General features: G+C 42.3%; 97 protein-coding genes, 8 tRNA genes, 3 rRNA genes, 6 pseudogenes and 1 riboswitch (2 of these 115 only partly in view). Of the genes and pseudogenes, 81 read left to right on the top strand and 33 right to left on the bottom strand.

The window, feature by feature from the left end:
• The 11 genes from panC to C3F22_RS11780 form a co-directional block, all read left to right on the top strand.
• On the top strand, positions 1-51 hold the 3' portion of the coding sequence (gene panC / locus C3F22_RS11830) for a pantoate--beta-alanine ligase (protein WP_004782130.1). It extends 798 nt beyond the left edge of the window; the window shows 51 of its 849 coding nt (coding positions 799-849); its start codon lies off the left edge, out of view; the stop codon is at positions 49-51.
• Positions 52-69: 18 nt separating this feature from the next.
• The gene (gene rapZ / locus C3F22_RS11825) at positions 70-921 is read left to right on the top strand and encodes an RNase adapter RapZ (protein ID WP_004782131.1); all 852 of its coding nucleotides are present in this window, start codon (positions 70-72) and stop codon (positions 919-921) included.
• Positions 918-1187, top strand: coding sequence for an HPr family phosphocarrier protein (locus C3F22_RS11820; protein WP_034169914.1), 270 nt, complete (start codon positions 918-920; stop codon positions 1185-1187). The genes rapZ and C3F22_RS11820 overlap by 4 nt, the downstream gene beginning before the upstream one ends.
• Before the next feature lie 2 nt (positions 1188-1189).
• Entirely contained in the window at positions 1190-1723 is a 534-nt protein-coding gene (yjgA, locus tag C3F22_RS11815) for a ribosome biogenesis factor YjgA (protein WP_005232100.1), read from the top strand.
• Positions 1724-2385: 662 nt separating this feature from the next.
• A complete protein-coding gene (locus C3F22_RS11810; RefSeq protein ID WP_104426611.1) occupies positions 2386-3654 on the top strand; it encodes a sensor histidine kinase in 1269 nt (422 codons plus the stop codon).
• Positions 3655-3740: 86 nt separating this feature from the next.
• Entirely contained in the window at positions 3741-6491 is a 2751-nt protein-coding gene (gene glnE / locus C3F22_RS11805; protein WP_104426610.1) for a bifunctional [glutamate--ammonia ligase]-adenylyl-L-tyrosine phosphorylase/[glutamate--ammonia-ligase] adenylyltransferase, read from the top strand.
• Between the two features lie 24 nt (positions 6492-6515).
• Positions 6516-7442: a branched-chain amino acid transaminase gene (locus C3F22_RS11800; RefSeq protein WP_004278329.1), complete on the top strand. Its 927-nt coding sequence runs from the start codon at positions 6516-6518 to the stop codon at positions 7440-7442.
• A 128-nt stretch (positions 7443-7570) separates the two neighbouring features.
• Positions 7571-8293, top strand: coding sequence for a glycosyl transferase (locus C3F22_RS11795; RefSeq protein WP_004278328.1), 723 nt, complete (start codon positions 7571-7573; stop codon positions 8291-8293).
• 41 nt (positions 8294-8334) lie between these two features.
• Entirely contained in the window at positions 8335-9306 is a 972-nt protein-coding gene (locus C3F22_RS11790) for a Stealth CR1 domain-containing protein (protein WP_004278327.1), read from the top strand.
• Positions 9307-9315: 9 nt separating this feature from the next.
• Positions 9316-10077, top strand: coding sequence for a glycosyltransferase family 25 protein (locus C3F22_RS11785; protein WP_004278326.1), 762 nt, complete (start codon positions 9316-9318; stop codon positions 10075-10077).
• A 76-nt stretch (positions 10078-10153) separates the two neighbouring features.
• Positions 10154-11092 carry a glycosyltransferase family 32 protein gene (locus C3F22_RS11780; RefSeq protein WP_004278324.1) on the top strand — a complete coding sequence of 313 codons (939 nt, stop codon included), beginning with the start codon at positions 10154-10156 and terminating at the stop codon, positions 11090-11092.
• A gap of 30 nt (positions 11093-11122) precedes the next feature.
• On the opposite strand, the gene C3F22_RS11775 is transcribed toward C3F22_RS11780, so the two are convergent.
• Together C3F22_RS11775 and C3F22_RS11770 are read right to left on the bottom strand one after the other, a co-directional pair.
• Positions 11123-12025 (bottom strand): hypothetical protein, encoded by a 903-nt coding sequence (locus tag C3F22_RS11775; protein WP_004782138.1) that lies wholly within the window; start codon positions 12023-12025, stop codon positions 11123-11125.
• 92 nt (positions 12026-12117) lie between these two features.
• A complete protein-coding gene (locus C3F22_RS11770) occupies positions 12118-13017 on the bottom strand; it encodes a glycosyltransferase (protein WP_004278322.1) in 900 nt (299 codons plus the stop codon).
• 454 nt (positions 13018-13471) lie between these two features.
• Between C3F22_RS11770 and C3F22_RS11765 the strand changes: the two genes are divergently transcribed.
• Positions 13472-14029 carry a glycosyltransferase family 77 protein gene (locus C3F22_RS11765; protein WP_262735583.1) on the top strand — a complete coding sequence of 186 codons (558 nt, stop codon included), beginning with the start codon at positions 13472-13474 and terminating at the stop codon, positions 14027-14029.
• A gap of 7 nt (positions 14030-14036) precedes the next feature.
• Here the strand turns inward: C3F22_RS11765 and C3F22_RS11760 are convergent, their stop codons facing one another.
• The 4 genes from C3F22_RS11760 to C3F22_RS11745 form a co-directional block, all read right to left on the bottom strand.
• The gene (locus C3F22_RS11760) at positions 14037-14900 is read right to left on the bottom strand and encodes a lysophospholipid acyltransferase family protein (RefSeq protein WP_004782143.1); all 864 of its coding nucleotides are present in this window, start codon (positions 14898-14900) and stop codon (positions 14037-14039) included.
• An 18-nt stretch (positions 14901-14918) separates the two neighbouring features.
• A complete protein-coding gene (locus tag C3F22_RS11755) occupies positions 14919-15140 on the bottom strand; it encodes a hypothetical protein (RefSeq protein ID WP_004278319.1) in 222 nt (73 codons plus the stop codon).
• 115 nt (positions 15141-15255) lie between these two features.
• Complete coding sequence (gene aspS / locus C3F22_RS11750; protein ID WP_004782144.1) at positions 15256-17040, bottom strand: aspartate--tRNA ligase; 1785 nt, start codon at positions 17038-17040, stop codon at positions 15256-15258.
• A 161-nt stretch (positions 17041-17201) separates the two neighbouring features.
• The gene (locus C3F22_RS11745; RefSeq protein ID WP_004782146.1) at positions 17202-17966 is read right to left on the bottom strand and encodes a DUF4184 family protein; all 765 of its coding nucleotides are present in this window, start codon (positions 17964-17966) and stop codon (positions 17202-17204) included.
• A gap of 140 nt (positions 17967-18106) precedes the next feature.
• On the opposite strand from C3F22_RS11745, the gene znuD reads away from it, so the two are divergent.
• Both znuD and C3F22_RS11735 read left to right on the top strand, forming a co-directional pair.
• On the top strand, positions 18107-20233 hold the full coding sequence (gene znuD / locus C3F22_RS11740) for a zinc piracy TonB-dependent receptor ZnuD (RefSeq protein ID WP_104426609.1): 2127 nt from the start codon (positions 18107-18109) through the stop codon (positions 20231-20233).
• A gap of 105 nt (positions 20234-20338) precedes the next feature.
• Positions 20339-21802: a phospholipase D family protein gene (locus C3F22_RS11735; protein ID WP_104426608.1), complete on the top strand. Its 1464-nt coding sequence runs from the start codon at positions 20339-20341 to the stop codon at positions 21800-21802.
• A 65-nt stretch (positions 21803-21867) separates the two neighbouring features.
• Here C3F22_RS11735 and C3F22_RS11730 read toward each other — a convergent pair whose 3' ends face one another.
• Entirely contained in the window at positions 21868-23019 is a 1152-nt protein-coding gene (locus C3F22_RS11730) for an IS4-like element ISAbe18 family transposase (protein WP_004646736.1), read from the bottom strand.
• Positions 23020-23163: 144 nt separating this feature from the next.
• The gene (locus C3F22_RS11725; protein WP_004782151.1) at positions 23164-23622 is read right to left on the bottom strand and encodes a hypothetical protein; all 459 of its coding nucleotides are present in this window, start codon (positions 23620-23622) and stop codon (positions 23164-23166) included.
• 178 nt (positions 23623-23800) lie between these two features.
• Between C3F22_RS11725 and C3F22_RS11720 the strand changes: the two genes are divergently transcribed.
• The gene (locus C3F22_RS11720) at positions 23801-24241 is read left to right on the top strand and encodes an RcnB family protein (RefSeq protein ID WP_104427020.1); all 441 of its coding nucleotides are present in this window, start codon (positions 23801-23803) and stop codon (positions 24239-24241) included.
• Positions 24242-24332: 91 nt separating this feature from the next.
• Here C3F22_RS11720 and C3F22_RS11715 read toward each other — a convergent pair whose 3' ends face one another.
• On the bottom strand, positions 24333-24830 hold the full coding sequence (locus tag C3F22_RS11715; RefSeq protein ID WP_104426607.1) for a phosphate-starvation-inducible protein PsiE: 498 nt from the start codon (positions 24828-24830) through the stop codon (positions 24333-24335).
• Between the two features lie 173 nt (positions 24831-25003).
• Between C3F22_RS11715 and C3F22_RS11710 the strand changes: the two genes are divergently transcribed.
• Positions 25004-25210, top strand: coding sequence for a hypothetical protein (locus C3F22_RS11710; protein ID WP_034704246.1), 207 nt, complete (start codon positions 25004-25006; stop codon positions 25208-25210).
• A gap of 52 nt (positions 25211-25262) precedes the next feature.
• Here C3F22_RS11710 and C3F22_RS11705 read toward each other — a convergent pair whose 3' ends face one another.
• From C3F22_RS11705 to C3F22_RS11695, 3 genes are all read right to left on the bottom strand, one after another.
• Positions 25263-27044, bottom strand: a complete 1782-nt coding sequence (locus C3F22_RS11705; RefSeq protein WP_104426606.1) for an acyl-CoA dehydrogenase C-terminal domain-containing protein — start codon at positions 27042-27044, stop codon at positions 25263-25265.
• A gap of 203 nt (positions 27045-27247) precedes the next feature.
• A complete protein-coding gene (locus C3F22_RS11700; RefSeq protein ID WP_104426605.1) occupies positions 27248-29050 on the bottom strand; it encodes an acyl-CoA dehydrogenase C-terminal domain-containing protein in 1803 nt (600 codons plus the stop codon).
• A 309-nt stretch (positions 29051-29359) separates the two neighbouring features.
• Positions 29360-29989, bottom strand: coding sequence for a hypothetical protein (locus C3F22_RS11695; RefSeq protein WP_104426604.1), 630 nt, complete (start codon positions 29987-29989; stop codon positions 29360-29362).
• A 136-nt stretch (positions 29990-30125) separates the two neighbouring features.
• On the opposite strand from C3F22_RS11695, the gene baeS reads away from it, so the two are divergent.
• The 4 genes from baeS to C3F22_RS11675 all read left to right on the top strand — a co-directional run bounded on the left by baeS (position 30126) and on the right by C3F22_RS11675 (position 34665).
• The gene (gene baeS, locus C3F22_RS11690) at positions 30126-31790 is read left to right on the top strand and encodes a sensor histidine kinase efflux regulator BaeS (protein WP_104426603.1); all 1665 of its coding nucleotides are present in this window, start codon (positions 30126-30128) and stop codon (positions 31788-31790) included.
• A gap of 14 nt (positions 31791-31804) precedes the next feature.
• Positions 31805-32491, top strand: a complete 687-nt coding sequence (locus C3F22_RS11685; RefSeq protein WP_104426602.1) for a response regulator — start codon at positions 31805-31807, stop codon at positions 32489-32491.
• 91 nt (positions 32492-32582) lie between these two features.
• A complete protein-coding gene (locus tag C3F22_RS11680; protein WP_104426601.1) occupies positions 32583-33089 on the top strand; it encodes a GNAT family N-acetyltransferase in 507 nt (168 codons plus the stop codon).
• A gap of 220 nt (positions 33090-33309) precedes the next feature.
• Complete coding sequence (locus C3F22_RS11675) at positions 33310-34665, top strand: amino acid permease (protein ID WP_104426600.1); 1356 nt, start codon at positions 33310-33312, stop codon at positions 34663-34665.
• 93 nt (positions 34666-34758) lie between these two features.
• Here C3F22_RS11675 and C3F22_RS11670 read toward each other — a convergent pair whose 3' ends face one another.
• The 7 genes from C3F22_RS11670 to C3F22_RS11640 form a co-directional block, all read right to left on the bottom strand.
• Positions 34759-35313, bottom strand: coding sequence for a GNAT family N-acetyltransferase (locus C3F22_RS11670; RefSeq protein WP_104426599.1), 555 nt, complete (start codon positions 35311-35313; stop codon positions 34759-34761).
• 15 nt (positions 35314-35328) lie between these two features.
• Entirely contained in the window at positions 35329-35703 is a 375-nt protein-coding gene (locus C3F22_RS11665; RefSeq protein WP_104426598.1) for an MmcQ/YjbR family DNA-binding protein, read from the bottom strand.
• Between the two features lie 76 nt (positions 35704-35779).
• Positions 35780-37225 carry a protein adenylyltransferase SelO gene (locus tag C3F22_RS11660; protein ID WP_104426597.1) on the bottom strand — a complete coding sequence of 482 codons (1446 nt, stop codon included), beginning with the start codon at positions 37223-37225 and terminating at the stop codon, positions 35780-35782.
• Between the two features lie 138 nt (positions 37226-37363).
• Positions 37364-38530: an acyl-CoA desaturase gene (locus tag C3F22_RS11655; protein WP_034705146.1), complete on the bottom strand. Its 1167-nt coding sequence runs from the start codon at positions 38528-38530 to the stop codon at positions 37364-37366.
• Between the two features lie 424 nt (positions 38531-38954).
• A complete protein-coding gene (locus C3F22_RS11650; protein ID WP_104426596.1) occupies positions 38955-39668 on the bottom strand; it encodes a glycerophosphodiester phosphodiesterase in 714 nt (237 codons plus the stop codon).
• 145 nt (positions 39669-39813) lie between these two features.
• Positions 39814-40398 (bottom strand): cob(I)yrinic acid a,c-diamide adenosyltransferase, encoded by a 585-nt coding sequence (locus C3F22_RS11645; RefSeq protein WP_104426595.1) that lies wholly within the window; start codon positions 40396-40398, stop codon positions 39814-39816.
• A gap of 94 nt (positions 40399-40492) precedes the next feature.
• Positions 40493-42343 (bottom strand): TonB-dependent receptor plug domain-containing protein, encoded by a 1851-nt coding sequence (locus C3F22_RS11640; protein WP_104426594.1) that lies wholly within the window; start codon positions 42341-42343, stop codon positions 40493-40495.
• Between the two features lie 37 nt (positions 42344-42380).
• Positions 42381-42593: riboswitch (cobalamin riboswitch) on the bottom strand.
• A gap of 143 nt (positions 42594-42736) precedes the next feature.
• On the opposite strand from C3F22_RS11640, the gene C3F22_RS11635 reads away from it, so the two are divergent.
• From C3F22_RS11635 to C3F22_RS11625, 3 genes are all read left to right on the top strand, one after another.
• The gene (locus tag C3F22_RS11635; RefSeq protein ID WP_104426593.1) at positions 42737-43381 is read left to right on the top strand and encodes a phosphoribosylanthranilate isomerase; all 645 of its coding nucleotides are present in this window, start codon (positions 42737-42739) and stop codon (positions 43379-43381) included.
• Positions 43362-44606, top strand: coding sequence for a tryptophan synthase subunit beta (gene trpB / locus C3F22_RS11630; RefSeq protein ID WP_004782182.1), 1245 nt, complete (start codon positions 43362-43364; stop codon positions 44604-44606). The genes C3F22_RS11635 and trpB overlap by 20 nt, the downstream gene beginning before the upstream one ends.
• Before the next feature lie 360 nt (positions 44607-44966).
• Positions 44967-45959, top strand: coding sequence for a DUF2804 domain-containing protein (locus tag C3F22_RS11625; RefSeq protein ID WP_104426592.1), 993 nt, complete (start codon positions 44967-44969; stop codon positions 45957-45959).
• A 63-nt stretch (positions 45960-46022) separates the two neighbouring features.
• On the opposite strand, the gene C3F22_RS11620 is transcribed toward C3F22_RS11625, so the two are convergent.
• On the bottom strand, positions 46023-46901 hold the full coding sequence (locus C3F22_RS11620; RefSeq protein ID WP_104426591.1) for a metal-dependent hydrolase: 879 nt from the start codon (positions 46899-46901) through the stop codon (positions 46023-46025).
• A gap of 140 nt (positions 46902-47041) precedes the next feature.
• Between C3F22_RS11620 and C3F22_RS11615 the strand changes: the two genes are divergently transcribed.
• Positions 47042-48079 (top strand): helix-turn-helix domain-containing protein, encoded by a 1038-nt coding sequence (locus C3F22_RS11615; protein ID WP_104426590.1) that lies wholly within the window; start codon positions 47042-47044, stop codon positions 48077-48079.
• A gap of 39 nt (positions 48080-48118) precedes the next feature.
• On the opposite strand, the gene C3F22_RS11610 is transcribed toward C3F22_RS11615, so the two are convergent.
• Entirely contained in the window at positions 48119-49450 is a 1332-nt protein-coding gene (locus tag C3F22_RS11610) for a Na+/H+ antiporter NhaC family protein (protein ID WP_104426589.1), read from the bottom strand.
• 365 nt (positions 49451-49815) lie between these two features.
• Between C3F22_RS11610 and trpA the strand changes: the two genes are divergently transcribed.
• From trpA to C3F22_RS11590, 4 genes are read left to right on the top strand one after another with little or no spacing between them, the layout of a single operon-like run.
• The gene (trpA, locus tag C3F22_RS11605) at positions 49816-50616 is read left to right on the top strand and encodes a tryptophan synthase subunit alpha (RefSeq protein WP_004782187.1); all 801 of its coding nucleotides are present in this window, start codon (positions 49816-49818) and stop codon (positions 50614-50616) included.
• 1 nt (position 50617) lies between these two features.
• Positions 50618-51514 carry an acetyl-CoA carboxylase, carboxyltransferase subunit beta gene (gene accD / locus C3F22_RS11600; RefSeq protein WP_034169942.1) on the top strand — a complete coding sequence of 299 codons (897 nt, stop codon included), beginning with the start codon at positions 50618-50620 and terminating at the stop codon, positions 51512-51514.
• Positions 51511-52794 carry a bifunctional tetrahydrofolate synthase/dihydrofolate synthase gene (folC, locus tag C3F22_RS11595; protein ID WP_104426588.1) on the top strand — a complete coding sequence of 428 codons (1284 nt, stop codon included), beginning with the start codon at positions 51511-51513 and terminating at the stop codon, positions 52792-52794. The genes accD and folC overlap by 4 nt, the downstream gene beginning before the upstream one ends.
• Positions 52785-53813 carry an SPOR domain-containing protein gene (locus tag C3F22_RS11590; protein WP_373683637.1) on the top strand — a complete coding sequence of 343 codons (1029 nt, stop codon included), beginning with the start codon at positions 52785-52787 and terminating at the stop codon, positions 53811-53813. Before folC ends, C3F22_RS11590 begins: the two co-directional genes overlap by 10 nt.
• 5 nt (positions 53814-53818) lie before the next feature.
• On the opposite strand, the gene C3F22_RS11585 is transcribed toward C3F22_RS11590, so the two are convergent.
• Together C3F22_RS11585 and C3F22_RS11580 are read right to left on the bottom strand one after the other, a co-directional pair.
• Complete coding sequence (locus C3F22_RS11585) at positions 53819-54409, bottom strand: dual specificity protein phosphatase family protein (protein ID WP_104426586.1); 591 nt, start codon at positions 54407-54409, stop codon at positions 53819-53821.
• A 575-nt stretch (positions 54410-54984) separates the two neighbouring features.
• On the bottom strand, positions 54985-55626 hold the full coding sequence (locus C3F22_RS11580) for a peroxiredoxin (RefSeq protein ID WP_104426585.1): 642 nt from the start codon (positions 55624-55626) through the stop codon (positions 54985-54987).
• 331 nt (positions 55627-55957) lie between these two features.
• On the opposite strand from C3F22_RS11580, the gene secA reads away from it, so the two are divergent.
• The 22 genes from secA to hisC all read left to right on the top strand — a co-directional run bounded on the left by secA (position 55958) and on the right by hisC (position 76276).
• Positions 55958-58684: a preprotein translocase subunit SecA gene (gene secA / locus C3F22_RS11575; RefSeq protein ID WP_104426584.1), complete on the top strand. Its 2727-nt coding sequence runs from the start codon at positions 55958-55960 to the stop codon at positions 58682-58684.
• 153 nt (positions 58685-58837) lie between these two features.
• Entirely contained in the window at positions 58838-59191 is a 354-nt protein-coding gene (locus tag C3F22_RS11570) for a hypothetical protein (protein WP_104426583.1), read from the top strand.
• A 154-nt stretch (positions 59192-59345) separates the two neighbouring features.
• Positions 59346-60566, top strand: coding sequence for a bifunctional glutamate N-acetyltransferase/amino-acid acetyltransferase ArgJ (gene argJ, locus C3F22_RS11565; protein ID WP_104426582.1), 1221 nt, complete (start codon positions 59346-59348; stop codon positions 60564-60566).
• 151 nt (positions 60567-60717) lie between these two features.
• Positions 60718-61785, top strand: coding sequence for a quinolinate synthase NadA (gene nadA, locus C3F22_RS11560; protein ID WP_104426581.1), 1068 nt, complete (start codon positions 60718-60720; stop codon positions 61783-61785).
• A 154-nt stretch (positions 61786-61939) separates the two neighbouring features.
• A tRNA-Pro gene (locus C3F22_RS11555) sits at positions 61940-62016 on the top strand.
• 35 nt (positions 62017-62051) lie between these two features.
• Positions 62052-62128, top strand: a tRNA-Arg gene (locus tag C3F22_RS11550).
• Positions 62129-62164: 36 nt separating this feature from the next.
• A tRNA-His gene (locus C3F22_RS11545) sits at positions 62165-62240 on the top strand.
• 19 nt (positions 62241-62259) lie between these two features.
• Positions 62260-62336 (top strand) — tRNA-Pro (locus tag C3F22_RS11540).
• Between the two features lie 78 nt (positions 62337-62414).
• Positions 62415-62490: transfer RNA gene (locus C3F22_RS11535), tRNA-His, on the top strand.
• 19 nt (positions 62491-62509) lie between these two features.
• A tRNA-Pro gene (locus C3F22_RS11530) sits at positions 62510-62586 on the top strand.
• A gap of 1004 nt (positions 62587-63590) precedes the next feature.
• Positions 63591-65128, top strand: a 16S ribosomal RNA gene (locus C3F22_RS11520).
• A gap of 61 nt (positions 65129-65189) precedes the next feature.
• Positions 65190-65266 (top strand) — tRNA-Ile (locus C3F22_RS11515).
• Between the two features lie 61 nt (positions 65267-65327).
• Positions 65328-65403 (top strand) — tRNA-Ala (locus C3F22_RS11510).
• Between the two features lie 381 nt (positions 65404-65784).
• A 23S ribosomal RNA gene (locus C3F22_RS11505) occupies positions 65785-68676 on the top strand.
• Between the two features lie 202 nt (positions 68677-68878).
• Positions 68879-68993 (top strand): 5S ribosomal RNA (gene rrf, locus C3F22_RS11500).
• Together the 16S, 23S and 5S rRNA genes with 2 tRNA genes alongside form the textbook arrangement of a ribosomal RNA operon.
• 267 nt (positions 68994-69260) lie before the next feature.
• Entirely contained in the window at positions 69261-70706 is a 1446-nt protein-coding gene (locus C3F22_RS11495; protein WP_034170606.1) for an RNA polymerase factor sigma-54, read from the top strand.
• Positions 70707-70891: 185 nt separating this feature from the next.
• Complete coding sequence (gene hpf / locus C3F22_RS11490; RefSeq protein ID WP_004783414.1) at positions 70892-71224, top strand: ribosome hibernation-promoting factor, HPF/YfiA family; 333 nt, start codon at positions 70892-70894, stop codon at positions 71222-71224.
• A 135-nt stretch (positions 71225-71359) separates the two neighbouring features.
• Positions 71360-71611: a BolA family iron metabolism protein IbaG gene (gene ibaG / locus C3F22_RS11485; RefSeq protein ID WP_004783413.1), complete on the top strand. Its 252-nt coding sequence runs from the start codon at positions 71360-71362 to the stop codon at positions 71609-71611.
• Between the two features lie 7 nt (positions 71612-71618).
• On the top strand, positions 71619-72875 hold the full coding sequence (gene murA, locus C3F22_RS11480) for a UDP-N-acetylglucosamine 1-carboxyvinyltransferase (protein ID WP_104426579.1): 1257 nt from the start codon (positions 71619-71621) through the stop codon (positions 72873-72875).
• Complete coding sequence (gene hisG / locus C3F22_RS11475) at positions 72875-73576, top strand: ATP phosphoribosyltransferase (protein ID WP_005234128.1); 702 nt, start codon at positions 72875-72877, stop codon at positions 73574-73576. Before murA ends, hisG begins: the two co-directional genes overlap by 1 nt.
• 188 nt (positions 73577-73764) lie before the next feature.
• Entirely contained in the window at positions 73765-75066 is a 1302-nt protein-coding gene (gene hisD, locus C3F22_RS11470) for a histidinol dehydrogenase (protein ID WP_104426578.1), read from the top strand.
• Positions 75067-75184: 118 nt separating this feature from the next.
• A complete protein-coding gene (gene hisC, locus C3F22_RS11465; RefSeq protein ID WP_104426577.1) occupies positions 75185-76276 on the top strand; it encodes a histidinol-phosphate transaminase in 1092 nt (363 codons plus the stop codon).
• A gap of 132 nt (positions 76277-76408) precedes the next feature.
• Here hisC and C3F22_RS11460 read toward each other — a convergent pair whose 3' ends face one another.
• A complete protein-coding gene (locus C3F22_RS11460) occupies positions 76409-77740 on the bottom strand; it encodes an anthranilate synthase component I family protein (RefSeq protein WP_104426576.1) in 1332 nt (443 codons plus the stop codon).
• Between the two features lie 260 nt (positions 77741-78000).
• Here C3F22_RS11460 and C3F22_RS11455 point away from each other — a divergent pair, with 260 nt between their 5' ends.
• The 4 genes and pseudogenes from C3F22_RS11455 to C3F22_RS11440 all read left to right on the top strand — a co-directional run.
• Complete coding sequence (locus C3F22_RS11455) at positions 78001-79050, top strand: DUF6160 family protein (protein ID WP_034170610.1); 1050 nt, start codon at positions 78001-78003, stop codon at positions 79048-79050.
• A 244-nt stretch (positions 79051-79294) separates the two neighbouring features.
• Positions 79295-80323, top strand: a complete 1029-nt coding sequence (locus tag C3F22_RS11450) for a transposase (protein ID WP_077067961.1) — start codon at positions 79295-79297, stop codon at positions 80321-80323.
• 22 nt (positions 80324-80345) lie between these two features.
• A complete protein-coding gene (locus C3F22_RS11445; protein WP_005234137.1) occupies positions 80346-81179 on the top strand; it encodes a C39 family peptidase in 834 nt (277 codons plus the stop codon).
• A gap of 38 nt (positions 81180-81217) precedes the next feature.
• Positions 81218-81625 (top strand): annotated as a pseudogene (locus C3F22_RS11440) (hypothetical protein); the annotation flags it as partial.
• Positions 81626-81644: 19 nt separating this feature from the next.
• On the opposite strand, the gene C3F22_RS11435 reads toward C3F22_RS11440, so the two are convergent.
• Positions 81645-82467, bottom strand: a protein-coding gene (locus C3F22_RS11435; RefSeq protein ID WP_085064288.1) for an IS5 family transposase whose coding sequence is annotated in 2 segments (ribosomal slippage) — positions 81645-82085 and positions 82087-82467 — 822 coding nt in all. Because the reading frame shifts where the segments join, the coding sequence is not laid out codon by codon here.
• A gap of 41 nt (positions 82468-82508) precedes the next feature.
• On the opposite strand from C3F22_RS11435, the pseudogene C3F22_RS11430 reads away from it, so the two are divergent.
• Together C3F22_RS11430 and C3F22_RS11425 are read left to right on the top strand one after the other, a co-directional pair.
• A pseudogene (locus tag C3F22_RS11430) lies at positions 82509-83309 on the top strand (hypothetical protein); the annotation flags it as partial.
• A 12-nt stretch (positions 83310-83321) separates the two neighbouring features.
• A pseudogene (locus tag C3F22_RS11425) lies at positions 83322-84461 on the top strand (OmpP1/FadL family transporter); the annotation flags it as partial.
• Between the two features lie 24 nt (positions 84462-84485).
• On the opposite strand, the gene C3F22_RS11420 reads toward C3F22_RS11425, so the two are convergent.
• Positions 84486-85349, bottom strand: a complete 864-nt coding sequence (locus tag C3F22_RS11420; RefSeq protein WP_002122622.1) for an IS982 family transposase — start codon at positions 85347-85349, stop codon at positions 84486-84488.
• A gap of 92 nt (positions 85350-85441) precedes the next feature.
• On the opposite strand from C3F22_RS11420, the pseudogene C3F22_RS11415 reads away from it, so the two are divergent.
• The 4 genes and pseudogenes from C3F22_RS11415 to C3F22_RS11400 form a co-directional block, all read left to right on the top strand.
• Positions 85442-85972, top strand: a pseudogene (locus C3F22_RS11415) (OmpP1/FadL family transporter); the annotation flags it as partial.
• 7 nt (positions 85973-85979) lie between these two features.
• A complete protein-coding gene (gene filE, locus C3F22_RS11410) occupies positions 85980-87164 on the top strand; it encodes a putative pilus assembly protein FilE (RefSeq protein ID WP_158651680.1) in 1185 nt (394 codons plus the stop codon).
• Positions 87165-87277: 113 nt separating this feature from the next.
• The gene (locus C3F22_RS11405) at positions 87278-88159 is read left to right on the top strand and encodes an IS982-like element ISAba9 family transposase (protein ID WP_004282326.1); all 882 of its coding nucleotides are present in this window, start codon (positions 87278-87280) and stop codon (positions 88157-88159) included.
• Positions 88160-88166: 7 nt separating this feature from the next.
• Positions 88167-90104, top strand: coding sequence for a hypothetical protein (locus C3F22_RS11400; RefSeq protein ID WP_104426574.1), 1938 nt, complete (start codon positions 88167-88169; stop codon positions 90102-90104).
• A gap of 27 nt (positions 90105-90131) precedes the next feature.
• Here C3F22_RS11400 and C3F22_RS11395 read toward each other — a convergent pair.
• The 3 genes and pseudogenes from C3F22_RS11395 to C3F22_RS11385 form a co-directional block, all read right to left on the bottom strand.
• A pseudogene (locus C3F22_RS11395) lies at positions 90132-91288 on the bottom strand (IS3 family transposase); the annotation flags it as partial.
• 44 nt (positions 91289-91332) lie between these two features.
• Positions 91333-92555 (bottom strand): IS3 family transposase gene (locus C3F22_RS11390; RefSeq protein ID WP_104425744.1). Its coding sequence is split into 2 segments (ribosomal slippage): positions 91333-92219 and positions 92219-92555, totalling 1224 coding nucleotides; the frame shifts between segments, so codons are not numbered across the junction.
• 96 nt (positions 92556-92651) lie between these two features.
• Complete coding sequence (locus C3F22_RS11385; RefSeq protein ID WP_104427019.1) at positions 92652-93200, bottom strand: NUDIX hydrolase; 549 nt, start codon at positions 93198-93200, stop codon at positions 92652-92654.
• A gap of 123 nt (positions 93201-93323) precedes the next feature.
• Here C3F22_RS11385 and C3F22_RS11380 point away from each other — a divergent pair, with 123 nt between their 5' ends.
• From C3F22_RS11380 to C3F22_RS18415, 9 genes and pseudogenes are all read left to right on the top strand, one after another.
• Positions 93324-93938 (top strand): CoA pyrophosphatase, encoded by a 615-nt coding sequence (locus tag C3F22_RS11380; RefSeq protein ID WP_104426573.1) that lies wholly within the window; start codon positions 93324-93326, stop codon positions 93936-93938.
• A gap of 14 nt (positions 93939-93952) precedes the next feature.
• Positions 93953-94483 carry a gamma carbonic anhydrase family protein gene (locus C3F22_RS11375; RefSeq protein ID WP_104426572.1) on the top strand — a complete coding sequence of 177 codons (531 nt, stop codon included), beginning with the start codon at positions 93953-93955 and terminating at the stop codon, positions 94481-94483.
• Between the two features lie 140 nt (positions 94484-94623).
• A complete protein-coding gene (tsaB, locus tag C3F22_RS11370; RefSeq protein WP_104426571.1) occupies positions 94624-95289 on the top strand; it encodes a tRNA (adenosine(37)-N6)-threonylcarbamoyltransferase complex dimerization subunit type 1 TsaB in 666 nt (221 codons plus the stop codon).
• Positions 95290-95305: 16 nt separating this feature from the next.
• On the top strand, positions 95306-96130 hold the full coding sequence (locus C3F22_RS11365; RefSeq protein ID WP_034170618.1) for an undecaprenyl-diphosphate phosphatase: 825 nt from the start codon (positions 95306-95308) through the stop codon (positions 96128-96130).
• A complete protein-coding gene (locus C3F22_RS11360; protein WP_005234175.1) occupies positions 96124-96942 on the top strand; it encodes a class I SAM-dependent methyltransferase in 819 nt (272 codons plus the stop codon). Before C3F22_RS11365 ends, C3F22_RS11360 begins: the two co-directional genes overlap by 7 nt.
• A gap of 124 nt (positions 96943-97066) precedes the next feature.
• Positions 97067-98467, top strand: coding sequence for a C13 family peptidase (locus C3F22_RS11355; protein ID WP_005234177.1), 1401 nt, complete (start codon positions 97067-97069; stop codon positions 98465-98467).
• A 39-nt stretch (positions 98468-98506) separates the two neighbouring features.
• Entirely contained in the window at positions 98507-99343 is an 837-nt protein-coding gene (gene fghA / locus C3F22_RS11350) for an S-formylglutathione hydrolase (RefSeq protein ID WP_005234179.1), read from the top strand.
• A gap of 160 nt (positions 99344-99503) precedes the next feature.
• Positions 99504-99756: pseudogene (locus tag C3F22_RS11345) on the top strand (DUF898 family protein); the annotation flags it as partial.
• The gene (locus tag C3F22_RS18415; RefSeq protein ID WP_005234189.1) at positions 99716-100714 is read left to right on the top strand and encodes a M48 family metallopeptidase; all 999 of its coding nucleotides are present in this window, start codon (positions 99716-99718) and stop codon (positions 100712-100714) included. The pseudogene C3F22_RS11345 and the gene C3F22_RS18415, both read left to right, overlap by 41 nt.
• Positions 100715-100758: 44 nt before the next feature.
• Here C3F22_RS18415 and C3F22_RS11335 read toward each other — a convergent pair whose 3' ends face one another.
• Positions 100759-101037 (bottom strand): DUF2218 domain-containing protein, encoded by a 279-nt coding sequence (locus tag C3F22_RS11335; RefSeq protein WP_005234191.1) that lies wholly within the window; start codon positions 101035-101037, stop codon positions 100759-100761.
• A gap of 168 nt (positions 101038-101205) precedes the next feature.
• Between C3F22_RS11335 and rpe the strand changes: the two genes are divergently transcribed.
• From rpe to C3F22_RS11315, 4 genes are all read left to right on the top strand, one after another.
• Positions 101206-101892: a ribulose-phosphate 3-epimerase gene (rpe, locus tag C3F22_RS11330; RefSeq protein ID WP_005234194.1), complete on the top strand. Its 687-nt coding sequence runs from the start codon at positions 101206-101208 to the stop codon at positions 101890-101892.
• A gap of 628 nt (positions 101893-102520) precedes the next feature.
• The gene (gene sugE / locus C3F22_RS11325) at positions 102521-102838 is read left to right on the top strand and encodes a quaternary ammonium compound efflux SMR transporter SugE (protein ID WP_005234210.1); all 318 of its coding nucleotides are present in this window, start codon (positions 102521-102523) and stop codon (positions 102836-102838) included.
• Between the two features lie 69 nt (positions 102839-102907).
• Complete coding sequence (locus tag C3F22_RS11320) at positions 102908-103390, top strand: methylated-DNA--[protein]-cysteine S-methyltransferase (protein WP_005234212.1); 483 nt, start codon at positions 102908-102910, stop codon at positions 103388-103390.
• A gap of 33 nt (positions 103391-103423) precedes the next feature.
• Positions 103424-104098: a nuclease-related domain-containing protein gene (locus C3F22_RS11315; protein WP_005234214.1), complete on the top strand. Its 675-nt coding sequence runs from the start codon at positions 103424-103426 to the stop codon at positions 104096-104098.
• A gap of 19 nt (positions 104099-104117) precedes the next feature.
• Here the strand turns inward: C3F22_RS11315 and C3F22_RS11310 are convergent, their stop codons facing one another.
• Positions 104118-105056 (bottom strand): tRNA dihydrouridine synthase, encoded by a 939-nt coding sequence (locus tag C3F22_RS11310; RefSeq protein WP_005234215.1) that lies wholly within the window; start codon positions 105054-105056, stop codon positions 104118-104120.
• 217 nt (positions 105057-105273) lie between these two features.
• Between C3F22_RS11310 and C3F22_RS11305 the strand changes: the two genes are divergently transcribed.
• Positions 105274-106155, top strand: coding sequence for an IS982-like element ISAba9 family transposase (locus tag C3F22_RS11305; RefSeq protein WP_004282326.1), 882 nt, complete (start codon positions 105274-105276; stop codon positions 106153-106155).
• Between the two features lie 80 nt (positions 106156-106235).
• Here C3F22_RS11305 and C3F22_RS11300 read toward each other — a convergent pair whose 3' ends face one another.
• Both C3F22_RS11300 and paaZ read right to left on the bottom strand, forming a co-directional pair.
• Positions 106236-107675 carry a spinster family MFS transporter gene (locus C3F22_RS11300; RefSeq protein ID WP_005234216.1) on the bottom strand — a complete coding sequence of 480 codons (1440 nt, stop codon included), beginning with the start codon at positions 107673-107675 and terminating at the stop codon, positions 106236-106238.
• Positions 107676-107881: 206 nt separating this feature from the next.
• Complete coding sequence (paaZ, locus tag C3F22_RS11295) at positions 107882-109993, bottom strand: phenylacetic acid degradation bifunctional protein PaaZ (RefSeq protein WP_005234217.1); 2112 nt, start codon at positions 109991-109993, stop codon at positions 107882-107884.
• Between the two features lie 262 nt (positions 109994-110255).
• Between paaZ and paaA the strand changes: the two genes are divergently transcribed.
• The 7 genes from paaA to pcaF all read left to right on the top strand — a co-directional run.
• A complete protein-coding gene (gene paaA, locus C3F22_RS11290) occupies positions 110256-111200 on the top strand; it encodes a 1,2-phenylacetyl-CoA epoxidase subunit PaaA (RefSeq protein WP_005234218.1) in 945 nt (314 codons plus the stop codon).
• A gap of 28 nt (positions 111201-111228) precedes the next feature.
• Positions 111229-111516, top strand: a complete 288-nt coding sequence (paaB, locus tag C3F22_RS11285; protein WP_005234219.1) for a 1,2-phenylacetyl-CoA epoxidase subunit PaaB — start codon at positions 111229-111231, stop codon at positions 111514-111516.
• Positions 111517-111532: 16 nt separating this feature from the next.
• Complete coding sequence (gene paaC / locus C3F22_RS11280; protein ID WP_005234220.1) at positions 111533-112288, top strand: 1,2-phenylacetyl-CoA epoxidase subunit PaaC; 756 nt, start codon at positions 111533-111535, stop codon at positions 112286-112288.
• A 28-nt stretch (positions 112289-112316) separates the two neighbouring features.
• Positions 112317-112817, top strand: coding sequence for a 1,2-phenylacetyl-CoA epoxidase subunit PaaD (paaD, locus tag C3F22_RS11275; protein WP_005234222.1), 501 nt, complete (start codon positions 112317-112319; stop codon positions 112815-112817).
• 65 nt (positions 112818-112882) lie between these two features.
• Positions 112883-113941 carry a 1,2-phenylacetyl-CoA epoxidase subunit PaaE gene (gene paaE / locus C3F22_RS11270; protein ID WP_005234225.1) on the top strand — a complete coding sequence of 353 codons (1059 nt, stop codon included), beginning with the start codon at positions 112883-112885 and terminating at the stop codon, positions 113939-113941.
• 64 nt (positions 113942-114005) lie between these two features.
• Positions 114006-114797: a 2-(1,2-epoxy-1,2-dihydrophenyl)acetyl-CoA isomerase PaaG gene (gene paaG / locus C3F22_RS11265; RefSeq protein WP_005234227.1), complete on the top strand. Its 792-nt coding sequence runs from the start codon at positions 114006-114008 to the stop codon at positions 114795-114797.
• 441 nt (positions 114798-115238) lie between these two features.
• Positions 115239-115343, top strand: the 5' portion of a protein-coding gene (pcaF, locus tag C3F22_RS11260; protein WP_005234228.1) for a 3-oxoadipyl-CoA thiolase. Its footprint extends 1098 nt past the window's final position; the window shows 105 of its 1203 coding nt (coding positions 1-105); its start codon is at positions 115239-115241; the stop codon falls past the right edge of the window.

Below are 115343 nucleotides of genomic sequence, written 5' to 3'. Positions count from 1 at the left end.
GGGAAAACTCGTCTGATTGATAATCTGCAGATCAAATATGCAGCTGGATAAGTAAAAGGATCGTAAGGCATGAAGCGCATTTTAATTGTGACAGGACAATCTGGCTCAGGTAAATCTTCTGCATTGCAGGTACTTGAAGACTTGGGTTATTACTGTATTGATAATCTGCCTTTAGCCTTACTTCCTGAAATTGTAGCGAAGCTGGACTGTGAAAATAATCTGGAACAGTTGGCGCTTGGGGTGGATGTTCGTAGTACCCGTGCAGATTTGCAGGAATTCGACCATGTGTTTGAACAGCTGCAACAGCATGGTACGGTGGATGTCATCTATCTGACCACGCAGGATCAGGAGCTGATTGCCCGTTTTAGTGCGTCACGCCGTCCGCATCCTTTGGCTGCCCGTTTCAAGAGCCTGCATCAGTGTATTCAGGAAGAAAAAGTCCTGCTGATGCCAATCCAGCTCCGTTCTACAGTGCATATCGATACCACTGATAAAAGCGTTCATGATCTAAAACATACCTTGCTGTACAAGCTAGGACAGACTGATAACCTGATTGTGATTCTGCAATCTTTTGGGTATAAGCATGGCATTCCTTTGGATGCTGATTATGTTTTTGACGTCCGTCACTTGCCGAATCCGCATTGGGAACTCGAACTGCGCAAATATTCAGGTCTTGATCAGCCGGTACAGGAATTCCTGGAGAAAAGTGATCAGGTCGAAGACATGTTTCAGGATATTTATCACTTTTTAGACAAATGGCTGCCGACCTTTGCTGAGGGTCATCGTCATTATATGACCATCTCAATTGGTTGTACTGGCGGCCAACATCGTTCTGTTTATATTGTGGATAGACTAAAAAAAGCGCTTGAGGCAAAATGGTCTATTCAAGTCCTCCACCGAGAAATGAAGCACTGGTCATGATTGATACGACTGTTGACGTAATTAATAAACTAGGTTTACATGCGCGTGCATCAGGTAAACTCATTGAAGTTACCACCAAATTTCGTTCCAGTATCCAGATTGGCAAGTCGGACAAATTGGTTGATGCCAAAAATATTATGTCCTTGCTGATGCTTGGTGCGGGCAAAGGAACAACTTTACGCTTAGTGATTGAAGGTGCAGATGAGGAAAAGGCTTTATCTGAAATTCAGGCACTGTTTGCGGCAAAATTTTATGAGGCAGATTAATCGTGGCACGTCGACCGAGCAGTTTAACTGAAGAAGACTTTGAATCTTTAGAGGGACGCGCAAGTAAAACCGAACAGAAAAAAGCAGTTCAGCGTATGGCTGCTTTAGGCGCACAGTTGGCAGAACTGAGTGCGAAACAAATTAAAAATTTACCCGTTGAAGAGCGTCTGATTGAAGCTTTGCTGGATGTCCAGCAAATCAGTTCACATGAAGCACGCCGTCGTCAATTTTCACGTATTGGTAAATTACTCCGTAATGAAAATGAAACCGTGATTCTGTCTTATCTGACTCCGAAACAGGGTTTGAAAAAGACAGCACAATTGCAGCGTTGGGTTGACCGTATCGTGAAAGATGGTGATCCTGCGATTAACGAATTTACCAAAACCTATAATGCGACAGAGCGTCATACCTTACGTCAGCATTATTTACGTGTGCATCGTGATCTAAAAAATCAGGCACCGGAAGAAGAAGTGGCAGCCTCAAAGCAAAAGCTGTTTAACTATGTGCAGCAAGTTGCCCTGATTTCAGATAACTGATTATAATCTGAATTTCTGAATTAAAGAAAAGCGACACTTTGTCGCTTTTTTATTCACTCTAATTAAGTTTAATTTTTTATAAGAATTCAAGAATGTTCCTATAAGTCATTGTTAACTGTAAAAAAATGTAAACTTTTAATATTTTTGATTACTTAAGAAATAGGTTTTAGTGCATAAATAAACTATTTAAATCTCTCAATATTTTATGATTATTAAGAATATTTAAAAGATAGAAATAGATTTAGGTCAAAGTTAATATTATCAGCGCTCTACTTTTCTAGAAAGTGACAATAGGTATTTTCTATATATTTGAAAATTCAAAGGCTTTTATTTACCTGAAGATCAGAAGAAAAGTGAGCTGTTTTTATCTTCGTATAATTTGGATATTAAGGTTATATCGAAACAATTTGAAATGAATTTAGGAATTTCAAATAATTATATGTAATTTTTTATAAGAGGAATATTTTTTCAAGTAATTCTTAATATTTAAATATCAAGGTATTGAAGCTATCAATGTATCTTTAGAGAAATAAGTTAACAAATCCTTTGGTCGGTAAATGAGATTTTAACGTTGAGTAAATATAGAATCTTTGTTATTGATTGTATCAATTTAGTCGGTTGTAATTTTTACTCTATATTCCATAACATCCAGAGAGGCAGACATGGAACTAAAACTGCTAGAGATCGGTCAGAATACGGAGCAGTTAAGCTCGTGCCGTATATCTCTCATTTTAGGTGTCTATACCTCTGACAATTTATTAGACACCTTCTGTAAAGTCGCGCGTAAAGTACTCGGCGCCAAGACCTGTATCATCGGATTCCATACGGAACCCTATATCTGGTACAGCTGTCCGCTCGGTTTTCGCGGTTTACACGTACCACAGAATGTGGACATACCTAAATATCTACAAGAAATGGATGTGATCGATCAAAATCATCCTGCATATGCAGAATTATCAGATCACGTAAAAAGCCTTGGTGTAGCTCATCAGCGGCTGGTGGCATTTAATTTAAAATCAGCTCAAGGGCAGTCTTTAGGGCAGGTGGTTTTCTTTGATGATCAGACTGAAGTGTTTGATCAGGAAGATATTATTATTGTTCAGCAATTTGCTGAAACTTTAGTCAAGCGAGTTAAACTGAATGAAGAGCATACTGAACTAAAAGAGTTATACGAACAACAATGTGCACAAAACTTCAGTAAAACCAAATTCTTCCAGATTATTGCTCATGACCTGCGTGCACCTTTCCATGGCCTGTTAGGCTTCTCGGAAGTATTGGCGCAGGAACGTGACACTCTGGATGAATCCAGTATCCAGAGTATTTCTGATTATTTATATGATACGGCTCAATCGACGTATAACTTGTTAGAAAGTCTGTTGACCTGGGCGATGGCAGAGGGTGGACGTTTTGTTTATCATCCGATTAATTATGAATTAAAACAGTCTACTAAAATTGTCTGTGATGTACTGAAAAGTCTGGCGCTGAAAAAGAATATTGAGCTGATTGACCAGGTTCCTGAAGATATCAAGGTACATGCTGATATCAACATGATTACTTCGGTCTTGCAGAACCTGGTATCGAATGCACTGAAATTTACTCCAGTGGATCAGGGTGGACAGGTGATCCTGGCTGCTGAAATGGAAGGTGAGCAAGTCAAGATCACTGTTCAGGATACTGGTCTCGGTGTGACTGAAGAACAGATGGAAAATCTGTTTAGACCAAATCTCACGGTGAGCTTAAAAGGCACGGACAATGAGAAAGGCGCAGGTCTGGGTCTGGTACTGTGTAAGCGTTTTGTGGACCTGAACCATGGACAGATTGCCGTAGATTCTAAAGAAGGCGCTGGAACCACCTTTACTGTGCATTTACCTAAAGTGACCAATGATCATCAGGCATTGGTACTTGAAGATCTGCATACTGAAAAGTCCTGAAAATCATAAATTTCTTTTAAAACCGTTCCCACTCGGCCTTAACTCCTGCTATAACTAAATAAAAGTTTTGAGGGAATCACCGAGTGATGGACGCGGTACAATTGCAGAAAACCTTAAGAGCCAGTCAGTATGCAGAACAGGTATTGGCCAATCATCAAGATCTATTGAATCAGGATTATGCAATTGATCAGTTTCAGGGATCACTCGGCACTGAACAGATTCAAAACTTAATTCAGGCCAATCTATTAAATATCAGCGATGAAACCATGTGGATGCGCAGTTTACGTATTCTGCGTGCCCGTCTGATGTTTCGCTGGATCTGGCAGGATGCCAATCAACTTACCAATGTCATCACGCTGACTCGCGAGCTGTCTGATTTCGCCGATGCCTGCATTTGTGCTGCCAAAGAGTTTGCCCGTATTCCTCTAGTCGCCAAATATGGTCAGCCAGTTGGTTATAACGGTAAAGTTCAAGATCTTATTATTATTGCGATGGGCAAACTGGGCGCTCAAGAACTCAATCTTTCCAGTGATATCGACTTGATTTTTGCCTTCGATGAGCAGGGTGAAACCGATGGGCGCAAATGTATTGATGTGCAGCAGTTTTGCATCCTGTGGGGACAGAAACTGATTCATTTGCTGGATCAGATCACGGCGGATGGTTTTGTATTCCGGGTGGATATGCGCCTCCGTCCCTGGGGCGATGGTTCGGCGCTGGCCATTAGCCACGCGGCCTTGGAAAAATATCTGAGCCAGCATGGGCGTGAATGGGAGCGTTATGCCTGGATTAAAGCGCGTATTGTCAATCCAAGTCCGGAAGGCGATGAGCTGCTGGAGATGACCCGTCCATTTGTATTTCGCAAGTACGTCGATTACAGCGCTTTTGAAGCCATGCGCGAAATGAAAGCCATGATCGAGCGCGAAGTACAGCGCCGTAATATTGAAGATGATATCAAGCTCGGAGCCGGTGGCATTCGCGAAGTCGAATTTATCGTGCAGGTGTTTCAGCTGATTTATGGCGGGGCCAAACTTGAATTGCAGGATCGGCAGTGTCTGGTGAATCTAAATCATCTGGATGATGCCGAGTTGCTGGATGAACAGGCGGTGCAGGATCTGGAAAATGCCTATTTATTCCTGCGCCGGGTTGAGCACGCGATTCAGGCACTGAATGATCAGCAAACGCAATCACTACCGACAGAGCCAGAGTTAAGGGCGCGTATAACGGACACACTTGGTTTTGCGGATTGGGACAGCTTTATGGCATATCTCAATGAAAAGCGTGACAAAGTGATGTATCAGTTTGATCATCTAATCAAGGAAAATGGCCCTGACACCTTGGTTGAAAGTTTTTCCCAGTTGGAAAAGAAACTCAAAGAAGTGTTGGATGATAATGCAAAGAATCTTGTCTATGAGTTTTGGAATGGGCATGCCTTAAAAAAATTACCGGCAAAGGCGGTACAACGTTTAAAAACCTTCTGGCCGCATTTAATTGAAGCCGTTTTACAGTCAGATGATCCTCAGGTGGCATTGGTGCGCTTGATGCCCTTAGTCGAATCAGTGATGCGCCGTACGGTATATCTGGTGATGTTAATCGAGAGTAAAGGGGCGTTGCAGCGACTGGTGAAGATGGCCACGGTCAGCCCCTGGATTTGTGAAGAACTGACCCATTATCCGGTGCTACTGGATGAATTCCTGTCGATGGATTTTGAATTGCCAAAACGTCAGGATCTGGAAGACTCTTTACGTCAGCAACTTTTACGGATTGAAATTGATCAGGTCGAAGACCAGATGCGGGTCTTGCGCCTGTTTAAAAAATCTAATGTTCTGGCCGTTGCCGCCAGTGATGTGCTGGCTGAAAGTCCTTTAATGAAAGTTTCCGATGCCTTGACCGATATTGCTGAAGTATCGGTGAATGCAGCGCTGCATCTGGCCTATCAGATTGTGGCAAAAAAGCATGGTTTTCCACTGGATGCAGAAGGGCAGCGCTGTTCAGTCGAGCATACGGCTTTTGCAGTCATTGGTTATGGTAAAGTCGGTGGAATTGAATTGGGTTATGGCTCGGATCTGGATCTGGTGTTTATTCACTATATGGGTGAACAGGCCGATACCGATGGACTTAAGCCGATCAGTGGCTTTGAATTTGCCATGCGGGTTGCACAAAAGTTTATGTCCCTCATGACCACGCAAACCTTGGATGGACGTGTATATGAAGTCGATACCCGATTGCGTCCATCGGGCGAAGCTGGGCTTTTGGTCACCAGTTTAAAAGCCTTTGAACAGTATCAGTTCAAGAGTGCCTGGCTATGGGAGCATCAGGCCTTGGTACGAGCCCGCCCGATTGCGGGTGAAATGAGCTTACGGAAAAAGTTTGAAGTCTTGCGCCGGGATATTTTGATTCAGCCCCGTGATGAAAATTATGTACGGGCAGAAGTACTGAAAATGCGTCAGAAAATGAAGGAGCATCTCGGTTCTTCCGCCGATCAAAAAAAAGATGGTATTTTTCATTTAAAACAAGATGCAGGTGGTATCGTAGACATCGAATTTATGGCACAGTATGCGGTGTTGGCTTGGAGTGGGACGAATAAAGATCTCGCCCATTTCTCCGACAATGTACGAATTCTTGAGGATGCCGCAAAATCAGGTTGCTTATCCAGCGACGATGCGACTGCTCTGATTCAAGCTTATCTCCGTGAACGCGCCGAGAGCCATCGCTTAGCCCTTGCAAATCAATCCATGCAAGTGTCTGCAAGCGACTGGCACGATACCCGAATGACCGTTTGCAAGTTATGGCAAAGACTGATTGATCCAAGTGCAGACTTTGCACTGGATAGTGAATAATTGTGAGAAATTGGAGTTTGTGGCATGAATTTGGCTGATCGTGATGGTTTCATTTGGCAAGATGGACAACTAGTTGACTGGCGTGAGGCAAAAACTCACGTATTAACACATACTTTGCATTACAGCATGGGTGTGTTTGAAGGCGTCCGAGCTTATGAAACCCCGAATGGAACGGCTATTTTCCGTCTTAAAGAACATACGAAGCGCTTGTTGAATTCTGCAAAAATTTATCAAATGAAAGTTCCATTTGATCAAGCAGCATTAGAACAGGCTCAAATTGATGTTGTTCGTGAAAACAAATTAGCGTCTTGCTATTTACGTCCAATTATTTTTATTGGTTCTGAAAAACTCGGTATCGCTGCAACTGACAATACCATTCATGCCGTAGTTGCGGCATGGAGCTGGGGTGCTTACCTCGGTGAAGAGGCGATGGCGAAGGGAATTCGCGTAAAAACGTCTTCATTTACCCACCATCATCCGAACGTGACCATGTGTAAGGCTAAAGCATCAGGTAACTACACCTTGTCGATTCTTGCGCATCAGGAAGTGGCGCATTCAGGTTATGATGAAGCAATGCTGCTCGACCCACAAGGCTATGTATGCCAAGGTTCAGGCGAAAACGTATTCCTGGTGCGTGATGGCGTGATTCATACGCCTGATATCGCAGGTGGTGCGCTGGATGGTATTACCCGTCAAACGATTATTACGATTGCTAAAGACTTGGGTTATGACGTAATTGAACGCCGTATTACCCGTGATGAGTTCTACATCGCAGATGAAGCATTCTTTACCGGCACTGCTGCAGAAGTAACACCAATCCGTGAATACGATGATCGTCAGATTGGTGAGGGTGTACGTGGTCCAATCACCACTCAAATCCAGAAAGCATATTTTGATGCAGTTCAGGGCAAAGACCCGAAATATGCACACTGGTTAACGTATGTGAAGTAATTAAGAATTTACTGATTGAAAAAACCTCTCATTTGAGAGGTTTTTTTTAACTGATGTACTTATTCTGCCGAACTTATGTCATCATATTCACCATCAAGAAGATTTTAAGATGAGCTTAGGCATACGCAATGAGTAACATCGTTATTTGTATGAAATGGGGAACCAAATACGGTTCGGAATACGTCAATCGTTTATACAATATGGTTAAACGACATACGACAGTCGACTTTAAAATGGTCTGTCTGACGGATCGTACTGAAGGCATTGATCCTGCAGTACAATGTTTCCCTATTCCACCTCTGGCATTGCCTGAAGGTGCGCCTGAGCGTGGCTGGAACAAGCTGTCCACTTTTGAGCCTGATCTGTATGGTTTGGAAGGCAATGCACTCTTCCTCGATCTTGACGTGGTGATTGTCGATAATATCGATGAGTTCTTTACCTATCCGGGTGACTTCCTGATTATTCATGACTGGAAACGTCCTTGGCGTATTACCGGTAACAGTTCGGTTTATCGGTTTAAACTGGGTGCTTTCCCAGGTCTGTTACCTTATTTCCGTGAACATTTTGATGAAATTCGTCAAAAATTCCGTAATGAGCAAGCCTATTTGTCTTGGTATGTAGACCGTGAAGGTAAACAGACGTATTGGCCAGAAAGCTGGTGCAAGAGCTATAAATATCACTGCCTGCAAAAAATTCCGATGGCTTATTTTAAGCCGCCTGTGAAGCCTGAAGGTGCCAAAATCATTGTTTTTCATGGCGAGATTAATCCGCCAGATGCAGTGAATGGTGGTGGTGGTAAATGGTATCGTTATGTGTTGCCATCGCAGTGGATTAAGGACGCTTGGCAGTAAGTTATAGAGTTTATTCAAGCTAATTGTTGATTAGAAGTATTATGGAAAAAATAGATTTTGTTATTGCGTGGGTCGATGGCAATGATGTAAAGCATCGACTTAAAAGGCAACAGTTTCAATCTACTAATATCGTAAAAGGTTCAGCAGAAGAAACTCGATTTGCTAGTAATGATGAAATCTATTTTTCAATTGCTTCAATTCTTAAATATGTTCCCTATTTTGGAACAATTTATATTATTACGGATGAACAGCAGCCTGCACATATTCATGATTTTTTCGAACAGGGATTATGTGCTCCTGAGCAGATAAAAATAATTGATCATAGAACAATATTTGCTGGTCATGAGCAATACTTGCCTACATTTAATTCTTTAAGTATTGAAACTATGCTTTGGAATATTCCAGGGTTATCAAAGTATTTTATTTATTTGAATGATGATTTCTTCTTTAATGCCTCATCTGAATTAGATGATTTTTTAGTTGGTGACCAGATAAAAGTCTATGGACATTGGGAAAATAACTCCTTAATTAAAGCAAAATTTAATCTACGTAAAGGTCTTAATAAATATTTTGGTAAACCTTTACAGCCTAAATATACAATTGCTCAAATGCTTAGTGCTGAATTATGTGGATTTAATAAATATTATGAAATTCATCATCGTCCCCATATATTGGATCGTGATGTACTACAAAATTATTTTCAAAAATACCCTACAACATTAGCTCAACAGATTAGGCATCGTTTTAGAAGTGCTTTTCAGTTTTTACCCGTAGGACTTAATAATCATTTAAAAATTCAGGCTAATGAAGCAGTTCTATACGATGATATTAATATTGCTTATTTAAAAAATGAAGCATTGCTATCTTTATTTTTAGAAAACTTAAATAATACCACTATTAAATTTGGTTGTATTCAAAGTTTGGATCAATTTGATCCAAAAGAAGCAGAAAAGGTATCTTTTGCTTTAATTGCTAAATTTAAAAACTATTTACCTCTATCTATTCAGCATTAAGAGTTAATCATGAAAGTTGTAACTTATTTAATTAATTTAGACGGAAGTGATGAGCGTCTAGCTGCAGCAACTCAGCAGCTTAATAGTGTGAGCTGGAGGTTTGAACGTTTTGCTGCTTATGATGGTCGGGGTAAAGCACTCTCTGAATTCATAAATTATAATGACGATCAAACTAATAAGGTATTAGGTCGTAGTTTAATGAATTCCGAGTTAGGTTGTTATTTAAGTCATTATGGATGCGCTGAAAAATTTTTAGCCACTGATGCAGATTATTTAGTGGTTCTGGAAGATGACCTTAAAATTAATAGTGACTTTAAGATTAAAATTGACAGCATCATTGAATATTTGCACCAACATCAAGATTTAAACTGGTATCTTATTAATATTGCTGCAAAAAAGAAAAAACTAGCAAAAGATATTACGCAAATAGGGGATATAAGTCTATGGCATGCTTTTTATTTCCCAATTCGTGGCTTAGGGTTAATCTGGTCGCGGCAGGGAGCACAGTCTTTTGTTGAGGTAGGCAAAACTATAAATATGCCGGTTGATATCTTCTTCCAGTCTTGGTTAAGTCAAAATGGCAAAGGTTTAGGGATTTGGCCACCACTAGTGAAGCCAGCAGGGGTCGATAGTGATATTTTGGGAACGGTTGCTACTCAGGGGATTTCTCGTAAAGCACTTGAAAATAGAAGCAGCTCCTATGGCTTTAAAAAGCAGAAGCGTATGTGGCGTGATCGTTATCATGCACTAAAATATCTGCTAAATTCTTAAAATTCATCGAATATCTTAATAATTGAATATTTATCATTAAAGGAATAAATCAATGAGCATGTTGGAAATAATTTAGATGAAAATATTTAAAAAAACTTATTATATGCTTAAGTTTTATATCATGTATTTTTACAAGATTAGAGGCACGAATTTAAAAATTCATAATTACGCAAATATGATTACGCTTAATCCAAAGCCAGAAGAAGTTAAAATACCTAAGCTGATTTGGCTGTATTGGGAGGGGGATGTACCATTATTTGTGGAAAAATGCATAGAAAATATAAAGCTAATAAATGCAAATTATGAGGTTCATTTTTTAACACCAACAACTGTTGATCAATTTATACAGATAGATTTTGATTCTTTAAATATTCATCTACCTCAGCATAAAGCTGATTTAATCAGATTTAAATTACTTTATGTTTATGGAGGAATCTGGTTAGATGCAAGTATTATCGTTTATGAAAATTTAGATTGGATTCAAGAGTTGGTTTCTCAAAATCAGACCGAAAGTTTTGCCTATTATCGTAAAAAAAACACTACCAATATTGATTCTCCAGTCATCGAGAATTGGCTTTTAGCAACGGCTCCTAACAATAGGTTTTTTAAAGATTGGTTTGATGAGTTGGTGAACGCCATGCAGGTTGGCCCTAAAACATATATCAATGAAATTAAACGTACTGTGCCAAATTATGAGAGAATATTTCAAAAGATTAGTAATTTAGAGTACCTGATTTCCTATGTGGTGTGTCAGGTGATTATGCTGAAAGCATTGCCTAGTATTACTTTAATTGATTGTGATCAAAATGCCTTTTACTATCAGGTAAAAAATAAATGGGTCAAAGAAAAAACATTAATTGAAATGGCAATCAATCATCATTCAGGTGAATACCCTAAATTGATTAAATTTGCCGGTAAAGAGCGTAAACATATAGGCGAATTTTATGAAAAAGGAATGTATTTTCAAGATTCACTGCTAGATTTCCATGATGATCAGAGTAAAACCTTATCTTAACGCTCTATCAGGTTGGATGATCTGAACCACTTAGAGGATGGTGTCTTGTTCGAGCGTTAATTTATTAAATGATTTGATAAGACTATGGGGTGAAAGATTATAAACAGACACTTTTTGACTTTCAAAGAAATAGGCTGCTGTTTCAAATGCCGCTATGATTGATTGGGTGTGCTGGTTTAATAAGGTAGGTTGTTTTGCATCTAAAGTTTCATAAAATCGTGGTAGGTCGAAGTTATTCATATCCACACCTGCAATATAGATATGTTGGTAATTTAATCCTGACATAATCTGTAATGCGGTATAAGCCACGGTATAGTAGTCAAATACTGTGTCATACATGTGTGTAGAAAAGCCAAAACCATTGTAGAAGTAATTACTCTTAACTTTTTCATCAACATGAATAGTGTTTCCCATAAAAAGTTCATTTTTACAGTTACTCGTGATTTCAATAATTTTAAATTGGCAACGAATCTGTTCGATTTTTACTTTTCTTAGAATATAGTCTAAGCAACGTGCGGTGGTGAAAAAATTGCATGCTGTGTCTAAAACCCGCTCAACGAGATCAAAACGATTTTGTACAAAATCATGATCAATAATGACATAGTGTTGAAAAGTGACCTCATTCAAAGCGATTGCTCCATTGACGCCAATATAGTCCAGTTTCTCATATTTAAAAAATTTATCAGGAATCTTTTTAATCGATGGTCCTGTTGCGATCAGCATACATTTTGAATGTTTATTCTTTAAGTTAAGCGTATGGTCTGCAATTAAGGTATTCCTAAAAAAAACTTGATCAATTTGACCCGATGCATTACGAACCACACGGTAAAAAGGCCAATAGCGTCTGTTGTGTTTGTAAGTACTCGGTTTTAAAAGTTTATAGGTATATTTTGTCAAATTTCGAACGAAATGGTTGAAAATTAAACCACACATATTCTTGTCTCTTTCATAGCTTATTTCTATGAGTTATATCAAGTTTATTTGAGAATAATCTAATTGATAAGATGATTCAGTTGCTTAGAGGGTTAATGATCTAAATTAAATGAATCACGCTTGGTTTTAAACTTGCTCAGGAGCCTCTTAAACCAAGGCTGGGATGTTTCTGACCGAGTAATGTTATTGCCCGAGTATTTTTTTTGAGATGCTTTGTGAAATTTTCCGTAGGGTGTAATTGTATAGTCCTCAAGTTGGTATCCGGCAGAAAGGGCTTCGTGATAGTATTGGTCAAAAAGTGTTGTCAGGTCCGCTCGGGGGTGAGGAATAATTTCGCCATCAAACCAATGTGTTGAATTATTGTGTTGAAGACGAGGAATTGAATATTTGTGACTAAACTGGGTGCCCATATCGGAATAATGCAAAATTTTAATCTCGTTGATACTTAGATTTTCACCATCGATGCAATTAAAATGATCATTATAAGCTTGAACCAATGACGGTTCTTTTTGAATTTGTCTCATCAGACTTTGATGACTGGCAGGGTTACTTTTTAATTCCTCAATTCTAGGAAGAAAATGTTTGGCCTTTTCACAATCCCAGACACAAGTGCATAAACGGGCTGAGCTTCCCCCCCCCTTGGCTGCCACAATAGCATTGGCTTCAATAGGATGTTCCCAGAGTAGTGCAAGATCATCGAGTACAATGACATCTGTATCCATGTAAATGGCTTTACCTTGAAATTGACAATACTCTGGAATAGCCCACCGAAATCCGGAAAAAGGTGTCGCCCAGTTTTCTGTTCTCCATCCTTGATTCGATTTCGGATCAGAATACCAATAGCTAGAAGGATCACGCGAAAGTTGCATCCAAATAATTTCTACAGGCTGCTGGGTATGTTTTTTAATGCTGTAGTCTAAAACCATCATTTGTTCTAAATCACAGTTGTTTGGGTCACAGCCTATAAAAATTTTGATTGTTTTGAGACTCATTTTTATCAATTATTTTGTGATATGATAATGTATATTAAAACAAAGACTATATAAAAACAAAGACTACATAAGATTTACTATGTTTTTTTATTTATTCTATTATAATTAAAACTTAAATAAAATAATCGAATTTATTTCAATGACTTCTTTGGTTTTTAAATAAATTACAATAACTTATGTGTATTATATTGTTATATAATTACGAAAAAAATTTAAAATTATAGTTTTTTATCACACTTTTATCTATGATTTTAAACTTAAATTGGTAGAAAATTAAAAGGATTCTTAATGTTGACAGTTTTTGGTTTTCATACAGATGATAAACTATATACGAAGCATGCTCAAATTTTAGCTGAATCAGCAAAAAAAATTTAATATTCATATTCTATTAAAGCAATTTTCAAAAGATGACTGGCAAACCATTATTGCATTTAAGCCTGTGTTTATTTCGCAAATGCGTCGTGAAACTCATGGCCCACTTTTATTTGTTGATGCTGATGCTATAATTCTTGAGGATATCCGGCCATACTTCAATGCAATTGAAGAAGATATTGCAGTACATTACATAGATAATAAGCGTTTAATTAGTAGTACTATTTTTATAAATGACACTAAAAATGCACATTCTCTGATGGATGAATGGGAGAAGCGTATGTTGCAAAATCCAACTATTTGGGATCAGATTATTTTACAAAACTTGGTTGATGAGTGGCATGATGCAGGCCTTATTACATTAAAAAAGCTACCACCAAACTATACATTTATTTTTGATACATCTCGTAATTTATATGGGGATAAGATTCAACCTAGTATTGAACAATTACAAGCAAGTAGAGATAAGCGTTGGATACAGAAATATGAGCAAAGAAATTCAATTTATCAATGGATAATGCGTTCTTCTCTACTGTCAAAAAGTACTAAAAAGATTGTTAAACGACATAATGAAGTTAATGCACGAACAACAAAGTTAGGAATTGATATTAAGTTAACTTTAAGTGATTTAATTGAATAATTAAAATTTATTGATAAATATTACTTTCATCAATTATTTTCCTAAACCTTTTATACCCCCACAAATACTGTTCCGGAGCGACATTAATCATGCGCTCCATTTCTTTATTTAAGGTATCAACCGACAATTGTAAATCTTTAGATAAAATATCATTTGATAATTTAGTCACGTAAATATCATAGCCGGAAAAATCTTCACGTCTTAAACAACTAAGCCCAACTACTGAACATTGTGTTTTGGCTGCCAGTTTGGAAAGTAAGGTAGAAGATAGCGCATTTTGATTGTAGAAAAGTGAGTAGATACCACCACTTTCTTTAGGTACATGATCCGGCAATATTGCAGAAAAACCACCCTGTTTTAAATGCTTAAATAAAGCACGTACACCAGAATCATCTGTAGGAACCAGTGTGGCATTCAGGCGTTGCCGAGCTTCAAGCATAAAACGGTCAATATCCTGATTCTTACTGGGCTTGTACATAATTACAGGGGAGGTGTGCTGATTTACCCAGACATTTAAAAGCTCCCACGTACCAAAATGAGGCACCACTGCCAAGCAGCCATGAGGATTTTGCAAAGCTTTCAGGAAAATATCTTCGCCCTGCACATCTTGAATCAAAGACAGCGCATAGTCTGGTGATGATCCCCAAATCTTGACTGATTCTGCATACGTCATGCACTGACTTTTCAGGCTGCTTTTGGTCAAATCAGCCCGTTCAGCTTCCGAAAGTTCAGGATAGGCAGAGGCCAAGTTAATCTCGGTCACTCGGCGTGCAGAAGAATGGCTGAGATACAAAAGAGATCCAGCCAGTTGCGCAAGATTTTGAATGAATCTTAGTGGAAGCTTGGAGAAATTTTTGAGTAGGGTGTACATGGTATCCAGATGGTCAGATTATAGGTCTTTGTCCGGATTGCCCTTCAGCACCATATAAATCAAACCTACAAAAATCAGCAGGGCACCTAAAATACTGCTCAGGCAAAAATACACAATACGATCATTGGTATCGAGGTTGAACAGATTGTTGGCAAGGATATAGCGCATGAACAGCCATTGAACCACTGAAAATACAATAAGCATAATGCTGCGATTACGAACTGCAGGACGCATAGCCATTGCTAATTACCTTAGATTAAAAACTGTGGCTATTATGCCACTGTTCCAGATACGACTCAATCTTACAAAAAAAGCCCCGCACGAGGCAGAGCTTTTTCACTTAATACTTCAAGAATTATTCTTGAGATTCAGCTTTTGGTTTTTCACGTAAGCGAATACCAAGGTCACGCAGTTGATTTGATTCAACTGGAGCAGGTGCTTGCGTTAATGGACATTCAGCAGTCTTGGTTTTCGGGAATGCAATGACGTCACGAATAGAAGCACCACCAGTCATGAGCATCACCAGACGGTCAAGACCAAATGCCAAACCACCATGCGGAGGAGCACCGTAACGTAATGCATTTAATAAGAAGCTGAATTTCTCTTCTGCTTCTTCTTCGCCAATACCTAATGCTTCAAAGATCGCTTTTTGCATTTCAAGGTTATGAATACGCAGTGAACCACCACCGATTTCAGTACCGTTCAATACCATATCGTAAGCAACAGATAATGCTGCACCTGGGTTGTTCTTCACTTCTTCAACGCTTGATTTTGGTAGCGTGAATGGGTGGTGAACAGAGGTCCATTTGCCATCATCAGTTTCTTCGAACATTGGGAAATCAACAACCCAAAGTGGCGCCCACTCACAAGTTGATAATTTAAGGTCATGACCGATCTTCACACGAAGCGCGCCCATGGCATCGTTAACAACTTTCGCTTTGTCTGCACCGAAGAATACGATGTCGCCATTTTCAGCACCAACACGTTTCAATAGATCCAGCACGATAGGCTCGATGAATTTAACGATTGGAGATTGAAGACCTTCGATGCCTTTTTCAAGTTCATTAACTTTGATGTAAGCCAGACCTTTCGCACCGTAGATACCAACGAATTTAGTATATTCGTCGATTGCACTACGTGGCAGTGAGCCCGCACCTGGTACGCGAAGCGCAACAATACGGCCTTTAGGATCTTTTGCAGGACCTGCGAATACTTTGAACTCAACATCTTGCATCAAGTCTGCAACATCAACGAGTTTCAAAGGAATACGTAAGTCTGGTTTGTCAGAAGCGTAGTCACGCATTGCTTCTGAATAAGGCATACGTTGGAATTTGTCGAATTTGATGCCAAGAAGTTCGTCGAACATCTTAACAGTCATGCCTTCCATCAAATCCATAATATCGTCATCGCTCATGAACGATGTTTCGATGTCAATTTGAGTGAATTCAGGCTGACGATCCGCACGTAAGTCTTCATCACGGAAACATTTAGCGATTTGGTAGTAACGATCTACACCACCCACCATCAACAACTGTTTGAACAGCTGTGGTGATTGTGGAAGAGCATAGAAGCTACCATTAGATACACGGCTTGGAACTAAGTAGTCACGCGCACCTTCAGGGGTCGCACGAGTCAAGATCGGAGTTTCAACGTCCAGGAAACCATGCTCGTCTAAATAGTTACGAATCAGGGTGGTCACTTTAGAACGGAAACGTAAACGATCGATCATTTCAGGACGACGGATGTCCAGGAAACGATATTTCAAACGAATTTCTTCAGAAATGTTTGTATTTTCGTCATTTAATGGGAATGGAGGAGTTTCGGATTGAGCAAGAACTTCGATTTCTTTACCCAATACTTCGATTTGACCACTCACCATGTTGGCATTTTCAGTACCCGCATAACGGCGACGCACACGGCCTGTAATTTTTAATACGTATTCAGAACGTGCTTTGTCTGCTGTTGCAAACGCTTCAGGTGTATCTGGGTCGATAACCACTTGAACAAGACCGTCACGGTCACGCATGTCAAGGAAGATGACACCACCGTGGTCACGGCGACGGTGTACCCAACCGCATAATGTTACGGTCTGGTCAATTTGAGCTTCGGTTAAAGAACCGCAGTAATGAGTTCGCATCATAGCGTTAAAAATCCAACTATATGGGTTAAGGAAGCGTTTACGTAAACAGCGTACCGCCTTTAGCAAAGGTAGGATTATGCCTCTTTGGGAATGTTGTCACAAGAACTTGAGGCAAAAACAGTATCATTTTAAAGTGAATAAGCAGGAAGTGGGAGATTATGCTAGCCCATACGCCGATCACGATCCAGAAATAGAAATAGCAGACAGCCCAAACTAAAAGTGATTAAAAAGCCCTGGCTAAATTCATTGATAGAGCGGCCGGTAAAATAATACAGATCAGACCGCCAGACCTCATCCGGAATGTAGCGCATATAGTCCCATGTCGAAAATAAACCTGTGAGCGTAGAGAGGCCTAATAGACCCCAGCAAAAGATGAGGATCTTGTGACTGACGCTTAGATATTGCCGATGAGTTTTATAGTAATGCAGACTCATCCACAGAATAAAAGGTAGCGCAAGAGCAGAAGTACCAATCTGCAAAATCCGGTGTAGTGGATAAGTTCGTCCTAAAATTTGATACTGCTGGCTGAGAATGTCATAAAAGGCAAAGGTTCGAAAATCTGCATGGGTCAGACCATCCCAAATAATATGAGTGGCTGTCCCAATCACCACTGCAATACACATAGCGCAAATAAATCTGAACGCTGAAAATAAGTTATGAATATTTAAGTCATGCTGTATGCCAATAAAACGATAAATCACTGGCCGGTAAATCAGGTACCAGACCGCACAAAAAATAAGACCAATCCATAAATCAGGATGAATCAGCGAAGACCATAAATGGGTGATATTAGAATTTGTATGGGTAAAAAGACGGTACAGGTCTGGGACCATACTACCAATCGCCAACGCAGCAACAGGGAGCCGGTTGCCAGTTAAATATGAAATAGGCGGAGCGAGTACAGCATGAGATAAAGTAAAGGGCATAAAAATAGGATTTTACTGCAATAAAAAATATTCAAACGACATTCTAATAAAATATCTCATTGATTATCGTAAAGGATTGCAAAAGAAATGAAATGTTATATTATAACACTATTCTAAATTGCTGAATTTGAGCTTGGGTCATGTCCTTTTCTAAGAATCTAATAACACTCTCAATTTTTGCTGTAGTTGCGCCTACAGTATTTGCTGAACAGCCATCTTCTTCTATTCCTGTACAAACCATGGATACCATTCAGGTACAAGCTCATCCATTGGTACAAACTGCGGCAGATTTTGCAGTTGCTGATCTAATGGTGGATCAGAAAGCTTTATCTGAACGTGCGACGACTATTGGTGATGCGCTGGCAGATGAACTTGGGGTGTATTCAAATCAGTATGGAACCGGAGCGAGCCGTCCGGTAATTCGAGGACAAGATGGTCCACGTGTCAAAGTTTTGCAGCATGCTTCAGAAACGGCTGATGTATCGACCTTATCTCCTGACCATGCGGTAACTGTTGATCCGATTCTGGCCAAACAGGTCGAAGTGATTCGCGGCCCATCAACTTTGCTTTATAGCGCGGGAACAGTCGGTGGTCTGGTCAATGTCACTGACCAGAAAATCCCTACCCAAATGCCGGAAGATGGTCTGGAAGGGACTGTTGGACTACGTTACAACTCGGGCAGTGATGAAAAACTGGCAAGTGCAGGCGTGACTGCTGCAGTCGGTGAAAATTTTGCCCTGCGTGTCGAAGGTACAAAACATAAGGCCAATGACTATATTGCGCCTGATTATGTAGTAGAAGAACCTCATGGCGATCATTCACATTTTCACAAAGAACGTCGTGTAGGCAATACTTTTGCTGAAGGCCAGACCGTGAATATTGGTGGATCATGGATTCATGATCGTGGTTTCGTTGGCCTGTCTTATAGCAACCGTCAGGATGAATATGGCTTGCCTGGGCATAGTCATGAATATCATGGCTGTGTATTGCATGGTGATCATTTCCATGGCTGTCCAGAGCTGGGTGCTACCGCAGAGCATGAAGAAGAGCATGGCGGGCCATGGGTAGATCTGAAATCTGAACGTTATGAAGTACGTACTGAACTGGAACAGCCTTTTGCTGGTTTTGACAAGTTACGTGCCCATGCCAGCTTTACTGATTATGAGCATGATGAGCTGGAAGAAAATGAAGTGATTAGTAATTTCAAAAGCAAAGGCTACGATGGCCGTTTAGAGCTGGTGCATATTCCGGTTGTGGGTTGGGAAGGAGTAATTGGCACCCAATATAGCCAGCAGAAAATCAATCTGGCTGCTACAGAACATGATCATCATGAAGATGGTGACGAGGATGATGAAGAACATCATGTCCATGGTTCAAGTGTGGTCATGCCAGATACCAAAACTGAAAAATACAGTCTGTTTGCCTTAGAGCATAAACAACTCGGTGATGTGCATGTCGAACTGGGTGCACGTGTCGATCATCAAAAAGTACAAGTTGAATCTGAACAGAAAAATTATTCAGGCACAGGCGTTTCTGCTTCAGCAGCGGCGAATTGGAAATTTGCCCCGAACTATAAGTTATCCATTGTAGGTTCACATCAGCAACGTTTACCACTGGCGCAAGAGCTATATGCTAATGGCCTGCATTTTGCCACCAATACCTATGAAGTCGGTAATCCTGATCTGGATAAAGAAAGCTCGAATAACCTGGAGCTGGGTTTCGAATATGAAGGTGCTAAGCTGGATTATCATGCACATATTTACCATAACTGGTTTGATGACTATATCTACGGTGCGACAACCGCCAGAAATGGAAATTTGCGTGGGGTAGAATATACCCAAGATAAGGCCCGTTTCTATGGGGCTGAAGCGGAAGCTACTTATGCATTAAATGATACATACAAGCTTGGTGTATTCGGTGATTACGTGCGCGGCAAAATTGATGGTGAAAATGCACCCCGTATTCCAGCAGGCCGCTTAGGAACCAAGGTTGAAGCAGACTTTGCTGATGGATGGTCAGGAATGGCAGAGTATTATCATGTCTTTAATCAGGACAAAACGGCCAGTTATGAAGATGAGACCCAAGGCTATAATATGGTCAATGTCGGCCTAAGCTATGCCAATAGCATTGCTGATAAAAATGCCTATCGGGTTTATTTTAAAGCCAATAATCTGCTCGATGATCAGGTCTATTCGCATAGCTCATTCCTGTCGAATATTCCGCAAGTCGGACGTAATTTCACAGTCAGCGTACAATATGATTTCTAGAATTCAGATGAAATAACTGACCAAATCCAAGTACTGTCACTGAAATAGACTTGAAAAATCATTAGATTAAACCTAGCCTGAGCATATTGGGTTAGGTTTTTTCTTATGCGTATCTTTCAACGAATTCACAATAAACTGAACTGGTCAAACCGCCGTTATGCGGCCTTGATTATTGGTGTGCTGATGACCAGTTATCTGGCTTCAGCAATTTATCATACTTATAAACCGTTACCTGAAGGGCTGAATTACACGGGTAAGCTGCGCCATGCACAGGTGAAATTTCTGGTCGATCAGACTTATCTGGATGCACAGGGCAAGCAACAACTGGATCATCAGATTTTTAATGAAATGCTGAAGATGGTTGAGGAAGCAAAATCCCTGATCGTGCTGGATATGTTCCTGTTTAATCAGCAAACCGGTGCCTCTAAACAGGAACATCAGGCACTCAGCAAACAGCTCACAGAGGCCTTACTCAACAAGCGATTGATGCAGCCTGAAGTGGAAATCAAATTTATTACCGATCCGATTAATTCTGTCTATGGTGGAATTACAGCGCAGCATTATCGTGAACTGCGTCAGGCAGGAGTAGATGTAATCGAAACCAATCTGACACCGCTGCGTGCTTCTAATCCAAGCTGGTCAGGTTTCTGGTATCTATGCTGTCAGGGGATTGGCAATAATCCGGAAAAAGGCTGGTTGCCGAATCCGTTTGGTCCAGAAAAAGTGACCTTACGCAGCTATTTCGACTTGTTTAATTTCAAAGCCAATCATCGTAAAACACTGGTCGTTGATACAGATCAGGGCTGGAAAGCACTGGTCACTTCAATGAACCCACATGATGGCAGTTCACGGCACTCCAATATTGGTCTACTGGTCTGGGGCAGAACAGCAATTGATATTCTTGCAACAGAACAGGCAGTCGGGATCATGTCTCAAGCCAATATGCCGGCTGTGATTGCAGGTGAATTTGAAGCAGAAAAAAACCAGCCTCAAGTTCAGGTGCTGACTGAAAAAGCCATTTATGAGGGGGGTCTAAAGCTGCTTGAAACGGCGAAAGCAGATGAGCAGATTGATCTGGCCATGTTCTATCTGTCAGAACGTAAGATTGTGAAAGGGTTGATTGCAGCACATGAACGCGGAGTGAAACTTCGGATTTTACTTGATCCAAACAAAGATGCATTTGGTCGTGAGAAAAATGGCATTCCTAACCGGCAGGTGGCTTCAGAACTGCATAAAGCTGGTATTCCGGTACGCTGGTGTAATACTCAAGGCGAGCAATGTCATAATAAAATTCTGATGAAATATGGTGCCCAGCAATCTGAAATGATTTTAGGTTCCGCCAATTTCACGGCACGTAACCTAAAAAATTATAATCTGGAGACCAATCTGCGTGTGGTGGGACAACCTCAGGCGGAAGTCTTTAGCGATGCGCAGCAGTATTTCAATACGGCCTGGTCTAATTTGAATGGCCGTTCCATGAGCGTGGACTATGCTCAATATGCTGAAGAGTCATTCTGGAAATACTGGCTCTATCGCTTTATGGAATGGAGTGGTTGGTCGACGTTTTGATTTTAAATTCCTCCTAACCTCCCCTTAAAAAAGGGAGGAAAGTCCCATTGCTGTCCCACAATTTTTCACAAGAGGAAGCTCATTTGAGCTTCCTCTTGTTTTATGGGTATTTTATCGGGTGAAAATAAAGCTTTTAAAGTTCTTCTTTCAAACAAATTCACTTGAATTATTCTGAGTAAACGTTGAACTGTCCAACCTGTTTTTCCTAAATGTTGAGCGAAACTCACCAATAAATAGGCGATCATCGCAATCCAGATTTGTGTCTGAATTGCGTTCCTGCTGCGGCCTAGAAACGCTTTTAATTTGAGATTCTGCTTAATCGCCTTAAAGAACAGCTCAACTTTCCAACGATCTTTATAAATCGCCGCAATGGTAGAGGCGGCTAAATGAAAGTTATTGCTGAGAAAGCTAAAGTGCTTGCCACTTTGCTGATCTCTATATTCAATTCTTCTTAACACTGGGGCTTTTCTTTTTAGGGCATGTGCGCTATTCAGCTGAATGGTTTCATCTTTTAGAATACCTTTGGATTCAAGCACTGGATGTTGCTGGATCACCTGATACACAGATTTAGGCCTAAAACGTGTGACAAATCCAATGTTTTGAGCAGTCAGATTTGCATACCATTGGTAATCGACATAGCCTTTATCAAAAACTACAATGCTGCCAGCAGGAAACTGGAATTTGCGGCCTTGTACCATGTCATTTTCTTTGCCATTTTCAACTGCAACAAACTCAGGAATATCATTGCTGTGATTCAATCCTATACTGAGTTTCATGCTGGCTTTTGAGTCGTGAACTTTGGCCCATTCACATAAGGAAAGCGACAGGTCAATATGACTGGCATCCAAGGAATACAAGGGATTCTTAAAGCGAAATTTATGAGCTACTTTTGAGTGTTCATAGTATTTAAGCAACTTGTAAAATAGCTGTTGATACAAGGCAGCAGGCTGCTGCTCATTGATTCGTGCCAGCGTGCTTCGGGGAATAGACTTTGCTCCGAGATGACTTAGCTTTTCCTGTTGGCACTCCAAATTGGATTGAATATCTCTCAGACTTTGCCTACAAGAGAATTGAGACATCAATATGGCAATAAACTGATCCCACCGGGAAGCCGCTCTAAATTTCTGTCCAACATGGTGTACTTTAGCAAGTTGTTCAAAATCCTGTCGCACAACAGGTTTAATTAGCTCATGAAATACGGTATTCTGATGTGACAAAACCTGAATCCTGGTCGTTAAAGTGTTTGTTTGCACTCATATTTTAACTGTTAGGACTCAGGTTTTTTTATTTAAAGCAAACTATGGGACAGCAGTGAGGAAAGTCCCTCTTTATCAAAGAGGGATTTAGGGAGATTTCTAGTATTAGCTTTTCGATTCTGGATTCGGCGGAACTAGTTGATCCAGTTCTTTATCTGTCAGCTCATCCAGTTCAGAAATATCAGTCTTAATTTTCCATTGTGCTTCATCATCCACCGGATTTGGCAAACGTGCTTCTAGCCAGTCGCACACTACATCTGGTGGGAAGTCGGCATGATTACACTGAATGACCCAAGACAGGAAATCTTTAGCGACACCATTCATATAAGGCGGTGGAGAAACTGGAAGAAACTGAGTCGGCAGGCGCTCATTTTTAGAAATATAGTTCAGAACATGACCCAGTTCCTGTACAGTTTGCCATGCTAAAGGATGATCAACATTAATCTGAAATTTAAACCACCAAGCCTGTTTTCCATCCGAGCCATAGCTATCAATCAGTCCTTTTTGAACACTGGGTACCTTGCAAAAATATTCATATAAACGATCGAAATTTAAATCAGACACAGTATGCAACTCAAAGCATTAAAAAAGTGATATTAGCATACGCACTTCAGCGTTCATCACGCAAGCCTGTTAAAGTCATGGAATCAATTACAAAACTTTGCAGCAGCAGGAGATTTATCCATATTTTCTGCATGGGTTTTGGTTAAAATATGGGCAGAAATCTTTGGAGGACGCACTTATGAAAACATTAGCTTCAGGTGCATTGCTGGCTTCATTTCTGTTCGGTATTGCAGTGCCCGCTTGGGCGGATAATGACTGGGTAGGCTATACCGGTGTTGATCGTTCTAAACCCCATCATCGTCCTCCATCGCGCCCTCATTATGCACCACAACCGCCTCATTTGCAGCGGCCTTATTATCCGCAACGTCCATCCCATGGTGGATATTATCCTCCTGCCCAGAGCCAAAGTGGGTTCAATATCCAGTATCAGGCACCAACCACGATTTACCAGAATTCCAATAGCTATAGCTGGGTTAATGGTGATCCGAATGTAGCCCACATTGAAAGTTCGAGATATACAGTGATTAGTGACTGGCAGCGTTTGGGATTACCGGCACCACCACGCGGAAGTTACTGGATTTATGAAAATGGACGTTATGTGTTGATGAATAACCGTTAAAAGAAATTCCCTCTCTTGTTAGGAGAGGTGATTAATTACCCTCTTGCGAAGCAGTGCTTCTCACCTTTTGCAAAGGGGGACTTTTCTATGACTATGCCAACTCATCATCCTCAGGTCGTGGAGTTTTACCTTCTGGCAATGGCTTTTCGCTATGCTTGTCGCGAATGACGGATGGATAGGTCCAGGATGCATAACGAACCACTAGGATGGCAAAAGCCAGAATCAGAATCGAACCGGTAATAATGACCTGATCCATGCTGGCTTTGTGCGTATGTTGAATATCGGAAATCAGTAAACGGGTCAGGGCAGTAATCGCAATATAAATCAGGAACCGGACCGGCATATGATTGGTCTTGAAATAGATGCCGACCATGGCACCAAGTTCCAGATAGATAAACAGCAAAAGAATATCGTCAATGGTGGCAAACTGTTTGACGGTTAAAATCTCAAATACGGTATGACCTGCGGACCAGATCACCATACAGCCAATAATAAACAGCGCAAGATAATGGAAACTTTCAACGGCAAGGTTGCCAAAACGGTCGAGGAGAGTTTCTATTCTTTTTACTTTAGACTCAGATTTACTCATGTTCTCCTCCAGATTTTTCATGTGAAATAACATATGAACAGGAAAGAACTAGCAAAGATCATGCACAAAAAGAGAAAAATAAAATAAAAGTGAAATTATTCGAACTTTTGCACTTTTTTTGTACTAACTTGTTATATTGTATGAGAACTACATTGAATAAATAGGAGAAAAAAATGTTGGACAAAATTCAAACAAAAATTAGTCAATTAGAAGCAGGAAAAAAATTAATCCTGGGCGCGGGGATCAAGGCTGAAGAGATGCAGAAGGTACTCGAACTGTGTGAATCTTTAGAGTCGCAAGGGGGAATTAAAATAGTAAATAAGCATTACAATCCTAAAATAACGACGCAACCAGATACGATCTTGATTGAAAAAGTATAGTGTATAAAAAGCCCTGCAGATGCAGGGCTTTTTATATGGATTCACGTCAAGATTAAGCTTGAGTCGTAAAGTAATCTTCAGAGAAATTCATCACTACTTCGCAACCAGCTTTCACTTTAGTGATACGCAGTGCTAGTTCAGGCAAGATGCGTTGCGTGAAGTAACGCGCCAGTGCCAGTTTGTTTTGGTAGAAATCGCCATCTTTGTCTTTGGCTGCATTGGCAATGCGCGCAAACATATAAGAGAAGCTCAATAGGCCTACTGCATGTAGGTAATCGACTGCTGCAGCATTCGGGAATTCTGCATTTTCGCCAGCAGCTTCAAGCACGAACTGAGTCAATGATTCTACTTCAGTAGCTGCATCTAAAGTTGCATCTTTAATGAAGTTCAGGTCTGCATCCAACTGGTTCGCAAAGTCGCGAATTTCTTCGATGTATTCGCCGATATACGCACCGTCACATTTAATGGTTTTACGGCCGATTAAATCTTGAGACTGAACGCCGTTGGTTCCTTCGTAGATCTGTGAGATACGCAGGTCACGGATACATTGTTCCATACCCCATTCACGGATATAACCATGTCCACCAAAGACCATTTGTGCATCTAGGGTTGCCTGGAATGCCGTATCCGTCAGGTAAGCTTTTGCAATTGGTGTCAACAGCGCAACACGGTCATTGGCTTTTTTCACGGCTTCAGGATCAGTCGAGAACTTGGTGATATCCAGTTGCTGACCGACATACACCGCAAAAGCACGAGATGCTTCGTTATTCGCACGAACATTCAACAACATACGACGTACATCACCATGTACTAAAATGCTGTCTGCCGGTTTAGCCGGTGATTGAGCACCAAGTGCACTACGACCCTGTAAACGATCTGTCGCGTATTGTGCAGCATTTTGATAAGCAAATTCTGAGGCTCCTAGACCTTGGATGCCCATAGACAGACGTTCGTAGTTCATCATCACGAACATGGCTGCCAGACCTTCGTTTTCTTTACCAACTAGATAACCTTTGGCACCGTCAAAGTTCATTACGCAAGTTGCAGATGCCTTGATCCCCATTTTGTGTTCGATTGAACCTGGACCTACCGGGTTACGTTCGCCAATTGAACCATCTTCATTGACCAGGAACTTCGGTACGATGAACAGGGAAATACCACGAGAGCCGGCAGGCGCATCAGGTGTTTTTGCCAGTACCAGGTGAATGATATTTTCAGCAAGATCGTGATCACCACCCGTGATAAAGATTTTGGTACCGGTAATGCTATAGGTACCATCTTCATTACGTTCAGCTTTGGTTTTGATAATACCCAGATCAGTACCGGCATGTGGCTCAGTTAAGCACATGGTGCCTGACCATTCACCAGAATAGATTTTAGGAAGATAGGTTTCTTTTTGCTCTTGAGATGCATAGCTGTTTAAAGCCATACCTGCACCCACAGAAAGAAGCGGGTAGAGCATGAAAGATGGGTTGGTTGCAAACAGCATTTCATCAGAAAGTACGGTAAGCATTTTCGGCATTTCCTGGCCGCCCCATTCTGCATCGGCACCCAGACCGATCCAGCCACCTTCAGCATATTGTTTGAATGCTTCTTTAAAGCCAGCAGGTGTGGTGACATTGCCATTTTCATATTTTGCGCCTTCTTCATCACCGGTACGGTTCAATGGAAGGGTGACGTTCTGCGCAAATTTAGCCATTTCTTCAAGAATTGCTTCTGCTGTTGCAGCGTCTAAATGAGCTAAATTTTCATTGGCTTGCCAGAATTGTTCGGCATTGAATACATCGTTCAGGATGAATTTCATATCGGCAAGTGGGGCATTATAAATTGGCATGTGAGTTCACCTGTTTATTGTTTGAATCTTGATTCGTTTAGTTCAGTGTAGTCTACAATTGTGAATGTTGTAGGTGACTAAAGCGAAAGAATGCTTTATTTATAAAGAAAAAGGACTGCCAATGCTATGACCGTCCTTTCTCAATTTCTGTACTCAAGAGTACAACATTTTGAATATCTAGTTAAATATTCTCAATATTTAGCTTAGAAAGCAAAGTGTTCAGCATCTAATGCAAGTAAAGGCTCTACACCTGTTGCAATCACTTCTACGTGTGAGCGAACACGTGGCAAGATTTTCTTGAAGTAGAAGCGTGCAGTCGTCACTTTAGCATTGTAGAAGTCTACATCGGTGGTGCCCGCTGCAAGTGCTTCTTGTGCGACCAATGCCATGCGAGCCCATAGGTAAGCAAGCGTTACATAGCCAGAGAAATACATGTAATCAACTGCAGCTGCACCAACTTCATCAGGGTTTTGCATTGCGCGCATACCAATTTGCATGGTCAAATCGCCCCATTCTTTATTGAGCGCTGCAAGCGGTTCAACAAATTCTTGCATTGCTGCGTTGTCTTTGTTGGCTTCTACAAATTTATGGATGATTTTGGTGAAGTCTTTCAACATTGCACCTTGTGTACCCAAAACTTTACGACCTAACAAGTCGAGTGCTTGGATTTCAGTTGTTCCTTCATAAATAGTAGAGATGCGTGTATCACGTGCAATTTGTTCCATACCGTATTCAGAAATGAAACCATGACCACCCAATACTTGAATACCGTGTTTTGCTGACTCTGAACCTGTTTCAGTTAAGAACGCTTTTGCAATTGGGGTTAAAAGAGACAAGATGTTGTCAGAGAATTTACGATCTTCTTCAGTTGCACCTCGTTCAACGATATCTGCGTGTAGACACAACAGATACACTAGTGCGCGACCACCTTCTGCAAATGCTTTCTGCGTCAACAGCATGTTACGTACCGCAGGATGCACAATGATTGGATCTGCTTCTTTTTCAGGCGCTTTAGGACCTGAAAGTGAACGCATTGCCACACGGTCTTTCGCATATGCTAAAGCACCTTGGAAAGAACCTTCAGATGCAGCAAGACCTTGAACGGCTGTACCAATACGTGCAGTGTTCATGAATGTGAACATGCAGTTTAGGCCGCGGTTTTCCGGTCCGATCAAGTAACCTTTTGCTTTATCAAAGTTGATCACACAAGTTGCGTTACCATGGATACCCATTTTGTGTTCGATCGAAGCACAACGTACAGCGTTACGCTCGCCAACTGAACCATCAGCATTTACGAGGAACTTCGGTACGATGAACAGAGAAATACCTTTAGTGCCTTTAGGTGCGCCTGGTAAACGTGCAAGAACGATGTGAACAATATTGTCAGCCATGTCATGTTCACCAGCAGAGATAAAGATTTTCTCGCCAGTGATGGCATAACTACCGTCGGCCTGAGGTTCGGCCTTGGTGCGAATAATACCTAAATCAGAACCTGCATGTGATTCGGTTAAACACATGGTACCCGTCCATTCACCTGAAACCAGTTTAGGCAGGTAAGTGTCTTTTTGTTCATCTGAACCGTGATGTTCTAAAGTACGTACAGCACCATGAGAAAGACCTGGGTACATGCCCCATGCCCAGTTTGCTGTACCTACCATTTCTGAAATCACGTTTCCTAAAGAAACAGGTAGACCTTGACCGCCGTATTGCTCTTCAGCCGACAATGATGGGAAACCCAGTTCGATATATTTTTGATATGCTTCTTTGAAGCCCGCTGGTGTTGTGACCACACCATCGTTCCACGTACAACCTTCTAGGTCACCGCTTTGGTTAATTGGAGATAATTCATTTTCACAGAAGTCTGCAGCAGCTTCTAAATATTGGTCAATCAATTCACGGTTCACAGTTTCCTGAAATGCAGGCAATTTAGAATAATGTTCTTCTGCGTTAAGTAATTCATGCAGTACGAATTGCATATCACGTAAAGGCGCTTTGTATTGTGGCATATCGGTTTCCTCAATACTGGTTGAACCAGCGTTATAATCTTAGATGAACTAAAACCTGTCTTCATAGACACGGTTTGGAATGATCTAATCGTGCAACAACTTCCCCTGCGGTACAAGCTTTTCGGGGTGTTTTCTTGGTGACTGTAAAGTCAAAGATTAATCTGCACAGAACAGTAAACATATTGACTGCAAAGACTTTTGTAGAAATTAGCAGAACATGAATGGTCAAAAGAGGACTGAGGAGTCAGCTATAAAAAAAAGGCACCCGAAGGTGCCTGAATTTGAAGGAATAAGAAACGTAGAAGAAGATCAAGATGCAGCTTTAGTCATCTTAATGGGTGCATTCGGCTGGAAGTGCACGATACATTGACCATCAATAGTTTGAGTACCCGCTTTCACTTGAACGGCCTTGCCGTGGGTTTGACCTTTACAAGCGTTGGCAAACGCAGTTTGTAGAGCCTGACGTTCTGATAAACGCTGATCATACTGTTTAACCATTTCTGCACGTTGACTATCCGTTAATGCTTCTCCACGGTTCATACCACCTTGGAATTCATCACGCATCGGACGATGTTCACCGCGCATGCCACGGAATTCACCACGTTGAGCTTTCATGCCTTTATGGTCAGGTCTGAAAGAAATCTTGCATTGACCATTAATGATTGTATCACCCGCCTTGATTTGGACTGCACTGCCTGCAGCTTTGCCGTCACAGGCCTGTTGAATCTGTTTATGCAATTGCATGCGTTCTGCACGAGCGGCTTTGAACTGCTCGCGTTGCTCTGGAGTGAGACGATGCTGTTTTTGACCTTCATGATGTTTCATCATGCGAGAATGATCTTTCTGCTCATTCACGTTGCTAGTCGATTGACAGGCAGTCAATGCACCCATCGATAAAACACTGGCACTGATTAAGGCGATTTTTGTCACTGCTTTCATGTTTTTACCCCATACAAGAGCTGATTTTTTTGATGAGTAAAGATTAAATAATAAAGATGAAGAAACAATGGAGAGTTTTTTAAGTCTGTGTTCGCTACAATAATGAATATAGAGAAGAAAAACTGAGATTTTTACTTTGAAGATTCGCCGTATTCCGATTGCATTACGTCTGTTTTTGACTGTTTTATTGACCACCCTGGTAATTACCACGGTGAGTCTGGGCGTATTGCATCTGAATATGCAGCGCAACTTTACCCGCTATGTGGCGGATGTAGAAATGCAGAAGCTAGATCATGTGATCGAAAATCTGGCTGATGTCTATACGGTATATGAAGACTGGGGTAACGCTATTCAGGCGCAGATTCTGCAAATTGAAGGTGAAGCTGCACCGGATGATTATGACCGTTTATCGCGCTGGTGGTTGCGCCGTCAGTATGATATTGCCTTGCAGCAGCGTTACTTTCAGGAGCAGACCTTAGCCACTGTAGCGCCTTCAAGTATGGTTGAACCAAATCTGACACCGCGTTCAGTCAATGAAGAAGAATTGCGTATTCTGGCATCTAACCTGCCTTCACAATTCCAGCCCTTTGAAGGTTTAAGATTTCCACTTAGCTCCAATCAGAACCTGTTTAGAACCGACCGTAAAGACAATAATGGCAGTCAACAGCCAGTTCAGCAACCTACTGGCAAGAAGCAGTTCATCCAGATGCCAGACCGTCTGGGTCTGAGTTCACGCCTATCACTCTATGATGCCAAACGTCGTTTTGTAGTAGGTGAGGCGTCAGATGAGCAGATTTCTTATCGTCCGATTATGGTTGAAAACCAGGTAGTCGGTTATCTTGGTTTGAAACCGGTTTTAGACCAAGATGATGCTTTAAGTATTAATTTCTTTAGTAATCAGAAACGTTACTTATTTTTAGTTTATGGTTTAAGTATTCTAGCCAGTCTGATTGCTGCATTATTACTGGCAACTTATTTTAAAAAACCGATTCAGCGTTTGTTGAACGGAACACGTGAATTGACTCGCGGTAATTATCAGCATCAGGTAAAAGTGAAACGTAATGATGAGCTGGGTGATCTGTCTAATGAACTGAATCAACTGGCAGTGATTCTGGATCAGCATGAAACTTCACGCCGTCAATGGGTGGCCGATACTTCACATGAGCTGAAAACTCCGCTGGCAGTTTTGCAGGCACAGATTGAAGCGATGCAGGATGGAATCCGTAAACCGACACCAGAGCATTTTGCATCGATGTTGGCACAGGTAACCAGCCTGAAAAAACTGACCCAGGATCTGGCAGCTCTAGCACAAGCGGATGCCCAGCAATTACAGTTCTATTATGCAACCGTTAATCCGTGGGATGTGGTGCAGCAGGAATTAATGAACTTTCAGCCTAAATTTGAACAGGCTGACCTGAAAGTGACTGTTGAAGGTGACGGTGCTGAAGTTGATCTGGATCTGGACCGTTTCAAGCAGATCGTAGCCAACCTGCTCAGCAACAGTATTCGTTATACAGAAGCCGGTGGCCAGGTACATATTCATACCGAACAGAATGAGAAAGAATGGACCTTATATGTCGATGACAGTCCATTCGGTCTGACTGATGAGCAGCTGACTCGCATTGGTGAACGTTTCTATAGGGTTGATGATTCGCGTACCCGTGCCACCGGTGGGACAGGCTTAGGTCTGGCCTTATCTTGTAAAATTACTCAGGCTATGGGTGGTAGCTTAAGCTTTGCACATTCACCATTAGGTGGTTTACGATGCAAACTAAGTTTTCCTAAACAATTGAAACCATAAAGGAAAATATATTCATGAAACATATCATGCTGGTTGAAGACGAAGTCGAACTTGCCCTGTTGGTGCGAGATTATCTAGAGGCTGCTGGTTTTGAAGTCAGCGTGTTTCATGATGGGCAAGAAGCATATAATAGTTTTACCCAGCGTAAACCGAGCCTGATGATCTTGGACTTGATGGTGCCGCGTATGGATGGTCTGACCATTTGCCGTAAAGTGCGTGAACAGTCAGATTTGCCGATCATTATGGTGACTGCGCGTACTGAAGAAATTGACCGTGTACTGGGCCTGAATATGGGCGCGGATGACTATATCTGTAAGCCATTTAGTCCAAAAGAACTGGTTGCCCGTGTACAGGCCGTATTACGCCGTTTAGACCGTAAAGCTGAGCCGGAAAGCAATGATTTATTCCGTATGGATAAATCACAACAGCGTATCTGGTATCAGCAAAAAGCCTTGAACTTGACCCCGACTGAATTCCGTTTGCTGGAGCTGTTCCTGGAGCATGTCGGCCAAGTGTATTCACGAGCACAATTACTAGATCATATCAATCCGGACAGTTTTGACGTGGCAGACCGTGTGATTAATAGTCATATCAAAAACCTGCGTCGTAAAATTTCAGATGCGGCAGAAACCGGAAACCGTCATGAGTGGATTCAGGCTGTTTATGGTGTAGGGTATCGTTTTGAATATCCTGAGGACTAATATTCGAATTAATTAGAGAAAAGCGGATAGACTTCTTGGTTTGTTCGCTTTTTTTATTTCTGAAAATAATCAATATAAGAGAGCCAAAATAATGAAAATTATCATTCGGGATGAACAGCTAGAAGATATTCCAGCCATTACTGAATTGACCCGAGCGGCCTTTCAAAATGCTGACTATTCAAGTCATACTGAACAATTTATTGTAAATAGTTTACGTAAGCATGGGCAGTTAACGATTTCTCTAGTTGCACTTGAACATAACCAGCTGGTAGGCCATGTGGCTATTTCACCTGTCACTATCTCTTCAGGTGAAACTGGCTGGTACGGTCTTGGCCCAATTTCGGTATTACCTGCAAAACAAGGACAGGGAATCGGCACTTTACTTATGCAGGTAGCTTTAGATCGCCTGCAACAGTTAGGGGCTCAAGGATGTGTAGTGCTCGGTGATTCTCAATATTATGGTCGTTTCGGGTTTAAGGCTTTTCCAGAACTTTACCTCAAGGATGTTCCACCAGAATACTTTCAAGTCATTGCATTTAATGGATCTATTCCACATGGAGAAGTGGTCTACCATGAGGCGTTTAATGCAACGCAATAATTCATCAAAAAGAGCTGTTTCTATTTAGAAGGTATGGAGTTTTAAAATATAAAATAGCTTTTAACTAGCATCTATTATGAAATCGATTATTTATATTTCTTTCCATCTTAGTAGATACGAAAAAATAAAAGTTTAATAATTAATAACTTAAATTTATGTATTAGTTGATTAGTTGGATACCCGCTACAATTCGGTTTTTTATTCATCATGAGAGCGTGTCTTGGAGAGTGAAACACCGCAACTACAGCGTCGTTTGAAGAATCGTCATATCCAGCTGATCGCTATGGGCGGGGCCATTGGAACCGGATTATTCTTGGGGTCCGCACAGATTATTCAGTCCGCAGGACCTTCCATTATTCTGGGCTATTTGATTGGTGGTTTGATTGCATTCCTGATTATGCGCCAGTTAGGCGAGATGATTGTGCATGAGCCTGTGACTGGTTCATTCAGTTATTTTGCATTTAAATACTGGGGTAAATTTCCAGGCTTTTTAACCGGCTGGAATTACTGGATTTTATATATTCTGGTCGCAATGACAGAGCTGACCGCCATTGGCAAATATATCAATTACTGGTGGCCACATATTCCAGCTTGGGTGTCTGTACTCATCTTCTTTTTGGCGGTAACACTTGCCAACCTGGCCAATGTCAAAATTTATGGTGAATCTGAGTTCTGGCTATCGATCATTAAAGTCTTTGCCATCATTGTAATGATTATCTTTGGCATATATTTACTCCTCACTGCCGATGCAACTTCAACCGCTTCGATCAGCAATTTATGGATTCATGGTGGATTTTTTCCGAATGGCTTTGATGGGCTGTTTTATATGCTCGCCTTTATGATGTTTGCTTTTGGTGGTATTGAGCTGATTAGTATGGCAGCGGCAGAAACCGAAAATCCTGATAAGAACATTCCACGTGCTGTGAATCAAACTGTGATTCGGGTATTTTTATTTTATATCTGCTCGCTTGCCGTATTACTTTCACTCGTACCATGGAATCAGCTGAATTTAGGCGATTTAGATCATAGTCCATTTGTAATGATTTTCAGCCAGATGGGGATTGAATGGGCTGCACATTTACTGAATTTCATTATTTTAACTGCTTCACTTTCAGTCTGTAATAGTGGCATGTATGCCAATAGCCGTATGTTGATGGGGCTGGCTCAACAAGGGAATGCACCACAATTATTTAAGAGCGTAAATAAACATGGTGTGCCTGTGGCTGCGGTATTGTTCTCAGCATTTTTGATCTTTGGCTGTGTGATCCTGAATTACTTTGTGCCTGAAAAAGCTTTGAGTTACCTGATTTATATTGTAGTAGCAGCTGCGGTATTGAACTGGATGATGATCAGTTTGATTCATTTAAAATTTAGACAAACCATCAAACGAAAGGGGATTCAAACCAGATTCCCAGCGATCTTTGCGCCGTTTAGTAACTATTTTGTTTTAGCTTTTATGCTGATGATTTTATACATCATGTGGACGCAAGGCTTTATGTTGTCAGTGCTGATGTTGCCGGTGTGGATTGCGGTGTTGTTTGGCGTGTTTAAGTTTCTGAATAAAAGGAATGCTTAAGCCTAAAATCTCCAATCAGAAGAAGCCCGACCAGAAATGATTGGGCTTTTTTCATATTGTCGCAATATCTAAAGCTTTTAGATGAGTTAAGGTTTATTTTGATCTTAGTGGCAGAATATACTGAATACAGTCTTTAAGGTTATTTCCCAATAAAGGAAAGATGGTCCAAGCATGAAGCAGTTGCTGTTTATGAAAACCTGTTTTTTCTAATACTTGTCTTGACGCTAAATGTTCAGTAGCGCAAAAGGTTTCAATTTTCGTCAGTTTTTGGCTTTGTTTTAGAAATTGGATTACCGAAGTCATCGCTTCACACATAAAACCTTGTCCCTGATAAGGAGTTCCAAGCCCGAAGAGAATTTCTCCAATGTCATGCCTTCGTATAAAGATCAAAATACCCATAGGTTGCTGAGTTAAATGATCTGCAATAATCCACATAAACTCAGGATCTGAGTCTTCCCACTTTTGTCCCGCCCAGTTTTCTAAAGTTTGTCGAGTTTGAGTTTGATTCCGATGTGGATGTCTTTGCAAATATTTTGATGCTGCTAGATCGCTAAAATAGTTTTGAAATAAATTGATTTCATCACCACAGTGGTAGGAGCGAAGAATTAAACGCTTTGTCTTTAATGTTATTGGTTTGATCTTAGTCATCGGTGGTATCTGCACTTATTTTTCTAATGTTCGTAATAATTCAATTCGTACTTTTTCTGCTTTCTTTAATTCCGATATTACTAATTCATAAGAATTATGTACTAGGTCCTCAACCAGAGATTCATCCAGTTGATTATCTTCATACACCGAGATCCAGTGCCGTTTATTCATATGCCAGCCAGCATGGATGTAAGAGTAAATATCTCTCAGCATAGCACCATGATCAGGCACTACTTTTAAATTAATGACAGCTTTGCCTTGAAGATAGAACTGAAGCATAAAGACTTTATCTAGCACCTTGAATACATCACAACCTTCACCGAAAGATTGAGTCACAGTGACTTCAGGTAAACTTAGCGCTATCTGTGCTGAGATTTGATGTAAGGTCATAAGTTGTGAATAAACTGAAATAAAACTGTGGATAATGCTTAAATTATCCACAGTTTTTGGCCGTCTTGTGAATAAATTAAGATGAACAACTTACCATGACTTCAGGTACATCACTCGGCAATGGCCCTAGATCTTCAGGGTGTTCCAGATCCGGCTGTTTTAAATAAGGCTGACTCAATAATTTAAACAGGCGATCGACTTCGGAAAAGTCATCCCGCTCAGCCAGTTCAATTGCTTTCTGTGCCATGTGATTGCGCAGGATATAGTGTGGATTGACGAGTTGCATGGCGGCATCTAATTCTTCAATATCCTGATGTTCGCGGATCGCTTCATATTGAGTCAGGAATGCTTCAAACTGACGGCGATCCAAACAATCATCCTTGATTGCTTCATATTCATGATTCTGCAGGCGAATAAAGCTTTGCGTATAGTCGAGTTGCTCGCTTTGTAAGATTCTGAGAAAAGCCATGGCGCAGTCAAAGCTGTCTTTGTGAAAACTCGGTAAGCCCATTTTCTGGTTTAGGCCATGCTTATAATGTTCCAGGAAGGTCGGTTCATAATGTTCCAGACATTGGGCCAGATCCTGTTTCCATTGTTCTTCATCATAGTTTTCAGGACATAATGGAATCAGGTTATTCAGCCACATCCACAAGTTCCAGTGGCCGATGCTTGGTTGCTGCTGATAAGTATAGCGACCCTGATAATCCGAGTGGTTATTAATCCAGTTGGGACGGAACCGCTCCATAAACCCATACGGGCCAAAGTCTAGCGTTGAACCGGTAATATTCAGGTTATCGGTGTTCATGACACCATGCGCAAATCCGACCAGTTGCCATTTGGCAATCATCACTGCCGTGCGCTGAATCACTTGGGTAGCAAATGCCAGAATAGGCTGTTCTGCTTGCAGACATTGCGGATAATGCCATTCCATGCATTTTTGTGTGAATACAGGCAGCAAGTCTGGCTGATACTGATTGATCCATTCAAAATGTCCAAACCGGATATGACAGTTAGACGTCCGTAATAGCATCGCGCCCGGTTCCAGTTTTTCACGCTGTACACCTTGAGCGGAAGAGGTAAAGCCGACCGCATTACTGGATTCTACACCTAGCGCATTTAAGGCATGTCCGGCCAGATATTCCCGAATTACCGAGCGTAAGACTGCACGACCATCTCCCATACGCGAATACGGCGTTGCACCAGCACCTTTCAAATGCAGGTCAATGGTCTGGTTATCTTTATCTAGAATCTGGGCGATTAATAAACCACGTCCATCACCCAGTTGTCCTGCCCATTGTCCAAACTGATGGCCAGCATAAACCATGGCCAAAGGTTCAAACTCGGCAAAGGTTTTTTGACCACTACAGATTTCGACCCATTGTGCTTTATCTTCCTCAGCCCATTGCAGTTGCTCAGCAAGTGCAGCATTAAAATGTCCCGCTTTAGCACCTTTTAAAAGCAGTGGGGGCTGATGATGATAAAGGCGAGGAGGGAGAGTTTGATATCGGGAATTAAAATACATGGCAGTTAAAATACTTAGGCAATAGAAGCAATATAACAAAGATCTTTGTTTAAAACTGTTGTAAAAGGAAAGTATAAGTAAGACGAGTAGAAATAAAAAAAGCCCCTGATTTCAGGAGCTTTTTTAAGAATTCAAATCTTATTGAGAGACAGGCGCTTTTTTCAAATTACGTACTAACAGATTCAGTGTTTCACGATGATGAGAAAGACGCTGCTCAACCAGCTGGAATTCAACTTTAAGTTTGTCATCCATCTGGTGAATCTTTTCTGCTACAGCAGCCTTTTTCACCTGAATTTCCTGTTCTTTCAGTTTGGCCCAGTCATTCAATGTTTGAGTAAAGGCTTCATATTCTTGAGCAATCTTACTTTTTACATTGATAATGTCTTCATTGACATTATGGCCATATACCGCCAGATCCTGCTCGGCATATTTAAACTTCATTGCCAGTTCAGCTTTTTTGATATTAAAGCTTGGAATACGGCGTAAATTTTTCGCAAGGCACAGTTTAGAACAAGTCCAGATTAACCATTTGGTTGGGTCATATTGCCACCATTTCACGCCATTACGGTAATCGTATTGGAAAATGTGATGATAGTTATGATAACCCTCACCCCAAGTAGCAATCGCTAACCAGAAGTTGTCACGTGCAGTGTTTTCATCCGTATAAGGACGTGAACCCCACATATGGCATAGTGAGTTGATGAAGAAAGTCACGTGATGGCTCAGGATCAAACGAACCAGACCACCCAATAATAATACACCCCAAACATCGCCTACAGCCCAGCCAATTGGCAATAGAATCGCAGCATGTACTGCAATGACTAGAGGCACATAGTATTTGTGCTGGAACATAACGACTTTGTCGTTTTGCAGGTCTGGTGCATTCTTATAGTTTGGCTCTGCAGCAGGATAGTCACGCAGCATCCAGCCCAAGTGTGCATACCAGAAACCATTATTAATTGAATATGGGTCTTTTTCCACGTCATCGACATGACGGTGATGGGTACGGTGACCTGAACCCCAGTACAGAATACTGTTCTGCACCGCAAAGGTACCCATGATCATTAAAATGATTTTTAAAGGTAAAGTCGCTTCATAAGCACGATGTGCCCAAAGACGATGATAGCCCGCTGTAATCCCCAGGCTACTAACGCCGAGCAAAACAAACATACTGATCCAAGCGGCAAGGCTAAAATCATGGTGATACGCATATAACGGAATCGCGATAACAGCTACAATGGGTAAAACTACCAAAGCAAACACAGCGACCCAGTTAATTGGGGCTTGAGGTAGGGGAGCATTCATCTCCAACAGCACTCCTGGAACCTGGGAAGGCATAACAAAAAGCAGAGGCCGCTATTGTTTATTTTAACAGCGGTTAAGTCATTCATATTAGCACGCCCCCTAGGGCATCACTAGCATTATTGTACGGTTGTATTGTACTTATCGGTAACAGAATAAGTAGGATGAAAACTACCATTTTCGCAGGCTAGACAGGCTCTGATTTCCGAGTAAATCACTGAGATTTTTAAAGCTTTTAATCAAATTTATTTTCTTAAAATGGGTCAAATGAATGTTCATTTTTTCTACTAGATTGCAGGGAAATAAATTTGTAAGCAAACCCATAACCTAAGGTTAAACAAGATTACAGACAGGTATTCTTCTTTAAATGATTTTTCAAGGCTTAAGGAAAAATAACCTATATATAGAATCTTGTATTTTGGGTTATTTAAAGATGTTGCATCATTAACTTCGGATAATCCGTAATCAGTCCCTGAATACCCCAGTCGCGCAATTCTTTGGCACGATTAACATCATTTACGGTCCAGACGCTGATGGTGAGTTCGGCAGCTTGTGTGGCTTGAATAATATCTTTGCTGGCCAGCTCATTCATCCAGCCAATCTGACAACAGCCAAGTTCCAAGGCTTGATCAATCGCCTGATATTTCACATCTGTTTCAATCAGAAGGCCGCGTTTTAAACTGGAATTCTGCTGTTGCAAGGCCTGATGGATTTTTGGATCAAAACTGGTGATTACGACTGACTGCTCATAACCCTGTAACTGCTGTTCAAGCTCAAGCGTAATTTTTTCGGCATCGGCCTGGCTCGCTACACTTTTGACTTCAACTTCAATATGATCAAAGTTATGAATCACGGTTAGGGTCTGATCCAGCATGGGGGTCGCTTCGACCTTGTTCCATTCTGACCATTTCACTGCGTGGTTATATTGACTGAGATCCTGACGGCTACATTCGTAGAGGGATTTTTGCAAACCGGTAGTCCGTACAAAGTTATCATCATGCATGATGATCAGGGCATTGTCTTTAAGCTGGCGTACGTCAAATTCGACTGCGCGAATCCCGATATCCTGAATATATTGAAAACCGCCTAGTGTATTTTCAGGCGCTTCCCCACGCGCACCGCGATGTCCGATTATGCGCATGCTGCGATAACCTGAAGAAGTAAAGATGAAAACATAATGATGAGGAATTGTGACAGGAGTATTGCAATATTCTGCGCCTGAAACACTTTGTTGCAAATACCGTTGGCGCAGAATTTTCCGTGCAATTTAATACATTTTAGTGGATTTATTGATCAATAGTCTCGTTGATATTTTTTTGCCATAACACCTCAGAACCACCTTCAGCACGTTGCAAGGTGCGTGAAGCCACAAACAGCCAGTCAGATAGGCGATTTAATAACTGCAGGGAAGTCGCTTGAATATTCTGGTCACGTGAGTGAACCGACATCACACTGCGCTCTGCACGACGGCATACGGCACGGGCCTGATGGGCGAAACTGCAAACTAAAGTACCCGAAGGCAAAATAAAATCTTTCAGCATCGGCAAAGCTTCATTCATGCGATCGATGTCATTTTCCAGATAATTAATCGAGACTGGTTGAACCAGGTTAAAGCCGGGAATACATACTTCACCCCCCAGATCAAACAACCAGTGCTGGATCAGGCTTAAAGATTTATCCCAAGTGGCTTTATCTTCAATTGTGCTTGCTGAAATTTGTGCACGTAAAATGCCAATCACAGCATTCAGTTCATCGACATCACCCAGCGCGGTAATACGCAAGTCATCTTTGGCAACGCGTGAGCCATCGCCAAGCCCTGTGGTGCCTGAATCGCCAGTGCGGGTATAGATTTTACTTAAACGGTGGCCCATATAAGTTCCTTAAATGATTAAATGCTGTCAATAAAAAGAATCATGCCATAGGCATGACATGATTCCCAAAAGGATTTATTTAAGTGAGCTGACCTTAGTATCTGAAGGTGACCCCGGCAGAGGCAAGACGGCCACCGTTGATATAGTACACACCATCTAGACTGCCATCATAAGCAGCCTTGTATTCCACATCGCCAATATTTTGAATATTCGTAAATAATTTCAAGTTCGGATTCACATTCCAGTAACCATGCAAGTCTACTGTTGCATAGCCTGGAGTCTGTTGCGTGGTATCCCAGTCCTTGGCTTTGGATTTGGCAACCAGGGCAGCACTTAAACCGTACAGCTTATTTTGCATGCCGGCCGATACACTGAAGGTTTGGCGTGGACGACGAAGCAGCTCACTATCTTGGATTTCATTGGTTGCTTTTACATAGTGATAGCTGGTTTTAATAAAATAATCATCACGATTCCAGTTGAGAAAGGTTTCAGCACCTTGCATACGGGCTTCAGCAATATTATCTAGACCCCATGGGGCGGTAGAGGCATAGTCAATCAGGTTGTCAATTTTAGTATGATAGAGAGAAGCCCCCCAGTTCCATGCTGGAGAAAGTTGATGATCAAAACCAAGCTCGTAAGATGAACTTTCTTCAGGTTTTAGCTCCGGGTTGGCTGAAGAACCATAATACAAATCATTGACTGTTGGTGATTTAAAGGCAGTTCCAATATTGCCATAGATACTGAAATCCTGCGTCAGGTGAAAACGTCCGCCGGCTTGGCCAACATCATGTGAGCCATATTTTTCATGGTCTTCAATGCGGTAGCCAACTTGGGTGGACAGGCGATCGGTCTGATATTGGTGCTGAATATAATAACCCGTGGTATTTAAGTCTTGGGTGAAAGAAGAATCTGCTTTATTGGTTTTGGTTTCTAAGGCTTTATGGGTTGCACCGACCGTCATATTCTGATGAGAACCCAGCTGCTGTTTAAGCATAAGTTCATATTCATCAGCTGTATATTCCGTCACCTCAAAGCTTTTAAGCTGTTCGAGGCGATCTTCAAAACGTGAGATACGCGCATCTGCTCTTAGAGCTGGATTTAGCTGAGCATAGGCTTTCAACGTCGTGATGTTATTTTCAAAGTCGTGGGCTTTATTCACATAACCAAAGCTACTCCAGTCAAAACCTTGATAAACTGAATTTCCCTTATTTTCACTATAGTCAAGGCTCAGGCCATAGTTCTCTTTGGCAAGACCGGCTTTTGCAGAGAAACCTTTTTGATCATAACTTGATGGAATGGTATTAAGGTGATCCGTAATATTGGTGCCATCACTTTCAAGGCGTTGGCCTCGAAGCTGGGTAAAAAATCCATCCTGGACAAAGTCTGCACCGATTAAGCTTTTATAGGTGTTATGTTCACCGACTTCACCAGTTAAAAAAGCGCCAGATTTTGTCGGTGTTTGAGAAATAATCTGAACCACGCCACCAATTGCATTGGTTCCGTAGAGGACAGAAGCCGGGCCTTTAAGGACTTCAATCTGTTTAATGTCAGTTGTATCTAAAAAGTTTAAAGATGCTAAACCACTGGCTTCATTATTAAGGCGAACCCCATCACGCAGTACCAAAGTATGGTCTGAATCTGTACCACGCATAAAGATTGAGGTTTGCTGACCATAACCTCCGAGCTGAACGACATTAATCGCAGCTTCAGAACGGAGTAAGTCTGACAATTGAGCAATAGGGGATTGTTCTACAATTTCAGGAACAATAATATTGATTCGCGCTGGCACATTTTCAATTTTTTCTTCAGAACGAGTAGCTGTCACCACAATCGTATCTAAAGAAGCTTGAGCAATTTTTTGCTCGGCAGCATGAACCGATGAAGTAAAACCCAAAGCAAACGCGATAGAACCTGCTAAGGCAGCAGGCTGAAATGGAATAGACATGAGATGTGCTCCATACATTCACTCCCCGTGAATGATTGAGTTAAAGAACACAACAAGCAGGTATCCGGACTTAAATGTAGTATTGAAGCTCATACTTATTTATCCACCTTCCCACATATTGATGCAGTGGTGTAAATCCTGAAGATTTATAAAGACAAGCTTTTCATTTTTTACCGTTGCGGGGGCAGTGTTGGATTTGCACCAACTTCCCTAAAGCCTTAAGGCCTTGACTCGTTGCAAATTGTAGCAAGTATAAAGTTTGCTTAGGACTTAAACAATCAAGAACAAGAATAATCCGTATGAACTTTACGCAAGATCGATGATTTGCATTACAATGATTCACCCCAATCTTATAGATTACTTGATATCTTGGTAAATCAGAGCCAACACTATATGCGAACCCGTGCCAAAATCTGTGGAATCACCCGAGTTGAAGACGTCCAAGCTGTTGCTGATGCCGGCTGTGATGCCATTGGATTTGTGTTCTATCCACCGAGTCCACGTAGCGTGACTCAGGCACAGGCTGAAATGCTGGTCAAAGCAGTACCAGCTTATATTCAAGTGGTTGGCTTATTCGTTAATAGTACGGCAGATGACATCCAGGATATTTTAAAAACTGTTCCGCTGGATATTCTGCAGTTTCATGGTGATGAAAGTCCTGAACAGTGTCAGGCCATTGCCCGGCAAGTTGGGCGTCGCTGGTATAAAGCGATTCAGGTCAAACCTGATCTGGATGTAGTCACTGAAATTCAACGTTATCAGACAGCAGGGGCCAGCGCAGTACTGTTAGACGCATGGCATCCTGATTTAAAAGGTGGCACCGGACACAGCTTTGACTGGAGCACCTTTCCTCAATTAGATATTCCCTTGATCCTGGCTGGGGGCTTAAACCCGGACAATATCGAGCAGGCAATTCACACCACACAGGCTTACGCTGTTGATGTTAGTGGTGGTGTCGAATCCGCAAAAGGTATAAAAGACCAACAACTCATAGAACGCTTTATGCAAGGAGTCCATCGTGGATCAGCAAAGTACTAATCACAACAAGCCCGTGATTGACTATACCCAATTCCCGGATGAACGTGGACATTTCGGTATCCATGGCGGGCGTTTTGTGTCAGAAACTCTGATGGCGGCTTTACAAGATCTGGAAAAGCTTTATTTCCGCATGAAAGATGATGAACAGTTTCTGGCAGAATTCGACCGTGATCTAGCCTACTACGTAGGTCGTCCTAGTCCTTTATATCATGCTGAGCGATGGTCAAAAGAGTTGGGTGGTGCGCAAATTTACTTGAAACGTGAAGATCTGAATCATACCGGCTCGCATAAAGTAAACAACACGATTGGTCAGGCTTTACTGGCTAAACTTTCAGGCAAAAAACGTATTATTGCGGAAACTGGGGCTGGTCAGCATGGCGTAGCCACTGCAACCATCGCAGCACGTTTAGGTCTTGAATGTGTGGTGTTCATGGGTGCAGAAGACGTGAAACGTCAGGCGATGAACGTTTACCGTATGCGTCTGCTGGGTGCAACAGTTGTCCCTGTAGAAAGTGGCTCTAAAACATTAAAAGATGCCATGAACGAAGCGATGCGTGACTGGGTTACCAACGTTGACTCAACTTATTATGTGATTGGTACCGTGGCAGGTCCGCACCCATATCCACAATTGGTTCGTGACTTCCAGTCCATTATTGGCCGTGAAGCACGTCGTCAGATTCAAGAACAGGCAGGTCGCCTTCCAGATGCATTGGTTGCTTGTGTGGGGGGTGGTTCAAATGCGATGGGCTTGTTCTATCCATTCCTGAACGACCAGGATGTGAAAATGTATGGTGTTGAAGCTGCAGGTCTAGGGATCGAAACTGGCAAGCACTCTGCACCACTGAATGCAGGTCACGTCGGTGTACTGCATGGTAACCGTACGTATCTGATGTCTGATAAAGAAGGACAGATCATTGAAACGCATTCAATTTCTGCCGGTCTGGATTATCCAGGCGTAGGTCCAGAACACAGCTTCCTGAAAGATATGGAACGCGTGAACTACGTGCCGATCAATGACCAGGAAGCGTTGCAAGGTTTCCGTGATCTAACCAAGATCGAAGGAATCATTCCGGCGCTTGAAAGTTCACATGCGATGGCTTATGTCACTAAACTTGCACCAACCATGGACAAGGATCAAATCATTATTGCCACCGTTTCTGGACGTGGTGATAAAGACTTGATGACTGTTGCTCGTATTGATGGCGTGGAAATGGTTGAGATGTAAAATCTCCCCCGACCCCTCTTTTTCAAAGAGAGAGAAAACCCTCCTTTCTAAAAGGAGGGTAGGGTGGATTAAGAAAAATCGTATTGCAGCTATTCAGTACGATTTTTTATTTTTATAGATAAGAAAATTTTTAAAGATGAAGAGGAAGAAGCAATCTGGCTAAAAATGGGATAAAAACTATTCAAGTTCTGGATAAAACAGCAAAAAATCAGTTCTTCATCTAGAAAATTAAAAGGGTTGTTTTAAGCAGAATTGGCCGGAAGAGCTGACGAACGGTTTTAAAAAATTCTTTATCAAATCTCAATAATCGGCATAATAGCTTCAAGCAAAAATAGTTTTTGATTGAGATGGAATGTCTTAATGGATTTAATTCAGGAAAATGGACAACCACGTTACGGACGTTTCAAGGAAATTCCAAAAAGTATTGATTACCATGCGTACCAGTACAAAAATCCCTATGGTGATGTACTCAAGGGATGGCGTAAACAACTAAAATATAAAAAATTTAAATTCTGTAGTATTCAACACGAACATTATACGATTGGTCTTGCGATTGCTGATATCGCTTGGGCTGGGCACAGTTTTTTCTACATCTATAACCATAGTACTAACGAAGTGCAGGAATGGAATGCGATCAATTTCTTCTCGCGCAATACGGTGCTAGACGAACAGCCATTATTTAATCATAGTTATTTTCACAAATCTCCCTTTCAGATTGATATCCAGCATGCCAATGGGGTGCGTTATATCCATGTGACCAAATATGGTGAAATCAAGCTCAGTGCCCGAATTTTCTGTGCAGGTACAGATCCGCTGAGTATGTGCAGTCCGACCGGAATCAATGGCTGGACCTATACCCAGAAATTGACCACTTTGGGTTGTGAAGGTTATTTCGTAAATAAGCAGGGTGAAACCATCCAGTTTAATGAGCGCACCTTCGCCTCTCTGGATGATACCTGCGGCTTTTTGCGTCCTGAAACTGCCTGGTTCTGGCTATCTTGTAATTTCTGGGATACCAATCGTAACCGTATCGGGATCAATCTCGCTTCCGGCGTCAATGAAAGCTTTGGCAATGAAAACTGTTTGTGGGTAAATGGCAAAATTTATCCTGTGGCGGATGTGTTATTTCAGCAGGAATCTGACGAACGCTGGAACATCCAGTCATTGGATGGCTGCTTGAACCTGAATGTAAACACGGGCTGGCGCCGTTATGAAAATCTGAATCTGCGTCTGGTCGGCAGCCAGTTTAGCCAGTGGCAAGCAAAAGTATCTGGTACTATCCGACAAGATGGCCAAGATATTGTACTGGTCAATGAATATGGACTTTTAGAACAGCACTATGCCAAATGGTAATTCATTTTTCTAACTTCTAAATCTAAAAAAGCCTTCAATCTCGAAGGCTTTTGATTTCTAGGTTTAATCTTCTGCAGCTTGCCAGAAGGCTTCTCCTGCCTGAATCGGGTCGCCGGTTTCTGCCAGCGTTTTTACCCAAACCTCATATTGAGCAATCACTGGGTGCTGGGATGGATGGAAATCCTTTTTAAACCAGTCACGATACTGTTTACCCATACGAGTCAAAGTGCCTTTTTTACCAAAGAACCAAGGTAAGCCACGGATATTCATTTGCAAGCGTTGCAGCGGACTAAAGCCATCATGTTTAAGCATGACATTGGCACGGTAAATGGTAAAACCAAACATCAGCAAAGTCGTGATGAGCAAGGTGTATTGACGCAGCCATTCTGGCGTTTTTGCCACATCTTTCATCACATCAAAAGCGACATCACGATGTTCCATTTCCTCAATCGCATGCCAGGCAAACATGGCGCGAACAAAAGGATGGGCATTTCTTAAAGTATCTTTTTGCCCATAAAAAGTTTCAGCCATGAGCGCGGTCAAATGTTCCGCGGCTGCAGTGACTGCAATATTGTACTCGGGCGAACGGTTCTTCAAGTCATAGTTCATCATGTAGTTCAGACGCTGAATAAACTGATCGACCGGCATGTCTTGTTCCCGCATCAGGTTATTCATCTTGTCGTGGGCAATGCCATGCTGGGCTTCTTGACGGATAAAATCCGCTACCCGTTTCTGTAAATCTGGGTCTTTGATCTGGTCGCGGAACAGACGCAAACTCTGAATGAAATAACGTTCACCGTCTGGAAAGGTCAGACTCAGTGCATCAAACATACGGGTCAGGAATGGATCGCCACCAAACCAGTAGCGTGGAATTTCACTCAGCTTAAAATCAAGATTACTACGTACCACAGGCTGTATGGAAGATTTTAAAGGTGCGTTCATCTGCTTTCATTCTTTTTCTGGAGATGCTGACAGTATGTTTAGAATTGCACAAATTGTTTTGACAGATATGGCCAATTTTTATACATTTTACGCCAGAGAAAAATAAAATATACATTCGCAGCGGAGACAGGGACGCGTTCATGCAGAACATCAAAATCTCCAATGGTTATATCCAGCTATGGGCCACCTATTTGCGTAGCTTAAATATAGAACCTTTAACTGCAGAGTTTCTTGCAGATTTACGACCTCAGCTCATTGGACTGATTGATCAGCCTTTTGATGCGCAAGTTCCGCTGAATTTTCTCAATAGCATCCTGTTAAGAACCCAAAAACAGCTAGCGTGTCCACAGTTAATTTTTGAAATTGTGCAGTGCATTCGGCCAGAACATTTTGGTGTGCTGGGCTATATGGTCTCTAAAAGCAGTAGTATTCCTGAGATCATCGGCTACATCATGCGTTTTCAGCGACTGGTCATTGATGGGAGTGAATTTGTCCCATTGCAACTAAGACAGCATGCGCAGAGTATTGAATTGTATTGGATTTATCAGGATGAGCGTTATAACCTGCTGAATGAGCTAACTATCGCAGCCATGGTGCAATTGGGACGTTTTATTTTGCAGGATCATCCTTTGCTCTTGCGTCGGGTGCGTTTTGCTCATGCGCCAGAAATTGCCCGAATTCACTATCAAAAATTCTATGCTGCGGAAGTGCAGTTTTCACAGCAGGATTATGGCTTTGAACTGGATATACAGGGACTGAACCTGAAATCGGAACAGGCCGATCCAATGTTATTACAGTTATTGATTCGTCAAGCTGAAGAAGCGATTGCAGCCAAACCACCTGTAGAAAGTATTTTGACTCAGGCTCAAAAAGTGGTTGCGGAGCATCTAAGAAGCAGACAACAGGCGATTAAAATTGAACAGCTGGCCGAGCAACTGTTTGTATCGACTCGAACCTTGCAGCGTCAGCTAAATGAGCAAGGTAGTTCTTTTAAAAAATTGTTGGAACAGGAAAGGATCAGGCGTTGTGAAAGCTTATTGCATCAGCCCCTAAGCCTGACCGAAATCGCCCAACAACTGGATTATTCTGACCAGTCCGCTTTAGCCCGCGCTTATAAGGCGGCAACAGGCCGGACTTTATTGCAATATAGAAAACAATTAAAACAGGATCAGGCATAAAAAACGGCCATCATTGGCCGCTTTATCTCATGACTTAATTTAAGCTGTTTTTAATTTAGGATATCGGAAAGCAATCGCGATCACTGCAAAGATTGCCAGAATCCAGCAGTAATACACGCCCCCGATTAGCTCGACTGGAGAAAGTTTGGCAATCGAACAGGCCAGTAATAATTGTGCGCCATAAGGGATCAGCCCCTGTACCACACAGGAGAAAATATCCATCAGGGCGGCGGCACGTTTCGGATCAACCCCATATTCTTTCGCCACTTCACGGGCCATATCACCAGCCAGAATAATCGCGACAGTGTTATTTGCTACAAACAGATTCGAAAATACGACCAAGAAACTGATCCCGATTTCACCGGCCCGCTGACGGCCCACTTTAAATAAGCGGGTCAGCGCGTAGATGCGTTCGATCAGCCAGCGTAAACCACCTTCACGTTGCATGATCGCAGACAGGCCACCCAGGAACATGGATAACAATGCCACTTCAAACATGCCGACAAAGCCATCATAAATGGAAGTGTTCAGCTTGAGGATATTGAAATCTGGCGTAGCAAATAGCCCGAATAAACCCGATAACACGACACCGATGGTTAAAACCGCCAGAACATGCAGACGGCTAAAAGCCAGTAAAAACACCGCAATATAAGGCAGGACTAGAATCCAGTTAAAGTCCTTGTATTCCACTGGACTAGAACTGCCAGTATTGAAGATATAGATCAAAATCGTGACGATAGAAGCCGGTACAGCAATCCAGACATTGACTCTGAATTTGTCACGTAACTGAACTTTCTGGCTGCTGGTTGCAGCGATGGTAGTATCCGAAATCATGGACAAGTTGTCACCGAACATCGCTCCACCGACCACGGCGCCAATTGCATAAACCACCGGAATCTCGGTCACTTGTGCAAAGCCAAAGGCAATCGGTGCACAGGCGGCAATGGTTCCCATCGAGGTACCCATCGCCGTCGCAATAAATGCCGAGATCACAAAAAGCATTGGTAAGACAAAACTTGGAGGAATGACAGACAGGCCCATCTGTACAGTAGCATCAACACTGCCAATCGCACTGCTGACACTGGCAAAAGCACCGGCCAGCATAAATACCATGAACATCAGGATCAGGTTAGGATGGCTGGCACCTTTCAGAAATTCTTCAATACCCTGATTGAGTTTGCCACGATACACTAATGCAGCCAAGATAATCGCGGGCAGGGCGGCAACAGGTGCTTTAATCTGATAAAACGCAAATTCAGTTCCAATCAGAGAATGATAGATCCCGCTACCTAAAAAGATGGTTAAAAATACAATAAGCGGCAACAGTGCAATGGCGCGTGCCTGCACTGTGCCTTCAGAGTCAGTCTGCATAGGAGATAAAAAAATAAGAGAATGGGGCTAGTATAAAACAGGTTTTGCAATTTCAGAAAACTTTAAATGAATGCGCTAACATCTGCATTTTTATTAATTTTTCCATGATAAAAATAAGTTTATCTAAATATTCAACATTTTAGGGAATGCCAAAATTAGGCATCTTTGATCATTGAGAAAAAAATCAAAATAATCGTAAATAGATCCCTTCGGGTTGTTCTGAAATCCTCGCACAGGAAATGAAATGCCAGAGGTCGATGTTGCACACTGTTCAATGTACAAAAAATAGCGTTACAATGCGATGTCTTGTATTTCTACATAGTCAATGTCTCAAGTTTGAAACACCTTAAGGAAAGCTCAGCCCTATGTCACGTTTAGCCACACGATTTGGACAACTTAAATCTCAACAGCGTAAAGCTTTAGTTTCTTATGTTATGGCTGGTGACCCGCATCCAGAGGTAACCGTACCTTTGCTACACCAGATGGTGGACGCTGGCGTCGACGTGATTGAACTGGGTCTCCCTTTCTCAGATCCAATGGCAGATGGTCCGGTGATTGCTTTGGCTGCTGAACGCGCGCTGGCCGGTGGCACTAATACCCTAGATGCACTGCACATGGTGAAAGAATTTCGCTTGAAAGACCGCGAAACACCAGTGGTACTCATGGGTTATCTCAATCCGGTTGAAGTCATTGGCTATGAAAAGTTTGTGGCTTATGCCTATGAATGCGGTGTCGACGGCGTGCTTCTGGTCGATCTTCCTCCTGAAGAAGCTCAAGATTTGGGGCAGGTGCTGGAAAAATATGAAATGGATCAGATTTTCCTGTTGGCTCCGACCTCAACTGATGAGCGTATTCAGCATGTAGTGAAACAGGCCAGTGGCTTTATTTACTACGTTTCGCTGAAAGGCGTAACGGGTGCTGCGACATTGGATGTATCTGAAGCCGCTGCACGTATTCAGAAAATTAAGGCAGAGACAGATGTTCCTGTAGGCGTTGGTTTTGGTATCAGTGATGCTGCATCTGCGAAAGCGATGGGTGTTGCTGCCGATGCAGTTATTGTGGGAAGTGCGTTTGTAAAACAGTTTGCAACCCTCGCGCCAGAACAAGCCGTTATTGCGACGGTGAATAAAGTCAAGGAGCTTCGAGCAGCGCTCGATGAGTTATAGTATGAGTCAACAAGTGAAATCAGGCAAAATTCTGAGCCCATCGACCCCATGGACGGAGCGTATTGTTCCGGGCATTCATGTACCTGATGAGCAAACTACCCTAAAAGCGACATTCACAGAGCCAACCATTGAGTGCCCTGAGTGTCATGCTTTGGTGACACGTACTGCAATGTCATTTAATGCTTATGTTTGTCCGCAATGCGATGAACATCTGAAAATGAAAGCACGTGACCGTCTGAACTGGTTCTTTGATCAGGTACAGACTGAAATGGGTCAGGAATTTACTGCCAAAGATCCACTGAAATTTGTCGACAGCAAAGCTTATCCAGAGCGTATGTCGGAAGCACAAAAGAAAACAGGTGAAACTGAAGCACTGATCGTGATGCAAGGTCTGCTGAAAGGCGTGCCAATGATTGCAACTGCATTTGAATTCGACTTCATGGGCGGCTCTATGGGTACCGTAGTGGGTGACCGTTTTGTGCAGGCAGCCGAGCGTGCGATTGAAACACATCAACCTCTAATCTGTTTTGCAGCTTCTGGTGGCGCGCGTATGCAGGAAGGCATGCTGTCTTTGATGCAAATGGCACGTACTTCAGCAGCGATTCAGCGTTTGAAAGAAGCAGGTCTGCCTTATGTGGTGGTATTGACCCACCCAGTTTATGGTGGTGTAACTGCGTCTTTAGCCATGCTGGGTGATGTGCATCTGGCTGAACCGAAAGCGATGATTGGTTTTGCGGGTAAACGTGTAATCGAGCAGACCGTGCGTGAAAAACTGGACGAACCGTTCCAGCGTGCTGAATATTTGCTTGATCATGGTGTAATCGATCAGATTGTTCACCGTCATGCATTACGTGATACAGTTTATCGTATTATCACGAAATTGATGAACCTGCCTTGAACACAGCACCATTAGCAACTGATTCACTTGATACATGGCTCGATTATTGGAGCCATGTTCACGTTACGGGGATTGATTTAGGTCTGGAACGTGTCATTCCTGTGGCTGAAAAGCTGGGCGTGATCAATCCGGAGGCTAAAGTCCTGACGGTTGCCGGAACCAATGGTAAAGGTTCAACGACCACGACTCTGGCTGCCATTCTCAATGCTCAGGGTTTTAAGGTCGGACTGTATCAGTCTCCTCATGTATATCGTTTTAATGAACGGGTGAAATTACGTGGGGTTGAAGTCGAAGACCAGTTGCTGATTGATGCTTTTGTTGAAGTCGATCGGGCACGTCGCAAATGCGATTTAAGCCTGTCATTCTTTGAAGCAACCACACTTGCTGCATTTGTGATTTTTAAACATGAACTGTGTGATGTGTGGGTGCTGGAAGTCGGATTGGGCGGTCGTCTGGATGTGGTCAACGTAGTTAATCCGGATGTTGCGGTCATCACCAATATCGGACTGGATCATACCGACTGGCTCGGTGATACTATTGAAAAAATTGCTTTTGAAAAAGCTGGTATTATCCGTCCGAATATTCCCGTGATTTTTGGCGGTCAGCAAGATATTCCGCAAGCCATTCTGGATAAAGCTGCTGAATGCAATGCGCCGTTGTATGCTATCAACCGTGATTATTTCTATGAAGCCTTTGAAGATGGCAAAACCTGGGCTTTTGCATCGTCGGGTACGACTTTAAAATTGCCAACAGGTTCACTGGCGCTGGATAATATTTCGACAGCAGTTGCAGCGATCTTGCTAAGTGGTCTGGAAGTCAACCAGACAGCGATTGCGGAAGGAGTTCAGGCAGCTAAATTGCCGGGGCGTTTTGAAGTCCGAGAAATTCAGAATAAGACTGTAATTTTTGATGCCGGACATAACCCGCATGGGGTAGAGTTCCTGTTAAAACAATTACGCAATTATTTAAATTACAACAAGAAATACAAAGAAGTCATTTGTGTATTTTCCATGCTGGCAGATAAAGATATAAATTCTGTCGTCAAGTTGTTGAAAGACACTGTTCATTTGTGGAAAATTGCACCATTATCTGTACCACGTGCGGCAGAGGTCACACTTTTGACTGATGCACTGCAAGGTGAATTGATAGAACAATTTGACAATGTAAAATTAGCTTTTAAATCAGCGCTGGATGAAACAGAGAATAATCAGCTGATTTTGGTATGTGGATCATTTCATACCTTAGAAGCGGTATGGGAGTATTTGGAAGAATGTCAATGAATAACAAACAACGCTGGATGGGTGGCGTTGTTTTACTAGGTGGTGGTGTTTTATTGGCAGCATTACTCCTGAAAGGCCAAAATGAAATTCATCAGGATCGTCAGCAAAACCCGGCACTGGCTGCAGAAGTAGAATCAAAAGATACAGTCAACAATTCATTAGGTTCTTTAACAGTCGATGTGGAAACAGAAAAACGTCTGCTGGAACAGCAGCGTCGTGACCGCGAAAAAGCAGTGGCTGAACAGGAAGCCCGTGCAGCTGAATTTTTAGCCATGCAACAGCAGGCTGAGGCAGATGCAGCACGTCGTGCGGCTGAAGAATATGCTGCTTTGAATGCCCATCGTATGGGACAGCAAAGTTCAGACAATATTCCACCTGAGCTGGCAGAAGATGAACAGACGAAGCAAAAACGTCTGGCTGAAGACAAGGCGGCTACACAAAAAAAGTTAGAACAGCAGAAACTTGAGCAGCAAAAAGCCCAAACTTCAGCTGATACTGCCAAGAAACAGGCAGAGCAGAAGGCTGCGGAAGAAAAACGCAAGCTAGAAGAGAAACGTAAAGCTGAAGAAGCGCATAAGGCAGCTGAAGCAAAACGTAAGGCCGAGGAAGAGCACAAAGCGGCTGAAAAGAAAAAAGAAGCTGAGCATAAAGCTGCTGAGGAAAAACGTAAGGCAGAAGAAAAGCGCAAAGCTGAAGAGAAACATAAAGCAGAAGAGGCCAAGAAAAAGGCTGAAGCTGAAAAAGCCCGTAAACTTCTTGAAGGTGAAAGTGATAAACAGTGGATGGTGCAGGTGGCATTGGCTGCCAATGAAGCCAATGCTGATGCCATTGCGGCCAAACTGCGAGCCAAAGGCTACAAGGTCACCAAGAGCCAGACATCTAAAGGTGTGCGTATCATGGTCGGTCCATCTAAAGATCGTGAAACAGCAGATGCACTGCGTAAGAAAATCGCATCTGATGCTAGCCTGAACATGAAATCAGCCTGGGTGAATGACTGGGTGCCGCTAGATAAGCGTTAACTCTCTTACTTAACTGAAGTTTCTGTAGATGGATTCGCGAGTTGCTCGCGAATCCATCTTACATTTTCAGGGATAAATAATTTTTCAATATTGCGCCAAATGGAATGAAAGCCATAACCGCCATGCTTCATTTCCCGTACTGCGTCTTCAATGCGCCAGTTCTGGAAAATAATCCGGTACATGGCCACACTGGCACCGGTACGGTCTGAACCGTGATAACAGTGTAAAAGTATTTTTTCATTATTTTGCCGTGCCTGTTGAATCAACTGCATTACGTTCAGTAAATCCTCGCGATTCATAGCCCAGGTATGAATGGGAATATGCTTAAGCTTGAGGTATTCATTTGACAAAATATCCGTATTTTTATCGCGTGAACGCAGGTTGATCACCACATTAATGGCATATTGTTTTAATAAGGGTGTCAGTTCATCGCTTGGCTGTTCACTTCGGTAGAGTTCATCGCTGATCTGATAAAAATTATGTTCTTCATGCAGTTCCTGTCCCCAGTGCATTGGGCGTTCCTGTTCAGGCAGCGCTGGAGTACAGCCGGATAAAACAAGCGTGGAAACCAGAAGAAGTACATAATTATTTTTCATTGCAACCTAACTCACCTTTTTAATCATTCTCTTCAACAGCATATCGGCTTTTTCAAAAAAAAGCCTGTCCGAAGACAGGCTTGATGGGAAAAGTTCGAAAACCCGGCTCGTTTGTGGGTATCAAACTAAACATGAAAATGATGGTTGATGCATGACAATCTTCATTTTCATGGTGGAGAGTTATTTACCGATTTTTTGAATGATTTACCTTCTATTTAGAATATTGTGATTAAAACTATGTTCTTTGGTTATCTTTCGCAAAACTGATGAAAAGCAGTGTTTTTAATTCGTCACTCGAAGCAAAGCGGTGTTTTGGCAACTACGCGCTTCGCTTGTCTTGCGACAAACTAAGGCAGTGTTTCAAATACTGCGCACTTCGTTTGCTTTGCGCAAAACTGAAAAGCAGTGGTTTCGGTGTTATCACTCGAAGCATAGCTTCTCGTCTTGCGCAAGGGCAGTACTATGGAAACTGCGCGCTACGCTTGCCTTGCGCAAAATTAAAAAGGAGTCCTTTTAATTCCTTACCAGCCATAGCATAGCTATGGCTCTTGCACTCGGGCGAAGCAGTGCTTCGCTTATCCTCGCTCAGGCTGTGGCGTAAGACGTAAATAAGGAGTTACTGCTTTATAACCTTTAGGGAAGCGTTGTTTGATTTCTTCCTCATCTTTTAATGAAGGCACAATCACTACATCATCGCCATGTTGCCAGTTAGCCGGGGTTGCGACTTTATGGTTGTCAGTTAATTGTAGAGAGTCGACTACACGTAATACTTCATGGAAATTACGGCCTGTTGATGCAGGGTAGGTAATAATCAGACGCACTTTCTTGTTTGGATCAATGATTACCAGAGAACGTACAGTTAGGGTTTCGCTGGCATTTGGGTGAATGAAACCATACAGCTCAGACACTTTTCGGTCCTGATCAGCAATGATCGGGAAGTTAACGGTCGTACCTTGAGTTTCATTAATGTCTTTGATCCAGCCATGATGCGATTCAACATCATCCACAGAAAGCGCAATCGCTTTCACGCCACGTTTTGTAAATTCATCTTTTAACTTTGCGGTAAAGCCCAGTTCAGTGGTACATACAGGTGTGTAATCGGCTGGATGTGAAAATAAAATGCCCCAGCTATCGCCTAGAAAGTCATAAAAGTTAATTAAGCCTTCGCTAGATTGCTGTTCAAAATTCGGTGCGGTATCGCCTAAACGTAAACTCATTTTCTTGCCTCAATTGATCTTGTAATGTGTCGATGAGAATAAATATGAACCAATTTTTTTATGATTAAAAATAGTGTTTTTAGAATTTCTTATGAATAAACCGAATAAAGAAGTAGGCTGTCGATTCAGAATCAGACAAATCAGTCGTCTAATTAACTATATTGCATGGGTAAAATTTGCTACATTACTTTGCCTTAGGTCTCAGGGCTAGGACGAAGGATGAGTTTTTTTCATTGGTTTTCTGGCAAAACCCTTGTAGTTCAAATTTCTAGCACCATAATAACGACTAAGAACATATTTATTTGACAAGCAAGATTTAGAGAGTCTATTCATGTTGGCAAGTCTGATCGGAGGAATCTTCGGTACCAAAAATGAGCGCGAACTCAAACGCATGCGTAAAATCGTAGACAAGATTAATGCGCTCGAGCCGACGATATCAGCCCTAAGCGATGCAGACTTATCTGCAAAAACTGAAGAATTCAAACAACGATATAATAAGGGTGAAAGCCTAGATAAGTTACTTCCTGAAGCATTCGCAGTCTGTCGTGAAGCTGCAAAACGTGTTATGGGAATGCGTCACTACGACGTACAGTTGATTGGTGGTATTACCCTGCATGAAGGCAAGATTGCCGAGATGCGTACCGGTGAAGGTAAAACCCTGATGGGGACGCTGGCCTGTTATCTTAATGCATTGAGCGGACAGGGTGTCCATGTCATCACAGTGAACGACTATTTGGCACAACGTGATGCCGAGTTAAACCGTCCATTGTTCGAATTCTTGGGTTTAAGCATTGGGATTATCTATTCCATGCAGAATCCGATAGAAAAATCTGAAGCCTATAAAGCAGACATCACTTACGGTACCAATAACGAATTCGGTTTCGACTATCTTCGTGACAACATGGTGTTCTCACTGGCAGAGAAGAAACAACGTGGTTTGACCTATGCGATTATCGATGAGGTCGATTCGATCCTGATCGATGAAGCGCGTACACCACTGATTATCTCTGGTCAAAGTGAAGACTCCTCCCAGCTTTATGCAGCAATCAATAACATTCCGCCGAAATTAAAAGCACAGAAAGAAGAAAAAGTACCGGATGGCGGTCATTTCTGGATTGATGAAAAACAGCGTTCAGTAGAAATTACAGAAACCGGTTTTGAAACCATTGAAAGTGAATTGATTGCAATGGGCTTGCTGGCTGAAGGTGAAAGCCTGTATTCAGCTTCTAATTTGAATTTGCTGCATCATGTGACTGCTGCGATTCGTGCGCACTATCTGTATCAACGTAACGTGCATTACATCATCCATGAAGGTGAAGTGATCATCGTCGATGAGAACACCGGTCGTACCATGCCAGGTCGTCGCTGGTCTGAAGGTCTGCACCAGGCAGTTGAAGCAAAAGAAGGTCTGGAAATCCAGCCGGAAAACCAGACCCTTGCAACTACTACATTCCAGAACTATTTCCGTCTGTATAAAAAATTATCCGGTATGACCGGTACTGCAGATACTGAAGCTGCGGAAATGAAAGAAATTTACGGTCTGGATGTGGTAATCATTCCAACCCACCGTCCAATGATCCGTAATGACCAGAACGATTTGATCTACCTGAATCGTGAAGGCAAATACAACGCGATTATTCAGGAAATCCAGCGTGTTCATGAAGCTGGTGTTGCGCCAATCCTGATTGGTACTGCTACTATTGAAGCGTCGGAAATTCTTTCTGACAAGCTTAAAGAAGCTGGTATTGAACATGAAGTCCTGAATGCCAAACAGCATGAGCGTGAAGCAGATATTATTGCCCAAGCGGGTGCACCGCGTGCTGTAACGATTGCAACTAACATGGCCGGTCGTGGTACCGATATTTTGCTGGGTGGTAACTGGAAAGCGCTACTGGCCAAAATTGAAAACCCAACCCCTGAAGATGAAGCACGCCTGAAAGCAGAATGGGAAGCGAATCATGAAGCAGTTCTTGCTTCTGGTGGTTTGCATATTATCGGTTCTGAGCGTCATGAATCTCGCCGTATCGATAACCAGTTGCGTGGTCGTGCGGGCCGTCAGGGTGACCCGGGTGTATCGCGTTTCTACCTGTCTCTTGAAGATGACTTGATGCGTATCTTTGCGGGTGACCGTGTGGTTGCCATGATGCGTGCAATGGGCTTAAAAGAAGATGAAGCAATTGAACACAAAATGGTGTCACGCTCAATCGAAAATGCACAACGCAAAGTAGAAGCACGTAACTTCGACATTCGTAAAAACCTGTTGAAATACGATGATGTGAATAACGAACAGCGTAAGATCATCTATAGTCAGCGTGATGAAATTCTGGCTGAAAGCTCATTGCAGGATTATATCGAAGAGATGATCCGTGAAGTGATGCAGAGCATGATCGCCAACTACATTCCACCTGAGTCGATTCATGACCAGTGGGATATTGAAGGTTTGGAACTTGCACTACGTGAAGATTTGTCGATTGATCTGCCAGTCGCACAATGGTTAGAGCAGGATCGTCGTTTAGATGAAGAAGCACTGGTTGAACGAATTACTGAAGAAGTGGTAAACCGTTACCGTTCACGTCGTGAACAAATGGGTGCTGAATCTGCAGCATCACTCGAACGTCATTTCATGTTGAACTCTCTGGACCGTCACTGGAAAGAGCATCTGGCTGCGATGGATTACCTACGTCAGGGTATTCATTTACGCGGTTATGCACAGAAAAACCCAGAGCAGGAATACAAAAAAGAAGCCTACAACCTGTTTGTAAATATGCTGGGCGTGATTAAATCTGACGTCATTACTGATCTGTCACGTATTCATGTACCAACACCTGAAGAACTGGCTGAAATGGAAGCACAGCAGCAGGCACAGGCTGAAGCGATGCGTTTGCAGTTATCTCATCAGGAATTTGATGGATTACTGGCTGAAGAAGATGAAATCACCATTGAACAGAATGCGCAGGCTAATCCGGTTGCACCAGTCTTTGAAGCACCGGCAAGTCGCAATGCACCCTGTCCATGTGGTTCAGGTTTGAAATACAAACAGTGTCATGGCAAGATCTAATTTCTGCTAAGTTTCTAAACTATAAAAAGATCAGGGCTATTTAGCCCTGATCTTTTTATGTATATGGGCTTTTCAGCTTGTGAATACTGTTTGCACTGTGCCGGATTAAATGGTATTTAATGGCAGATTGAACACCGCAAAGTGGAAGAAACAATGACAAAAGTATTAAAAACGATGATGGTTGCTGCTTTGGCAATCCCGACTTTAAGTTTTGCAGAAACAGCAACAACGACACCTGCTAAAGTTCAGCAGGCCATTGGTCCAACTACGGCTCAGGTTCAGACGGGTACAGATGGTCAGGTGACCATTGCAAGTCCGCGTACCGGCATTCGCTATACCTTTAATAATTCAAACCGTCCAATCGTTTTGCAAACTGCAGCGATTGCAGCAGCCAATGCAGCCAATGCAGACCGTATTGTTGCTTCTAACCCTGCGCTTTCTGCGGCAAGTCAGCAACAGGCGAAACAGGCTTTATTGAGTGAATCAACCCAGCTGGCTAAAAACTAAGTTTGATCCAGTTTAATAAAACCAGTCACTATGACTGGTTTTTTATTGTGAAAAACCATAAGAAAAGTGAGTGTTCATCTGGCTTTGGCTCGATTTTTTAATGAAGATCAACTAAGCTGTATTTTTATGAAACTTCAATATTGGACATTTAAAAATGGCAGTTGGTGACGTATCTATGCCACAGATGCATGTGGTAAAAGGGGTGAGAATTGGTTCGGCAGAAGCGTATGTGCGCTATCAGAACCGACGTGACCTGGTGATATTTGAACTGGCTGAAGGCTCCAATGTTGCAGGTGTATTTACCCAGAATGCTTTTTGTGCTGCCCCTGTACATGTTTCTAAAGCACATCTGGTGGCAGGTAATCCACGTTACCTAGTCATCAATACTGGTAATGCCAATGCTGGTACTGGTCCAACAGGTATGGCAAATGCTGAAGCCACTTGTGCCAGACTGGCTGAACTTGCAGGCGTGAAAGCTGAAGAAGTATTGCCATTTTCAACAGGGGTGATTGGCGAACAATTACCAATGGAGCGTCTGCTCAGTGGTTTACAGCCTGCATTAGACTCATTGCGTGATGATGCCTGGGTTGATGCGGCAACCGGTATCATGACTACAGATACTACGCCGAAAGGTGCATCTGAACAGTTTGAGCTAGATGGTGTCACCTATACCATGACCGGGATTTCCAAAGGCGCCGGCATGATTCGCCCAAATATGGCCACTATGCTGGGCTATGTGGCGACTGATGTACCAATCAGCCGTGAACTGCTTCAACAGCTTTTATCTGAGACAGTGAATCAGTCATTCAACCGCATTACCATTGATGGGGATACCTCAACCAATGACTCTTGTATTTTCATTGCTACAGGTCAGGCCGGTGGAACAGAAATTTCATCAGTTGAAGATCCGCGTTATGCAGCTGTGCTTGAAGTATTAATGCGTACCATGAAACGTCTTGCACAACTGATTGTGCGTGATGGTGAAGGCGCAACCAAGTTTATTACTGTAGCCGTAGAAGGTGGTGCCAATACTCAGGAATGCTGTGACGTGGCTTATAGCATCGCCCATTCTCCATTGGTGAAAACTGCGATCTTTGCTTCTGATCCAAACTGGGGGCGTATTCTGGCTGCAATCGGTTATGCAGGTGTGGCGAATTTAGACGTTGCAAAAATTCAGGTTTGGTTAGATGATGTACAAATCTGCAAGGATGGTGGTGCAGCAGCAGATTATACCGAAGAGGCAGGTGCACGTGTGATGGCACAAGCTGAAATGACGATTCGTGTTGATCTTGGACGGGGTGAAGCAAAAGATACAGTCTATACCTGTGACCTGTCCTATGATTATGTGAAGATCAATGCTGATTATCGTTCATAATTCAGATTATTTCCAAAGCCTCCATTGTGGGGCTTTTTTTATATCTTATGATTTTTAATGACTGGTCAAAAAGCATTTTGCTGGAGACGACCGGGATGTAGGGTGAAAGGTTCGTTGAATAATGAGCCATGAGGGTAGAGTAAGAGTTGTTATGAATGATACGACCAAATTAATAGCCAATGAAGCCAAATCGATTGTACAGGCGCATTTAGATCGTTTAGGAGAACCCAAAGAGCATCAGATCAGTGCACAGGCCAAACAGGAAAAATTCGCACAGATTCAAGCTGAACTGGAAAAGCAGAATGCAGTGCTAGTTGCGCATTATTATTGTGATCCTGAAGTACAAGAACTAGCGGAACTGACTGGTGGCTGTGTCTCCGATTCATTGGAAATGGCACGTTTTGGGCGTGACCATCCTGCGTCGACCTTGGTGGTGGCCGGGGTTAAGTTCATGGGTGAAACCTCAAAAATACTTTCACCAGAAAAAACCGTCCTTATGCCAACTCTTGAAGCAACCTGTTCACTGGATTTGGGCTGTCCGGTAGAGGAATTTACCAAATTCTGTGATGCGCATCCTGATCATACTGTAGTCGTTTATGCCAATACTTCGGCTGCGGTTAAAGCCCGCGCTGACTGGGTCGTGACTTCAAGTTGTGCAGTTGAGATTATTGAACACCTCGATAGTTTGGGCGAGAAAATTATCTGGGCACCGGATCAGCATCTGGGGCGTTATATTCAGAATAAAACTGGTGCTGACATGCTGCTTTGGGATGGTGCTTGTATTGTTCATGAAGAATTCCGTTCGCGCGGAATTGCCAATATGAAAGCCTTTTATCCTGATGCGGCAGTGCTGGTTCATCCAGAATCACCGATGTCTGTGGTAGAAATTGCTGATGCAGTTGGAAGTACTTCTCAGTTAATCAAGGCAGCTCAAACCTTGCCACATCAGCGTTTGATCGTGGCAACGGATCGCGGTATTTTCTATAAAATGCAGCAGGCTGTACCAGATAAGATTCTGATTGAAGCTCCAACCGCTGGAGAAGGAGCAACCTGTCGTTCATGTGCACACTGTCCTTGGATGGCCATGAATGAACTTGAGGGAATTTTGCATGTTCTGCAACATCGTGATCAGGAGATTCATGTTGAACCCGGATTAGCTCAGCGAGCCAAACTGCCTCTGGATCGTATGCTGGATTTTAGTGCCAGCTTGAAACGCTAGAATTTTGTATAAAAAATGTCTGAAATGCTTGATAAATAAACGCTTGAAGTGTTTTTTTGATTTTTTTTAAATATAGGTGTTGACGTCTTATGGCGTCACGCCTAGAATGCACACCGTACCAAGCGATAAGCTTGATACGAAAGCTGAGATGAATCGGAGCATAGCACAGCCTGGTAGTGCACCTGGTTTGGGACCAGGGGGTCGTAGGTTCGAATCCTACTGCTCCGACCAATTCTTCAAGGCGGATGGTGAAAATCATCAGTAAAGCGCTTGTAGCTCAGTTGGATAGAGCATCCGCCTTCTAAGCGGATGGTCACAGGTTCGAATCCTGTCAGGCGCGCCATTTTTGGTGGCTTGATATTTAAGAACCAAGGTAATGGTGGATGTAGCTCAGTTGGTAGAGCCCCGGATTGTGATTCCGGTTGTCGTGGGTTCGAATCCCATCATTCACCCCAACTCTTTTGAGTTGAATATCGGAGCATAGCACAGCCTGGTAGTGCACCTGGTTTGGGACCAGGGGGTCGTAGGTTCGAATCCTACTGCTCCGACCATCTTCTTCATGGTGGTTAGGATTAGTGATACCGCGTCAAGCGGTTTTTTTATGTCTAAATAATGAAGACACCGTGATGGTGGATGTAGCTCAGTTGGTAGAGCCCCGGATTGTGATTCCGGTTGTCGTGGGTTCGAATCCCATCATTCACCCCAACTTTTTTGAGTTGAACATCGGAGCATAGCACAGCCTGGTAGTGCACTTGGTTTGGGACCAGGGGGTCGTAGGTTCGAATCCTACTGCTCCGACCATCTATAAAAATGATTAATTATATGGATACCGCATTAGGCGGTTTTTTTATGTCTAAAATTTAAGTACGAACTAAATTTATCAATCAAAATAGAAATAGATTAGAAACTGGTTATTGATTAAGTTCATTCTTCATTCTTCATTCTTCATTCTTCATTCTTCATTCTTCATTCTTCATTCTTCATTCTTCATTCTTCATTCTTCATTCTTCATTCTTCATTCTTCATTCTTCATTCTTCATTCTTCATTCTTCATTCTTCATTCTTCATTCTTCATTCTTCATTCTTCATTCTTCATTCCAGAATTATGTTTTTAATAAGTCGAGCTAAATGTACCTAGATCTTTTTATGAGTGAGTCGCATTTATTGGGAGGTCCATAGGGATTGTGAAAATAAGAAAAATATTTATTCGAGTGAGTTGGGAGAATATTTTAAGCAAGAGTAGTTATAGGAGTAAAAGACTAAATTGCACTTTATTAAGCTGAAACGAAATAGCCTCTGTTTTTTAAATTAAAAAATGGAAATAGTAAAAAGATAGCTAAAAATAGGGTTTTTAGATTAAAGAATATGCATATTGGGCTATTTTGTAGAAATAATAATCAACTGAAGTGTTTTCTTAAAAATAGGGGTTGCGCTTGCTTGGGATTGGTCTATAATGCACATCCATCGGCGGTGATGAAGATTAAAACTTCTGATAAAACAGTAACTTAGCATGAAATAGTTAAGTTGGGTTTTATTTGATAAGTTTAAAAATAATTTTCATTACTGGTTGACTTTCTAGAGATAGAGAGTAATATAGCCGACCTAGCTTGCTACTGACGAAGTAGCAAGAAGATCATTAAGAGATTATGAAGAACAACTTGTGTGGATTTTTACTGGTTGATTGATCGAAATTATTTTCATTGATTGATTGGTTTGAATTACTCGAAGTTTATTTGAGCGAAATTTAAGTCAGGAAATTGATGAGCCAAGTTTAAGAGTTTTACTTATAAAACTCGAAATGATTTTAACTGAAGAGTTTGATCATGGCTCAGATTGAACGCTGGCGGCAGGCTTAACACATGCAAGTCGAGCGGGGATAGGGTGCTTGCACCTGATTCCTAGCGGCGGACGGGTGAGTAATGCTTAGGAATCTGCCTATTAGTGGGGGACAACGTTCCGAAAGGGACGCTAATACCGCATACGTCCTACGGGAGAAAGCAGGGGATCTTCGGACCTTGCGCTAATAGATGAGCCTAAGTCGGATTAGCTAGTTGGTGGGGTAAAGGCCTACCAAGGCGACGATCTGTAGCGGGTCTGAGAGGATGATCCGCCACACTGGGACTGAGACACGGCCCAGACTCCTACGGGAGGCAGCAGTGGGGAATATTGGACAATGGGGGGAACCCTGATCCAGCCATGCCGCGTGTGTGAAGAAGGCCTTTTGGTTGTAAAGCACTTTAAGCGAGGAGGAGGCTTACCTGGTTAATACCTGGGATAAGTGGACGTTACTCGCAGAATAAGCACCGGCTAACTCTGTGCCAGCAGCCGCGGTAATACAGAGGGTGCAAGCGTTAATCGGATTTACTGGGCGTAAAGCGCGCGTAGGTGGCTAATTAAGTCAAATGTGAAATCCCCGAGCTTAACTTGGGAATTGCATTCGATACTGGTTAGCTAGAGTATGGGAGAGGATGGTAGAATTCCAGGTGTAGCGGTGAAATGCGTAGAGATCTGGAGGAATACCGATGGCGAAGGCAGCCATCTGGCCTAATACTGACACTGAGGTGCGAAAGCATGGGGAGCAAACAGGATTAGATACCCTGGTAGTCCATGCCGTAAACGATGTCTACTAGCCGTTGGGGCCCTTGAGGCTTTAGTGGCGCAGCTAACGCGATAAGTAGACCGCCTGGGGAGTACGGTCGCAAGACTAAAACTCAAATGAATTGACGGGGGCCCGCACAAGCGGTGGAGCATGTGGTTTAATTCGATGCAACGCGAAGAACCTTACCTGGCCTTGACATACAGAGAACTTTCCAGAGATGGATTGGTGCCTTCGGGAACTCTGATACAGGTGCTGCATGGCTGTCGTCAGCTCGTGTCGTGAGATGTTGGGTTAAGTCCCGCAACGAGCGCAACCCTTTTCCTTATTTGCCAGCACTTCGGGTGGGAACTTTAAGGATACTGCCAGTGACAAACTGGAGGAAGGCGGGGACGACGTCAAGTCATCATGGCCCTTACGGCCAGGGCTACACACGTGCTACAATGGTCGGTACAAAGGGTTGCTACTGCGCGAGCAGATGCTAATCTCAAAAAGCCGATCGTAGTCCGGATCGCAGTCTGCAACTCGACTGCGTGAAGTCGGAATCGCTAGTAATCGCGGATCAGAATGCCGCGGTGAATACGTTCCCGGGCCTTGTACACACCGCCCGTCACACCATGGGAGTTTGTTGCACCAGAAGTAGCTAGCCTAACTGTAAAGAGGGCGGTTACCACGGTGTGGCCGATGACTGGGGTGAAGTCGTAACAAGGTAGCCGTAGGGGAACCTGCGGCTGGATCACCTCCTTAACGAAAGATTGACGATTGGTAAGAATCCACAACAAGTTGTTCTTCATGACGATGTATCTGAGGGTCTGTAGCTCAGTTGGTTAGAGCACACGCTTGATAAGCGTGGGGTCACAAGTTCAAGTCTTGTCAGACCCACCACTAACGACAAGCAAGCAATTGCAGAGTGAGGAAATCAGAGACATTGACTTATTGATAAGCTGGGGACTTAGCTTAGTTGGTAGAGCGCCTGCTTTGCACGCAGGAGGTCAGGAGTTCGACTCTCCTAGTCTCCACCACTCATTGCGATGCAATGAGTTAAACATTAAGCAAACGGTTTGATAGCTTATAGAGCTTAGTAAGAAAGCGGCGTATAATGCGCGGCATTGTTATTAATCTCTGTGATTTATCACAGTAATGCAGTCCGACGAGGATGCATATTAAATCATTAACAGAATATATTTGAGTTGAAATAATTTGTTCATACTCATGAAAGAGCGGAAACAAGAGATCGCAAGATTGATTGTTGAAGTGATTGAATGAGAACTAGCGAAATTAACTGAATCAAGCGTTTTGGTATATGAATCTAATTGAAGCTGTACAGTGATTAAGTTCACAAGATCGCAAACAACTACGTTGCTACACTGACTTGTAGGTGTAACGACTGTTTGGGGTTGTATAGTCAAGTAATTAAGTGCATGTGGTGGATGCCTTGGCAGTCAGAGGCGAAGAAAGACGTGATAGCCTGCGAAAAGCTCCGGGGAGGCGGCAAATATCCTGTGATCCGGAGATGTCTGAATGGGGAAACCCACCGGCTATAAGGTCGGTATCATAAACTGAATACATAGGTTTATGAGGCGAACGCGGAGAAGTGAAACATCTCAGTATCCGTAGGAAAAGAAATCAATTGAGATTCCCTCAGTAGCGGCGAGCGAAAGGGGAACAGCCCATTAAGTCATATCAGTTTTAGTGGAATGCTCTGGGAAGTGCAACCATAGTGGGTGATAGTCCTGTACACGAAAGGGCTGATATGATGATGTCGAGTAGGGCGAGGCACGTGAAACCTTGTCTGAATATAGGGGGACCATCCTCTAAGGCTAAATACTCCTGACTGACCGATAGTGAACCAGTACCGTGAGGGAAAGGCGAAAAGAACCCCTGTGAGGGGAGTGAAATAGATCCTGAAACCGCATGCATACAAGCAGTGGGAGCCACTTTGTGTGGTGACTGCGTACCTTTTGTATAATGGGTCAGCGACTTATATTCAGTAGCGAGGTTAACCGCATAGGGGAGCCGTAGAGAAATCGAGTCTTAATAGGGCGTATAGTTGCTGGGTATAGACCCGAAACCGGGTGATCTATCCATGAGCAGGTTGAAGGTTGGGTAACACTAACTGGAGGACCGAACCCACTGTCGTTGAAAAGCCAGGGGATGACTTGTGGATAGGGGTGAAAGGCTAATCAAACTCGGTGATAGCTGGTTCTCCCCGAAAGCTATTTAGGTAGCGCCTCGGACGAATACCATTGGGGGTAGAGCACTGTTTCGGCTAGGGGGTCATCCCGACTTACCAAACCGATGCAAACTCCGAATACCAATGAGTACTATCCGGGAGACAGACTGCGGGTGCTAACGTCCGTAGTCAAGAGGAAAACAATCCAGACCGCCAGCTAAGGTCCCTAAATCATAGTTAAGTGGGAAACGATGTGGGAAGGCATAGACAGCTAGGAGGTTGGCTTAGAAGCAGCCACCCTTTAAAGAAAGCGTAATAGCTCACTAGTCGAGTCGGCCTGCGCGGAAGATGTAACGGGGCTAAAACTATGTACCGAAGCTGCGGATTTGCAATTTATTGCAAGTGGTAGGGGAGCGTTCTGTAAGCCGATGAAGGTGGATTGAGAAGTCTGCTGGAGGTATCAGAAGTGCGAATGCTGACGTGAGTAACGACAAAACGGGTGAAAAACCCGTTCGCTGAAAGACCAAGGGTTCCAGTCCAACGTTAATCGGGGCTGGGTGAGTCGACCCCTAAGGCGAGGCCGAGAGGCGTAGTCGATGGGAAATTGGTTAATATTCCAATACTTCAGTGTAATGCGATGAGAGGACGGAGAAGGTTAAGTCAGCCTGGCGTTGGTTGTCCAGGTGGAAGACAGTAGGCATGCATCTTAGGCAAATCCGGGGTGCTCTATGCTGAGAGTTGATAGCAAGCCAGTTTACTGGTGAAGTGGCTGATACCATACTTCCAGGAAAAGTCTCTAAGCTTCAGTTACACTGGAATCGTACCCGAAACCGACACAGGTGGTCAGGTCGAGTAGACCAAAGCGCTTGAGAGAACTCTGCTGAAGGAACTAGGCAAAATGGTACCGTAACTTCGGGAGAAGGTACGCTGCCGGCGGTGATAGGACTTGCTCCTTGAGCTGTTGGCAGCCTCAGAAACCAGGCCGCTGCAACTGTTTATTAAAAACATAGCACTCTGCAAACACGAAAGTGGACGTATAGGGTGTGATGCCTGCCCGGTGCTGGAAGGTTAATTGATGGGGTTAGCGTAAGCGAAGCTCTTGATCGAAGCCCCAGTAAACGGCGGCCGTAACTATAACGGTCCTAAGGTAGCGAAATTCCTTGTCGGGTAAGTTCCGACCTGCACGAATGGCATAATGATGGCGGCGCTGTCTCCAGCAGAGGCTCAGTGAAATCGAATTCGCCGTGAAGATGCGGTGTACCCGCGGCTAGACGGAAAGACCCCGTGAACCTTTACTGCAGCTTGACATTGAACTTTGATCTTACTTGTGTAGGATAGGTGGGAGGCTTTGAAGTGGTGACGCTAGTTGCCATGGAGCCGTCCTTGAAATACCACCCTGGTAATATTGAGGTTCTAACTCTGCTCCCTGATCGGGAGCGAGGACCATGTCTGGTGGGTAGTTTGACTGGGGCGGTCTCCTCCTAAAGAGTAACGGAGGAGTACGAAGGTGCGCTCAGCGTGGTCGGAAATCACGCGTAGAGTATAAAGGCAAAAGCGCGCTTAACTGCGAGACCCACAAGTCGAGCAGGTACGAAAGTAGGTCTTAGTGATCCGGTGGTTCTGTATGGAAGGGCCATCGCTCAACGGATAAAAGGTACTCTGGGGATAACAGGCTGATACCGCCCAAGAGTTCATATCGACGGCGGTGTTTGGCACCTCGATGTCGGCTCATCTCATCCTGGGGCTGAAGCAGGTCCCAAGGGTATGGCTGTTCGCCATTTAAAGAGGTACGCGAGCTGGGTTTAGAACGTCGTGAGACAGTTCGGTCCCTATCTACCGTGGGCGCTGGAAATTTGAGAGGATCTGCTCCTAGTACGAGAGGACCAGAGTGGACGAACCTCTGGTGTACCGGTTGTGACGCCAGTCGCATCGCCGGGTAGCTATGTTCGGAAGGGATAACCGCTGAAAGCATCTAAGCGGGAAGCCTACCTCAAGATAAGATTTCCCCGAGACTTTATGTCTCCTAAAGAGCCGTTGAAGACTACGACGTTGATAGGTTGGATGTGGAAGCATAGCGATATGTGAAGCTGACCAATACTAATTGCTCGTGAGGCTTGACTATACAACACCCAAGCAGTTGTATATAAAGCATCAATTGATTTCATATTGATCTAACGATCAGACGAAGCCTTGATTTAGTTAAGCTAATCGAACAAACTACTGCGACTCAGATACATCTGTTAATGCATTCTATTTGAAGAAAGCTAGGCAAACGAAGTGCAAGCAACGTAGATAAGACCATAGCGAGTAAGCATACCAGTTGTGCTGGCGACCATAGCAAGAGTGAACCACCTGATCCCTTCCCGAACTCAGAAGTGAAACCTCTTAGCGCTGATGGTAGTGTGGGGTCTCCCATGTGAGAGTAAGTCATCGCCAGCTCATTATTCTAAAAGCCCTCTGCATAAGCAGGGGGCTTTTTTTTATGCGTGGGATTTAAAAAATTAAGTCAAATTATATTAATTTACAAATTGGTTAATTACTGTTTAATAAAAATAAGTGATTAATAATGCTTAGAAAATTATATAAAAATGACGTTAAAGTTCATGAAATCATTATAGTTTTGTGTGTTTTTTTATCAAACTATGTTATAAAAGTTAAAACGGCATGAAAATTGCTTATAAAAAGAGATTTTTATTAGGGGATCATATGAAACTATCAGTGGGATTACGAATTGCCAACTCGCTGTCATTAACTCCACAGTTACAACAAGCAATCCGCTTATTACAATTATCCAGTCTGGAACTAGAGCAAGAAATCCAGCTACAACTTGATAGTAATCCTTTGTTAGAAAAAGTTGAAGAGCAAATCAGTGTTGAAAGTCTTTCTACTGTTGATGCGGGTCAAAAGGATTTAACTAATGAACTTAATGCAGACCATCTTCCGGACGATCTTCCTGTAGATACCGACTGGGATGATGTCTATACTCATCAACCTACAAGTCTGGGTGCAGCAGAGTTCGAAGAGCGGGAAGACAATCGTCAAAGCCAGCAAAGCCTACAAGAATATATGCTCGAGCAGATCAATCTGCTGCACTTTTCTCGCATTGATCAGCTGATTGCCTACTGCATTATTGATTCTCTAGATGAAAAGGGTTTTCTGGATGCAGAAATTTCTGAGATTACTGCATCAGTACAGCATCTTTTATCTTCCATGGATTATGAGGAAGAAATCGAAGAGGATGAAGTACTCGTTGTTCTCAAGCATGTTCAGCGTCTTGATCCGATAGGAGTGGGTTCTAGAAATCTCGCTGAGTGTTTATTGATTCAGCTGGATAGCCTACCAGTTAATACCCCTTGTCGTAATGATGCGGTCAAATTGCTGCAACATTATGAGTTGCTGATTACCAATGAATTACCAAAACTCATTAAACAAACTGGCTTAAATCAGGAACAATTGCGCTGTGCCGTTGATTTACTGAAAACTCTTAAGCCATATCCGGGACAGGAGTTTGAAAGTAAGGAATCTGATTATCAGATCCCGGATGTCGTGGTAATGAAAAAGAATGACTGCTGGCAGGTGACGTTGAATCCTGATGTGATGCCAAAGTTAAGACTAAATTCTTTTTATACCAATATGATTCGTCGTGCTGATCAAAGTGAAGATAATCAATACCTGCGTAATCAGATGCTGGAAGCGAAAAACTTTATTAAAAGTATTGATGAACGACATAAAACTTTATTGAAAGTAGCGACCTGTATTGTTGAACATCAGAAAAGCTTTTTAGAGATTGGTCCTGAAGGTATGAAGCCTCTGGTTTTACGGGATATTGCTGAAGAAGTGGAACTACATGAATCAACTGTATCCCGTGTAACAACTAACAAATATATGCTGACCCCACGTGGTTTATTTGAACTGAAATACTTCTTCTCGAGTCATGTGGGAACAACTTCTGGGGGAGAGGCTTCATCTACTGCAATCCGTGCTAAAATTAAGAAAATGATTGCAGAAGAAAATGCACGTAAGCCTTTATCTGACAATGCAATTGCCAATCTTTTGAAAGAAGAGGGGATTGATGTAGCACGACGTACGGTCGCGAAATATCGTGAATCGTTACATATTCCTTCCTCTTCTGAGCGAAAAGTCTTGATCTAGTTTTTGAAATTTGATTATTCTAGAGATTCATTATGACATCGTAATGAATCTTTTTTTCTTTTGAGGAATGGTAAAAATGATCTGAATAAATGCTTTAAATCACGATTTTGCTTGAGCAAGTTGTTGTATTCTTTTCATTTTTAACTGTGACTCTTCTGATCCTAACGAATGTGAGGGATAGAACTATGCAAATAACAATTCGTGGACATCATTTATCAATTACGCCAGCGATTGAAGAAACTATAAAAACGAAATTTTCACAGATGACCAAACATCTGGATCAGGTGAACAGCATGCAGGTTAAGCTTTCCAAAGATCATCAGATTGATAAGCGCTCAAAAAGAGGCAGTAGTAACCATATCGCAGAAGCGATTGTCCGTTTACCGGGTATTGAGTTTTTTGCCCATGCCAATGCTGATGACATGTATACCTCGATTAAAATTTTGACGGAAAAATTAAAAAAACAGATTGACCGATATCGCGAAATGCAGCTGAATCATCAGAGTTTAGCCATTTAAGCGACCAAATGGGGAAAAAGAGGTTTTTAAAAGCCTCTTTTTTTATATATATAATGTATGTGACTAATGAATTATTTTTTACATTTATAGTAAAATGACTCGTTTTACACCCTTAGTCCTATAAGAGGTCTTGTGATGAATAATGAACAGCTCGCTGAAATTTTAAAAGCCGCTTTTCCTGAGGCGGATGTTGCTGTGAGTGGTCAGGGCGGAAAATTCGATCTCCGTATTGTGGATGATCAGTTTGAAGGTAAACGTCCGGTTGCACGTCAACAAGCTGTTTATGCTCCTCTCAATTCCCATATTGCCAGTGGTGCAGTGCATGCTGTGACCATTCGTGCATTGACCAAAGAAGAATGGCGTAAAGCAAGCTTATTTGGAGCTTAATCAATTAATGGATAAATTCTTAATTCAGGGCGGTATTAAGCTCGACGGTGAAGTGCGTATTTCTGGTGCAAAAAATGCAGCGCTTCCATTATTAGCAGCAATGATTCTTGCTGATACGCCAATCACACTTAGAAATGTTCCAAATCTAAAAGATGTAAATACCTTGGTGAAGCTGATTGCAGGTCTTGGGATCACGATTAGCTATGAAGGCGATACAGTTATTTCAGATACCTCTACCTTAGATAACCAGTTTGCCCCTTATGAACTCGTAAAGACCATGCGTGCTTCTATTTTGGTGCTTGGTCCTCTCTTGGCGCGCTACGGTAGTGCAAAAGTATCTTTACCAGGTGGATGTGCGATTGGTTCCCGTCCAGTCGATCAGCATTTGAAAGCACTAGAAGCTTTGGGTGCTGAGATTGAGGTTGAGGCCGGCTATGTCCATGCCAAAGTTGATGGTCGTCTGAAAGGCGGTGAAGTCGTATTTGATATGGTGACTGTGGGTGGTACTGAAAATATTCTGATGGCAGCAGTATTGGCGGATGGTGTCACCACGATTCGCAATGCGGCGCGCGAACCTGAAATTACCGATCTTGCTCAAATGCTGATCAAGATGGGTGCGAAAATTGAAGGTCTGGATACCGATACCCTAGTAGTTACCGGTGTAGAAAGCCTGCATGGCTGTGAATATGCAGTGGTTGCCGACCGTATTGAAACCGGTTCTTATCTGGCTGCTGCAGCTATTACGGGTGGTCGTGTTAAAACCACACATACAGATCCGGCTTTAATGGAAGCTGTACTGGATAAGTTTGAGGAAATGGGTGCAGAAGTCACTCGTGGGGATGACTGGATTGAACTGGATATGATGGGCAAACGTCCGAAAGCGGTGAGCTTCCGTACCTTGCCACATCCAGATTTCCCAACAGATATGCAAGCCCAGTTAATGGCAGTCAATGCCATTGGCCGTGGATTTGCCACAATTTCTGAAACGATTTTTGAAAACCGTTTTATGCATGTTCCTGAATTGGCCCGTATGGGAGCCAATATTCAGGTCGAAGGTAATGATGCTGTCGTAACGGGTGTAGAAAAACTTTCTGCAGCGCCTGTGATGGCAACAGATTTACGTGCTTCATTCTCTTTAGTTCTTGCAGCACTTGCAGCCGAAGGAGAAACATTGATTGACCGTATTTATCATATTGACCGCGGTTATGAAGATGTCGAAGCAAAGTTACAAGGTTTAGGTGCCCAAATTAAGCGAGTAAGTTAATGAGTGATATGAGAAACGATGATCCAAACTTTGACGTAATGGGCAATTTTGATCATGGTTTAACGTTAGCATTAAGCAAGGGCCGTATCTTAAAAGAAACTTTACCTCTGCTTGAAACAGCAGGGATTAACCTGCTGGAAGATCCGGATAAATCACGTAAGCTGATTTTTCCAACCACGCATAAACAGGTGCGTATCCTGATTTTACGTGCTTCTGATGTGCCGACTTATGTTGAAAATGGCGCGGCAGATATCGGTGTTGCAGGTAAAGATGTGTTGATGGAACATGGCGCGCAAAATGTCTATGAACCATTAGATCTGAAAATTGCCAACTGTAAATTGATGACAGCAGGTAAAGTCGGCATGGAGCGTCCGAAAGGCCGTTTAAAAATTGCGACTAAATACGTGAACCTGACCCGTCAATACTACGCGAGCCTCGGTGAACAGGTTGATGTGATCAAGCTTTATGGTTCAATGGAACTTGCACCACTGGTGGGTTTAGGTGATTACATTGTTGATGTGGTCGATACAGGCAATACACTGCGTGCCAATGGTCTTGAACCACTTGAAGAAATTTGCAAAGTCTCTTCACGTCTGATTGTGAACAAAGCCAGCTTTAAACGTAAGCAGGCATTGCTGAATCCGATTCTTGCTCAGCTTGAGCAAGCAGTTGAAGCACGAGAACAGGCGAAAAAAGCTTAAATTTAAGCTTTATCAAAGACCGTCCACTTTGGGCGGTTTTTTTATTGCTGATTATAAATATAAGAAGCTCAATGCTTTCATCAATTTTATCAAAAGCTATTTCCAATAAAACTCATAGCACAAGTCTGTTCTAGCTACCGACAAAGTCTTTGAAAACAGGTAAACTAAAGCCTTCGAATTCAAACCTTATGGGTAAATTGATGCGACGTTTATCGACACAAGATCAAAACTTCAAGCAGGCGTTTGCTGACTTGTTGGCTTTTGAAACCGTGAATGATCCTGAACTTTTAAAAACTGTAGACCAAATTATTGCTGACGTACGTCAGCATGGTGATGCTCATGTTCTTAAATTGACTCAGCAGTTCGATCGACATCCAGCGCATCAATTTTCAGATTTAGAGCTGACTCAAGAGCAACTTAAAGCAGCTTTCGAAGGCTTGACGACTGAAGTGCGTGAAGCTTTAGAATTGGCTGCAAACCGCATTCGCGAATTCCATCAGGCACAAAAACAGGATGGTTGGACGTATGTCGACGCTCTAGGTAATATCTTGGGTCAGAAAGTGACGCCATTGGATCGCGTAGGGATCTATGTACCAGGTGGCTTGGCTTCATATCCATCTTCAGTATTAATGAATGCTGTTCCTGCACATGTGGCAGGTGTAGGTGAAATTGTTATGGTGGTGCCTGCTCCAAATGGTGAACTGAACCCATTAGTCTTGGCTGCTGCCTATCTGGCTGGCGTACACCGTGTATTTACCATTGGTGGCGCACAAGCAGTTGCTGCATTGGCCTATGGTACAGAAACCATTCCACGTGTCGATAAAATCACTGGTCCAGGTAACCGTTTTGTGGCTGCGGCAAAACGTGCCGTATTTGGTCAGGTCGGTATCGACATGATTGCTGGTCCTTCAGAAATTCTGGTCTATGCAGAAGGGCAGAACAATGCGAAATGGTTAGCGATGGATTTGTTATCTCAAGCTGAGCATGACACTGTTGCTCAAGCTGTATTTATTACGCCTGATGAACAGCTTCTCAATGAAGTAGAACAAGCAATTGAAGAACATTTGCAAGCTCTACCAAAAGCAGAAATTGCCCGCACTTCAATTGCCAATCGTGGTGCATTAGTGCTTGTGGAAGATCGTACTGAAGGTATTGAGCTAATTAACCAGGTGGCACCTGAACATTTAATGCTGTGTCTGGATGAAGCACAGCAAATGGCTGAAGAGATCCGACATGCGGGTGCAATCTTCATGGGACGTTATACGCCTGAAGCGATTGGTGACTATTGTGCAGGTCCGAACCATGTATTACCAACATCGGGTACAGCACGTTTCTCATCACCACTGGGTGTCTATGATTTCCAGAAACGTTCAAGCCTGATTATGTGTTCTGAAGACGGTGTGAAAACCCTTGCGAAAACTGCAGATGTTTTGGCACAGCAGGAAAATCTGGATGCGCATGCACGCTCAGCACGTTATCGCTATCAGTAATTAAATACTTATATTGAATAAAAGATATTTCTCTCCCTTTGTGAGAGGTTAGGTAAGGGGAATTATTTAACCTCTCCCTAACCTTCTCCTAAAAGGAGAGGGAATTTGAGAATAGAAAATGTCGAATATCACCATAGAGCAAATGCGTTTTTGGAGCCCTGAAGTCCGTGAGCTAGAGCCTTACGTTCCAGGCGAACAGCCCAAAATTCAAAACCTTTTAAAATTAAATACCAATGAAAATCCGTATCCACCATCACCGAAAGTCGTGGAAGCGGTGCAAAAAGTTTTAGCCAATGACGCAGATGTTTTACGTCTCTATCCAGATCCAGATGCATCTGAATTGAAACATGCCATAGCTAAACAGCAAAATGTTACTGTTGAAAATATCTTTGTGGGTAATGGTTCTGATGAAGTCTTGGCACATATCTTTAAAGCCTTCTTTATTCAGGAACAGCCACTGCTTTATCCAGATATTACCTATAGCTTCTATCCGGTTTATAGTCAGTTCTTTGGTGTCAAAACCAAAATCTTGCCACTCAATGAAAATTTCGAAATTATTGTAGATGATTATAAACAGCCAAATGGCGGTATTATCATCACTAATCCGAATGCGCCAACCAGTATTGCGCTTGGTTTGTCTGCCATTGAAGAAATTCTGCAAGCGAATCCAGATTCAGTAGTCGTCATTGATGAAGCCTATGTAGATTTTGGTGCTGAATCTGCAGTGAGTTTGATTGAAAAATACGAGAATTTAGTAGTCTGCCAAACGACTTCAAAATCCCGCTCTTTAGCAGGCTTACGTGTCGGTTTTGCGATTGCCCAGCCCCATCTGATCGCAGCGCTTGAAGCGGTAAAAAACAGCTTTAACTCTTATCCAATGGATCGTTTTGCGATTGCGGCTGCAGTCGCTTCATTCGAAGATCAGAAATACTTTGAAGCACAAAATGCTAAAGTCATTGCCAGTCGTGAAAAACTGGTTAATCATTTGAATGAGCTTGGTTTCAAAGTCTTGCCATCAAGTGCGAACTTTATTTTTGCTTCACTACCATCAAAAGATGCAGGTGAGTTAGCGGCTGAATTACGGGAATGCGGCATTATCGTACGTTATTTTAATAAACCTCGTATCAATCAATTTTTACGTATTACCATTGGTACAGATGAGCAGAATCAGCGTTTAGTAGATACATTGAAGAATGATATTTTAACTTAATTAAATCCACCCTAACCCTCCTTTGATAAAGGAGGGAACCTTTTTCTTTTTAAAGAGAGAGAATCCCCTCTTTTACAAAGAGGGGTTAGGGGAGATTTATAGAAAGGCGGCTCAACCGAGTCGCTTTTTTATTTATTTAGGTTTATACCAGGTATTGAGTAAATCCAGCATGGCATCAACCTTATCAAAACATTCCTGATATTCCGCATCACAGTCAGAAGAAATCGTAATTCCGCCACCAGCCCAAAGTGAAACCTCATCCTGATATTTCTGAATTGAGCGAATCAGAATATTCCAGCTTCCTGTTCCATCAAAATTAAAATAACCTAATGAACCACAATACGCTCCACGTGGAGCACCTTCTAACTCTTCAATAATTTGCATGGCGCGAATCTTTGGTGCACCGGTAATTGATCCACCTGGAAGTGCAGACAGCAATACATTAAAAGGATGCACACCTTCTTTTAAGGTCGCTTCGACTTCGCTGACCATATGATGTACCTGATTAAATGACTCAATATTGAATAGTTTAGGTGTCTTGACTGAACCTGTTTCTGCATAAACACTGAGGTCATTGCGTAGTAAATCTACAATCATGACATTTTCAGCCTGATCCTTCTTTGAGTCTTTTAATCGTTGTTTGGATTGCTCATCAAGCACCGGATCAGCAAAACGTGGCATGGTACCTTTAATCGGTTTGGTGACAATTTTTCGATGTGCTTCAAAGTCAATAAACAGTTCAGGTGAACAGCTCAATAATTCAAAATTACCAATACGAAGATAGCCCGCATATGGCGCATTGGTTAATGTCCAGAAAGCATGTGCAGTTCCTAATAATGAACCTTCAGCAAGTGCTGTAAATTCTTGGGTTAAGTTAATCTGGTAACAATCACCGGCTAGAATATAATCCTGAATATCCTGAAATGCCTGTGCATAGCGAGATTTATCCCAGCGTGGGCTGCAAAGAGTTTTTAATTGAAACCTCGGTTGTATAGGTGATTGATTTAATAGATTTTGAAGATGATTGAAAATATCTGCTGCTTGCGGATCATGGCTATAGAATACCCATTGATCAGCTTCAAACTTAATATAAGAATCAAACTGACCGATAAATAGGCCAGGTTGAGGCCGCTGCGGGTATTGGGTATGCTGTTGAGCAGCGTAATCATAGCCAATAAACCCAACATAACCCCCAGAAAATTCATTCGCTTTAATATCTGGAGTTTGCTCAAGCTCTAAGATGAGTTTAGCTATATCAGCCTGATATTGCTCGATATCCACTCTCTTAAATGCCTGAATTTGTCCATCCTGCACCATAAAATATTTCTGTGCACAGCAGGCAATAAAAGGCTGTCCATTATTATTTAAATATATCAGGTGATCTAAGGGACTTAATGCATGCAATAGATCTTTAAGCTGAAGAGATGCAAAACTTAAAGGACAATGGTAAGGAGCTTCGTTCATTCAGTAGCGCATATTCCGATATGACCCGGTATTTTATATCAAGAATAGGAAAAAATATTTCTAAATCATCAAATACCGTTTGTCGGTAAGCTCAATATTGCGACCAACGACAGTTGATCAAAATATGACTCGACGTTAAGTTAAGTGGGCGAGCAAAATTACTCAAGGAAAGATGCTTTGCGTTGTCAGAAAATAAAAAACACAACGTCAGCACTGAGTGATTCACAACCAAAAAAATAGTACTCTTGGGAGAGTAAACAATGAAAAAATTCACAAAATTGGCTTTAGCTGCTTCAGTTGCTTTTAGTGCAAACGCAATGGCGATGCAATCACTGGACGATGCATCTCTAAGCGCGACTACAGGTCAGGACGGTTTGAAAATCGGTATCGGTATTTCAAAAATTGAAATTGAAAAACTATTTATCCATGATAATGATGGTTTAGCTGAAGATTCTACTGCAAAAGCGGGTGTTATTGAAATTTATAATAATGATGGAGCTGTTCTTCGCCCTGGAGAGGCTGCTAATGGTATTGTGGGGGGTACTGGTGAAGCAGGTGCGATCTATATCAAAGCGAATGGTAAGGGTAGAACAGCAACTAATGGTATCGTAATTGGTGCAAACTACGATGACAATGGTGCGTATTTACTAGCTTCACGTAACCTTGCAGATTTAACCATTGACTCAGATGCTGGTGCTGGTAACCCGTTTATCAACATTGCCGCTGAAGTATCTGGTTTAGATATTAACATCGGTGAAATTGGGGTAGTAGCATCAGGTGATGAACCAGCAGCTACAGCAACTAGTATTCGCCGTGGTGGTGCTGGTAAGGAAAATGCGATTTTATCTGGCCTATCATTTAAAACAGGTCCAATGTCTGCCAATATTCAATTAGGTGCTGCTCCACAGGGTGCAATGATTAAGTTGAATGCAACAATGACTGGCGGCTTAACAATTACAGATTTGGGTATTTTCGATAATTCAACGACTGGTGGACAAGTTGCTGCAGGTGTAAACACCTCAGGCCCAGGTGAAATCTTCATTGAAAGCATTAAGTTGACAGATGCTAACTCTAAAGATTTGACATTGAACCAAAGCATCAGTGTATTTGGCGAATCAACTGCAAACGATGGTTTCATTCGTATTGTGAGTACAAGTGGTGCACATGATAACTATGTGAAAGGTATTCACCTAGGTAGCCAAAATGCAGCATCAATTGGTGATATGGAAATCCAAGGTCTGCAAACTTACTTTAGCCCGGGAACTGGCCAATATGCAAAAGGTGCAATTATTACCATTTCTGGTCACTAATTTTTACCTTAAAAAAGCGCGTGTTTACACGCGCTTTTTTTATGACTACAACATCTATCTAAAAAAATAAAAAAAGACTGTATTTTTTTGAAAAAGAAGGTATCTTTCTAGTTACAGGGAAGTAGAGTGAAGACTCTATAAAAAGAAAAATTAGGCACATCATGCCAATGATAAGAAAAGTAAAAGAATAGGACTTACGCATTGAGGGATTTAAAAAAGTCTCAAACTACTTTATAACGTATCTGTGATCAGACGAACTAAACATGCTTCTACAGCAACTTGTACATTACCCATTTATATGGGCTTTCTCATGACAGAACCAAACTCTATTAGCTGCACACAACTTGCCGAGACTTATAATATCTCGCATGACAGTGTAAATCGCTTTTTGGAGCGTGAAGACTACACAGCTCGCGATCTATATCAAGAAGCAATTCAACACATTGATAATAATAAACTTATAGTCAGTATTGATGATACTGTTTTAGATAAGCCATATAGTCAACATATGGACTTAGTTAGCTATTTTTGGTCAGGTAAACACCACCGATCCGTCAAGGGTATTAATCTCATTACCTTGTATGCGACAGATCAACATGGCAAAAATATTCCAATTAATTTTCGAATTTATGATAAGTCAGAAAGTAAAACCAAGAATGATTACTTTATGGAGATGTTAAGTGAAGTACTCGATTGGGGTGCAAAGATTCAATTCATTACAGGTGATAGTTGGTATTCATCGACTGAAAATCTAAAAACCATAAGAAAACATGGTATTCGATTTATGTTTGGTGTCGACAGTAACCGTAAGGTTTCCCCTGAAAAAGGACAATGGTTTCAACTCCGTTTATTGCCGAATTTTCATCAGGGTCAAGTGGTCTGGCTCAAAGATGTTGGCTTTGTACAATTATTTAAGACTCAGTTAAAAGAACAGCAGAGATTTTATATTGTGCATCAAGATGAAGATGATTTATTGTCCTTTGATGGTTTTTATGAATTACATTCAAGTCATTGGAAAATAGAACAATATCATCGAGTAATTAAACAGGTTTGTCATATTGAAAAGTTTCAAGTAAGACGATCCAAGCTGATTTTGAATCATATTTTCTCAGCCTTGATGGCCTATGTTGAGATACAAAAGAACCAGTTTGAGCGGATCTTTGAAAATGTATATCGTTGGCAGAAGAAATTATTTAGACCAATTATCAAGAACTTTATTGATGAATTTATTCTCGATAAGAATCATCTGCTGCCACAGAAAATCTATAAATAATAGTGCGTAAGTCCTAAAGAATATGTTAGAGATTGCATTGGGCTCGGCATTGATGTATTACGCTGCCAAAGAAGCTCTGGATATTAAAAAACAGCCACCAGGCGCTGTTCACTATACTGAAGTTCTTGATTCAAGAAATGATTCTTTCGTACGTATGCACCGCGAACATGTGGAAGTCAAACCTGCACTGTTAGACCAGTTTCAGGGAATTGTGCGTCAGGCTTATGATTATAGTTGTGGTTCAGCAGCACTTACGACTTTATTAAATGGCTATGTAGGTACTCGGCTGGATGAGCAGCAAGTCATGAATGGCCTAATGAAATTTGGTGAAACGGATAAAATCATCGAACGTCGTAGCTTTTCCCTTCTTGATATGAAGCGTTTTGTTGCTGCCTTAGGCCTGGAAAGTGGTGGCTATCGCGGAGAATTTGAAGATCTGGTTAAACAGGGACAACCCGCCATTGTTCCTATTTCCTATGCAGGATTTAAACATTTTGTCGTGTACAAAGCTTATAAAAATGGACGAGTGTATGTTGCCGATCCAGCACTGGGTAATATCAGTTTTGATGAACAGCGATTTAAGGAAGTTTGGGAAAACAATACTTTATATTTAATTAATGTCCCTGAACAATATCGAAAAAACTTTTTGGCATTAAAAGATTCGGATATGCGTCATGTCGAAGATGCAACCATTAACCGTTATGCTTTAGTTGATATGCAGTATCCACAGTTCTATATGGATAAAATTGCCGATAAAGCATCGACTATCCGTATGGATCGTAACCGTAATGTAGATTCAGAAAAATTTGGGGAATATCAATATAATTTTCTCAGACTTTATTACAAGAATAAATAAAACGAAAAGATGGCTATAGAAAAATTAAAAATGGTGAAATGGATATGAACAGTAAATGGATGAACAAGACATTCTTGGCGCTCAGCATTCAGATGGTTATGGGAGTGGCATGGGCTGCGGATGAGCCTGAACTGGGTGAGTATGAAACGGTTGAGGAAGAAGTAGTCGAGACTGCTGCATCCATTGATATTCAGCCTGAACCAGCAGCAACTCAAGCTGTAGCAGAGCCTGAACTGGGAGGATATGAAACCGTTCAGGAAGAAGCTGTTGTTGAAACAGCTGCACCTGTTGAAGCTCCAGCCACTCAAGCAGTAGATGCATCTCAAGCCTTACAGAAAAAAGAAGGAGATGCTACTCAGGAAGCAAGTCTAGAAGAAGTATTTACTTCAAATGAGCGTCAATACTCACTTATTAAACAAGGCGAAATTTCATCCTATTACGATATTAGATCTCTTGCGAAAGTCGTTATTGCAAGTTCATCCGGTTTACCAGTGCAGCGATTAAGTTAATGCGTAAACCGAATCTTTTCCGTCTATTTCGATAGCGTTCACTTAGTATTCTAAATCTTTTCAATTGACTGTTAATATGTTCGATTACAACTCGTATTTTTCCAATCATTTTATTGTAATTTTTCTCAGCATCAAATAAGGGTAAATTCTTCTTTTTCTTTATTGGCATCAATAATTTAAAGCCATCTTGCTCTAACCCATAGTACCCTAAATCGGTCATAACATAGTCACAATGTTTGAATTTCTTAACTGTTTTTCTTGCCAATTTAATATCATGCTGACTGCCAGACGATATATCTACTCCTATGATTTGTTTGCTCTTCGGATGATAGATCACTTGGGCTTTTAACGTATGTTTCTTCTTTTTACCACTGTAGAACTTACTCTGATTTTTTTTTCGGGCGTTCTATTAAACATTCTGTCGCATCAATAATTACCCAGTTAAATTGTTCGTCTGCTGTGGTAATGCTTCGTTTTGGCAGGGTAAAACGTCTTGATTTCATTAATGCATCTTCAACCTTTTTAATAGTTCGATTCACATTACTTTCAGCGATATGGTAATTTGCCGCCAATTCCAATTGGGTGTTGTAGCTCCGTAAGTAATTGAGTGTTAATAATAATTGATCCTCTATAGCTAAAGTATGAGGACGCCCTAATTTCTTTTTAAGTGATTCTGCTTCTTTTAAAACTTCGACCATTTCACTAAAAACTGCTCGAGGTACACCAACCAAGCGCTGGAATTCAGAATCTGAAAAACGATTTAATTTCTGATATTTCATGAAATCTATATTGAGGCAGTTTTTACTTTCGCAAGAGGTCTATTGATTATACCTATTATCGAGATACACAACTCGATATGGAAATGGCACAGGGCCAGCTGTATCAGCTCCGTGTTCAGGAAAATGCAACACATAGCCTGACCAATACTTTCACTTTTCAGTACGGGGTGAAAGATAACCTGACCTTAACAGCTTCCTTACCTTTGGTGGCTAAAACAGATTTATTAAAAGATACCTCTACAGCAGGATTAGGGGATATTAGTCTAGGTGCACGTTGGGAGCCATTCCCTTTAAAAGCAGGTCGTTTACCACTTATTTTATTTGCTAATTTGTCGACTAAAACAGGTGATAGTCCATATGAAATTAATGCAGCAAAAGATCTGGCTGCAGGTAAAGGATATTACTCAGCCGGTGTGGGGGCGAGTACACGTAAATATATTGACCCGGTGGTGTTATTTGCTTCTGTTTCTGCAAATTATGGGTTTAAAGAATCGGGCTTAGATCAGCGTCGCGGTACACGCATTATTGAAGAGTTTGAACCAGGGATTAGTGGTGGTTTTGCTTTCGGTTTCGCTTATTCATTTAACTATGATGTCTCCATGACCATGTCATATCAGCAAAGCTTTAACACTGGTGCAGAATTTAAGTATCACACGGGTGAAAGCTATTCAGCTGCTGATCAGACTAGTTCTACTTTTGCGATTTCTTTAGGGGTGCGTGTATCCCCAGAAACCATTGTAAATGGTACGGTCGGATTGGGGCTGACCGAAGATGCACCAGATGTTTCACTGGGACTTTCATTCCCACTTGATATTTTAGGTTTCGGTAAGAAATTCAGTTAATAGGGGTGTCGTATGAAAAACATTCGACTTAGCCCGTTATTAACAGGAATTATTCTTGCGGGCTGTTCAAGTTATACCTTTGCACAATTAGGGACCAACCTTTCTGTTGACCTGCGTGCATTGTCTATGGGGAACGCGGTTACTGCAGATCCGCCAGGAGTGAATGCAATTCATTTTAACCCTGCTGCATTGGCTAAAATTGAGGGCTTACAGACCGAACAGCAAATTATTGTTGCGAACTTTGATATTCAGCGTGAATTTACTGTTCCTGCTGGATATAACGTGTTTGGTTATTCAGATGATCCAATGGTCTGTAATGATGGTCCTGAAGTGTCTTCTGATTTATGTACAGATTTTAAAGGCCCAGTGAAGGGTGATGTAGAGTATGTCAGTCTCTACGTACCTATCCTGAAAAAAATGGTGGATTTGGGTGAAGGCCTCCCGATGGCAGCACCTACCATGGGGGTCTCTTATAAACCACCAGGTTCTAAAGCAACGTATGCAACTGCCGTTTATGCACCACTAGTGGCAGGTTTTGGTCATGAAGATGGTAATCCTGCCAATTTTATGGGACAACAGGTTGCTCTGGAGCGGATTACATATTTATCTCCATCAATTGGTTATGAAGTCAACGACCAGCTTTCAATTGGTGCTTCAATCGGGATGTCTTATCAAGCCATTGCCATGAAAACAGATTTACGTTTTCCCAATGAGCTGATTGGCATGTTGCGTATGATTGATGAAGTCGTATGTACACCATTTAAAGAAAATTCTGACATCATTACTGATATCTTGTTGCTCGGGATCTGTAATGCTGATGAAGGGATGAACCCATTTGGTAAATTTGGCCAAATGCAACTTTCATTAGAACAAAATTTGAGTCCAAGCTATAACCTAGGTGTTCTATGGGAACCAACTGAAGATTTCAGTTTTGGTATGGTTTACCAGAGTGCTGCCAAAATGCGCTTAAAAGGTAAATATCATATCGATAATGCCAAAGCACCACAGGAAATGATTAAAGGTCTGATGACCTCCCCAACTGGCCAGATTTTAGCTGCAATTCTTGGTTTTCCAAATTATATCCCTTCAAGTGAATCGGGTCTGGTTTCCATGGATTTCGAATACCCAGCTCACTTTCAGGCGGGGATTAAATAACCTGAGTTCGATGAAATCCACTTAACCTTTTAGCATATTTTGGAAAGTTGGCTTATTGGGGTTCAAACAATAAGCCACTACAGCAGCCATGATATTCACCATGAAGTTATTTACCGAACGATGACGTGAATGTTCAAGTTGATGTAAATTTTTTAATTGATCATTCACTGTTTCGATCAATCCTCTTCTGCAAAGTAATTGTTTTTCTTCTTCAGTTTGGATGGGTTTATTTTTCATATTCCGACGTGATGGGGTCAATATTTTCAGTCCTCTTGCTGCTAAAGCTTCGGCTTTTGCTTTGCTCAAATAGCCTTTGTCTCCGAGTAGGATCCCTTTTAATTCTTGAGTTAAAGATTCTAATATAGCAACATCATGAACATTTCCCGATGTCAGCTTGAGATTAATAATTTCACCTAAATTATTGATAACGAGATGTAATTTAAAACCATAAAACCAACCCGTACTACTTTTTCCACGACCGGCCAAGCCTTTAAATACACGATGCCTTTTAATCCGAAGATTATGGCAAACTACCAATTTAGTGGAGTCAATGATACTGATTCCCGTATCTTTTCCTTTCACCTGATGGAAGAAACTACTCAGAGCTTGCAAACAACGGGGCATGATTTCAATAAATCGGTTGTAGCTAAGCAGTTTAGGAAAAGCAGATTTCCAGAATGGAACGATCATTTGGCAATAAAAATATTTGAAGAATCTAAAACCGGATTGATGAAATAAAATGACAATGGTCATTGCTTCGGACAAGCTTAAAGCTGACTTTTTCAACTTGGTTTTTTGATTAGAAATTAAAGCTTTCTCTAAAGATTCATTAAATTTTTTGCAGAAATCATCCAAAATACAAAATAATTCGGTAATATGATCCATTGAGAAGCCTTGTTTTATAACATTTTGTCTTGAGAACCAATATGTTACAAAAACAGGGCTTTTTTTCTACTCTTTTTTTATATCGAACTCAGGTTAAATATAAGGTAATGCCAGATCTACAAGTCAATTTTGATATTGGCTGGACAGATTATGCTGCTTGGGACCAATTCAAGTTTGAGTTCGACCGTACCCTGTCTGCCTTGAAGATTGCCAAACTGTTATCTGCCAATGTAACGGATTCTTCACTTGCATTACCGCTTAGGTTTGAGTCGCCATGGAACTTCGGGATTGGAGTAGAGTATTCAGCAACTGACCGACTAAAACTTCGTGCTGGTTATGAACCACGTACCAGTGCCATTCCAAAAGATAAACGCAATACCATGGTACCGATTAATGGTGCACAGCTATTTGGTTTAGGAGTGGGCTACCGTTTTGACGCAGATACGGATCTGGATCTATCTATTGGTTTCTTACGCAGTAAAGATAATATTCCAGCAAATACCAGTAGCCTAGCGAACCAGACCGGGGTAAATAACCTGTTACTGAATCCATATGCAGGCTTGAATGTCAAAACAGATACCAAGATCACAATTTTAGGTTTGAACTATCGCACCCATTGGTAAGGAAGAAATGATCAGAACAGGGAACTTAGGGATAAAAATGGTACTGGCATTAAGTCTGGTACCATGGTCTTTTTATACAAATGCCAGAGAGTTTATTACGATCATTGGGCCCGATGGGCGACCATTAGTTGTGCCACGTCAAAATAATGAGCAGAAAGAAACAACAAAAAACCAAGCGGCCACTACTCCGAAAAAATTAGTTACACCCGTTACATCTACTGCACAGGATCTGAAAAAATCCGAGCCAAAGATAGTCGAAAAAAGTGTGGCAACAGTTCAGCAAAAAAATAATATAGTTGTACAACCAGTACAACCAGTACAACCAGTACAACCAGTACAACCAGTACAACCAGTACAACCAGTACAACCAGTACAACCAGTACAACCGACTAAACACGTTGAGTCTAAATTACCGCAATACTTACCACCAGTGACACAGCCTCAAACCTCTGAACCTGTCATTCAGGCAGTACCTGATCCTGTTCAAAAACAGGGTTTCAGTCAGATTGAAGGGGTGGAATATGTGGATAGTGAATATCTGGAAAATAAGGAATTTAATCTGGAAGGTAAAAAACGTTTCTACAGTATGCCTGAAGGGATAGTTGATAAAAATATTGGGTCAACACGTGTACAAACGATTGAGCGTGAAAAAGGAGTGGGACAGTCGATTATAAAATCCTTGTTTCAACAACCTGCTGTAGATTCTGGTCCAGTCGTACTGGCCCAAACCTACTACCGTATTTCTCAGCCTGAATCTGTAGAAAGCTTAGGTAAGCAGTGTTTTAAAGATAAAAAAGTTAAGAATGCGAAAGAGATTAGCGCAGGTAAATCTATTAATCTGTGGCCACGGGCACCACTGAAATCAGATGAGTTTGATTATGAAATTGTGAAGCTAAAATCTGATATTAAAAATATTCAGATTCAGTCTTATGCTTCCCGTCAGAATAATCCTGCCTATTACTGGCCATTTGTTGTATTTCTGGATGAACGAGGCTGTGTTTTAGAAGGGGTGGGCGGTTTCAAAAATCAGGAAGCACAAGCCAATATTATTCAACATGAGAAGATACAGGGAATTATTCAGATTCCTGCGCAAAGCCAATATGTATTAATGACCCCACTCGCTTCAGCTATAGATGTTGAAGACAAGATGCTGACAAATTATGGACAACTAAAACTAGTCGCCATTCGATAAGGACGATTCGAGTAGAATAAGATGAAAAATACCCCAATCTCAACTTTTTAAGTGATTGAAATAAAAAGGACATAACCCTATTTTAGTTTCCACCAAGAAATTAAAGCAAAGTTATGTCCATTGAAGAATTTATCATTTTTGTCTATGTAATCATAGAAGAACTTTATCCCATTGTTGTTACTCAGCCCCTGAGAACTCGTGGTTTTCCGCCTGCTGTTACTGATGCAGAAATCATCACTATGCAAATAGTAGGTGAATTTCTTGGTTTAGATACAGACAAAAATATTTGGATGTATTTCAAAAACAATTGGTTAGAATGGTTTCCAAAATTAGGATCTTATCCCAATTTCTGTAAACATTGTGCAAACCTGTGGCATGTCAGTCAATCCATTATGGCACAGCTCATTCAGCGTTATGGTTCAGATAACATTCACTTTATTGATGGCTTCCCACTCCCTGTCTGTAGTTATACCAGAGCTAGAAAGCATAAAAACTTTAAAGAATACGCAGGTTTTAGTTATTGTGCTGCAAAACAAGAAAAATATTATGGTTTCAAAGCTCATATCGTCATTAATCTTTCAGGCATGATTTCGGGTTATACCTTTGCACCTGCTCATTGTGATGAGCGAGATGTTGCACCTGAAATTACGAATGATATTTACGGTTTACTGGGAGCAGATAAGGGCTATTTAAGACCAGAATTGAAACGATATTATGAATATCAGGGTATTGATTTACAAACACCCTTTAGAAAAAACATGATAGATTTCAGACCTAAAGAGACACTGCAAATACTGATGAAAGCCAGAAGAAAGATTGAAACAGTGATTGGTCAATTAACAGATCGCTTTCACATTCAGAAAGTGAGGGCAAAAGATCTATGGCATTTAACCCACCGCATAACTCGTAAAATTCTGTCGCATACAATTTGTGTGGTGCTAAATAAAAAGCTTGGTCATTCACCAATTCAATTCGAAAATCTTATTTTAAGTTGAGATTGGCGTGAAAAATAAAATATTATATCCATTTGCTTTCACTGCTTTATTTGCCGCCCTCAGCGGATGCGGAGGTGAAAGTGCGAATGTCATACCAGAACAAAATGATGAAGCCACCACGAATGGTTCATGCTCTGCTACTGCAACGAATTGTCTGGAATGGGGGCTTGAATATCCAATTGATGGTCTTAACTTTAATTGTAGTGGTAATAAAGAAAATACCTTCATTACTTTATTTGACCAAAATGATGGGGTGGCGTCAGGTACTTGTCAAAAAGCAGATAGTATCGAATTTTATCTGAAAAGTTTTAGTGATACCAAAATCAAATTGGGTACTGTCAAGCTCTCTGAATATATGAACCTCAGTACATCGAGCCAATTACCCCGACTAAGTGTACTTGATATTGCCAAGGGAATTACCGGTCGTAATATTGCCAGAATCGAACAGACAGATCCAACCGTACAGGTGGCGATGAAACTGGTCAAAATCTGGCAGACCTTGGCACTGGAAAAAGGTCGTATCTATAATCCGACGGATGTACAGCCCTTGTATATCACAGAGGATATGCGAAAGAATCTGGGCAAAATTAATAAAGATATCAACCTGACAGATGCAAATTTAGCAGAAACCCTTAAACCTTTTATTGATATTAGCCAGATTAGTGATGATCAGGCCTTTGAAGTCGTAAAAAAACTGGCCAATATTGCCAGTGCAGCAGTATATCAACCGGAATTTTCTCTGTTCTCAACTTCAGGCATTATTAGTAGTAACTTGACTGGTTCTGATGGTCTGGCGGGTTGTAATAAATCTGTATGTGACATTAAAGATAAAACGACTAAATATTTATTTGGACATTTTATCCTGATTACAGACCGCCAAGGTTATACCTTCGGTAGTGGACTACAGTGGCGTGACACTCAGCTAAAACTGGGCTCCAATAATCTGGGATCTTTGGGTGGCATTAATGCGGAATTGATCCGTAAGGTCAAACCACAGCAAATTACTGCAGTACCGCAAACCAGCTGGATTAGCCCTGCCACGAGAATGCTTTCATCAAATGCACCATATAAAATGAATGTGGCTAACAACAGCAATCCATTAGAAATTTACCAAGGTCGTTTGCTGAGCGATTATGTGATTGCCGGTAAAGAAGCATTTTATAAGATGGCTACAGGTAAAACTGAACTCAGCGATGCTGATCGTGCCAGTCTTGGCTTATGGCGTTTTAATGCCGATGATGACAACTATAGTGGCTCAATTGATCTTTATAAAATTTTCCCGATCAGCTATCTGGATCGTCAAGTCTTTAAAACAGCTGAAAATGTAGAGCCAGGTGAAGAATATATTTTCCCAATATATGGCAACATGGAGTTTAAATTTAGCGAAAACTCAATTAGCCCTATTACAGTGGGTGTTGTGATTGATAGTAATGGTGATGTGCGTACCAATATGCAGTCCGCAAGCAATCTTGCAACTGATAGCATGAATGGTTGCCAGGGAGATATCTTACCGGCTGGACTTAAAGACAATAACGGCGTTCAACAATATCGTCTCGGTACATTAGGCCGTGCATTTATAGATGAAAAAACAGTATCTATGCGACTGGTCTTCGCTGATCCTGTATTTGGTTTATTAAATGGTGCCTTGGTAGGTATGAACTCCACTATTCAGGCTTCAACCAATACAGATGATAAGATTGTGATTGGTGGGGCATTACTCAATTTATCTAATGTACTGAATGGAACCAGTCGTGTGGGCTTTACCAACTCAGCTGGAGAAAGCGTAGGTTGGGCGAATACTTATGCCAGCTTCCAGAAAGTCTATAACAACAATAATACTGATGAAACGACAGAGGAGACCAATCTGGCCAAGTTGAGTGGCGGAAGTGTTTCGTTTAAATTAGCGGATTGTTATAGCATCAAAACCTGTCTTGTCCTGAAATAGATTGACAGTATTCCACTTCAAACCGAGTTAAGCAATTAGCTCGGTTTTAGTTTGCTCATACGTCTGATTCGGGGTGTTCATATTTAAACTTAAATGTGGTCTATAGCAATTATAAATCATGATAGATTCCGCAATTAAGTGATCTAACTCTTTCATGGTTTGACATCGTGTAGTTAAAAACTCCTGCTTTAATATTCCATTAATCCGCTCTGCTAATGCATTCTGGTAACAGTCTCCTCCATCTGTCATAGAAGGACATACCCCATAATGGCGTAATGCCGATTGATATAGTTCAGAGCAATACTGAGAGCCTCTGTCTGAATGGTGAATCATCCTGGCTGCCCGATCTGTCACATGCTGCATCGCCATATGTAGTGCCTGCACAACATTCTCTGCACGCATATCATTCGATAACTTATAACCTTTAATCTGGCGGGTATAAGCATCTGTCACCAAGGATAAATAATGTACGCCTTCAGCACTCTCAACATAGGTAATATCACTGACAAAGACTTCATTGGCTTGCACCGCTGAATAATCCTTTAATAAATTTGGATGCTTCTTCATCCAATGCTTGCTATCCGTAGTTTTTGTATAACGACGCTTGGGGCGAATCAATAAATTATTTTCTTTCAATATTTTAAATAACTGATCCCGTCCACACTTTAAACCACGCTGCAACAATTTGCCTTTAATAAGCCAATACAGCTTACGTGTTCCGATACTTGGCATGAGACAGCGATACTCCATAACCAACTCGAGTATTTGTTCTGTTACTTGTGCAGTCATTTGAGCACGTTTTTCTGCTTGATAATAAGCTTGTCGAGTGATTCCTAACCACTGACAATAACGTGAAACGCTTAGTCTTCTTTGGCTTTGCCAATCTTTGAAACGTGCTCGGTATACTTTTTTCCAAGATCAGTCCCACACTCTTTATCAATGTGATAAATCACATCCTGTATAAATTCAGTTTTGAGCTTTTCTGCGGCTAACTGTTTTTCTAATTGGCGGATTCGTTGTTGGGGTGTCAATTGGCGTTTAGAAGAAGTCGGCATATTCGAAGTCCAATCCTGTTGTCCGTGCTTGCGTAACCATACCAGCACAGTTGATCTTCCTTGAATACCATATTTTGCCTGAGCTTGTTTATAAGTAATTTGCCCTTTTTCTACTTCATGTACCACCATGTCTTGTCCTGAAATAGATTGACAGTATTCCACTTCAAACCGAGTTAAGCAATTAGCTCGGTTTTAGTTTGCTCATACGTCTGATTCGGGGTGTTCATATTTAAACTTAAATGTGGTCTATAGCAATTATAAATCATGATAGATTCCGCAATTAAGTGATCTAACTCTTTCATGGTTTGACATCGTGTAGTTAAAAACTCCTGCTTTAATATTCCATTAATCCGCTCTGCTAATGCATTCTGGTAACAGTCTCCTCCATCTGTCATAGAAGGACATACCCCATAATGGCGTAATGCCGATTGATATAGTTCAGAGCAATACTGAGAGCCTCTGTCTGAATGGTGAATCATCCTGGCTGCCCGATCTGTCACATGCTGCATCGCCATATGTAGTGCCTGCACAACATTCTCTGCACGCATATCATTCGATAACTTATAACCTTTAATCTGGCGGGTATAAGCATCTGTCACCAAGGATAAATAATGTACGCCTTCAGCACTCTCAACATAGGTAATATCACTGACAAAGACTTCATTGGCTTGCACCGCTGAATAATCCTTTAATAAATTTGGATGCTTCTTCATCCAATGCTTGCTATCCGTAGTTTTTGTATAACGACGCTTGGGGCGAATCAATAAATTATTTTCTTTCAATATTTTAAATAACTGATCCCGTCCACACTTTAAACCACGCTGCAACAATTTGCCTTTAATAAGCCAATACAGCTTACGTGTTCCGATACTTGGCATGAGACAGCGATACTCCATAACCAACTCGAGTATTTGTTCTGTTACTTGTGCAGTCATTTGAGCACGTTTTTCTGCTTGATAATAAGCTTGTCGAGTGATTCCTAACCACTGACAATAACGTGAAACGCTTAGTCTTCTTTGGCTTTGCCAATCTTTGAAACGTGCTCGGTATACTTTTTTCCAAGATCAGTCCCACACTCTTTATCAATGTGATAAATCACATCCTGTATAAATTCAGTTTTGAGCTTTTCTGCGGCTAACTGTTTTTCTAATTGGCGGATTCGTTGTTGGGGTGTCAATTGGCGTTTAGAAGAAGTCGGCATATTCGAAGTCCAATCCTGTTGTCCGTGCTTGCGTAACCATACCAGCACAGTTGATCTTCCTTGAATACCATATTTTGCCTGAGCTTGTTTATAAGTAATTTGCCCTTTTTCTACTTCATGTACCACCATCATTTTAAAGGCGAAGCTATAATCACGTTGTGTGCGCTTAACTCGTTGTTCTCGTGCATGTTCCATAAAATAAGTCTCTTAAGGTGTAAACTTATTTCAGGACGGGACAACCAAATAATGAAAAAAGCCCATCCAATGATGGGCTTTTTTATAAAAAACATTTTAACCTGTGTGATCCAAACGAGTTCCCAAGGTCTCTAGGTGCATCGGGAAGTTATTGGTTTTACGGTCTTCAAAATAATGACGAAGCGTATGCTCTACACTTGGGAAAGCCAGTTCACTCCAGGGAATTTCATCTTCGTTAAATAAACGTGTTTCAATGGTTTCTTCACCTGCACCAAATTTTCCATCAATCAGTTGAGACTTGAACAGGACATAAATCTGGCCAATCCGCGGAATATTGTACATGCAGTACAGCTGTTCAATGTCCACTTCAGCTTCGGCTTCTTCACGGGTTTCACGAGCTGCGCCCTGTTCCATGGTTTCAAACAGTTCCATATAGCCGGCAGGTAGGGTCCACAGTCCATAACGTGGTTCAATTGCACGGCGGCAGAGCAGGACTTTATCTTCCCAGAGCACCAATGCACCGCAAATCACTTTTGGATTAATGTAATGAATATATCCGCATGTAGTACAAACCTTGCGAACCTTCTGATCGCCTAAAGGAATTTTCTCTGTTGTTTTATGTCCACAGTTCACACAGAAGTTCATATTCATCATCAATGATAACAGTAAGGTCAGGATAACTGAAAAATCAAAATTTGGCATCATTTCTATCCCGCCAAATCAAAAATCAGCTATGATGAAATTATAGTCGCATAGGGAGCTGAATGAATGGATGAGCTGGGATTAATACAACGCTTGCAGAAACATTTACGATTTTCCAAACGGATTCAAACTGCACAGGCTGCTGTATTAATTGCGATCACAGATGAAGTTGATCCCAAAGTTTTGCTGACACGCCGTTCAGCTTATATGAATAATCATGCAGGAGAAGTCTCTTTTCCAGGTGGTAAACGCGACCCTCAAGATACCAGTAATATTGTAGTGGCTTTGAGAGAGGCGTATGAGGAAACGGCGCTTAATCCATTTGATGTGCATCTGATCGGGGATCTCCCGATGCAAAAGGCACGTAACGGGATGCTGGTTAAGCCTGTGGTCGGTTTAATTCCGCCTACCATTCAACTCATTCCTCAGCCGACAGAAATTGACCGGATTTTCTTTGCTTCCTTGCAGCATTTGCTGGAAGCCCAGCCGATGCCTTATGAAGTACGTTTTGCCCAGCAGTCCTTATATTTTCCAAGTATGCAGGTGGAAAATGAGATTGTCTGGGGACTGACCGCACGTATGCTGATTTCACTATTTCAGTACGGGCTGGACTATAAAAAAGACTGGCCATTTTTACTTAACTCACCTGCGTTTAAACGCTCAAAATTTTTTAACCGTTGAACAGGATTTCAGCCATGTTATATCAATTTCAGGGACATTCACCAAAAGCAACGCATCAGCCGTGGGATGGTTGGGTGGCGCCTACAGCGACGGTCATTGGACAGGTCGAACTGGGCAAACAGGTGAGTGTCTGGTTTGGTGCCGTCGTTCGTGCCGATAACAGCAAAATCCGTTTAGGTGACTTCACCAATGTTCAGGAAAATGCAGTGCTACATACCGATGCTGGGATTGAAATGAACATCGGGAATTATGTGACCATTGGTCATCAGGCCATGCTGCATGGTTGCACCATTGGCGATAATAGCCTGATTGGAATTCAGGCAGTGATCTTAAATCATGCCGTGATTGGCAAGAATTGTATTATTGGTGCCAATGCCCTGATTCCAGAAGGGAAGGTAATTCCTGATAATTCGGTGGTGATGGGCTCACCAGGCAAAGTCGTGAAAACTTTAGATGAAGTCAGTATTCAGAAACTAAAAATGAGTGCCATGCACTATGCTGAGCATTTCCAGAAATTTCAGGATCTGGAAGAAGTACAGCTTTAGGCTGTTATCTGAATAATGTCCTCAGTTAAGCCTAGAATTTTCTAGGCATTTTTGTATCTGGCTTGGGAAAATCTCGCCTAGAAGATATGAGTGGAGTATTATATTCGACGTTTTTTATATTCTCTGAATTAAGGTTGTGCATGAAAGTGCTGGCATTGGAGACTGCCAATGAGCAGTGTTCCGTCTCTGTGATCGATGATACTCAAGAACTATTTTTTCAGCTTGATGCGCGCGCCAAGGCACAAACGCAAACCATTCTTCCAATGATTGAACAAGGCCTCAATGATCTGGGCTGGGCTGTATCTGATCTGACAGCGATTGCCTTTAGTCGTGGCCCGGGATCATTTAGTGGTGTTCGTATCAATGCGGCTGTGACCCAGGCTTTGGCTTGGTCAAATGATCTGCCTGTAATCCCGGTATCCACTTTACAGGCTTTGGCGCAAGCGGCATATCGTTTGCATGGTTTAACTGCAGTAACTGCAGTACTGGATGCACGGATGAATGAAGTCTATGTCGCCAGTTATCAGTTAGATGCTCAAGGGATTATGCAGGCTGTTGATGAAGAACAGCTTTTGAGTTATGAACAAGGTGCTGAAGCAGTTAAATTTACTGTGGTGGGTTCAGGTGCCAATCTAGTTCAAGAAACAGCATCCGAATATAAAAATGTCAGTGCAACAGCACAGGATATTGCCATAATTGCGCGTGCAGCAGCAAAAACAGAAAATTGGGTCAGTGCAGAATTGGCACTTCCGGTATATTTACGTGATAACGCATGGAAAAAAATTCCAGAACAAGGCAAAGCATAATTAATCAGGATTAAGCATGGATCTTTTACTGCTGCTGAAAGCAGCAATTATGGGTATTATTGAAGGTATTACCGAGTTTTTGCCTATTTCCAGTACTGGGCATCTGATTTTGGCTTCAGAATTAATGAATTTCTGGACCAAAGAAAAAAGCGATGTTTTTGTCGTCGCAATTCAGATGGGGGCAATTGCCGCGGTTATTTATGAATATTGGGCACGGCTTTGGGGTGCAGCAACTGGGATCGTAAGTGGTGAACCGCAAGGACGCCGTTTAGGGATTGGCCTGATTCTGGCCTCTATTCCCATTGTGCTGATTGGCCTGACCCTAGGGCAAACCGTAAAAGAGCTGCTATTCAATAATATTGCGATTGCCATTGGCTTGATCGTTGGTGGTCTGATCATTATCTGGATTGAGAAGAATCCACCTAAGGTGCGTGCCCAGGAAGTTGAAGATCTGACCGTGAAAGATGCAATCTGGATCGGTCTGATTCAGGTCTTATCCCTGATACCGGGAACTTCACGTTCAGGTGCGACCATTATTGGGGCGATGTTCCTTGGCGTATCACGTAAGGCTGCAACTGAATTTTCATTCTTCTTGGGGATTCCGGTCATTATCGGTGCAGGCCTGCTCGATCTTTATCAAAGCTATGATGTTTACAGTACCACAGAAGACTGGACAGTTTTGGCAGTCGGTATCATCGTATCGTTCATCTCGGCGCTTTTATTAATCCGTGCCTTGGTAGCCTATGTGGCAAAACGTGATTTCATGGTTTTTGCCTGGTATCGCATTGCCTCAGGTTTACTGATTTTATTATTTGCCTTTACAGGTTGGAGATTATGGTAAGCACGATTCGCTTATATACCGAATTCGAGTATCAAAAGAAAGCACAGCACTTCGAGGCTGTGCTTTCTTCTCGTGATGTAGAGGTTAGTATTGAGGTTATTGAAAAGCTGAATGCACGTTTCTTGCGTTTACATCCCGAACTGGCGCTGTGTGTTGATGCTGACGGCCTATGGCTCTGTGCCAATGGCATGAAAATGCAACCAGATTGGCAAGCAGAAGTAGGGCGCTTAAAACGTGCCTCTTTAAAATCGGAAATGATTGCTCGTGCTTGTAATTTGGGAGAAAAGCCGACTCTTATCGATGCGACAGCTGGTCTAGGTCATGACAGTCTGTTGATGGCACATTTGGGTGCTCAGGTGACCTTGGTCGAACGACATCCTATTTTATTTACCCTGCTTGAAGACAGTCATCACCGAGCGAAAAAGGATACTTTTCTAAGTTCGGTGGTTAAGCGGATTCATCTGGTTTTTTCAGATTCTGCAGACTATCTGAAATCACAGGCTGAGCAGAATGCGGTCGTCGATGTGGTTTATCTGGACCCGATGTTTCCACAACGTGACCAGAACCAGCAGGCACCGAAAAAGCAGGCACAGGTGAAAAAACAAATGCAGTTATTACATCTGCTTTTACCGGAAGATGGTGAAATGGATCTGGGAGATAATCTCTTAGAATTGGCACAAAAAATTGGCAAGCGGGTGGTGGTGAAACGTCCTCGTTTGGCCGTATTTTTAGCTGGAAAAGAGCCAAATCATCAATGGTCTGGTGATGCTTGCCGTTTTGATGCCTATTTTCAGCATGAACTGGTTACTTAATATGAGAATTGCTTCAAAATAGATCAAGGATTTGTTATATATTTAAAAATTGGCATTGATAAAACTTATATCAAGCATAAACTTATTGGGCACATTAGCGAGCCACTCATCTCCCTGAAATCATATGATCGACTTTAAACCCTCCATCAATTTTTGGCACGATTTTAAAAGCAACCAAATTGCCGGGATGTGGTTATTTCTGGGATCTCGGCGTTCGCTGCAACTGGTGCGTCCCTCTATTCTACAACTGGTGTTCTGGGGCATTTTGGGCGGCTGTGCTAATAGCCTGTTTAGCTGGCTCAGTTCCGGCCGCATGGGAGATTTTAACTCTCAAGGTCTGATCAGTTATGCACTTTGGCCCTTTATTGCCTTGATTGTCGGGATTTTCTTGTCCCAGCGAGTGAATAATCCTCGTTTGATGCTGGTACCTGCATTACTCTGGCTAGTGCTGGATACGCATATCATGCTGTTCCAGAGCCTGATCCAGTATCTGGGTGATCTGGATTATCTACCCTATATTTTCTACGCCTATATTCCGACCCTATTTGTCATGCTGTTTGTCTGGCAAAGTCTGGCTGTGGTCTGGGTAATTTCACGTGAATTAAAATGGCCGTGGTGGGAACGGGCACTGATTATGCTGGCCACCCTGTTTACTTTGGTGGTGTGGCAGATTTCGGTGAAAGATCAGCCCATCTGGAAAGTTGAAGAAATTCCACCAAGTTTTGCTGAAGATGCTTTCTATACTCAGCCGATCTTGCTGAACAAGGCACTAGATGCAATTGAATATGGCGAATTTGCACAATCGCACTGGTACTTCATGGGCGTCGCTGGCGCAAGTTATCAGGATGTGTTCTATTCAGAAATAGAGCGGATTAAAAAGCAGTTTGATACCCGGTTTGGGACTTTCGGCCGTTCGATTATGCTGGTAAATCATCCAGCAACACGGACTGAAATTCCGCTTGCTTCTAAAACCAGCATGGAACTGGCCTTGCGTCGTATTGGCCAGCAGATGAACCGGGAAAGTGATGTGCTGTTTCTGTATATGACCTCACATGGCTTGCCAAATGAATTTGAAATGGAAAATGCACCGTTAGACCTGGCATCAGTTGATCCAGAATGGTTGCGTGATACTTTGGATGCCTCAGGTGTGCGCTGGCGAGTGATTGTTATTTCTGCCTGTTTCTCAGGTAGTTTCGCTTCGGCTTTGCAGAATGATAATACCTTGATCATTACTGCTTCTGCTGCTGACCGTCAGTCATTCGGTTGTTCGAACGAAGCTGACTATACTTATTTCGGTCGTGCTTTCTTTGATGAGGCCATGCGTGAAAATAACAGTCTGAAAGCCTCTTTTGAGCAGGCCAAGACTACAGTGGCTAAATGGGAAGCAGCTCAGGGATTTGAACGGTCAGAACCACAATGGGTGATTGGCAAAAACATGGAATTGATGTTGCCACAACTGGAACAGCGTCTTTTCCCTCCAGCGACGACCACTTCAGCATCTCCGTCTGTCGCTTTGGCTCCATAAACCAATCTACAACTTTAGAAAATAGAAAAAGGAATGATGATGGAACTGGTACAGAATAATCGAAGCTTTGAGGGTGAACAGCGGATTTATAGCTTTGAGTCTAAAATATTAAAAAAACCAACCAGATTTGGCATCTTCCTGCCGCCACAAGCTCTGGAAGGCCAAAATTGCCCGGCTTTATTCTATTTAGCTGGCCTGACCTGTACTGAAGAGACTTTTGCAATCAAGGCACATGCCCAGCGTTTGGCTGCCCAGCTTGGCCTGATTCTGATTACACCAGACACTTCACCACGTGGAGATGATGTTGCCAAAGGGGATCACTGGGATATCGGGCAGGGTGCCGGATTCTATATCAATGCCACTCAAGCACCGTGGGCTGAACATTATCAGATGGAAAGCTTTATCGTCGATGAGTTGTATGAACTGGTGTGTGAAGAGTTTGTAGTGCAGGCAGATAAGATCGGGATTTTCGGTCATTCCATGGGTGGACATGGTGCTTTAACTTTGGCTTTTAAATATCCGGAAAAATTCTGTTCAGTTTCGGCATTCGCACCGATTTGTGCACCGAGCCAATGTCCATGGGGTGAAAAAGCATTCTCGAATTATCTGGGTGAAAACCGCGAAGAATGGTTGAAGCATGATGCAACTGCGCTGGTTCAGGAAAAGGGTGCACTGTTTAGCGACATCCTGATTGATCAGGGCTTTTCTGACCAGTTCTATAGCCAGCTGAATCCGGCGTTATTTCAGCAAGCCTGCGATGCCGTGAACCAGAAATTAACCTTACGTGAACATCAGGGTTATGATCATGGTTACTATTTTATTCAAAGCTTTGTAGATGACCACCTACAATTCCATGCCGTGCAATTAAATCCATAAGCCAAGCAATAAAAGTGAAGCAAACTTAAAAGTGCAATAAAACTCCAAAAATAGGTCATGTTTTTGGAGTTTTTTATATGAATATCAAATAAATATAATAAAAATGGCATATAAGTTGCTATTCAAAAATCAGGTAGAACCAGTTGCAGTTAAGAACACGATGCACAATAAGCCTGAACTAGAGATTGACCAGCCATCACCTTCACTAGAAAAACATAACTTCCGATTTCATGGCAGTGCCACGGAATATTTTGGAATCTGGATGGTGAATCTGATGTTAACCATCGTTACGCTTACTTTGTATAGCCCTTGGGCAAAGGCACGCCGTATCCGCTATTTCTACGGTAATACCCAATTGTTAAAAACATCGCTTTGACTTCATTGCCATGCCAAGCCGATATTGGCGGGGTCGGGGGGCGTAAACCGATTATCGAACTGCCTGAAGATCGCCGGATTGAATTTTTGACCAAAGCACCGCATTGGCTGAAGATTAAATCCAAAGAAATCTATCATGCCATATGGAAATTTGAACGTTCTCCACTCCTGATTTTCTTCTCGATGATTATCGTGATATGTGCGGTAATTTTTATTCTTAAATGGGGGATTCCTCATACCGCCCAGCAGCTCGCTCAATTACTTCCCGAACAGACCTTGATCGAGGTAGGAAATCAAACTGAGCAGAAATTAATTGAGCAAACTGAGTCATCCAAGCTCTCCGCAGAGCATCAAGCACGTCTAAAAAAATTGTACGAACAAAAAATCGCGGTAGGGCAACCTGCAAAGATTATTTTCCGTCAAGGTGGAGAAACTATGGGGCTTAATGCAGCAGCGATTCCAAACAATACCATTATTGTTACCGATGAACTGGTCAAGCTCAGCGGTGCAGATGAAGAAGTCCTTGCAGTACTGGCACATGAACAAGGTCATCTGGTGCAAAAACATAGTATGCAAAAAGTGATTTCCAACTTGAGTGCAGCAGGATTATTTGCCTTGGTAACGGGAGATTTAAGTGATGTGGTGGCGGCATCTATAGCGGTACTCGCCGATGCGGGATATTCACAGGCGCTTGAACTTGCTGCGGATGATTATGCCATGCAACATTTGCATCAACAGCAGATCTCCAGTATTCATTTGTCGAACTTTTTGCAGCGGGTGAAAAATGCCAGAATACTGGCAGAGGAATCACAAACCTTAAAAATGAAAAATTTCACTCTCAATATCGATGGAAAAGACCGGCACCTGACAGAAACTGAACTGAAATGGATTCGCCTGATCGGGAAGTTTAAAAAATATCTGGAATCACATCCCGAACTGGATAAAAGAATTAAACGGATTCATGCTTTTAATGAACAGGCGAATCATCATTTTTAGCTTCTGATCATTATTATGCTTTGATTATCAAGGCTTTTTAGTGCTTATCTTTGCCAGTCGGCAGTCAGATTTTCCTGTCCCATACGGATCAGATGATCCAGCACTACATTTTCAAGTTTATTCAGGTCAGTGGAATCAGCATTGCTCTGAATCGTTACGGTAAGATGATCTGCCTCGGGTGTCAGACTCACTTCTGCACTTGGAAAATGAATCAGGAAATTTTGTCCGGTTTCATCAATATTAAATTTATTTTTCCAGTGATTGGCCAGGCGTTTGGCAATTCGTGAAGCTTGTTGCGTCTGGATATGGGCAATACTTTTCATCAGTTTTCTACACTATTCATCATTATCCTGTACTTTAAACCAAGCAGTGATGCTGGCATAAGCCTCAAAGCGTTACACAGCGTTTTAATCTTGCAACATCGAATCACAGTAGCCGGAGCGGATTTGATATAATGGGAAAAATCCAATTTCACTTAGCCAGGTCCTTTCATGTCCAAGCCTTATTTAATTGCACCTTCTATTTTGTCTGCCGACTTTGCCCGTTTAGGTGAAGAAGTTGAAAATGTACTTCAGGCCGGTGCAGACGTTGTGCATTTCGACGTTATGGATAATCACTATGTACCCAATTTAACCTTTGGCGCAGGTGTATGTAAGGCATTGAAAAAATATGGTATTCAGGCACCTATTGATGTGCATCTCATGGTGAAACCTGTAGATCGTATGATTGGTGACTTTCTGGAAGCAGGCGCAGATATTATTACGTTTCATCCGGAAGCATCTGATCATATTGACCGTTCTTTACAATTGATCAAATCGGGTGGTGCTAAAGCCGGTCTGGTATTTAATCCAGCGACACCATTGCATTATCTGGATTATGTACTGGATAAGGTTGATCAGGTACTGCTAATGAGTGTGAACCCCGGCTTTGGCGGACAGAAATTCATTCCAATGACTTTGGATAAATTACGTCAAGCACGCAAGATCATTGATGCTTCAGGTCGTGATATCCGTTTAGAAGTAGATGGCGGTGTGGGACCAGCAAATATTCGTGAAATTGCAGAAGCTGGTGCAGATATGTTTGTGGCTGGTTCAGCGATTTTTGGCAAGCCGGATTATAAAGCTGTGATTGATGATATGCGTAGTGAGCTGGCTAAAGTCGGTCAAATTCAACTTTAATCTCTAAAATGTTTAAGGTGTATAAATCTGTGGATAACTTTATGGATAAGTGTGTAGATATCTATGTTGATAACCATATGGATATGTTGCATATTTTGTAATCGTTTGTAGCCTGATTGATTGTATCTTAGACAAAATTTGTATAAAAAGAACTCGACTGGAGTTCTTTTTACCTATGTCAACCCTTGATTTTGGTGATCGTTTATTCATCAAAGGTTAATAATCAAGCCAAACAAAAAGTGATCAATAGGTCTTGGTTATGTGTTTCATTGTGTAAGATCTCCACGCTTTTTTTAAATTTAATTCATGTGCATAACTTAATAATATGGATTTATTCCTTGTTTGTTTTTCTTACTCAAGTCTCTGTAATGTCATAACACGATTTCCCGTGTTTGCGTTCCTTAAGATAGGCTGAAATCTTCAAGTTGTCCTGAGCATTTGAGTAAGACATGGTTAAGTTAATTCTCATTCAGTCAAATTTTGTAAACGGCAGTTTGGTTTTACCGTCTGCTTTATAGAATGCCTGTTTTTTTTAGGGGGAACGACCTCCCTTGTTGATTAAGTTTATTAAATTCAACAAGAAAATTCGTCAGGACGGCCTGACCCTGTTAATTAGGAGGAGGGCAATATGGCCTGGATTATACTTGTATTCGCTGGACTATTTGAGATTGTCTGGGCCTATTCCATGAAGCTCTCAGAGGGTTTTACTAAACTCACACCGAGTATTTTTACGATTGTTTTTATGGTGCTCAGTTTTGTATTACTGGCCTATGCCATGCGTACTTTGCCTTTAGGGACTGCCTATACCATCTGGACGGGCATTGGCGCAGTTGGCTCATTTCTGGTCGGTGTTATAGTTTTAGGTGAACCTGCTTCTGCTATGCGTATGCTGGCTGCGGGGCTGATTATTTCCGGACTTGTTTTGATGAAATTATCCTCCTCCTAAGAGCTGTTGAGCAGTTTTGATTTCGAGTAAAATAAAAACTGGCAAGCTTGATTCTGTAGGAGTAGGGCCATGCAACTCAGTCATATTTATATGGACTCGCCTGTAGGGCAGTTGCAGCTGGTCGCCAATGAAACGGCACTGGTGGCTGTACTCTGGGATTGTGAAAAACCGAATCGGGTCAGGTTGGCAACTCTGGTTGAAGATCCACAGCATCCAGTATTGATAGAAGCTCGGCGTCAGCTTCAGGAATATTTTGCCGGTCAGCGCAATGTTTTTGATTTGCCTTTGGACTTTGCTGGTACAGATTTCCAGAAAAAAGTCTGGCAGGCTTTGCTGAATATTCCTTATGGACAGACCCGAAGTTACCGAGAAATCGCTGAACAGGTCGGTAATGTTAAAGCAGTACGCGCCGTGGGTGCTGCCAATGGTAAAAACCCGATCTCGATTATTGCACCTTGTCATCGGGTGATTGGCAGTAGCGGTAAGTTAGTAGGCTTTGCAGGCGGTCTGGATAAAAAAGAAATTCTGTTAAATATTGAGAGAACCCATTAAGATCAAAATCATAAAATTAATGAAAATTAAAATATGGATCTGTTCGCAACACAAATCTTAGGCCAACTCTGGTCCAGTTTATGGTGGGTTCTTCTACTTTTTATTGGTTCCATCGTATTTAAGTTATTTAAACCATTTTTAAAAGGGAAGCTGGGAGAATTCGCTGTTGCCACGCATGTCAAACTTTATCTGAAAGACCCTGAGTATCAATTATTAAATGATTTGACTCTTCCGGATGGAGACGGAGGAACAACCCAAATTGATCACCTCTTATTAAGTCCTTATGGCCTGTTTGTGATTAAAACCAAAAACTATAAAGGCTGGATCTTTGGTGGCGAGCGACAAAAGACCCGGACGCAAAAACTTTATAAAAATAGCTATAAATTTCAAAATCCGATTCATCAGAATTATAAGCACATCAAAGTTCTGGAGCAGTTGCTAGCTGATATTATCGAGCCAGACCAGCTGCATTCTGTGATTGTATTTATGCCAGATGCGGTATTCAAAACCCCAATGCCAAATTATGTGTTTCGAGGCGCAGGTTGGACAGATTATGTAAAAAGCTTTAATCAGCGAGTTATTTCTGATACCAAGATTAAACGTATCCAGATTCGCTTGGAGAAGGAAGTACTAGAAAAATCCTGGAAAACCAACCGTGAACATGTCGCAAATTTAAACAGGTGGCAATCCGAACAGAAAAGCCTTTGAATCATTCAAAGGATTTTTCTTAATTTTTCGAGGCTTTTAACTTTTCAGTAATTTCAACCAGCTGTTTAATCCGTTTGACCTCATCCCAGAGTACTTTGGCTTCAGGATAATGCTTAGACATCATCCCCAGCCATTGTTTGTAACGGCCGACCATATTCATTTCCTTTTTATAGGAACCATTCAGGAAACGGATTTGCAGTTCAAGCAGCTCATTCCAGGTGATGAGCGGCTCATCAGAATTTTGACGAATACATTGGGTCAGATCAGGTGTAGTGACTGCACCACGGCCAATCATCAGGTCTTCACAGCCTGATTCTAGCTGACATTGCTTCGCATCGGCATTGGTCCAGATTTCACCATTGGCAATGACATTGATTTTTAAGGCTTCACGGATCGGTTGCAGTTGGTCCCAAAAGGCTGGCGGAGTATAGCCATCGGCCTTGGTCCGCGCATGAACAGTGACCCAGGCCGCTCCAGCATCTTCAATGGCATGCGCATTTTCCATCATGAAGTTGCGATCCATATAACCCAGACGCATTTTCGCCGAAACCGGGATATGTGCGGGCACTGCATCACGAACAGCTTTGACCAATTCATAAACGACTTCAGGTTCATCTAGTAGTACTGAACCACCACGGTGACGGTTTACGGTTTTGGCTGGACAGCCGAAATTCATGTCAATTGCAGGCGCGCCCATAGCAGCGACTTTCACTGCATTGGCTGCCAGCATTTCCGGGTTATTTCCCAGAAATTGTACATGCACTGGCGTACCGGTAGCAGTTTTGCCCTCATTATTTAACAGTTCAGGGCAGTAGGTGTGATAGATATGATCTGGCAGCACCGAATCCGTGACACGAATAAACTCGGTTACACACCAGTCGAAGCTCCCGACGGATGTCAGTACATCACGCATAATCGGGTCAGTTAAGCCTTCCATGGGTGCAAGAACAAGTTTCAATGGTCAACACCTGTTAATTCGAAAAACGGTGTTATACGGCTTTTTGGTGGGAAAGTCCAGGCAGTTTAATTTTCATATGAATTGCAGAAAAAGATTAATCCTGAATGAGTACTTATTGAACTTTTGCTATCTAAACCCCAATCTCAACTTTTTAAGTGATTGAAATAAAAAGGACATAACCCTATTTTAGTTTCCACCAAGAAATTAAAGCAAAGTTATGTCCATTGAAGAATTTATCATTTTTGTCTATGTAATCATAGAAGAACTTTATCCCATTGTTGTTACTCAGCCCCTGAGAACTCGTGGTTTTCCGCCTGCTGTTACTGATGCAGAAATCATCACTATGCAAATAGTAGGTGAATTTCTTGGTTTAGATACAGACAAAAATATTTGGATGTATTTCAAAAACAATTGGTTAGAATGGTTTCCAAAATTAGGATCTTATCCCAATTTCTGTAAACATTGTGCAAACCTGTGGCATGTCAGTCAATCCATTATGGCACAGCTCATTCAGCGTTATGGTTCAGATAACATTCACTTTATTGATGGCTTCCCACTCCCTGTCTGTAGTTATACCAGAGCTAGAAAGCATAAAAACTTTAAAGAATACGCAGGTTTTAGTTATTGTGCTGCAAAACAAGAAAAATATTATGGTTTCAAAGCTCATATCGTCATTAATCTTTCAGGCATGATTTCGGGTTATACCTTTGCACCTGCTCATTGTGATGAGCGAGATGTTGCACCTGAAATTACGAATGATATTTACGGTTTACTGGGAGCAGATAAGGGCTATTTAAGACCAGAATTGAAACGATATTATGAATATCAGGGTATTGATTTACAAACACCCTTTAGAAAAAACATGATAGATTTCAGACCTAAAGAGACACTGCAAATACTGATGAAAGCCAGAAGAAAGATTGAAACAGTGATTGGTCAATTAACAGATCGCTTTCACATTCAGAAAGTGAGGGCAAAAGATCTATGGCATTTAACCCACCGCATAACTCGTAAAATTCTGTCGCATACAATTTGTGTGGTGCTAAATAAAAAGCTTGGTCATTCACCAATTCAATTCGAAAATCTTATTTTAAGTTGAGATTGGCGTTATCTAAATAAAAAAACCTTAAATCGGCTGATTTAAGGTCTGGATTTAAATCTTAAAAATCTAAGATTGTCTTAATCGACCAGTTTTTCGAATTTCATACTTTCACGATAATACTGACAGCCTTTATACAGCAGGAATACACCAATTAGGCCGGCTATCGCATTGACGATAGAAATCGAATTACCCACCATTAAGGTATTTTCATAATAACGGTCAGTAATCAGCGCCACCGCAGTTGTACCCACACCGAGTGCAATCAGGTTGGAAATTAGCAGGAATTTTGCTGATACCTGAGAGCGCAACTGGTTCGGTGTCAGCATCTGGGTAGCAGCGGCTGATGCCGGAATCGGAAAGGTGGAAAAGAACATCGCGACAAAGATCAATGCGAATGAAAACTGCATATTGTCGACCTGAGTAAATAGCACACTTGGAATGATCAGGGCAGCACAGCCAATTGCACCGGCACGGATCGCTGCATCGCTATAGCCACGTTTAGAAAAGAAGTCGATGAGCCAGCCACAGAATAGAGCACCTGAAGTATTTGCGACAAGAATAATACTTCCAAGGATATATCCGGTCTGGCTTGCATCCAGGCCAAAGTGACGCATGTAGTAGGCCGGTGCCCAGCCGAGCAGGGAATACAGCATCATGGTGTAGAAAGAGAAGCCAATAAAATGACAGAAGAAAGTTTTTTTATGGGTTTTGATAAAACCCATAGAATTTTTAAAAGATGCTTTAACTGCGACACCATTGGCATCCATTTTGAGGCCTTTACGTTCTGGTTCACGTACGGTCAGAATCATCATTAAGGCCAGTAATACACCCGGTAAACCGACAATCATAAAGGTCAGTTGCCAGGTTTTGATCTCACCAATTACCGGTAAAGTAATGAAGCTGACATCCTTGAGCAGACCAATCACATAGCCACCGATTAGGAACGCCAGTCCTGAACCGATAAAAGCGCCAATAGCATATACGCCTAGCGCACGGCCCAGTTTATGTTTAGGAAACAGATCTGCCACGATTGAGTAAAAAGCAGGAGAAAGTGCGGCTTCACCTGCACCGACACTGAGGCGAGCTAGGAACATCTGGATAAAGTTTTTGCTTAGGCCGCAGGCTGCAGTTGCCAGACTCCAGAAAGCGATCCCGACCGAAATAATTTTCACACGGGATTTTTTATCGGCTAGTGCGGCAATTGGTACGCCCATAAATGCATAGAACAGAGAAAAGGCCAGCCCTTGTAACAGGCTGAACTGGGTATCACTCAGCATTAGGTCAGCCTTAATCGGTTCAATCATCAGGGATAAAATCTGACGGTCTACGAAAGACAGAATATAGGCCACCATACAGATGATCACGACATACCATTGATAGCTGCTACGTTCTGAAGCTGCTGGTGGAATTTCTGTAGCTACCTGTTCAGGGATAGGCGTAGTAATTTTTAGATGAGAATCGAGTGGTTGGACGTCATTGTCAACCTTGTCTATGACCAATGTTTTTTCATTCATCATGCAACATCCTGTGCAAGTTATAGTGATTGGTTTATTTGATACATATTTAATTATTTTTATTTTTTACATGTATCAATTAGTCTAATCTAGGAGTAATTTGCATAGCCGTCAATATGTCTGGATTAAAAAGATACAATTATTTTTAAATAAATAAAAAAGGGAATCAAATAGACTCCCTTTTTGCTTTAAGTGTCTAAAAATAGTGCTTAAGCGGCTTTTTCTACGAGAGTCAGAATGTCATAAGTCGCGACCAGTTCATTGCGCTGGTTTTTCACTTTGATGTCCCAGACCACAACACCATGCGGTTTTTGCTCATCACGCAGTGGTTTTGGTGTTTTCTGCTTGCAGGTCAGTTCTACCTGAATGGTATCACCAATTTTCACAGGTTCTACGAAGCGCAGGTTATCCATACCGTAGTTGGCAATGACAGGACCTGGAGCAGCATCAACAAACAGGCCAGCAGCGGCAGAAACAATGAAGTAACCATGTGCGACACGTTCACCGAACAAGGATTCTGCAGCCGCAATCTTGTCCATATGTGCATAGAAGTAATCACCACTTAAACCACCAAAGTTGACAATATCAGCTTCAGTAATGGTACGGCGTGCAGTCAGCAGGCGCTCACCGATCCGCAGTTCGTCGAAAGATTTCTTGAATGGATGCACACGGTCTTCAAATACCTCCGCACCCGCGGTCCAGCTATGACCGACCTGAGTCAGCGCATTTGGTGAGCCTTGAATAGCAGTACGCTGCATATAGTGTTTCACTGCACGCAGGCCGCCGAGTTCCTCACCACCGCCAGCACGCCCCGGACCACCATGCACTAACAATGGGAGTGGTGAACCATGACCGGTACTTTCCTTGGCGCTCTCACGGTCCAGAATATGCACACGACCATGCCAAGGCGCGATCTTGCTGAGTAGCTGTTCAATATTTTCATCATGGTTACGCACAATTGAAGCAACCAGACTTCCTTCACCACGAGCTACTAATGTTGCCAGTTGTGACAGGTCACTATACGGCATCAGTGTAACCACTGGGCCAAAGGCTTCGATATTGTGAATCTGCTGGGCCTGAACTGGATCTTTACATAACAGCACTGTTGGCGGATAGAAAGCAGATTTTTCTGGGTGTGCGACCTGGATGCTAAAATCCTGGCGTAGGTGGCTACCCATGATGATTTCAGCTTCCTGTGCCAGTTGTTCTACCTTAGCAGCAACATCATGCTTCTGTTTAACGCTGGCCAGAGCACCCATGGTTACGCCGTCCTGTGCAGGATCACCGATGACTACTTTCTGTAGTTTTTCAGTCAGGCGCCGCTGTACAGTATCGAGTAATGCTGCTGGCACAAAGGCACGACGAATTGCAGTACATTTTTGTCCGGCCTTGGTCGTCATTTCACGGAAGACTTCACGCACAAACAAGTCAATGGTTTCATCGTTGGCTTGCTGGGTCAGGATGGCGCTGTTCACCGAATCGGCTTCCATGCTGAATGGAATGGAGTGGGCATTCAGGTGTGGATGTGCACGTAGTTTCTGGCCGGTAGCAGCCGAACCTGTGAAGGTTACTGTATCCTGTGCATTCAGGTGATCAAACAGGTTGTAAGTCTGTCCGCAGATCAGCTGCAGAGCACCTTCTGGCAGTAAATTACTGGCTAAAATGTCTTTAACCACTGCATGTGTCAGTTCTGCGCCTTCTGTTGCCGGTTTAACAATACATGGCACGCCGGCTAGTAGAGTCGGTGCAATTTTTTCCAGCATGCCCCAGATTGGAAAGTTAAATGCATTGATATGCACTGCTACACCGGCTTTTGGGCTCAGGATGTGTTTGGCACCAAAGCTGCCCTGTTTGGATAATGGAATCCAGGCATCTTCAACCAGTGTAGTTTCATCGCTGAGTTCACGGCGAACCAGACTTGAATAGGCAAACAGGGTGCCAATCCCACCTTCAATATCAATCCAGGCATCTTTGCGGGTACAGCCGGTTGCAGCTGCCAGGCAGTAATAATCTTCCTTACGTTCCAGTAAATATTGTGCCACCTGTTTCAGGGCATTGGCACGCTGGTGGAAAGTCCAGTGGGCAATGGCAGCACCTTTCTGTTTGGCATATTGCACTACGTTATGCATGTCGATGCCGTGGCTACTGACTTGGTAAATCGCTTCACCGCTAATGGCGTGATAGACCGTACGTAAGTCATTTTGTGCGCTATGTTCACCGCCTAAAGCCAGTGAACTCAATACTTTAACTTTAGTTGAATAATGCGCCTGTGTGTCGTCCTGAAGATCCGTGTTCTGGGTAGTGCTGTCCAGTTCCAACATTGTATAACTCCATTTATGATACGTTGTTGAGTTTGTTTTTACTTTTGATGTTTCATAAACTGCAATCTAAAAGCTTAAATGTCAATCATAATCGATGATTAAAAAAGTAAACTTCATGTAATAAAAAAAATAAAAATAATATAAACAATAACTTAGAGTAAAATGCTTTTTAAAAATATATGATACTAAAAAAATAGTATTGATTTTATATTTGTATCGTTTTAATTTGAGTGTATCAGCACTTGGGATAAGTGAAACAAACATGAATAAGCAACAACAAACATTCGATCAGAAGATAGAGCAGGACATTTCTATTGAAGCGAAGGACTGGATGCCGGATGCCTATAGAAAGACCCTGATCCGCCAGATTGGCCAGCATGGGCATTCAGAAGTGATTGGCATGCTGCCAGAAGGTAACTGGATTACCCGCGCACCGACTTTGAAACGTAAAGCGGTATTGCTGGCTAAAGTGCAAGATGAAGCAGGACATGGCCTGTACCTCTACAGTGCAGCAGAAACGCTTGGTGCAGACCGTGATGATATGATGGAAAAGCTAATTGCTGGCCGCATGAAATATTCATCCATTTTTAACTATCCAACCCTGACCTGGGCAGATGTAGCGGCGATTGGCTGGCTGGTAGATGGGGCGGCAATCGTCAATCAGGTGGCACTGTGTCGTACATCTTATGGTCCTTATGCACGTGCCATGGTGCGTATCTGTAAAGAAGAAAGTTTCCACCAGCGTCAAGGCTTTGAGGCCATGATGCAACTGGCACAAGGTACGCCAGAACAGAAACAGATGGCACAGGATGCAGTGAACCGTTTCTGGTGGCCGGCACTGATGATGTTTGGTCCAAGTGATGGCAATTCTCCAAACAGTGCTCAAAGCATGCAGTGGAAAATCAAATTATTCAGTAATGATGCATTGCGTCAGAAATTCGTCGACAACACCGTACCGCAAGTATTGCAGCTTGGCCTGACTGTGCCGGACCCAGATCTGAAGTTTAATGAAGAAACAGGCCACTATGAATTTGGCGAAGTGAACTGGGATGAATTCTTCGATGTGCTGGCAGGTAAAGGTCCATGTAACCATGAACGTATCGAAGCGCGTCGCAAGGCTTGGGAAGATGGCAAATGGGTACGTGAATCAGCAGCAGTTTATGCCAGCAAGCAACAGCAGCAGTTAGACAACAGAAAAATTGCCTAAGGCAACGGAATAGCACAAGGATATGCAAATGAACAAGAATAACTGGTCTTTATACGAAGTATTTATTCGCAGCAAACAGGGTCTGAGCCACCGCCATGTCGGCAGCCTGCGCGCTCCTGATGATGAAATTGCCCTGCAAAATGCCCGTGACGTCTATACCCGCCGCAATGAAGGGATAAGTATCTGGGTAGTGAAATCTGAACTGATTACCTCATCTCAACCAGATGAAAAACCAGAGTTTTTTGATCCTTCACTGAACAAGGTCTACCGTCATCCGACCTTCTATCACATTCCAGATGGCATCGAGCACATGTAAGGTGGAGGGCAGAGCAATGACGAATCAGGTATTAGCACAATTTTTACTACATGTTGGCGACAGCCAGCTCATCCTTTCACACCGTCTGGCAGAGTGGTGCGGTCATGCACCGGAGCTGGAACTGGATATTGCACTGGCAAATATCGGCTTGGATTTACTGGGTCAGGCACGTACAGCACTGAGTCTTGCCGGTGAAATTGAAGGACTGGGCCGTGATGAAGACAAACTGGCTTATTTCCGTACCGAGCGTGAATACCGCAATTTGCTGTTGAGTGAACAGCCAAATGGTGACTTTGGTCAAACCATCGTGCGTCAGTGGTTGATGGATCATTACCATGCTTTGCTGTTTGCAGCACTCAGCAATAGTAGGAATGAAAACATTTCTTCATTCGCCATCAAGTCGCTGAAAGAGGTGAAATACCATTTGCGTTTTTCAACCTCATGGATGGAACGCCTGAGCTTAGGTACGGCAGAAGCACATGAAAAAATCCAGAATGGTCTGAACCAGCTATGGCGCTTTACTGAAGAGCTGTTCAGTCTGACTGCAGATGAGCGTCAGCTGGTTGATGCTTACCTGATTCCTGATCTGGAACTGCTGAAACCGAAATGGCTGGAAACCATATCTGCCGAGTTGCAACGTTTTGAACTGAGCTTGCCAGAAAGTGGTGCTTACCGTAGTGGCGCCAAGCAGGGACTACATACCGAACATCTGGGTTATGTACTGGCGGAACTGCAATATATGCAGCGCAGCTATCCAAGTATGAACTGGTAAATCCAACACATCACAGGGAGTGAGTGGCATGAATCTGATCAGACATGTAGAAGATCAATGCTGGGATATCCTGGCACAGGTTTCCGATCCGGAAATTCCGGTCCTGTCGGTCCTTGACCTGGGCATGATTCGCGGGGTGGAGATCAACCCGCAGGATGAAATCATCGTCCGATTGACCCCCACCTATAGTGGCTGTCCGGCAACCGATCTGCTTAAGGCGGAAATCACCCAGGCATTTGCAGCACATGAGCTGACGCCGGTCAAAGTTGTGGTCGATCTGTCAGAAGCATGGACCACCGACTGGATGAGTGAGGAAGGCAAACAGAAACTGCAGCAATATGGCATTGCCCCGCCCAAAGGTGGTTCAAACAGCTGCGGTACCCATGTCGCACTCAGCGATGGCATCCAGTGTCCACATTGTCATAGCCAGCACACCCGATTACTCAGTGAATTCAGTTCAACCGCTTGCAAGGCGCTGTACAAATGTCAGGAATGCCTGGAGCCGTTTGACTATTTTAAATGTATTTAAGGGCTTAAGCGCACAAGCCATAACAATAAAGCGTGAGATCGCCACAGCTCAAGAAGGATTTTGAAATGAGCCAGTTTATTCCGTTAACCATCAAATCGATTCAGCCTCAGACTGAACAGGCAATTTGCATTGCTTTTGAACTGAGTCCAGAACATGCCGATAGTTTTCAGTATCAGCCGGGCCAACACCTGACCATCCGTCACATGGCAGAACAGGGAGAATTGCGTCGTTGCTATTCGATCTGTAGTGATACTGATGAAGACATGAGTATCGCGATCAAGAAAATTGATCAGGGCCAGTTCTCGACCTGGGCCAATGAAAACCTGAAAGTCGGCGATGTACTAGAAGTGATGCCACCACAAGGTGTGTTTTTCCAGAAAGCGGCCAAGGCTGGTGGCAAACACTATCTGGGCTTTGCTGCAGGCAGTGGCATTACACCAATTTTGTCTATTGTCAAAGCAGTATTGAGCCGTCAGCAAGATGCCACTTTTACACTGGTTTATGGTAACCGTTCCTGGAAACAGACCATGTTCTCTGAACAGATCATGGATCTGAAAGACCGCTTTAAAGAGCGTCTGCAACTGATCAACATTTTCTCGCGTGAGCTGAATGATAGCGAGATTTTCAATGGCCGTATTGATGCAGAAAAATTGCAGCAGTTGTTTCAGGCGGGCCTGCTTCCAGCAGAAACCGATCATTGCTTCGCCTGTGGTCCTGAAGAAATGATGAATGCGGTAGAAACCGTGTTGCCAACCCTCGGGATCGAACGCAGCAAAATTCACACGGAACGCTTCAATACCGGTACTGCACCAAAAGCATCTGCACAGCAGATCGAAAGCCGTACCGAGGAAAAGGTCAACATCATTCTGGATGGCCGTGAGCTGATCATTGAAGTGTCCAAACAGGATGACAGCATTCTGGATGCGGCTTTACGTGCTGGAGCAGATCTACCTTATGCCTGCAAGGGCGGGGTATGCGCAACCTGTAAATGTAAGGTGCTGCAAGGTGAAGTGGAAATGGCGATCAACTATAGCTTGGAAGAAGAAGAAATCCAGAAAGGTTATGTGCTGAGCTGCCAGGCGCGTCCAACCACTCAAAATGTTCGTCTCAGTTTCGACGAGTAAAGATTTTAAATTAAGCACCATGCAGATAAATGCATGAACGAAATAGAAACTTAAAAGGTGTGTAATGGATTACCAAACAATTATTGTTGAAGAAAAAAATGCAGTGGGCTACCTGACTTTTAATCGTCCAAAACAGCTCAACAGTTTTAATGAAACCATGCATCAGGAAGTATCTTCTGTCGTAAAACGCTGGGCGCAAGATTCAGCAATTCGCGCTGTAGTGATTTCTGCAGAAGGTCGTGGTTTCTGTGCCGGTCAGGACCTGAATGATCGTGTGGTTGATCCAAATGCTGATGCGCCAGATCTCGGGCTATCGATTGAAAAATACTACAACCCGCTGATTAAACTGATTGCTGAAATGCCAAAACCGGTAATCTGTGCCGTGAATGGCGTGGCAGCGGGTGCAGGTGCCAATATTGCACTGGCTTGTGACATCGTGGTAGCTGCCAAATCTGCTTCATTTATTCAGGCTTTTTGCCGTCTCGGTCTGGTGCCAGATTCAGGGGGTACCTGGTTCCTGCCACGTCTGGTTGGCCGTGCTCAAGCGATGGGTCTTGCGATGTTGGGTGACAAAATCTCGGCTGAACGTGCGCTGCAACTCGGCATGATCTGGCAGGTAGTTGAAGATGATCAGTTAAAAGCAGAAGCTGAAAAAATGGCTGAACATCTGGCGACTCAGCCGACTTATGGTCTATCCCTGATTAAGAAAGCGATTCATGCCGCCGCAGACAATAATCTGGATGAACAACTGATTCTGGAGCGCGATCTGCAACGTCTGGCGGGCCGTTCTAGTGATTATCGTGAGGGCGTTCAGGCCTTTATGCAAAAACGAACACCACAATATAAGGGCTGCTAAATCTGCCGGAGATGGATTTGATTCGGCTCAAAGTTGTGCGATTTTTTCCTTTCAGTTATCGCTTAGCAACTTGGTCGAGTTGAACTATTCCTGACGGGTATGAATATGATACCTATTTGGTCTGATGGTTAGTTAGGTCTTATGTTATATGTAGTGGTACCTTGATAGTAAATGAAATCTGAAAAATATAGATTTATGCACTATTTTCTACTCAAGATATTGATCTATTAATTTTTTTTATTTTATTTATTCAGATAAATAATTTGAATGAGTAAATAGAATTTAATATGGCACAAATTTAAAAATATTAAAAAATATGTATCGTATTTTTGGTGAAGAGTGATACATCCTAGTATATATTGAACTAATTAGACAGCGCTAGGACAGGCGCAACAAGGATCGCCAACAGACTAAGGGATGGCCAGCTAAGGAACAAGAACGATGGAACATGCTTATATTTTTGACGGTATTCGTACCCCAATTGGTCGTTATGCAGGTGATTTGAGTAGTATTCGTGCCGATGACCTTGCTGCTTTACCGATCCAG

Origin of the sequence: Acinetobacter sp. ACNIH1 (assembly GCF_002934695.1) — a bacterium.
In the GTDB taxonomy this organism is placed as follows: Bacteria; Pseudomonadota; Gammaproteobacteria; order Pseudomonadales; family Moraxellaceae; genus Acinetobacter; species Acinetobacter variabilis.
This window is presented reverse-complemented; position numbering and strand designations above follow the sequence as displayed.

Bases quoted from the DNA above. Each gene is read 5' to 3' on its own strand.
- C3F22_RS11650 (WP_104426596.1), bottom strand. From the start codon at position 39,668: ATGCGCATAATCGGACATCGCGGTGCGCGTGGGGAAGCGCCTGAAAAT.
- C3F22_RS11570 (WP_104426583.1), top strand. From the start codon at position 58,838: ATGACAAAAGTATTAAAAACGATGATGGTTGCTGCTTTGGCAATCCCG.
- tsaB (WP_104426571.1), top strand. From the start codon at position 94,624: ATGAAAGTGCTGGCATTGGAGACTGCCAATGAGCAGTGTTCCGTCTCT.
- glnE (WP_104426610.1), top strand. From the start codon at position 3,741: ATGGACGCGGTACAATTGCAGAAAACCTTAAGAGCCAGTCAGTATGCA.
- filE (WP_158651680.1), top strand. From the start codon at position 85,980: ATGATCAGAACAGGGAACTTAGGGATAAAAATGGTACTGGCATTAAGT.
- fghA (WP_005234179.1), top strand. From the start codon at position 98,507: ATGGAACTGGTACAGAATAATCGAAGCTTTGAGGGTGAACAGCGGATT.
- C3F22_RS11745 (WP_004782146.1), bottom strand. From the start codon at position 17,966: ATGCCCTTTACTTTATCTCATGCTGTACTCGCTCCGCCTATTTCATAT.
- C3F22_RS11375 (WP_104426572.1), top strand. From the start codon at position 93,953: ATGTTATATCAATTTCAGGGACATTCACCAAAAGCAACGCATCAGCCG.
- C3F22_RS11405 (WP_004282326.1), top strand. From the start codon at position 87,278: ATGTCCATTGAAGAATTTATCATTTTTGTCTATGTAATCATAGAAGAA.
- C3F22_RS11385 (WP_104427019.1), bottom strand. From the start codon at position 93,200: ATGAACTTCTGTGTGAACTGTGGACATAAAACAACAGAGAAAATTCCT.
- C3F22_RS11800 (WP_004278329.1), top strand. From the start codon at position 6,516: ATGAATTTGGCTGATCGTGATGGTTTCATTTGGCAAGATGGACAACTA.
- C3F22_RS11355 (WP_005234177.1), top strand. From the start codon at position 97,067: ATGATCGACTTTAAACCCTCCATCAATTTTTGGCACGATTTTAAAAGC.
- C3F22_RS11755 (WP_004278319.1), bottom strand. From the start codon at position 15,140: ATGGCTATGCGTCCTGCAGTTCGTAATCGCAGCATTATGCTTATTGTA.
- C3F22_RS11795 (WP_004278328.1), top strand. From the start codon at position 7,571: ATGAGTAACATCGTTATTTGTATGAAATGGGGAACCAAATACGGTTCG.
- C3F22_RS11645 (WP_104426595.1), bottom strand. From the start codon at position 40,398: ATGGGCCACCGTTTAAGTAAAATCTATACCCGCACTGGCGATTCAGGC.
- paaC (WP_005234220.1), top strand. From the start codon at position 111,533: ATGACGAATCAGGTATTAGCACAATTTTTACTACATGTTGGCGACAGC.
- C3F22_RS11705 (WP_104426606.1), bottom strand. From the start codon at position 27,044: ATGCCAATTTATAATGCCCCACTTGCCGATATGAAATTCATCCTGAAC.
- C3F22_RS11635 (WP_104426593.1), top strand. From the start codon at position 42,737: ATGCGAACCCGTGCCAAAATCTGTGGAATCACCCGAGTTGAAGACGTC.
- rapZ (WP_004782131.1), top strand. From the start codon at position 70: ATGAAGCGCATTTTAATTGTGACAGGACAATCTGGCTCAGGTAAATCT.
- C3F22_RS11700 (WP_104426605.1), bottom strand. From the start codon at position 29,050: ATGCCACAATACAAAGCGCCTTTACGTGATATGCAATTCGTACTGCAT.
- rpe (WP_005234194.1), top strand. From the start codon at position 101,206: ATGTCCAAGCCTTATTTAATTGCACCTTCTATTTTGTCTGCCGACTTT.
- C3F22_RS11810 (WP_104426611.1), top strand. From the start codon at position 2,386: ATGGAACTAAAACTGCTAGAGATCGGTCAGAATACGGAGCAGTTAAGC.
- murA (WP_104426579.1), top strand. From the start codon at position 71,619: ATGGATAAATTCTTAATTCAGGGCGGTATTAAGCTCGACGGTGAAGTG.
- C3F22_RS11670 (WP_104426599.1), bottom strand. From the start codon at position 35,313: ATGACTAAGATCAAACCAATAACATTAAAGACAAAGCGTTTAATTCTT.
- secA (WP_104426584.1), top strand. From the start codon at position 55,958: ATGTTGGCAAGTCTGATCGGAGGAATCTTCGGTACCAAAAATGAGCGC.
- C3F22_RS11775 (WP_004782138.1), bottom strand. From the start codon at position 12,025: ATGTGTGGTTTAATTTTCAACCATTTCGTTCGAAATTTGACAAAATAT.
- paaZ (WP_005234217.1), bottom strand. From the start codon at position 109,993: ATGTTGGAACTGGACAGCACTACCCAGAACACGGATCTTCAGGACGAC.
- ibaG (WP_004783413.1), top strand. From the start codon at position 71,360: ATGAATAATGAACAGCTCGCTGAAATTTTAAAAGCCGCTTTTCCTGAG.
- trpA (WP_004782187.1), top strand. From the start codon at position 49,816: ATGTCACGTTTAGCCACACGATTTGGACAACTTAAATCTCAACAGCGT.
- C3F22_RS11665 (WP_104426598.1), bottom strand. From the start codon at position 35,703: ATGACCTTACATCAAATCTCAGCACAGATAGCGCTAAGTTTACCTGAA.
- C3F22_RS11335 (WP_005234191.1), bottom strand. From the start codon at position 101,037: ATGAAAAGTATTGCCCATATCCAGACGCAACAAGCTTCACGAATTGCC.
- C3F22_RS11685 (WP_104426602.1), top strand. From the start codon at position 31,805: ATGAAACATATCATGCTGGTTGAAGACGAAGTCGAACTTGCCCTGTTG.
- C3F22_RS11660 (WP_104426597.1), bottom strand. From the start codon at position 37,225: ATGTATTTTAATTCCCGATATCAAACTCTCCCTCCTCGCCTTTATCAT.
- sugE (WP_005234210.1), top strand. From the start codon at position 102,521: ATGGCCTGGATTATACTTGTATTCGCTGGACTATTTGAGATTGTCTGG.
- C3F22_RS11785 (WP_004278326.1), top strand. From the start codon at position 9,316: ATGAAAGTTGTAACTTATTTAATTAATTTAGACGGAAGTGATGAGCGT.
- C3F22_RS11580 (WP_104426585.1), bottom strand. From the start codon at position 55,626: ATGAGTTTACGTTTAGGCGATACCGCACCGAATTTTGAACAGCAATCT.
- C3F22_RS11695 (WP_104426604.1), bottom strand. From the start codon at position 29,989: ATGAAAGCAGTGACAAAAATCGCCTTAATCAGTGCCAGTGTTTTATCG.
- C3F22_RS11495 (WP_034170606.1), top strand. From the start codon at position 69,261: ATGAAACTATCAGTGGGATTACGAATTGCCAACTCGCTGTCATTAACT.
- C3F22_RS11625 (WP_104426592.1), top strand. From the start codon at position 44,967: ATGGATTTAATTCAGGAAAATGGACAACCACGTTACGGACGTTTCAAG.
- C3F22_RS11380 (WP_104426573.1), top strand. From the start codon at position 93,324: ATGGATGAGCTGGGATTAATACAACGCTTGCAGAAACATTTACGATTT.
- hisC (WP_104426577.1), top strand. From the start codon at position 75,185: ATGTCGAATATCACCATAGAGCAAATGCGTTTTTGGAGCCCTGAAGTC.
- C3F22_RS11760 (WP_004782143.1), bottom strand. From the start codon at position 14,900: ATGTACACCCTACTCAAAAATTTCTCCAAGCTTCCACTAAGATTCATT.
- C3F22_RS11790 (WP_004278327.1), top strand. From the start codon at position 8,335: ATGGAAAAAATAGATTTTGTTATTGCGTGGGTCGATGGCAATGATGTA.
- C3F22_RS11735 (WP_104426608.1), top strand. From the start codon at position 20,339: ATGCGTATCTTTCAACGAATTCACAATAAACTGAACTGGTCAAACCGC.
- C3F22_RS11460 (WP_104426576.1), bottom strand. From the start codon at position 77,740: ATGAACGAAGCTCCTTACCATTGTCCTTTAAGTTTTGCATCTCTTCAG.
- C3F22_RS11770 (WP_004278322.1), bottom strand. From the start codon at position 13,017: ATGAGTCTCAAAACAATCAAAATTTTTATAGGCTGTGACCCAAACAAC.
- hpf (WP_004783414.1), top strand. From the start codon at position 70,892: ATGCAAATAACAATTCGTGGACATCATTTATCAATTACGCCAGCGATT.
- C3F22_RS11315 (WP_005234214.1), top strand. From the start codon at position 103,424: ATGGATCTGTTCGCAACACAAATCTTAGGCCAACTCTGGTCCAGTTTA.
- C3F22_RS11680 (WP_104426601.1), top strand. From the start codon at position 32,583: ATGAAAATTATCATTCGGGATGAACAGCTAGAAGATATTCCAGCCATT.
- C3F22_RS11620 (WP_104426591.1), bottom strand. From the start codon at position 46,901: ATGAACGCACCTTTAAAATCTTCCATACAGCCTGTGGTACGTAGTAAT.
- C3F22_RS11820 (WP_034169914.1), top strand. From the start codon at position 918: ATGATTGATACGACTGTTGACGTAATTAATAAACTAGGTTTACATGCG.
- C3F22_RS11300 (WP_005234216.1), bottom strand. From the start codon at position 107,675: ATGATGAATGAAAAAACATTGGTCATAGACAAGGTTGACAATGACGTC.
- accD (WP_034169942.1), top strand. From the start codon at position 50,618: ATGAGTCAACAAGTGAAATCAGGCAAAATTCTGAGCCCATCGACCCCA.
- znuD (WP_104426609.1), top strand. From the start codon at position 18,107: ATGTCCTTTTCTAAGAATCTAATAACACTCTCAATTTTTGCTGTAGTT.
- C3F22_RS11305 (WP_004282326.1), top strand. From the start codon at position 105,274: ATGTCCATTGAAGAATTTATCATTTTTGTCTATGTAATCATAGAAGAA.
- C3F22_RS11655 (WP_034705146.1), bottom strand. From the start codon at position 38,530: ATGAATGCTCCCCTACCTCAAGCCCCAATTAACTGGGTCGCTGTGTTT.
- nadA (WP_104426581.1), top strand. From the start codon at position 60,718: ATGAATGATACGACCAAATTAATAGCCAATGAAGCCAAATCGATTGTA.
- C3F22_RS11765 (WP_262735583.1), top strand. From the start codon at position 13,472: ATGCGTCGTGAAACTCATGGCCCACTTTTATTTGTTGATGCTGATGCT.
- hisD (WP_104426578.1), top strand. From the start codon at position 73,765: ATGGGTAAATTGATGCGACGTTTATCGACACAAGATCAAAACTTCAAG.
- C3F22_RS11780 (WP_004278324.1), top strand. From the start codon at position 10,154: ATGAAAATATTTAAAAAAACTTATTATATGCTTAAGTTTTATATCATG.
- C3F22_RS11715 (WP_104426607.1), bottom strand. From the start codon at position 24,830: ATGAGTAAATCTGAGTCTAAAGTAAAAAGAATAGAAACTCTCCTCGAC.
- paaD (WP_005234222.1), top strand. From the start codon at position 112,317: ATGAATCTGATCAGACATGTAGAAGATCAATGCTGGGATATCCTGGCA.
- C3F22_RS11590 (WP_373683637.1), top strand. From the start codon at position 52,785: ATGTCAATGAATAACAAACAACGCTGGATGGGTGGCGTTGTTTTACTA.
- C3F22_RS11365 (WP_034170618.1), top strand. From the start codon at position 95,306: ATGGATCTTTTACTGCTGCTGAAAGCAGCAATTATGGGTATTATTGAA.
- argJ (WP_104426582.1), top strand. From the start codon at position 59,346: ATGGCAGTTGGTGACGTATCTATGCCACAGATGCATGTGGTAAAAGGG.
- C3F22_RS11360 (WP_005234175.1), top strand. From the start codon at position 96,124: ATGGTAAGCACGATTCGCTTATATACCGAATTCGAGTATCAAAAGAAA.
- C3F22_RS11615 (WP_104426590.1), top strand. From the start codon at position 47,042: ATGCAGAACATCAAAATCTCCAATGGTTATATCCAGCTATGGGCCACC.
- C3F22_RS11320 (WP_005234212.1), top strand. From the start codon at position 102,908: ATGCAACTCAGTCATATTTATATGGACTCGCCTGTAGGGCAGTTGCAG.
- C3F22_RS11610 (WP_104426589.1), bottom strand. From the start codon at position 49,450: ATGCAGACTGACTCTGAAGGCACAGTGCAGGCACGCGCCATTGCACTG.
- C3F22_RS11585 (WP_104426586.1), bottom strand. From the start codon at position 54,409: ATGAAAAATAATTATGTACTTCTTCTGGTTTCCACGCTTGTTTTATCC.
- C3F22_RS11420 (WP_002122622.1), bottom strand. From the start codon at position 85,349: ATGGATCATATTACCGAATTATTTTGTATTTTGGATGATTTCTGCAAA.
- C3F22_RS11455 (WP_034170610.1), top strand. From the start codon at position 78,001: ATGAAAAAATTCACAAAATTGGCTTTAGCTGCTTCAGTTGCTTTTAGT.
- paaG (WP_005234227.1), top strand. From the start codon at position 114,006: ATGGATTACCAAACAATTATTGTTGAAGAAAAAAATGCAGTGGGCTAC.
- paaB (WP_005234219.1), top strand. From the start codon at position 111,229: ATGAACAAGAATAACTGGTCTTTATACGAAGTATTTATTCGCAGCAAA.
- paaE (WP_005234225.1), top strand. From the start codon at position 112,883: ATGAGCCAGTTTATTCCGTTAACCATCAAATCGATTCAGCCTCAGACT.
- C3F22_RS11640 (WP_104426594.1), bottom strand. From the start codon at position 42,343: ATGTCTATTCCATTTCAGCCTGCTGCCTTAGCAGGTTCTATCGCGTTT.
- aspS (WP_004782144.1), bottom strand. From the start codon at position 17,040: ATGATGCGAACTCATTACTGCGGTTCTTTAACCGAAGCTCAAATTGAC.
- C3F22_RS11710 (WP_034704246.1), top strand. From the start codon at position 25,004: ATGTTGGACAAAATTCAAACAAAAATTAGTCAATTAGAAGCAGGAAAA.
- C3F22_RS11720 (WP_104427020.1), top strand. From the start codon at position 23,801: ATGAAAACATTAGCTTCAGGTGCATTGCTGGCTTCATTTCTGTTCGGT.
- C3F22_RS11445 (WP_005234137.1), top strand. From the start codon at position 80,346: ATGTTAGAGATTGCATTGGGCTCGGCATTGATGTATTACGCTGCCAAA.
- paaA (WP_005234218.1), top strand. From the start codon at position 110,256: ATGAATAAGCAACAACAAACATTCGATCAGAAGATAGAGCAGGACATT.
- hisG (WP_005234128.1), top strand. From the start codon at position 72,875: ATGAGTGATATGAGAAACGATGATCCAAACTTTGACGTAATGGGCAAT.